The organism is Streptomyces sp. NBC_01190 (assembly GCF_045039895.1).
Taxonomy (GTDB): domain Bacteria; phylum Actinomycetota; class Actinomycetes; order Streptomycetales; family Streptomycetaceae; genus Actinacidiphila.
The window spans coordinates 1-115,343 of record NZ_CP108580.1 but is presented as its reverse complement, the minus strand read 5'-3'; the positions used below and the strand labels follow the sequence as shown (position 1 = coordinate 115,343).

The following is a 115,343-nucleotide window of genomic DNA, read 5'->3' as shown; positions in this document are numbered from 1 at the left end:
GTTTCCGACGCGCTGGCCGCAATACGCGCCGGCGGGCGTGGGCGACGCGGTGCGGCCCGTCCTCCCCGAGCAGGACGGGCCGCGGTGCTTTGGTGTGGACAGGTGTCAGCTCGCGAAGCGCTTGAACGCGGCCAGAGTGCCCGAGCCGGCCACGCCGTCGATGGCGCCGGTGTAGCCCCAGTACTGGGTGAGGCAGCGCTGGAACGCCTTCCAGCTATTGGTGCCCAACTGCCCGTCGATGGTGTCGGTGTAGCCCCAGTAGTCGGCCAGGAACTCCTGGACGTTCTTGCCCTCGGCGGTGGTCAGGCCGAAGTTCTGCGTCGTGAGCGCGGCGGCGGGCCGCACACTGGCCGCCGCGTGCGAAGCGGGAGCGGAGGCCGCGAAACTGGTGCTCGCGGTCGCCAGGCTTCCGGCGGCGAGGCCGGCGACGGCACCGAACCGGCGTCCGCTCCCGCCGCCGCGTCCACCGCGCCGCCGTTCTCGCCGCTCCCGTCGTACATCTGCCGGATCGGGCGGATCGACAGTCTCTGGTACGCCGGGATCAGCCCGACCCGTGAGGCCGAGCTCTCCTGCGGAGCCGCCGGGCCGGACAGGCCGAGGCGCAGTGCCTGCTGCGCCGGGCGGGCATCTCGCCGGGAGGCATCGACGGGATGTGCGGCCCGCTGACACAGCGCGCGGTCAAGGTCATTCAGGAGCGGTCGGGCCTGGTCATCGACGGCATGATCGGACCGCACACCTGGAAGGCGCTGCGCGGATGACCCGACCGCTGCCCTCGGCGGAGGGCGCCCGACCGGCAGCCGAGTTGAGGCAGTTGAGGAAGCTGACCGGTCTGAGCCTGGCCAGGGCTCGCGGCGGCGACCGCGTTCAGCAAGTCGTCCTGGGAGCGCTATCTCAACGGCAGGAGCCTGCCGCCGCACGGGGCCGTGCGGGAGCTGTGCCGGCTGGCCGGCGCACCGGACAGGCACTGCCTGGCGCTCTGGGAGATCGCGGAGTCGGAGTGGGGCGGCCGGGCGAGGGAGGCGCCGCGCCCGTCGGCCGCCACCGTGAAAGCGGTGCCGGTGCCGGTTTCGGCCGAGGTCCTGGTTGCGGCCGCGCTTCCCCGTGCCGAACCGGGCGAGGTCCGGGCTGCGGCTCCCGCTGCTACGCCGGCTCCCGCGGCCGTCCAGACCCGGGCCCCGGCCCCGCCCGTACCCTCGCCCGCACCCCCGCCGCCCCAGAAAAGCGCGCCCGGCGGCCATCGGGTGACCACGGCCGTGGCGGCGCTCGTATCGGTGTGTGCCGTGGTGCTCGGGGCCGTCGCTCTCACTTTGATCCTTCTGCCGCACCGGACCGACCCGGCACACATGTCGGCGCCCCCGTCCGCCGCCGGTCCGTTCTGCCGGGGAGCCGCCTGCCGGGGGAAGGACCCGATGGACATGAAGTGCGCGGCGGCTCCCGACACCCTCACCGAGCGCCCCACCACCACCACCGGAGCCTCGGTCCAGGTGCGGTACAGCAGGGTGTGCGGCACCAGTTGGGCCCGGATGTGGGGTGCCAGGATCGGCGACCGGATCGAGATGAGGGCGGGCGGCCCGGGCACCCCGATCCGCGGCGCCCGGATCGGGGACCAGGCCGACGCGGACGCCTACGTCTACACGCCGATGAGCGTGACCCGCCCCGGGCCTATGGTCCAGGCGTGCTTCCTGCCCGAGGCGGGCGGCGAAAAGGAGTGCTTCGAGGCCAGGGCGGGACCGTCCGGACCGTAGCCGTACGGCGGGCGGCGGGCGGCGGGCGACACCGGCTCCGGATCGCGGTCCGGTCAGGCCGTGGACGAGGGCGTGCACAGCGCGGGCGGCGCCTCGTCGGACCCGCTGCCCCCGGTGAGCCACCGCAACAGGCCGTCGATGTCGATGCCATGGGGGGCCCGGCCCTCGTAGGGAGCGAGGCCCCGCGTGGCTCGGGTCAGCAGCGCGGTGGCCCCCGCGGCGTTGCCGCGTGCCGCGTGGGTCAGCCCGACGGCGAGTTGCGCGAGCGCGCGCCAGAGCGGACGCTCCTCGGCGGGGCCGCTCTTCCACCGGTCCTCCAGGACCTCATGGGCGTGGAAGGGCATACCCGCGTCGAGGAGCCGTTGCGCCTCGGTCAGCGTCTCCCGGGCCGAGCGGCGCACTCCCTCCGGCTGGCGCTCCACGGCCGGCGCGCCGTACGGCAGCGGGCGCCCGAGCCCGTCCCGCGGCCGGGCGTTGCGCGGCTTCCCGTCGGCGTCACGGTCACGCGGCACATCACTCATGCCCTGATTGTGCTCCATCCGCGCGCCTCGTCGCGGATGCGGGGACACACTTCCCGGTGGGTTTCGGCCGGGGGACATGAGCCGGGCGGAGGGAACCGGCTTCCGGCGCGGCCCGTTGGACCGGCATGGGGCTGAAGACGCGAGCAGGACATCAGGGGACCGGACCGGGCGCGATCACTCCGGACGGCTGCGCGGTCGAGCTCTACGCGCGGCTGCCGGTCGGCGCCGAACCGGACATCGTCGCCGCGGCCGTCCCGGCGGGCGCGCACATCCTGGAACTGGGCTGCGGAGTCGGGCGGGTGACCCGGCCGCTCCTGGAGCGGGGATTCACGGTGACCGCGGTGGACGAGTCCCAGGAGATGCTCGACCGCGTCCGCGGCACGCGCACGATATGCGGCCCGATCGAGGAACTCGACCTGGGGGAGACGTTCGACGTGGTGATGCTGGCGTCGTTCCTCGTGCACAGCGCCGATATCGGGACGCGGCAGGGCCTTTTGCGCACCTGTCGACGCCATATCGCCGCGAGCGGCTGTGTGCTGATCCAGCGGGAGGGCGAGGACTGGCACACGAACGTACCCCGCGAGCGTACCGACGCCAGCGGCTTCACCGCGCGGATCGTGTCGGCCGATCCGGTCGGTGACGGGGTGAATTCGGTCTACGCGGAGTACGAGTTCCCCGACGCGGCGTGGACCCAGACGTTTCTCTCCCGGCCGCTGACGAAGGCTCAGTTCGAGCAGGCGCTCGCGGAGGTGGGACTGAAGGTCGACACATATCTTACGGATGACCGGACGTGGGTGCGGGCGATCCCGGCGAGCTGAGAGCCGGGGAGGACACAGGGGCTGAGCGCCGACATTCCCGGGGTGGGGAGAAAGTAGAATACCCACTCCTGGCCACTTCTAATGTATAGCGCAGTGGGGGGCTTGCGGCAAGACCCGGTTCGTGCGGGAGAATCACCGGCTTCGGCGGTGTCCCGCTCATTCGGGCGCCGCTCTCACCTGCCCGATAGTCCCAAGCAGTCCCTATCAGTCACGATCACTCTGAATCACTTTGAATCTGTCTCCATCAGTCCCGGATCAACCGGCGAGCCTTTCCTGAGCCGGTCCCCGATCCCCTCGGTCAATCAAAGAGCCCTGAAGCAATGGAGCCGGTCTTGGTCCCCTCGTCATCCTCCTCTTCCGAACCCCATCGACATGTCGGCGCAGCATCGGGAGAAGCGACCAAGCCGGACACCGAGGGCGCTCCGGCCGCCGACGACTGGCGGACCGCGGAGCTGCGGGCGGAGAACGCCTACGTCGGCGCCCTCTACGACCGCCTGGAAAGCCGTCGCGAGCTGGCGATGACCCAACTGCGCGAGGTCCATCTCCAGGACAAGGGGGGAACGCTCCAGTCCCGTATGGAGCGCGACACGCTGGAGATCCACCACACCCGCCGACTGGCGGAACTCCACGCCGCCGAGAACGGCCTGTGCTTCGGCCGGATCGAGAACGCCGACGGCGAGCGGCGGTACATCGGCCGGATCGCCCTGGCCGACGAGAACCACGAGCCGCTCCTCACCGACTGGCGGGCCTCGGCCGCCGAGCCCTTCTACCGGGCGACCCCCGCGCTGCCCGGCGGGGTGGTGGGGCGACGCCACCTGCGGAGCAAGGGCCGGACCGTCGTCGACTTCGACGACGACGCCTTCGGTGTGGGCGCGCTGGAGGGGCGGGACAGCTCCGAGCTCAGCGGGGAGACCGCCCTGCTCGCCTCCCTGACGGCGGCCAGGACCGGGCGGATGGGCGACATCGTCTCCACCATCCAGGCCGAGCAGGACCGGGTCATCCGCTCCGAACTCGGCGGGGTGCTGGTCGTGCAGGGCGGTCCCGGCACCGGCAAGACCGTGGTCGCCCTGCACCGCGCCGCCTACCTGCTCTACACCCACCGCGACCGGCTGGCCAAGCGCGGTGTGCTGGTCATCGGACCGAACACGATGTTCCTGCGCTACATCGACCAGGTGCTGCCCGCCCTCGGCGAGAGCGAGGTCGTGCTGAGCAGCATCGGCGCGCTCTACCCGGGCGTGACCGGGGCCGACACCGAGACACCCGAGGCGGCCGCCGTCAAGGGCGACGCCCGGATGGCCGGGGTGCTCACCGCCGCGCTGGACGGGCTGCGGCAACTGCCGGAGACCTCGTGGACCATCACCGTGGGCAGAAGATCGCCCTATCAGATGGAGCTCGAGGTCGGCCGGGCCCTGTGCGAGCGTGCCCATGCCGCCGCGCGCAAGACCCGGGAACCCCACAACCAGGCCCGAGCCGACCTCGTCGAGCGGCTCTCCGCCGAGCTGGCCCTGCGGATCGCCAGGGACCGGGGCGGGGCGATGGACCTCGACGACGTGGCGGACCTCGCCGACCGGCTCGTCGGCGAGCCCGAACTCCAGGCCCTGGCCGACAAGATCTGGCCGCCGCTGAGCCCGGAGCAATTGCTCACCACCCTGTTCGGCTCGCCTGACCTGCTGGCGCGCGCGATGCCGGACTTCGCGCCGGCCGAACGCGCGGCACTCTTCCGCACACACCCGGGCCGGGATCCGGAAGCCACCGCCTGGACCACCGCCGACGTGCCGCTGCTGGACGAGGCAGCCGAAATCCTCGGTCCGCTTCCCGGCGGCACCCCGTCCCTGCGAGCCGAAGCCGCCGCCGAGGCAGAGGAGCTCGAATACGCGAAGGTCGTCCTCGAAGACTTCGGCGAGGGGCTGGTCAAGGCGGAGTTGCTGGCGAGCCAGTACCGGGGCGAAGAGTCGCTCCGGCCGCTGGCCGAGCGGGCTATCGAGGACCGGACCTGGGGTTTCGGGCATGTGATCGTGGACGAGGCGCAGGAGCTGTCCCCCATGGCCTGGCGGCTGCTGGCCCGTCGCTGCCCCGGCCGTTCCATGACGATCGTGGGCGACCTGGCCCAGACCGGCGCGCCGGCCGGGCTCAGCACCTGGGGCGAGGCGCTCGACGAGTACACGGCGGGGCGCTGGCGCACGGTGGAACTCACCATCAACTACCGGACCCCGGCCGAGATCATGCGGGTCACCGAGGACGTGCTGCGGGCGGTGGACCCGGCACTCACCGCGCCAACCGCCGTGCGCGGCGGCGGAATCCGTCCGTGGAGCCTGCGGGTCCCCGCGGACGACCGAGGAGCGACGCTGCGCGCGGCCGTCGAGAAGGAGATCGCCGCGCTGGACGGGGGCCGGATGGCGATCATCCACGCGCCGGGATGGTCCGCCGAACTGGTAGACGCGCTGGCCGAGTTGGCGGGCGTGACCGTGGCCGACGATCCATCGGCGCTGGATTCGCCGGCGGCCGTGATGACGACCGCCCAGGCCAAGGGACTCGAGTTCGACGCGGTCCTCGTGCTGGAGCCCGCGGCGATCCTCGCGGCGCACCGCCACGGCGTGAACGACCTCTACGTCGCGCTCACCCGCGCGACGAAGAGCCTCGGGGTCATCCACAGCGGGGAGTTGCCGGTGATGCTGGCGGGCCTTGATCCACGCTGAGCCGGGAGCCGGGAGCCGGGAGCCGGGAGCCGGGAGCCGGGGATGCGGGGCGGCGGGAGCCCGGAGCGGGGGATGCGGGGCGGCGGCGGGTGCGGGTCGTGGGAGCAGACGGCCCGCACCCCGAGCGGTGTCACGGACTCTCAGCCGCGGTTGCCCCGCCGACATGTCGACAACCTGACACGGCCGGGCGGGCGGCCGCGGCGCGCGCCCGGCCAACTCGCCTGTGAGCCAACGTCATTGGGGGACGTTCGATGCGGACCGTGGAGAATCCCCTGGTAGGGTCCGCGCAGGGTACCCACCACGCGATGGAGATGGTTCGTGAAGCTGCTCCCGCTGTTCCTCCGCCGGCCGATCGAGGCGGTGTACGAGCGCCGACTGGCCGCCACTCTGGCAGGGCTGCCGCGCCCGCAGAACGTCGGGATCATGCTCGACGGCAACCGGCGCTGGGCCCGGCAGGCGGGACACGCGGACGTCCGTGAGGGCTACCGGGCGGGCGGCGCCAAGGTGACCGAGTTCCTCGGCTGGTGCACGGCCGCCGGGATCGAGCACGTGACCCTCTTCATGCTCTCCGACGACAACCTCGGGCGGCCCGCCGAGCAGCTCGGCCCGCTGATCGAGATCATCGAGGAGACCGTTCGGGACATCGCGGCCGAAGGCCGTGACTGGGAGATCCAGGTGATCGGCTCCCTCGACACCCTGCCCGGCGCCAGCGCCCAGGTACTCAAGGAGGTCGCCGCCGCGACCGCCGGACGGCACGGCCTCAAGGTCGATGTCGCGGTCGGCTACGGCGGTCGGCGGGAGATCGTCGACGCGGTGAAGAGCGCCTTCGAGAAACACATGGCGGCCGGCGGGGACCCGGCCGAACTGGTCGAGCGGTTCGAGATCGAGGACATCTCGCGGCACCTGTACTCGCCGACCGCCTCCCAGACCGACTTCATCATCCGTACCTCGGGCGAACAGCGGCTCTCCGGCTTCCTGCTCTGGCAGTCCGCGTACGCCGAGATGCACTGGGTGGACTGCTACTGGCCGGCCTTCCGGCACGTGGACTTCCTGCGCGCCCTCCGCTCGTACGCCAACCGTGAGCGGCGATACGGCAAATGACCGCGTCGCCGCCCGCCGCGTCGGCCGCGTCGGCATGTTCACCCGTTCACGAGGCGTCCGGTGGTTCAGCCGGGACAGCAGAGCGCACGATGACGGTCAACCGCCGAATAGCCTTGATCTGCGCGGGAGTCGGTGCCCTCACGATGGCCCTGACCGGGCCGGCCGCCGCCTCGCCGTTCGACGGCGGGACGTGGGTGGAGACGTCGACGGGCCAGGTCGCCGTGCTGAGCCTGGCTCAGCCGAGCCCGCCGGTCACGTGGGCCGGCGGCGCCGACGTCGTCACCGACCAGGGCGGGACCACGACTCCTTCACCAGCGGCGCCCTCCTGACCAGATGAACACGGCTGCTCTACGATCGCCGCATGATCAAAGGGGTGATGTTCGACTCCTCCGGCACGCTGCTGCGGATCGAATCGGTCCAGGAGTGGCTCGGCTCGGTGCTGGCCGCAGCCGATGTCCCGCTGAACGATGCGGAGTTCAGCGGGGCGGTACGGCGACTGACGGAGTACGGAGCCCTGCCGGGCGGTCCCGGGCCCGCGCGCGTTCCCGAGCATCTCGAAGCGGTGTGGCGCGAGCGCGACCTGACCGCCCGACGCGGCGGTGGCGATCGTGGGCACCCCGGGGGGCCCGCTCACACCTGCTGGAGCTGTCCGGCCGCCCGCAGTCGGCTGATCCCCCAGTCGAGGGCCGCTTCGAGGTGGGTCGGCTGCCCGGTGGAGAGCATGATCGCGACTCCGCCCTGGATGCCGGCCAGAAGCGCCGCCGCGGCCTCGTCGATGTCGAGCGACGCGGGCAGCCGGCCCGTACGGCGCAGGGCGCGGATGCCGCTGGCGAGGTATTCCTGCCACTCCCGCATCAGCTCGATGACGATCGCGCGGGCGCCGGGTGTGGACCGCCCGACCTCCGAGAAGAGCGAGCCCATGGGGCAGGTGTCACCCTGCGCCGTGTACCGCTCCACAACGACGTCACGCCACTGCTGCCAGGCCTCCCACGTGTCGAGCGAGCCCAGATAGGGCTGCTGGTCGTCCAAGACGCGGGTCGCCTCGTGCTGGGCGACCGCGAGCAGCAGGTCCTCCCGGCCACCGGGAAAGTAGTGGAAGAGCTGGCCCTTGCTCACCCCGGTCCGCGAGCAGATCTCATCCAGCGTCGCGGTGGCGACACCTTTCTCCCGCAGTACCCGCGCGGCCCCGGTGACGATTCGAGCCCGCGTGGCCTCGCCCTTCGGCGTCAACACACGATTCATGCCGTACCTCGCTCCCGACCCAGCCGGCACCCTCCATTTTACCGGGACACCCCCACCCACCGGTGCCGCCGCCCACCCCGGAAACCCGAGCCTCGTTCCGCGGTGCAGCAGTCCCGGATACTCGGGCAGCGCGGTCGCGAGCTTGGCGAGAGCGTGCTTCACAGCGGGGCCCGCGGTCGGATCCCAGCCGTTCGTACCCCGGCACCGTCCGGCACCGTCCGGCACCGTCCGGCACCGTCCGGCACCGCCCTGCGACGCCCGACCGCGTTGCCCCGCCTCCGCCTACCGGGCAGGGGTTCCCCCACCGGGCAGGGCTTCCTCCCGTACGCGGGAGCCGGGCTACGATCCGGGGATGTTGAACATCGGACTTATCGGCCTGGGGCGCATGGGGACTCCGATCTGTGCGCGTCTCGTCACCGCCGGCCACCGGGTCACCGCCCACGACGCGGTGCCGGAGCGCGAACAAGCCGCCCGTGATCACGGGGCCGACTGGCGCTCGACCGCCGAAGAAGTCTGTACGGGTGTGGACGTCCTCATCACCGTGCTGCCGGGGCCTGCCGAGATCACCGCCCTCATGAGCGACACCGTGCTGGCAGCGCTCGGCCCGGGCGCCACCTGGATCGACATGACCAGCAACTCGGCCGAGGCCGCCGGGCCGATCCGCGACCGGGCGCAGGCACGCGGCATCAGCGTGCTCGAAGCCCCGATCGGCGGCAACCCGGCGGACGCGGCGGCGGGCAAGCTGCGGTTGTTCGTCGGGGGAGACCGCGAACAGCTCGCCCGGCAGCGGCCGTTGCTGGAGACCCTCGCGGATCCGGACCGTATCGTCCACATCGGCGGCCACGGCACCGGCTACACGGTCAAGCTCCTCGTCAACATGCTGTGGTTCGGCCAAGCCGTCGCCACCGCCGAAGCATTGCTGCTCGGGCGCCGGGCAGGTGTCGAGCTCTCCGTGCTCCACGATGTGCTGGCGGCCGGTCCGGCGAGCAGTGCGTTCATCCGGCACGACCTTCCCTCCCTCTTCGCCGGCGACTACCTCACCTCCTTCGGGCTCGACCACATCCACGATCAACTCACCATCGTGGTCGACCAGGCCCGCGCCCTCGCCACCCCCCACGACATAGCCGAGGCCGTTCGCCGCACCTATCAGGAGGCCCTGGAGCACTACGGGCCGGCCGACGGAGAACTCCTCGCCGTGGCGATGCTGGAGGAGCGGGCGGGGCTTCGCCTTCGCGGCTGATCCATACCGGTCGCCGATCACGCCACCGCTCGTCGAGCGGCCGGCCCGCCGGACTGCGACCTCGCCGGGCGCGCGTCACGTTGGATGAACGGAACACACCCATCCGCCTCCTCCGGCGACGTGAAGCGAAGCGTCACCGGCAGGACGGCGTGTTTCCCAGCTCCCCGTCAAGCGCGCCGTCAGGCCCCCGTACGGCCTCGCCCCGCCCATCCTTCTGGACTTGTTGGTCCAAAAATTCTCCTTTACGGTGGCCAACCTGACCGAGCGCCTTTCCCGGCTCGTTCCACAGCCGCGGGGACGGCGACCGTACCGAACTCCATCCATAAAGGACCGTAACGACGGCCCCGAAGGGAACACAGCGCCATGTCCATGGATCACTACTATCTGCTCGGACGCTCCGGCTTGCGCGTCAGCCGGCTCTCCCTGGGCACGATGAATTTCGGTGTCGAGGGTTTTCACGCCGCGTACGGGAAGACCGAGGAGGAGGCCCGCCCGATCTTCGGCCGCTACCTCGAGTCGGGCGGCAACTTCATCGACACCGCGGATTTCTACACCGCGGGCCGGAGCGAGACCATTCTCGGCAACCTCATCGCTGAGGCCAAGGTCCGTGAGCGGGTCGTGCTGACCACCAAATACACCAACAGCGTCGACCCCGGGGACCCGAACGCCGGTGGCAACGGTCGCAAGCACATGATCAGGGCGGTCGAGGCGTCACTGCGCCGGCTGCGTACCGACTACATCGACCTGTTCCTGCTGCACACCTGGGACCGGATCACCCCGGTCGAGGAGGTCATGCGGACCTTTGACGACCTCACCACGGCCGGAAAGATCCGCTACGCGGGCCTGTCGGACGTGCCCGCCTGGTACGCGGCGCGGGCCCAGACACATGCCGAGGCGAATTCCCTCGTACCGGTGATCAGCCTCCAGCTCCCGTACTCCCTCGTCGGACGGACCATCGAGCAGGAACACGTCGCGATGGGCCAGTCGCTCGGGCTCGGCATCACCGCGTGGAGCCCGCTCGCCGGCGGCTTCCTCACCGGCAAGTACCGGCAGTCCGACGAGGGGGTCACCGGAAAGGGAAGGCTCGGCGACGCGGGCGCGTCGGGGTTCACCTGGACCGACCGGGACTGGCGGGTTCTGAAGGCCCTGGAGAAGGTCGCGGACCACCTCGGCGTGACCATGGCCCAGGTGGCCGTCAACTGGGTCGCCACCCAGCCCGGGATCGGCTCGGCGATCATCGGTGCCAGCAGCGCCGACCAGCTCGACTCCAACCTGGCCGCACTCGACTTCGAGATCCCCGCCGAGCTGCGCGCCTCCTTGGACGAGGCGAGTGCCGTTCCGCTGCGGCCCATGTCGGTGTACGGGATGTTCACACCGGCCTATCAGAACTGGCTGATCAGCCCCGGGGCCAAGGTGGGGGACAAGCCCGCCGGGTACGCGCCGAACGTGCTGAACTGGACGGAGTGAGCCGTCGGCCCCGCCGTCGCGAAGCCGGCCGGGTTCTTCGGGACCACCTGGCCGGGACGACCGAACGGACGAACCTCCCTGAGCACCGCGCCACGGCGGCCTGACCGGCGGCCGCGGCCGGCAGATCAGTCGTGCGGCGCGGCGTCGCCCGGCGGCGAAAGGAACGCCCGGACGGGGGATCCGCCGGGGGAAGCAAGGGACGATCTTTCACTCTTGACGGGTTGCTCCCCCGAGGCGGTTTCTCCTAGGCGGCCGGCTTGGCCACCGAATACATGACCGACCGGTCCTGCCGATGCCGCTGGATACGGCTCTTGGCGACGAGCGCCTCCAACGTGTTCCGCACGACCTGCGGTGTCGGCGTCCGGTCCGGGTACAGCCGCAGCAGTTCGTCGCGCAGCTCCTTGGCGAGACGCGGCTCGCCGTGCTCCCGCAGCAGGTCCATGAAGATGTCCCCGAGCAGCGGCTGACGCGATCTGGCCTTCGCGGCGGCCTTCGAGGTGCGCTTGCCGGTGCCGGCTCCCTCGTCGGTGACCTGCGCCCGCGGGCGGGATGTTTCTTCCTTGGCCGCGGAAGCGGCGGGGGAGTCGGGCGCGATGGCGGCTGCCTCGGGCTCGTCCTGGGCCTGCGCCGGCACCGACGGCGGGTCCTGCGGGGCCTCGAAACGCTCCGCGAGTGTCAGGATGTCCACCAGGAGAGTCTCCTCCTGCTTCAACATCTCGACTTTCTCGGTGAGTTCCCGCTGCAAGCGGCGGTTCTCCCGCAGATCCGAGGCGGCTTGTTCCACATACCGCGATCGGAGCGTGGGGGCTGATTGGCTGGGCACAACCGTTCACTCCCTCTCAATTGGACGACGCTGCGCATGCTACCCACGCTGACGACCTCCGCTGAACACTGTGAAGAGCGGGCACCACCCGGAGAGGGTCAGGGCGGTGAGGAAAGCGCCCAGCCGCTCGTCGCCCTTGGCGTACAGGTGTGCCCACCTTTCCAGGTTGAGCCGGAGTACGGCCCCAGCACGGGCGAATCCCACCCCGGAGTCGTACGCCGTGCGGATCGCGTCCCTCGCGTCGGGCACACCTGTCCCCCCGGCAGGGGAAACCGCGCGTCCCCGCCGAGGTCACACGGACGGCCCCACTCAACACATGTCCATGCGGTTCGTGGGTCGAACGGTCAGTCGCCGGAGCCGCGCTGACGGGCCCGATAGGCGGATGCCTTGACCCGGTTCCCGCACGTCCTCATGGCACACCACTCGCGCCGGTGGCCTCGCGAGCGGTCGAGGTAGACCTGGGTGCACTCGGGGCGACCGCATTCCCGCAGGAGCGCCGCGTCATCGCCCCCGACGATCTCGACCGCCTCGCGGGCGATGGCCACCAGGCCCTGCGCGGCGGAACCGGAGCGGCGCGCGCCGTCCGGACCGAGCTGCACCAGTACCGGTGCCTTCATCGCCTGCCGGTTCACCACGGCGACCGCCTCGGCCGGGAGCCGTTCGCCGGCCCGCCGCGCCTCGACCAGTGCGTAGATCGACTCCCGCAGCTCCAGCGCCGCCGCGAGGTCGGACAGGTCGGAGCCCGGCTCCTCGTCGAGCATCCGGGATTCCACGAACCAGGAGTCGAGAAGCGCCGGCGAGTCGAGCTTCTCCAGCGGCACCTCGTTGCGCCGCGCGCGCAGGGTGCCCAGGAAGTCGAGCGCGAGTGTCCCGCAGGGGAAGGCATGATCCACGTCACCACTTTAACCGGTCATCAACGTCATGGCCGTACTGACCGACTTCGGTCCCGCCCGCGCCCAGGAGTGGCCCTCGATCGACACCGAGCACTTCACGGTCCACGCACTCGGCGACAACCGGGCCGAGGTGACCGAAGGAACCAGCTCCGCCTGGGAGCGCGCCCGCTAGGTATGGGACACCGAGCAGCGCAAGGTCACCATCACCACCCTCGACTCGAAGCTCTTCGGACCTGGCGGCGGGTGGGTCTTCCAGCTCACCTCGAGGCGGAAGGCACCCGGGGCGACGTCGAACTGACCCGGGAGCCCAGCACACTCAAGGGCACGATGCTCGCCTCGCTGCTTCCCCTGATCGGGCCCTCCTCGCTCAGCAAGTCCTTCGCGGGCCGCCTGAAGGCGAAGTAGCCGGCCTGGCGGGCGGTCACGTCAGGTCAGGTCGGGGGTGGGCTGGTGGTAGACGAGAAGAGCCACGTCGTCGTCGTGATGGCCCTCGCCCAGCAGGGCGGCGCAGAGATGGTCGACAACGGCGCCCGGTGCGAGCCGGAGGCTCTCGGCCAGGGCGGCGGCCGCACGGTCGATGCCGATGCTGAGGATCTCGCGCCGACGTTCGACCAGCCCGTCCGTGTAGAGCAGCAGATGCGCGCCGGCCGGAATCGTCGTCGTGGTCTCCGGGCGGTCGGCGCCGGTGCGGACCGCCAGCGGCAGGGACTGCGCGTGTTCGAGCCGCTGGACGCCTCCGCCGGGTGTGGCGACGAGCGCCGGCAGGTGTCCCGCGCTGCTGTACCGTACGGTCGCGGTGGCGGGATCGAGCACCGCGCAGAACACCGTCCCGCAGTACGCGCCGGGCAGCAGCTCGCCGAACCGGTCCAGGGCCTCCAGCACCCGGGCCGGCCCGATGTTCTCCAGCAGCAGCGCCCGGGCGGCGCTGCGCAGTTGGCCCATGGTGGTGGCGGCGGGCAGACCGCGGCCGACCACGTCGCCGACGACCACCCCGTAGCGGCCGCCGGGCAGTCGCACCACGTCGTACCAGTCGCCCCCGACTTCGAGCGTGGAGCCCGCCGGTTCGTAGCGGACGGCGAACCCGGCGGGAAGGTCGGCCGGGCCGAGGATCGCCCGTTGCAGCGCCAGGGCCACCTGGCGCTGCTCGTCACTGGCCCGGGCCCGGGCCAGCGCACGCTGAAGATGGCCGGTGAGCTGGACCATCAAGGTGCGGTCCGCGATCGAGAACGGGCGCGGGCGGCCGAACTCAAGCCAGAGCACGGCCTGTTCGACGCCGTCGAACAAGGGGGCGCCCACCGCGCCCCCCGCGCCCCCCGCGGTCACCGCGTCAGCGCCGTCGCTCGGGCCTGCGGCCGGTTCGTCCTTCCCCGCGATGAACAGGCGCCCGGTGCTCGCGTATGCGGCGATCCGGGCCGGCGGCAGAGCGGCACCCGACGGCGGAGCGGGCGCGGTGGTGGCGGTGGTCTCGCAGCCGCCCGACTCGTTCCAGCGCAGCAGGGACACCCGCTCGGCCTGCCAGCAGTCGCGGAACTCCGCTAGGCCGACACTCAACACCTGCGCCGCGTCGTCCACTCCGGTGAGCAGGCCGGCCAACCGGGCCACCGCGGCGTCCCGTTCGGCGACCAGATGCTGGGCGGTGACATCGCGCAACGTACCGACCAGGAGCTGCCCTCCACCGCCCGGCCGCCCCTGACCGCCCTGGTCGCGCAGCGAATCGAGGGACACGTCGACCCACAGCCGGCGGCCGTCCCGGTGCCGCAGCGGCAGCACGAAGCGGCCGCGGCCGTGCGCGCGTACGGTGGCCAGACCGGCTTCGACGAGCGCGAACCCCTCAGGATCCTGCTCGGCCCTGGGCCACCACGGGTGGGGGACCGGCCAGGGCAGCTCCGGGGCCTCATAGCCGAGGAGTTGGGTGAAGGCGTCGTTGATCTCGATGACGCTGAGGTCGGGTCCGGCCACGAAGAAGCCGTCCTGCATGGCGTTGACCAGCGCGGTGCGCCAGGCGGACTCGTGGTTGCGCAGCCGGGCCAGGTCCAGATTGGAGCGGACCCGGGCCAGCAGGTCCGTCGAGGAGAACGGCTTGGCCAGGTAGTCGTCGGCGCCGGCCGCCAGACCCTCGACAGCGGCCTCCTCACCGGCGCGGGCGGAGAGGAACACCACCGGGGTGCGAGCGGTGGCGGGCTCGGCCCGCAGCGCGCGCAGCAGCCCGAAACCGTCGAGACCGGGCATCATCACATCGGTGAGGACGAGGTCGGGGCGGATCCGGCGGGCCGCGCGCAGCGCCTCGTGGCCGTCGGCCGCCACCGTCACCGTGTACCCGGGCTCCAGCAGCCCGACCAGGTAGGTCCGCAGATCGGCGTTGTCCTCCGCGACGAGTACGGTGCCGCCACCGGGCGGAACCGGCGCCGTCGCGCCGCTGTCGCCGAATCGGGCGGGAGAAGTCCACTGGAGCGCCTCGGCCACGTAGTCGGCGGCCCGGCTGCCGTTCGGGGTGCGCCGGGCGGGCACCTCGGCCACCCGGGCCGGGACCCGTACGGTCAGCGTCGTGCCCCGGCCGGGCCGGCTGACCGCCGAGGCATCGCCGCCGTGCAGCGCGGCCAGCTCCCTGACCAGGGCCAGGCCGATGCCGGAGCCTTCGTGGGACCTGCCCCGTACCCCGCGAACCTGGCGGAAGCGCTCGAAGATGTGCGGCAGTTCGTCCGCCGGCACACCAACACCGGTGTCGCTCACCTCCAGCGCCACACTGTCGCCGGTGATCCGCAGACCGATCCGGATCTCTCCCTCCAGGGTGAACTTCACCGCGTTGGAGAGCAGGTTGAGCACGATCCGTTCCCACAGATCGGGATCGATCAGCACCGGTCGCGGGTCGACCGGGCAGTCGATGATCAGCCGGAGCCGCGCCCGGGCCACGGCCGGTGCGAAGGACTCGGCGATACCCCGGGTGAGCGCGCCGAGTTCGACCGCGACCGGCTCCGGACGCAGCCGGCCGTCCTCGATACGGCTGAAGTCCAGCAGGGTGTCGACCAGCCGCCGCAGCCGGCCCGCGTTGCGGTGGATGATCTCCATCCGTTCGCGCTGGGCGGGCACCAGCGGGTGCCGTTCGTCGGCGAGCGCGTCGTGGGCCGGACCGGTGATCAAGGTCAGCGGGGTGCGCAGCTCGTGGCTCACGCCGGTGAAGAACTTCGTTCTGGCGCGGTCGAGTTCGGCCAGCTCCTCGGCGCGGCGCAGCTGCGCCGCCTGGGCTTCGGCGTCGGTGACCGCCGCCGTCAGATGGTTGGCGGCGAGCGTGAGGAATCCCCGGTAGGCGTCGTCGAGCGGCAGGTGCGGGCTGACGCCGAGGACCACCGCGCCGCGCGGCCGGTCGCTCTCGGTGGCGGCGAGCGGCATGGCCACCGCGGTGTCGACCGGGGCGTGCCCGGCCGGATCCGCGCCGGGCAGCACCCGGCCTTGGAGCTGCTGGGCGAGGCCGGTACGGGTCTGTGCGACGCCCTCGGTGACGGCCCGCCAGATCCAGCCGCCGTCGCCGTCACCGCAGCGGTCACCCGCCGCCCGCTGCCCAGGACCCTCCGTCCCGTCCGCCCGCTGCCCGGCCCCCTCCGCCGCCCTCCCCGCCGGTGTCGGCGCGGACACCTCCCGCGGCAGCGGTCCCTGGCCCCCGGAACCCTGCTCAGCGAGCCCGAACGCGGCCACCGCCCGGGCCCGGCCACCGTCCTCGTCCAGCAGGTACACGGCGCCGAAAGGAACGTCCTCGCGGTGCCCGTCCAGTACCCGCGTGGCCGCGGCGCAGGCCAGCCGGGCATCGGAGACCTGGGCGGACCTGACCTCGCCGAGTTCGCGCAGCGCGCGTAGCCGGCGGCTGCCCAGCACATGACCGGTGGTCTCGGTGACCACCGTGAGCACCCCGCCCACGCCGCCGCCGGAGGCCGGGATCGCGCTGTAGGCGAAGGTGAAGTAGACCGCCTCGTCGAGGGCGTGCCGCCGCAGCGCCAGCCGGAGATCCTCGTGATACGTCGACTCGCCGCGCCGCATCACGTTGGTGATCATGCCCCCGACCACCGGCCACGCGTCGGACCACACCTCCGCGCAGGGCAGGCCGAGGGCGGGATGCTTGGGCCCCAGGATCGGCACGAAGGCGTCGTTGTAGACCATCGCCAACTCCGGGCCCCACATGATCATCATCGGGAACGGCGAGTTCAGGCACAGACCCACCGCGGTGCGCAGCTCCGGGCACCACTCGTCGACCGGGCCGAGTACCGTCGCCGGCCACACGGTCTCCGCCATCAGCCGGCTGACCGCGCTGTCCGGGTGCGTCGCCAGCAGCTCCCGCGGGAACCGTGGGCGGACCCGCCGCGCCCGGTCGTCGTACGGGGTCCCAGCCACCTCGACACCTGCCTCCGCTCAACGCCGCATCCGCGGTGTTCGCCCATGCCCCGCCCCACAGCCCGGTGACAGGTGGTGAGGACCATCTTGGTCGAGCCAACAGGGACGGATCTTCTTTGGCAACCCGCCGCCAGGCGCCGCCCGTCCCGGCGGATCCGTACACCCCCCGCTGTACACCCCCGCTGTCCGGTCGGTCGCCGAAGCGCGGGCCGCTCGCGCGCCGGCCCGCCGAGCCCGGATGACCCAGTGTGATCGGATAACGGCGCAGGGTACGACCGACCCCATGGCCGCCCGCGCCCGTCCAGGACCCCGCGCCGCGCCGATCCCGTACGCCGGGGCTCTCCCGCGCGTCGCCGCCGCCATCCGCCGTGGCGCGGGGCTGGATGGTCCTTGTGATCCATTTCGTACTGCTCATCGTGTGCGCGGCGGCGATCTACCTCTCGTGCGAGTGGTTCGTCAACGCCGTGGAATGGCTGGGCCGGCGGCTGAAGGTCGGGAGGATGGCGGTCGGCACGATCCTGGCCGCCTTCGGTACCGCGCTGCCCGAGTCGGTGGTGACGCTGGTGGCCGTCACCACCGGAAGCACCTCCTCGGCGAAGGACATCGGCGTCGGCGCGGCGCTCGGCGGGCCGCTGGCGCTCTCCACCGTCGCCTATGGCGTGACCGGCTTCGTGCTGCTGCGCAGACGCCGCCGCCAGGACGCCGCCGTACGCGAGGAGACCGGCCGCCCGCCCGCCACCTCCGGCGCGCAGGTGCTGGGCGACGAGCGGGACGTGCGGCGGCTGGCGAAGGACCAGAAGTGGTTTCTGCCGATCTTCGTGGTGAAGGTCGTCCTGGGCCTGGTCGCCTTCGCCGACAAGGCCGCCCTCGGCCTGCTCTTCTTCGCCGCCTACGCCGTGTACTTCTGGCATGAGATCCGCAGCGGTGACGAGGGCGGCGGCGAGCCGGAGCGGCTCGAACCGCTCAAGGTCCGGCGCAAGGCCGCCTCGCCCGCCACCCGGGCGGTCGTCGGGCAGACCGTGGCCGCGCTGGCGGTGATCTTCCTCGCCTCCCAGCTCTTCGTGAAGCAGCTCGACGCCATCGGCCCGACACTGGGACTGTCCAGCGAGGTGACCGCGCTGCTGCTCTCCCCGGTCGCCACCGAACTCCCCGAGGTGATGAACGCCATCATCTGGGTCCGCCAGGGCAAGACCAAACTGGCCCTGGCCAACATCTCCGGGTCGATGATGATCCAGGCCACCGTGCCCAGCGGTCTGGGCCTGCTCTTCACCGCCTGGAAGTTCGACGGCGCCCTGATCTGGTCCGGCCTGATCACCATCGCCGCGATCGTCTACCTGCTGCTGACGATGCGCGCGCACCGGCTCACCCCGGGCCGGCTGACCGTCGCGGCCGGCTTCTACGGCGTCTTCGCCGTCGGACTCGTCCCGATCCTGTCCTGAGCCACGGCCGGCGCGCTCCCGGCGGTCCCGGCGCTCCCGGAACCCGGCCGGCCACCCGCGGGGGATATCGCGGATAAACGCCGTAAAACAGGACAGGCGCATCGTGTGGAGGGGACCCACACCGTGCTGCGTGCGTCCACGGGACGGACCGCGCGGGACCCGGCGGACATCCCGAGATGGGGCGGCTGAGCATGAGCGCATCCGAATCGACGAACTCCCGGGACGAGAAGCCCTCCGCTGCCGACTCCTACGGCGGGCAGGTGGTCCGCACCCTGCTGAACGCCGCCATCAGAGAAGTGGTCGACGAGCTCGACGCGGTCATGGCCGCCGTCTACTTCGCGGACGAAGGATCCGAGTATCTGTGCGCGGCGATGATCGGCGGCACCTCGCCCGCCACCCACGCGATGCCGGAACGCATAGCGGTTGACGACCCCTACGCGTCCGGGCTGGCGTACCGCACCGGCCAGCCGGTTGTCATGGACGGCTCCGACATCTGCCGCGAGGAGGACGATCTGGTCGCCTTCCTCAGCTCCTTCTCCGTCGTCGCGGCCCCCATCACATGCGACGGGCACACGTTCGGCGTCCTGACGACGGTCAGCCGGCCGCTCGGGGAGGGCACGCAGGCCTACGAGTCGCGGCTCAGCTCGCTGCGCGACCGCGCCCGGGGCCTGGCGCTGGCCCTGAATCCCCTCGCCGAACGGGGCATCCCCCTCGGTCCGCCGCCCTGGCCCATCGTGATCCCCCTGCATCGGCGACAGCCGAACCCGTACGCCCCGGAGGTACCCGGATGGGGCCTGCCGGAGGCACCCGGTTCAGCGGGTCACACGTTCATGTACCAGATCTTCAAGCTGGACCGATCCCTGAACCGGGCGCTGAGCCGCGACGACATCACCGCGACCGCGCAGCGGCATCTCATGGAGCCTTTCAAGGCCCAGGAGATGATGCTCGCCTGGTTGGACCAAGGACGCCTGTGGGTCGTCGGGCACCGCGGCCGGCTGTCGCCCGACGGGCGGGAGCTGCACGGCGCCGGCGCCGAGAGCCGGACGCCCGCAGCCGAGGTGGTGAGCCAGGGAAAGCCCCTCTTCTACAGCGACCGGGCCGAGAAGAGCGCCGACTTCCCCGAGACACCCGAGGACGGCACGGAGGCCTGCGCGTACCTCCCCCTCAAGGGAAGCCGCTCCCCGGTCGGGGTCTGCTACCTCGCCACCGGTGTCCCGCACACGTTCGCGGCCGAGGAGCGGGCCGTGCTGATGGTGATGGCGGGGATGATCGGCGCCGCCCTGGAACGGGTGTGCCTGGCGCAAAGTGAGCACGAACTCGCCCAGAGCCTCCAGAAGCGGCTGCTTCCCCGTACCCTGTCGGAGCTGCCGGAACTCGTGGTGGCCGCCCGCTATCTGCCGGCCGGCGCCACCACCGCCTCGGGCGGCGACTGGTTCGACGTCGTCAGGCTCGGCGAGGACCGGATCGCCCTGATCGTGGGGGACGTCGAGGGCCACGGCGTCGACAGCGCGACCGTGATGGGCCAGGTACGCACGTCGGTTCTCGCCTACATCCGCGAAGGCCACCCGCCCGCGGTGACGCTGGAACGGGCCGGCCGGCTCCTCGCGGACATGGACACCGAACTCTTCGCCACCTGCTGCGTCGTGTTCCTCGACGGGACCACCGGCGTCGTCACGTACTGTCTGGCCGGGCACCCACGGCCGGTGTCCCGCGGCTCCGAGGGACTCCAAGAGCCCCTGGACGGCCCTCCCGGACCACCGCTCGGCGTCCAACCCGACATCCCGTACCAGGACTTCGAGTGCAGTCTCGACCCCGGAACCCTGATGCTCCTCTACACCAACGGCATCGCACGCGGCGCCGGTTCTGACTGCGTCAGCTACGCCGGGCAGGTGCTGGACGGGCTCGGCTGGCTCCCCGCCCAGAACCTGGAGGAACGGGCCGACAAACTGGTCGGGGCCCTCCCCGCGCCGCAATCGCGGACGGACGACGCCGTGCTGCTGCTGGCACGCTACGAAGGGCCCCGGCTCAAGGAATCGCGGCGGTTCGGCCGGCTCGACATTCAGCGCCGCGATCTCCAGGGTGTGGCCAACGCCCGGGGCTTCGTCCGGTCGCAACTGGAGAGCTGGGACCGCGAACGGCTGGCGGACACCCTGGAGATGATCGCGTCCGAACTGTCGACCAACGCGCTGATCCACGCCGACAGCGACGTCCAACTGCGGCTGCGCGAGTTCGCCCACCACATCGGTCTCGAAGTCATCGACTCCGACGCGGCGCCCCCGGTCCCCGCGTTCACGGTCACCTCCGAGGAGGACAGCCGGGAGTCCGAGCACGGACGCGGCCTCGTCATCGTGGACGCCCTCGCCTCCGCCTTCGGAAGCTCGCCCAACGGCCTCGGCAAGACCGTATGGGCCGAGGTGGCGACCGACTGACCCCGGCCCGCCCGGCGGAGGTCAGTGCTGGGCGAGCATGCCCTCGCGCAGCTTGCCCAGCACGCGGGCGAGCAGCCGGGACACATGCATCTGGGAGTAGCCCAGTTCCTCACCGATCTCCGACTGCGTCATCTCCTGGCCGAAGCGCATCTGGAGAAGCTGCCGCTCGCGAGCGTCGAGTCGGCCGAGCATCGGGGCGAGCGTCTGGAGATCCTCGACCAGTTCCATCGCGGGATCCCAGCCCCCGATGGTGTCGGCGTACGAGCGGCCGGCGTCGCTGTCGTCCTCACCCGCGGTGATGTCGATCGAGCCGGCGGTGTACCCGTTGGAGGCCACCAGCCCCTCGATGACCTCCTCCTCGGTGATCTCCAGGTACGCGGCGAGTTCGGCGACGGTCGGCGGCGCGTCCAGCACGGCGGTGAGGTGGTCACGTGCCTTGGCGAGTTCGACCCGCAGCTCCTGAAGCCGCCGGGGCACGTGCACGGCCCACGAGGTGTCGCGGAAGAACCGCTTCATCTCGCCGACGATGTACGGGACGGCGAAGGTGGTGAACTCCACCTCACGGCTCAGCTCGAACCGGTCGATCGCCTTGATCAGCCCGATCGTGCCGACCTGGAGGATGTCCTCCATCTGCTCGGCGCCCCGGCCGCGGAAGCGCCGCGCGCTGAAGCGGACCAGGGACATGTTCATCTCGATCAGCGTGCCGCGGACGTAGCTGTACTCCCGGGTGCCCTCTTCGAGGCTCTGCAACCGGTCGAAGAACAGCTTCGAGATGACCCGCGCGTCCTTCGGAGCGACCTTGGACGCGTCCTCGATCCAGGGCAGTTCGCCGGCCACGTCGGCGGGGGAGGTCAGGGAGCCCGCTGTGCCGGGCTCGACGGAGGTTCCGGTCGGCTGCGTGGATACCGTCACGTCATCACCTTAAATCGTCTGCCGGGGCAAGGCCCTCGTACCCCCGAAGCCGTACACCACTCCCACACCGGCCGGATCGAATTCCGGATCCGCCCGAACGGGCCGGCGCGGGACGCCGGTGCCCCGAGCCCCGACCGGGTCATGTCGGCGGACCCGACGTGATCGGAACGCGCAGCGCCAGCAGCGCGGTGTCGTCACTGGCCCAGCCGTCGTTGTGGGCGGCGAGGACCGAGGCGAGCCGTCCGATGGTCGCGGCGGCGTCCATCCCGCCGCATCCGGCCAGCGCCGCCGCCAGGTCGGACTCGCCGAACATCGGCCGGCCCGGGTTCGGCACGGTCGCCTTCCGCCCGCGGGACTCGATGGCGCCGTCGGTGTAGAGCAGCAGGAGATCGCCGGGGGCGAGCCGGAAAGCGGTGTCCTGGAGCCGCACCTCCGGCAGCACCCCGAGCAGCGTGCCGAACTCACCGAGCTCCTCGACGCCGCCGTCCGCTCGCCGTACCAGGGCGCGGGGATGACCGCCCAGGCACAACGTGCCCTCCACACCGTCCGGGAGCGCGCGGAACGTCGCGCAGGTGGCGGTCAGGAAACGCGGACTGCGCTGCGCGAGCATCGCGGTGTTCAGCCGCCGCAGTATCTCGGCCGGGGAGAGATGATCGACCGCGTCGGCCCGCAGCGTGTAGCGGGCCAGCGCGGTCACCTTCGCCGCCTCCACGCCCTTGCCGCAGACATCGCCCATCACCATCGCCCACCACGGGCCCTGAGCCCGGAAAAGGTCGTAGAAGTCGCCGACCACGCCGGCCGACCCCGAAGCCGGGAGGTAGGAGGCCGCGGCGTCGAGACCCGGCACCTGCCGGAGCACCGGCGGCAGCAGGCTGTCCTGCAGGCTGCGCGCCAGAGCGTCCGACTCCTGGAGCGCGGTCCTGGACGTCGCCAGCGACTGGCGCAGATGGATCTCGTTGCCCACCGAGCGGGCCAGGGTGTCCAGCGTGGCCAGCTCGGCCCGCGTCCACGCGTGCGCGGCCCGGTCGACGACGCACAGCGTGCCCAGCACCTCGCCGCCCGGGGCCCGCACCGGGTACCCGGCCCACGCGCCGATCCGCGTCGGCCGCACCGAGGGGTGATCGCGGGTCCGTGGATCGTTGACGGCGTCGTCCACCACAAAGCGTTCGCCGAGGCCGACCACGAAGGAGCAGAGGCTCTCCCCGACCGGGCGCTGCCGCTCCTCGATCCCCTCGGCGTCGACGCCCACACACGACTTCCAGAACGACCGGTCGGCGTCCACCAGCGTGATGAACGCCCGGTCCACCCCGGCCACCGTCGCCGCCACCCGCGCCAGATCGTCGAAGGCGTCCTCAGGCCCGGTGTCGAGCAGCCCGGTGGCCGCCACGGCTGCCAGGCGCCGCGGATCCGACAGCGCCGCCGGCAGACCGTCCGCACGCACCCCGCCGGCAAACCGCACCTCCGCCATCCCGCGCTCTCCTCCGTAGACCCCACTACGCCACCCGGCCCCGACCAACCTACCCACCCGCGGCGCCCTTCCCGGAAGAACCGATGGCCGGGGCGGGCGTCCTGCGGATGGTGCGGCCGGATCACGGCGTGGCGCCCTGAGGCGGGGGCGAGGGTCAGCGCAGGTGCTTGATGACCTCGGCGAAGGTGGCCATGTGCGGCTCCAGGACGCTGACGTAGGTGATGCCGAACTCCTCCCGGTAGCGCAGCAGCCGCTCCGCGACCTCCCGCGGGGGGCCGACCAGGACGCCGGGGAGCTGGGTGAGGTGGTCGTCGTCGAGGCCGCTGGCCTGCCGGATGATCGTGAGGTCGACCTTCTCCGTGCTCTCGGCCGCCGCCGCGACGAACAGGTTCAGCTCGACGGCGTCGAAGCGGTCGCCGGCCGCCTCGCGCAGCACCTGGACGCGGCGGGCGAGCGCGTCCTCCGGAGCGAGGCCCGGTGTCACGCCGGCCATGATCGAGAAGCTGAAGATGTCGGCCTCCCGGCCGGCGAGAGCCAGCATGCGGTCGCCGGCGCCGCCCAGCATGATCGGCGGCCGCGGCTTGTCCGGCTCGGCGGCGAGCAGCGCACGCGTCGCCGTCAGCGTCGCCTCCAGCTTGCGCAGGCGCTCTCCCGGGGTGCCGAACGGCAGACCCACGGCCTCGAACTCGGCCGGCACGTAACCCGCTCCCAGCCCCAGCTCCAGGCGGCCCTCGGTGAGGCGGTGCACGTCGGCGACGTCACGGGCCAGGTACGCGGGGCTGAGGATGCCGGCATTGAGCACGAAGGTGCCCAGCCGGATGGTGGTCACGTCGGCCGCGGCCACCAGCGCGGGGAAGGGCGCCGGCAAACCCAGGTGGTCGGCCACCTGGATCACGTCGTACCCGAGGTCCTCGACCTCACGCACGCGGGCGCGCCAGGCCGACCGGGAACCGACGTTGAACAGACTGACGCCGAAGCGGAACGGGTTTTGGGTCATGACAGCCCTTCGTGCTGATGAACGGTTGAGCCGATTCGGCCCCTGGGATACAACGCGTTCCGCGGCTGTCGCGTTCACCGCACGTGGCATATATCACCCTGATGACGGGCTCGTGACCTGGTGGCAGCGGTCGTGGCGCCGTTACGCGGTGTGATCCGGCCGGAGAAGCCGCTCGGTCGGTGGTCCGGCGGCTGTGTTTGTGTCTGGCGTGGCCGATGTGTTGGACGGTGCGGGTGCGGACGTGTTGGTCGATGTGTTTGTGGTGTGGTGCGTGTGTTGGTTGTGGCGGGTGGAGGTGTGATGGGTGCCTTTTGCCCGCTGCCGAGTGGGCCGAAAGGGTGACGCGCCTCCGGGTGGGTTGCGGGTGGGCGGGGTGCGGTGAATAACTGTGCGTATCCAAACCGGTGGGCCGCCCACCCTCTCCGGGGGAGTGGCGGGTTCATTCGACGTGGTGTCCCGGGTGTCGATGCCCGGGATGTGTCGGGCGGGTTCGCCACAATGGGCACCCCTGCGGGAGGGGTTTGGATCCGTCAGTCGGCGCCGTTCTTCGGCGCCGACTGACGTGACCGTCCCGGTGCCCGCGGGGGAGGCACCGTGCGACGTGTATGTCTCCCGCGATCCGGCTCTGTTGCGTGGGCGACGGCGGCCCTCGCCCGTTCCGCCGGTGCCGGCCGGCTCTGGAGGAGGGGTTGAGGGATGTTGATGACGGGGCGTCCTGGGGCGCAGATCACGTTGTCGGCGCGTGAGGTCGAGCAGTGGCCGCATGTTCCGGCGGCGTATGGGCTGGCGGATATGTGGGTGCGGGGGAGGCCGGCTTTCTTTCATCTGCCGGCGGTTGAGCGGTCGGTCGCGGTGGGGCGTCATCTGACGCGGTTGTGGCTGGATCTGGAGGGGATCGGGGATGAGGGGGCGCGGTTCTCGGCGCTGTTGGTGGTCTCGGAGCTGATGACCAATGTGGTGGTGCATACCAACAGTGCGGGGATGACGGGTCGGTTGCGGCGGACGAGTGATCAGATGCTGGTGCACATCCTGGACGAGGGTGGGGTGTTGCCGTTCCGGCATCCGCACCGCGGTGGTGATCCGGATGATTACGGTCGGGGTCTGGCGCTGGTGGCCCGCTCGGTGAAGGGTCTGGGCACGGAGCTGGAGGTGGACGGCGGCCGCACGGTCTGGGCCCGCATAGCCCTGACGGGGTGAATCCGCACCTGCGGCGAACCCTGGATGCCCTGGATGTCCCGGATCCCCTGGACACACTGGGCCTACTGGCCGTAGACGCCGAACTCCCAGAGGGAGTAGCCGAACTGGGTGCCCCGAACGGTGCCGAGGACGCGGACCCAGCGGCCGCTGCCGCTGAGCGGGACCTGGACGTCGCCGCCGCGTCCGGTGGTGGAGGAGGCGATGGTCTGCCACCGCGAGCCGTCGGGCGAGACCTGGATCTGCCAGGAACTGGCATAGGCGGTCTCCCAGTCCAACTCGACCTGCGTCAGCGTACGCGTCTGGCCGAGGTTCACGGCAGGGGACTGCGGGTCGCCGGAACCACTCGCCCAGCGGGTGGCACGGTTGCCGTCGACCGCGTCGGCCCCCGCCATCGTGCTGCCCGACTCCACGCTGGACGCCTGCACCGGCCCGGCCGATCGCGAGGTTCACCCGCGGCGCGGTGGTGGCCGCGCCGAAGACACCCAGCGGCACGCCGTTCGCGATGGCCCGCATCCCCGCGTCGTTCGGGTGCAGATGGTCGCCGGAGTCGTAAGCGGGCAGCTACGCCTGCGGGTTGGACGGGTCGTGAGTGGCCGCGTCCACATCGTTCACCGCGTCGCAGCCGCTCGACGACGTACGCAGGAACGCGTCGTACGCCTCCCGGGTGTCCTCCCGGCTCCGCGTCCACCCGCTGGTGCCCTTGAACGGGGTGAGCGTCGAGCAGACGAACCCCACGCCCTTCGCGTGGGCGGCGGTCACCCAACTGCGAGAAGGAGGACTCGATCTGGGCGAGCGTCAGCGGGTTGGAGTTGAGCGGATCGTCGACGACGTCGTCGCCGAAGATCACCCACTTCACACCGGACCCGCTGGCGGACACCCAAGGTCCGAGCCACCTGTGGGACGCCTGGAACGACGGGGACTACGCGCACTACCGCGACCACGACCCGGCGTTCGTGGCGGAGATGGGGTGGTGCGGCCCCGCCGCCTGGACCACCCTCGAACGCCTCCTCGACGGCGAGACACCCGGCCCCGGCTCACCGCTCACCGTCCACCACCTGCGCGCGATCGACGGCGTCCACAAACTGACCCGCGGGCTGCAACCGCATGTGCCCACCCCGGCCGACGGCTCCGACTGGCACTTCGCCACCCAGGTGGCCAGGCCCGCGCCGTCGCCGCCGGCACGGAATGGCTGCGCTCCCGGGAACGCTGCTCGGGGGTTGTCGTGTGGCAGCTCAACGACTGCTGGCCCGCCGTGATTTGGTCGGCCGTGGACAGCCAGGGGATCGAGAAGCCGCTGTGGTTCGCGCTGCGCCGGGCGTTCGCTCCCCGCCTGGCCACCGTCCAGCCGCTCCAGCCGGGCCCCACCCACGACCCCACCGGCCACCAGGGGCTGACCCTCGCCCTGGTCAACGATTCCGGCACCGACTGGCGGCCCGATGTCCTGGCTCGGCGGATCGGGTTCGACGGCCGTGAGCGTGCGGGCACGCGGCTGCGGCTCGACTGCCCGGCGGGCGGCCTGCACCGGGTGCCCCTGGACCCGGCGATCGGTTCGCCCGCCGATCCTGCGGCCGAGATACTCGTCGTCGACGTCGAGGGGAACCGGACGACGTGGACGTACCGCCCGGACCGCGAGCTGACCCAGGGCCGGCCGAGGCGCAGGGTCGACCTCGCGGTCGCGGACGGCGAACCCCACGTAAGCGTCACCGCTTTGACGGTCCTGCGCGACCTGTGCGTCTTCGCCGAACGCGTCGGGCCCGCCGGGCCCATCGGATACGGCGTTGCTCGACGTGGCGGTCCGATCGATCGCGGAGCGGCCGCCTGCCGTCACCCGGCGATGAGCTTCGCGGCGTCGGGGGCGTAGACGGTCATCCAGTGCGGGCGCAACCGGTAGAAGACCACCTCGTTGTCCCAGTCGAAGGCGTCGTCGCCGTAGAAGCCCTTGAGATAGGCGAGCAGGTCCGGCCAGTCAGCGGCCGGCTCTCCCCCCTCGGGGTTGAGGATCTCCACCGCGCCGTGCGTGAACACTCCCAAGTCCTCGCCGCGCATGTGCGCGACGCTGGCGGCGGGGCGACTGGCGAGGTGGCGGGCCTTGGCGGCACCGCGTGCCGTGCCGAAGTACCACGTACCGTGCAGAAAATGCCCGTCCACACCGCTGATCCGCGGCTCCCCCTTGGCCGTCACCGTGGACAGGGCGAGCGTGCACATGCCGGTCAGGATCCGGGTGAGCTGCTCCGCGGTCACGGTGCGCTCGGCGACGATCGAGCGGAGGTGGTCGGTGGAGCGGGCCAGCGAGGCCCCGAGCAGGGCCTGGAGCTCGTCGAGTTCTTCGGGCGTCTCACGCATCGGACCACCATAGCCAGGGCGCGCCGCTCCCGGGCACGCCGCGTCGGTTCGGGTCAACTCCCTTTCGCCTGGAGGAAGTTGCTCGGCGTGCCGCGGCCGGCGACCCCGGACGGTACTCGCTCCGTTTCACAGGGCAACCCTCCGGGCCCCTCGTCTGTCTCAACGGACACCAGACGTCGAGGGGGAGGGTTCTGATGAGACCCATTTCAGACAGCGGAAGCAGCACAAGCAGCAGAAGAGGAACGGGCCGCGCGGGCGCGCTGGCCGCCGCGCTCGCGGTGATCGTGCCGGCGATGATCGCCGGCACGGCGGGACCGGCCGCGGCCGCCACCGGATCGCTCGCGGTCACCATGCTGGACCGGGATGGGCAACCGGTCACCAATACGGTGAGTGCCGTTCCGCTGGACACCCCGGGAGCCGCCGCCCGGCAGTTGACGAGCGGGACGGTCGCCGCACTCACCCCCGGCCAGTACGCGCTGCTGACCTCCTCCTACGACGGTGACCCCGTCCTCGTCACCCTGGGGGGCCGCATCGTCACAGTCACCGGCGGGGCCACCACCGCGGTCACCATCGACGCCCGCCAGGGCCGCGAGCTGAAGATCGCCACCGACTCCGGCGCAGGCGACTCCGGCCCGACCTACGCGCAGGCGATCGCCGCCCGCGTCTGCGTCGACGGCAGGAACACCGACGACCACGCCATGAGCAACGCCGAGCGGGGACGGGTGTTCGTCATTCCCAACGCCGACCCGCGCACCCAACTGGGCTACGTCTCCAACTGGGCACCCGGCACCGACACCGGCGGGGACGCGTACGCCGCCGCCGGGACCGTCCCGCTGACCGGCGACCCGATCACGGTGCCGATCGCCTCCACCGGATCCGTGGTGGCCAAGGTGCTGCGCGGGCCGTCCGCGCAAGACGAGGAGTACGCGGTGGTCCTGCCGCGACCCCAGGGCTCGGGGTGCGAGCTGAACCTCCACGCTCCGCCGATCGGCGTCTACATCCCCTACCAGCGCACCACCCACGCCACCGCGGGCGTATGGGAGTTCAGCCACGACTCGCCGAACGACTACTGGCGCGCCCCCGTGACCGTCACGGCGGGCAGCACCACCTCGCTGGAGTTCGGCCGCGCCGTGTGGGGCCCGGCCCGCTATCTGCCGTGGGTGCAGGGCGGCCAGATCGGCTTCGACACCTCGGGGATGGTCGCCGACCCGCTGATCCCCGGCGGCGACAACACCATCAACGCGACCGCGACGCTCTACCGCGACGGCAAGGCGGTGGCGACGAAGAGCGGACTGGGCACCTCCCCGTCCGTCAAGGGCCCGAAGGCTTTCACCGCGCCGATCACCGCCTCGGCCGCCTACACCCTCAAGGTGCACGGCTTCCGGCACGCCGACGGTGAGTCGCAGCCGGCCGGCATGATGTCCACGGCCACCGACGCGGCGTTCTCCTTCCACGCCGGACCCACCTCGAACGCGGTGCCGCCCGCCTTCCTCACCCGCTTCCTGCCCTCGGGTCTCGACCTGTACAACCGCACCCAGGCCGGCCACGCCACGCCCATCCCACTGACGCTCGACCGGACCAGCACCCGCACCGGCGTGCCGCTGTGGCCCGCCACCGTCCAGAAGGTCGAGGTATTCGCCTCCACCGACGGCGGGCGCAGCTGGCACCCGCTGACCGTCACCCGCACGGCCGGCGCCTGGGCCACCACCCTGCCCGCCCAGGCGGCCGGCACCGAGATCTCCCTCAGCGCCCGCGTGACCGACACCGGCGGCAACCAGACGGTCAGCACCGTCTACCGCGCCTTCATCACCGATTGACCCATCGCCGCCGCGGGCGGCGTGCTGGTCGGCCGGGTCCTGGTCCTTCCCGCGGGATTACCAGGGTATGTCCCCGTTCTCGTCCTGGAAGGTGCCGGTGGGGCCGTCGGCGTCGAGTGTCGCCAGACGCACGACGATCCCGGCGCTCTCCCGCGGTGGCCTACCGATTCCGAAGGCCGCGGTCAGGTCGGTCGCGGTGGTGCCGGGCTCGACCGCGTTGAACTTGATGCCCGGCTGGGACTTGGCGTACTGGACGGTGAGCATGGTGGCCGCGGCCTTGGACGCGGAGTAGAGCGGCAGCGGCAGGTTGAACTCCGGCCGCTCCGGATTGGTCACCGCCCAGAAACCGCCGGCACTGCTGGAAACGGTGACCACGGTGGGGTTCGAGGATTTGCGCAGCGGCGGAAGCGCCGCCTCGGTGACGCGCGCGATCCCCACCGCCGCCCTGACCACCAGCGACTCGGGGCGGGAGGTCCAACTGGCCGCCCTCCTGATCCGCCCCAGGGCCAGGCACGTCCCGCACACCGGCACACCCATGTCCAACCGCGGCCCCGGCCGCGCGATCCTGCCCCGGGGCCGGAGCAGGGGCGCGCCCACGTCGAACCGGCCGGTTGTCCACTGCACGGCCAGTTGATGGATGTCACCGGCTGGACGGACAGAGCCAGAAGGGGGATGCGGCCGTGCTCATCTGTGGAGGGAGCAGGCCCCACGGGTAGTGCCGGGGAACCGACGAAATGCGACGGCCAAGGGGACGCAATGCTGCTCTCCATGTCAGCCCGCCCCGCCGAGGGCGCGCTCCGGCGGACGCGTCGGCCCGAGCGGAGCGCCGGCGGCCTTCCCGGGGTCCGGCTGGACCGTTCAGGCCTGCCGTGACCTGCTGCGGACACCCCTTCTCGGTGGAGGAGCACGACCGCGGTCGTATAGCGTGCTCCAGTTGACGATCATGGGAGGGGAAGAACTCGTGAGGATAGGTAGACGAAGACTGATAGCCGCGGGTGCGACCGCGGTGTTGGTGGCGGGGTTGGTCTCGGGGTGCCGCAAGGCAGGGGGCGCCGATGGCGCGCCTGACATCTCCAGCAGCCATTTTCCTGGAGTGTCGTTCCGGTACGTCGGCGACTCCCCTGAAGACGAGACGATCAACCAGATATTGAGCATCGCCAATTCCTATCGGGACCCGGTGGTCCTCCGGCTGTCCTTCAGCGCCCTGGACAAGAACCATCACCTCCTTCCCAAGGTGAAGGTCAGCACCGTGTTCGGCAGCGACTACGGCAATCTGGTGGCACCCCATGGGTACAGCTACGACATCCTGCGCTTCGCCGGCTCGGGCGAACACGAGGTCAGGGATGTCCACGTCACCGTGCACCAGGTGCTTCCCGCTGACAGCCCGCCGTCGGGAACGGAGGAAGTGACGACACAGGCGCTGGACGGCGAAGGCCACGACGTCTCGAAGTTCACACGTTTCTCTCAGGTCAGGCTGACGAACACAAACGACATGCCGGCCGCTGTCAGGGTCGTTTACATCGTCTGGGATCAGCCCGCGCACGGCGACACGCAGCAAGCGGTCGAGGCCACGCCAGTCGGGGGTCTGACAATCGTGCCGGCGCAGGGAACCGCCATCGTCAAGGTGACCGGCGCCGCCGCCGCGGTGGCACGCAGTTCCGGCGGCCCGGCGGTGAGCGTCAAGGCGTTCCAGTCGCAATAGGAACACCCTCCTCCGGCACCCCCCGACATCCTCATGGTGAGCCGGGCGGCCGCAGCGACAGGTGACCGAGCTGCTGCACTGGTAGCCGCCGACCGCGTGGTTCAGCGTCAACGCCGCCTTCATCCCTGACGGTCTCGGGGGAGGCCGCCGCCGGATGAGGAAGTGCTACGTGAACTTCGAGCACTCCGCCCGCCGCTGCTCATCGACCGTCGCCTCTTGGTCCCGCCAGACAGAGGATTGAAGGTCCTGGAGTGCCGCAGGCGCGTCGGCGTCCTAGGCGGCCGCCTATGCGAGAAACTGCACGTCGCCCCGGATCACCAAGCCCGGGTCGGACGTCCGTGAGAGCACATCACGCCTCTGTGCGTACGCTGCGGGCGTCCGGCCTGTTTCGAGGAAGAGCAGCGGATGACCGAGAATGCGTCTGTGCCCGGCCCCCGCCGGGACCTGGCGATGCACAACGACTGGTTCGCCTCGGGCTGGGACCACATCCTGCCCCGCCAGGGGTTCCCACTCGCCATGCTGATCGGGACCGCGAGCCAGTCCGGCTTCACCGGCTCGCTGGACGACCTGATGCGAGATGCCTTCGACGGCCACTGGGACATGATCGGCGGAAACCTCGATGGCGCGCTCACGTTCTCGTGGCTCGACGAAGAGTGGGACTACGAGGCCGCGCCGGAGGGCCGTGAGGCGTGCGAGACAAGCCGGTGGGAGCAGTTCGGCAACATGCTGACGGCCGCTGGCTTTCCGCTGCCCAGGACGGTGCGGGACCTGTCCGAGCTCTACCTGACATGGGGTCTGGCAAGTCGCGAGGAGACACCAGAGGGCACCCGGTGGTCGATGCCCGCCGCGCTCCCGCTGCCCGGCGACCTGCTGCCGCTGGACGCCGAACTCGCCAAGCGGCTCGATGGCATGCGCTGGACGATGCGCACCGGTCCGCTCGTCGAGACCCTTGTCCACCACATGGCCGACGAGCTGGGCGAACCGCAGCAGATCCTCACCTCCCTGGACCGCCTGGCGGCCGCCACCGACCAGGACGTAGAGGACGTCCGCCTCGCCCTCGCGGAGCTCGTCGAGTCCGGTGACGCCTACCTGTATCGCGGCCAGGAGCCGGCCGATGCGGAACGCCTCGCGGCGCACCGGCGCTTCCGCCTGGTCGTGGACTGGGAGCACTTCCACGAGCACCGGATGCGGCTGAGCATCGGTGGCTGAAGCCGCATGACGCCGTTACGACCGCGGACAAGCGCCTGATGGCGCTCCAACTAGCGCCTCGGAAAGGTCGTCCGGTGGTGGCCGGAGGTGATGTTGCCCGGTCCACTCCGCTCCATTCCGCTCCCAACCATCCAGCGCACCACTGCGGCGTCCCGCGGTGGCGGGAGGAACGGACATGAAGACCTGGAAGTCAGGGATGGCGTTCGGGGCCACAGCGCTTGCCTGCACAGAGGAAGGTCAGGCTTGCCGCGTTCCGCATCCCCGCCGACACCGGTCGCGGGACATGGGCCGGCCCTTGGCAGAGCTCAACACGGACCCACAGAGCCGGGCGCCGGCTTCATGTGCGCCGGATCGCGGGGGCTCGGCGTGGCGGGGTGGGTCCGCGGCACACGAGGGCCGGGACTCCCCGCTTGGGGGACATCCCGGCCCTGGCTCCCGGTCCGCCACACCTTTCGGCTGGATTATCCGGGGACTACGCAAATCCCCAGGCAATAAGGGATCATGCGCGCATTGCACTGGCCGGACGTCGCTTCTTGCTCAGTGGCGAAGGCCGGTGCCGGTTCGTCCTAGGAATGAACGGAGGCTGTTGGAGTGCTGCCGTACTCGTCCCACGTCACGTTGACCTTGGTGTTTGAGGTGAACGTCACGGGACCGACGTTCGGCGTCGTTACGAACGTATCCGAATAGCACCCGGGCAGGGTAACCGTTCGCCACACGTTGTTCCCCGACCCGACGTTGTAGCGGAATGTGACGTGGATGTCGCAGAGCTCGGTGTTGGTGAGGTCGAGCTTCGAAATCCATGACTTGACCGTCAAGCCCGTCCCGGTCAGGTACTGACACATTGAGCGGGTGGAATTGCACACCGTCGCAGAATTCGGCTTCACGACGACGGGAGACGCCTCGGCCGCCGTGGCGCCTCCCCACAGTACGGCGACCGAAATCGCCACCGCGCTGGATACCAGATTTTTAGCCTTCACTGGTTTTCCCTCCCCTTTCCCGGTCGGTCAACCGGGAATTCTCAGTATGCCAAATCGACCAGGGACCTGAAGCGCTACTATGAATTTTTGGCCCATTCGTCTTGCTATGTGGCGCGATCCGTGCACCGTACTGCGACTGTCGTCCGCGTACGGGCGGCGGCACCTGCGCCACTGCGTCAGAGTCCCTGAGGGCCGTAACGATTCCGGCGCCTTGCAGGGCAGATCAGCGAGGCGTGCACAGCGGGACGCGGACCTCTCGATGAAATCCGGGCCTACGCCATTTACCTGATCTCCGTTACCAGCGCATGCCGAGTTCGGTCAGCTCCTCGCGCCGTTCGGGGGTGAGTTTGTCGGCCCGGGGCCGTGCGTTGTCGATGAACAGGCCGAGCAGTACCTCGGTCACGGATCCGTCCGGCTCGGCAAGCCGCTCGACGTACTTCCTGGGTACGCGGAGGTGGCTCTGGGCGCCGCACAGTCCGCCGGACCTGGCCCGCATTCTTCACGAACTGCTGTATTCCGGTCACGGCGGAACCGTCGCGGTGCCGGTGTGTGCGGGATGCGCCCGCACCGGCCTGGTGCGATCCCACCGGCAGCACGAGGTGATCGGCGCCGCCCGCCGTCCTGGCCATCTGCTGCCCGGCGTCGGCCGCGGCGCACCAGAAATTTTCAACCAGCGGACCTTCGCCGCCGGCTGGGCCGACATGTGGCCCTCCCTGTATGCGGCTATACGCAGTGAACGGCTTTGCTTTGGTAATACCCGTAGCTTCCGTTTGTCGCGGTGGAGCGCCCGTACACAATAATGCACCGGTCCGGCGCCGATACGCGGACGGGGCCAGCGTATTGCGAGTAAAGGGGGGTGTTCCCGCCGCTCGGAGGGTCGTATGCGAATACGTCGATGTTGGTGCAAGTCGACCCAGGCGCCGTTCCGGCCACGCACCGGGCGATGTACGCCTTCTTCGTCGTCAACGTCCCGTAGCCACCGGTCGCTGTTGCGACACTCACAGCACAGTTCTGACCTGTGGATGAATCGTGATAGAGGTAAATATGGCCGTAGATAGTTCCCGAAGCTCCCCCGTTCGGGGTTTCCGGATAGCTGCTGATCTGCGAACCGGCACAGCCGTATGCACCGGCGGTGGCTGCACTAGCCGCAGGCGACATAGTGAACATTCCCGCCAAGATCAGCAGAACTGTGCCGGCCAGGGTGATGATCTTTTTCGTAGTCTCTCCTTCGACTCCAGAGTGTCAGTGCTCGGAACGTTGAGCTCATGGGCGTTGGTGGAGCCGCTGTTCCCGACAGGGCGTGGGTGGGTCCGAAAGGTGGCCTGCGGAGGAAGCATCCGCGACGGCGCATCGTGGATGCGTTGTCTTACGTGGTGCGGACCGGGCGTTCCCGGCGACAGCCGGTGGTCACGGCGGGGCTCCGCGTCCGACTGCCGTGGTCCGCCCGGGGCTCAGCCGCCGGTCGCCAGGTTCTGCCACGCGGGTCAGCCCGCGTACTCAAGGCAGGAGGCGACCACGTACCCGCTGGCTCCGTGCCACGTGGTGCGGTACCAGATCGCCTCGGTCACCCCGCAGGCCGTGTACGTGCCGCCGGCAACCGGCGCGGAGTCGTTGATGGTGATGATCGTGCCCTTCGGTATGACACCCAGAGCGGTGGACGACTTGGTCGCCGTCGCCCTGACGTTGACCGCCTCAAGCACCTGGTATTTCGCGGTGTCGGCCGACGCCGGCGAAACGGTGCCGAATACGATGCCGCCAGCCAGCGCGACAGCGCCGACTATATGGACAGCTGCCTTCATGATGCTCCCCGTTCTTGTCGCTGAAGTGGACCCGAAGGTCTGGTCTGTTGCTGCGGCAGGCCGCCGCCGGACCGCGGACGCGTCAAAGCCCTCGGCTTCCCTCCCCCTGCGGCATCGAGCCCCATCGAACTGTGCGACGTACCGACCGCCCCGCGATGACAGCTCCATGGTCACCGCGTACTGGGCCGGGCTTTCCCGAGCCGGGGCGGAGTATCCGATACCGGGTGCAGGAATGGCCGATACCGGGTCGGCGCCGTCGGCACGACCGGTAGGCCGCCCGCCGACAACCAAGGGCGCCGGTCCGACACAAGGCGTCGGGTCCCCACGCGTTGGTCGAGTGGGTAACCAGGCTCATCGTCGCCCGCGAGGGCAGGTCCGCGTGCCCCGCATCGGACCGGGCCGGCCGTCCGTCCGCCCCGATCGAGTGCGGGCGGACAAGGCGTACGCCCCGCAAGAACCGCGCCTACCTGCGCCGCCGGGGGATCCGATGCACCATCCCGGACAAGGCTGATCAGAGGGAAGACGATCCCGCCGGGTGTCGTACCGGCCTGATCACAGGGAGCCCTTTCGGGGCGGTAGGGGTAGCCGGAGAACCGGGGTTTTCCCCGATGCTGCGGGACGGGGGCGCTGGCACATTGAGAGAGCGCCCAGCAGACGGGCGCGGCCACTACTCCCCGAGGACGGTGACATGTCCGAGCTGTCGCTTCCGAGTCTGGTACGAGCCGTCATCGACCTGCGGCGCGCGGACTCGACCGGTTCGGACACCGCGGCCGCCAGCGCTCCCGGCTCGGACCCGGCCGACCCGGACGCGGGCGAGGGCCCTGCCGGCGCGGGCGGGGCGGACCTTCCGGGCGGGGCGGCGTGGACGCTGCGCGAGGACGAGACCTGGTGCCACGCCGAGCCGGCCGGAAGGCCGCGCCGGCATCAGGGGTGGAAGCTGCACGTGTCCGCCACCCGGCTGTCCGCCCCCGAGGTGCTGCACCGCGTCGCCGAGGTCGTCGTCCGGCACGGATGCGCCTTCAAGTTCGCCCGGACCCTCGGTCTGGTCGAGGACATGACCTCGCACCGGTACGAACGCGCCCAGTGTGGCAAGGTGATCACCGTCTATCCGCGGGATGACGCCGAACTTCGCGCCCTGGCAGTGGAGTTGGACGAGGCGACGATCGGCCTGCCGGGGCCGGCGATCCTCTCCGACCGGCCGGTGCGTCCCGGCAGCCTGGTCCACCTGCGGTACGGGGTGTTCGACGGGACCGGCGTGCTCACCGACGACGGCTCGTTCGAGGTGATGCTGCGGGACCCCGACGGCGCGCTCGTCCGCGACACGCGCAAGCCGTGGTTCAGCCCGCCCGCCTGGGCGGAACTCCCCCTGCCCGCTGTCGTGCCGACGGCCGCCACCGCCCCGCCTTCCGCACCCGGTTCCGTGCTGCCCGCGCGTCCCGGACCGGTGCGTATCGACGGTCGCTACACCGTCCGCGAGGCGATCCGCCACACCGCCAGGGGCGGGGTCTTCCGCGCGGTGGACGAGGAAAGCGGAGCGCAGGTCATCGTGAAGCAGGCGCGGGCCCACGTCGGCACCGGGCTGCCCGCCGAGGACGCCCGCGACTGCCTGCGCCGGGAGTTCGAGGCCCTCACGACCTTGAAGGGGCTGGCCGCCGAGCCCCTCGCCTTCTTCGAACGCTCCGGCCGCGCCTTCCTCGTCGAGGCGATGGTGCCCGGCATCCCCCTCGCCCGCTGGGTGCACGAGCAGTGGTCGGACGGCCGGGACGGTGTCGGGCCGGACCGGCTGCGCGCGCTGGCCGGGCGGCTGGCCGAGTTGCTCGCGCAGGTGCACCGACGCGGCCTGGTGTATCAGGACTTCACCCCGAACAACATCATCCTCGGCCCCGACGGCGGCCTCACCCTGATCGACGCGGAGCACTGCGCCGTCCCCGGCACAACGGCCGTCCGGGCCTTCACCCCCGGATACGGTCCTCCGGAGCAGGCCGAAGGGGCGCGGATCGGCCCGGCGTTCGGCCCGAGCACCGACATCTACGCCCTCGGCGCCGTCCTGTGCTACGCCGCGACCGGCTACTCGCCCGCGTTCCTTCCCGACGTACCGGCCGAACGCCGGGTGCACGACCGCGTCGCCCTGCTGCTCGACGAGGCCGCCGGTGATTCGCCGGCCGTACGGGCCCTCGCCCCGGCGATCCTCGGGCTGACCCGGCACGAGCCCGAACAGCGCTGGTCCCTGGAGCGGTTGCTGACCTTCCTCGCGGAGCCGGGGCCCGAGCCCGGCTCGCAGCCCGCGGCCGCGGCGAAGGGGGCGCCCGGAACCCCCCTGGAGAGCGGAGCCGCCGCCCCCGGGACGGCCCCGGGCGGCCCCGGGACGGTCGCGGGACCACGGGCCGGCCTCGAGCCGCGCCGGCCCGCGGGCACCCGTTCCGCCGGGGGCGCGGTGACCGGCCCCTGGGGCGAGGGCGCGCGGCGCAGGCTCGTGGACGACGGGCTGGCGTTCCTGACCGCGTCCATGAACGCTCCGGGAAACGACGGCGACCGTCTCTGGTCCAGCGGCGCCTTCGGCCGCACGACTGATCCCTGCAACGTGCAGCACGGCGCCGCCGGGGTACTGAGCGTCCTCGTCCTCGCCGACCGCGCCCTGGCCGGCGTCGGGCACGCCGGGAGCGCCGACCGGACCGACGACGACCGGGCCCGGCTGCTCGCCGCCGCCGCGCGTACCGCGGCCTGGATCGACGCCCGGCGCTCGACCGTGCCGCGACTGCTGCCCGGGCTGTACTTCGGGCGGGCCGGCACCGCATGGGCGCTGTTCGACGCCGCCCGCCGTCTGAACGATGTCGAAACGGCCGAGCACGCCGCGCAGTTGGCGCTGTCGCTGCCCGTACGGTGGCCCAACCCCGACATCTGTCACGGAGCCGCCGGGGCCGGGCTGGCCCAACTGCACCTGTGGCGGGCCACCGGCCGCGAGGAGTTCCTCGCCCGCGTCGGCATGTGTGCTGACGGGCTGATCGAGGCCGCGGAACGCGACGGCGGACGCGTGTTCTGGCCGGTGCCGCAGGACGCCGACTCGGTGATGGCGGGCATGCGGCACTTCGGCTTCGCGCACGGCGTGGCCGGCGTGGCCGCGTTCCTGCTCGCCGCGGGGCGGGCGACCGGCCGCCAGGCGTACCTGGACGCGGCGGCCGAGGCCGGTGACACCCTGGTCGCGGAGGCCGAGCGGGGTGTGTGGGGCGCGCGCTGGCGGGATGCCCGGGACAGCGCGCCGGGCCAGGGGATGCTGTACCACTGGTGCAGCGGCTCGTCCGGGGTCGGCACCTTCCTGCTGCGCCTGTGGCGGGTCACCGGCGACCAGGCGCACCGGCGGCTGGCCGAGGAGGCGGGTGCCGCGGTACGCCACAGCCGGCTGTTGTCCCCCACGGCCGCGTGCCACGGACTGGCGGGCAACGGCGAGTTCCTGCTGGACCTGGCGGCGGAGTTCGGCGGTCCGTACGACGCGTGGGCCGACGACCTGGCGGCCGCGCTGTACACGCGGCACACTCTGGCGGACGGCCGCATGGTGCTGCCGGACGAGTCGGGCGCGGACGTGCGGGCCGACTACCAGACGGGGTTGAGCGGCGCCGTCGGGTTCCTGCTCCGGCTGGGCCACGGCGGTCCGCGGCCCTGGATGGCGGAGGAGCCGCTCACGAGCGCGGGGGCCCCGGCCGCCACCCGGGCACCGGCGGTGGCCGTCGCGGGCACGGCGCCCGGGCGGCGCCCGGGGGTGAGCGCGCGATGACCGGCTTCCCCACCGACCGCACCGACCGCACCGACCGCGGAACGGCTCCCGTGCACGGCGCCGCGGCGCACGCCAGCGCGCCGGTCGACGGCGCGGTCCCGGTAGCCGCCGCGGCTCGAGCGAGCACCGCGCCGGGGCCGTCCGCCCGGCCCGTCACGCGCACGGCCCCGAGCGGGTCGGCCGTCGTCCGGACGGCCTTCCGATTCTCCGCCGGCGGCACGTCCGCCGCGTGCCAGGCCGCCGACGAGCGGCACCGCTGGACCACCGAGCTGTGGGAGCTGGGCGCCGCGGGTCCGCGGCGCGTCCTGTGCCACGACCATCCAGGGGACGCCGCCTTCTCGTCCGCGCTCCCGCTCGGCGGCGGACGGCTGCTGCGGTCCCGGCACGGCCGCGACGGGCAGACCCTGGAGCTGCTGGCGCCGGACGGGCGAGTCACCTGCTCGTTCCTCGGCCCCGGGCGACCGCTGCGGCTGCTCGCCACGCCCGACGAGGACAGATGGCTGGGGCTGGCGCTGCGGACCGAACGCGACCTGACGTGCACCGTGCTGGGCGTCGCCGCGAACGGCGCGCCGCCGGTCCCGGTACCGCTGGTGCGGGTGCCCGGCCGCCTGAGCGGGGGCGCGGTCTGCGGGGGCCTGCTCCTGTTCACCCGGGTGCTGGACGGACGTACCGCGCCCGCGCTGGTCGATCCGGCCGCGGGTACGGTCCGCGACCTCCCCCTGCCGGGTGTCGCCGCGGGCACGGACGTACGCGTGCTGGCGGCGGGCGGCCCGTCGGCCCTGCTGGCCGTGGCGGACACGGGCGGCGGCCGGGACGCCGCCACCGGCGCGCACGACGGGACCGCGGGAGCCGGTGCCGGCACGCACCGCGGGCCCGCCGCGCCCGCTCCCCGCGGCGCTGGCGGCGGCCGGGCCACGGAAACGCCCCGCCACCGGCTCGCGCTCGCGGCCCTGGACGGTTCCGCCGAGGTACGGCTGCTCGCCCCCGACTCCCCGCTCGCCGCGACGGGCGGCACCGTGCATCCGGTGGCTCTCGACCCCGCCGGCCGCACCGCCGCGGTGGTGTCGGTGCGTGGCGCGCGCTCCGCGCTCGTCCTGCACGACTGGACCACCGGGCGCGTACGGGAGGTCGACACGCCTGACGGAGTGGCGACGCCCGTGGCGGCCTGGCCCGCCCGCGGGCTGTGGCTGCCGCTGTCCACCGCGCGTCACCCCGCCGAACCGTACTGGCTGCCGGCCGGCGCGGCCGCCGTGCGGCCCGGCGCGTCACCACCGCGTCCGCCTCGCACGCAACCCGCCCGGCTGGAGTCGCTCCCGGGAGCCGCCGGACCGGTCGAGGCCGTGCTGTACGGGCCCGACTGGCGTACGGCCCCCGGTGTGGTGCTCGCACTGCACGGCGGCCCCAACAACCGCTGGGACCTGGACTACGACCCGTTCTTCCAGGCGCTGGCCGGCGCCGGGCTGTCGGTGGTCGCCCCCAACCAGCGCGGCAGCACCGGCTACGGCGCCCGGCACACGCTGGCCATCGTCGGTGACTGGGGCGGCGCCGACCTCGACGACGTCACCGCCGTCGCCGCGCACCTGCGGGCCGGCCGCGGCCCAGCACTGCCGGCGCCGTCGCTGTACGGCATCAGCTACGGCGCCCACCTGGCCCTGCTCGCCGCCGCGGCCGAGGGCGCGCGGTGGTCGGCGTGCGCGGCGGTGGCCCCGTTCCTGTCCGGTGCCCGGCTGTACGAGGACGGCGGGGCGGGTGTGCGCGCGCTCGTCCAACGCCTCGGCGGCCGCCCGGAGCGCCGCGGCGACGCGGCCGCCGACGGGCCGGGGACCGCGGCGCGACCGCCGAGGGACCTGGAGCGCCTCGCGGAGCGGATCCGCCTGCCGCTGCTGCTGGTGCACGGCGTGTACGACGAGACCGTGCCCGTCGGCCACTCAAGGGCTCTGGCGGCGCGGCTGGAAGCGGTGGACCCCGGCCGGACGGACGTGAGGTACCTGGAACTCTCCGACCGCGGGCACCACCCGTTGGGCCTGTCCGCCGCGGACCCGGTGACGGCGGAGGTCGTCCGCTTCCTGCTGGCCTCGGGCCACGGCGATTGCGGTCGCCGTGGCCGCGACCGGACCGCCGCCGGGCCCGCACCGGCCCCGCGCACGACCGCCGCCACGTCCTTCGCGGCTCGCGCGGACGACGGTCCGCCCTGACTTCCGGCTGTCCGTCGCACCGGCTGTATCGGTGTGCGGACGCCGGGCACCTCGCGCCGGGTCTCCGGCGCGGGTACCTACGAGCACAGGGGAGGAGGTGAACCTGATGACCGAGATCGACTTCGACGCGCTGGAGATGCTCCCCGGTGAGGAGGAGCAGACCGGCGGCGCGGTGGCCCTGCCCTGCACCAGCACGTGTTCCTGGACGTGCAGCTGGACCGGCGCGGCCAACTAGTGCCCCTCCCGGCAAGCCTTGCCCCGTCGCGCCGTCCGGCACGCACGCTCGCCGCGTCGGCCGAAAGCCCTGGTAGCTCCGCTACAAGGACTTCCGGCCGCCTTGCGATCTGGGGGTGCCCCCACGCGAAGGCAGGTGGGGGAGCACCGGACGACGCTCCTTCACGGGCAGACATTGCCGGTCGCGGCACTAGTACCGAGCGACGGCCGGCGTCCCTGCTGGGGCGCCGGCCGTCGCGAATCCGTGGTACGACGCGCGGGACCCGCGTCCCGCCCCGACCGCCGGGGAGCGGCCGTCACCGAGCGGGTGCCGGCGGTCCCGAGCGGTCGCCGGCAGTCGAAGGGAGAGCGAGGTGCGGACACCAAGGTCCGGCGGCCCCGTGCTGCGCGCGGTGTCCCGCCGGGTGCGCGGCCGTCTCATCCTGCTCGTGGCCTGTATGGCGGTCCGCGCGCTGACCGGGCTCGCCGTCCCGGCGCTGCTGGCCGCTTCGGTGGATGCGGCGCTGCGGCACTCCGGAACCGGCCGCCCCGCGGCGGAACTGGCCGTGGTGCTGGCCGTGGGCGGCGTCTGCGAAATCGCCGCGGGGCTGCTCGGTGCCTCGGCGGCAGCGCGCGGCGGCGTGTGGCTGCGCATGCGGCTCACCGACCGCGTACTGGCGCTGGGCCCGCGCAGCCGGACTCCGCACGGAGAAACGGTGATCCGCCTCACGCAGGCGGCGTCGCAGGCGGCCGAACTGCCCGTGGCCATGGCCCAGTGGGGCGTATCCGCCCTCGGCTCGGCGGCGGCGTTCGCCCTGCTGTGGTTCACCGACTGGCGGGTGGGCCTGGCTTTCGCCCTGGGCGTGCCGGTGGCCGTGGTGCTGGCCCGGCGCTTCGTCGGCGACGCGGCCGAGGCGCAGGGCCGCTACCTCGCCGCGCAGGCGGGCATCGCGACCCGTCTGATCGCCGCGCTCGACGGCGCCAGGACCATCCGCGCCTCGGGCACCCTGCGTGCGGAGACCGACCGGGTCCTGGAGCCGCTCGCCGACGTCTCGTCGGCGGGACACGATCTGTGGCGGCTGCAGCGCGGGATGGTGTGGCGCTTCGGCCTGCTGCTGCCGGCCGTGGAGGTGCTCGTACTCGGCGTGGCGGGCACCGCGGTCGCCTCCGGCCGCCTCGCCCCTGGGCAACTCCTGGCCGTGGCGGGCTATCTGGCCATCGCCTCGCAGGCGGTGGAGCAGATCGACACCCTCTTCAGACTCGCCCAGGCCCGGGCCGGCGCCGACCGTCTGGCGGCCACCCTCGCCGAGGAGCCCCCCGTGGCGGGAACGGCGCGGGCACCCGAGGGCGGCGGGGCGGTCTCGCTGCGCGGCGTCACCGTGCGGCGCGGCGAGGACACCGTCCTGGACGGACTCGATCTCGAACTGCCGACGGGCGCGTCGGTCGCCCTGGTGGGGAGGAGCGGATCGGGCAAGAGCGTGCTGGCCGGTCTGATCGGGCGCCTGACCGACCCCGACGAGGGGACCGTCCTGATCGACGGGGTTCCGGTACGTGATCTGGCCCTGGACGAGGTACGACGTCTGGTCTCCTACGCCTTCGAACGGCCCGTACTGCTCGGCGCCACGGTGTACGACGCCATCGCTTTCGGCCGCGCCCCTGATGGCGCGAACCCGGCCGGCGTGCGGACCACCGCCGGGCACAGCGCCCGCGACGCCGGATCCGGTGCCGCCGAGGGAGCGGAGTCCGGCTTCTCCCGAGCGGAAGTGGTGCGGGCCGCACGGGCGGCGCGGGCCGACGGCTTCATCCGGCTGCTGCCGGCCGGCTACGACACCGCCCTCGACGCCGCCCCCCTGTCCGGCGGCGAACGGCAGCGGGTCGGCCTCGCCCGCGCCCTGGTCAAGCCCGCCCGGGTCTTCGTCCTGGATGACGCGACGTCCGGCCTCGACACCCTGACGGAGGTCCAGGTCACCCGCGCGGTCACCCGGCTGCTCAGCGGACGGACGCGGCTGGTGGTCGCCCACCGGCCGACCACGGCCGCGCGCTGCGACAGCGTGGCATGGCTGGACGGCGGCCGGATCCGCGCGGTGGGCACACACCGCGACCTCTGGCGGAGGCCCGACTACCGGGCCGTGTTCAGCACCGGAGCGGCGGACGCCGGGCAGGAGGAGCCCGGCGCAACGCCCGCCGCCCCGGCCGGCACCGCGGAGGTGGGCGCGGACCCGCCCGGAAAGGTCCGTCCCGTATCCGCACCCGCGCCATCCGCCTGCATCGCAGGCCCCCCGACCGCCGCCGGCTCCCGTTCCGCCTCCGCCCGCACCTCCGTCTCGGCGACCACACCCACCGGCCTGCCCCACACCGGCACCTCGGCCACCGGCTGCTGCTGCGGGGAGGACCCATGCCCGGCCCGTTCCTGACCCCGGCCCCGCCCCGGCGCTCCGGCCGACGGCTGTTGGCCGGAGCGCTGCGCGGCAGCGGCCCGGCGGCGGCCCGTATCGCGGGCTGGTCCGTCCTGGAGGCCATGCCGGCACTCATGTGCGGGTGGGTCACCGCCGCCGCCCTCGACCGGGGCTTCCTCAAGGGCGACACCGCCCGCGGCCTGGCGTGGCTGGCCCTGCTCGGGGCCCTGTACGTCGTGCGGGCGCTGGCCACGCGGGCGATGTTCGGCGATCTGGCCCGGGTGGTGGAGCCCATGCGGGACGCACTCGTCACGGGCGTGGTCCGGGGGGCGCTGAGCCGCGCGGTGGCGGCGGGTCGGCCGATCGGCACGGCCGACGTCGCGCGGCTGGGCGGTCAGGTGGACGCCGTCCGGGGAGTGGTGGCGGCGCTGCTGCGGCAGGCCCGCCCGCTGGCGGTCACGCTGCTCGCGACTGTGGTCGGCCTGGCGGCGCTGAGCCCGGTCCTGGCGGCGATGGCGCTGGCGCCTCTCTCGGTGGCGCTGGCGGCGTTCGGGCTGTCGATGCGGGCGCTGACCGCACGGCGCCGGGTCCAGGTGCTCGCCGAGGAGGAGGTCGCGGTCCTCGGCGGCGCCGTGGTCGGCGGCCTGCGGGACATCACGGCGCTGGGCGCGCAGGCGCGGATGGCCGCCGGGATGCGCCGGACCGTGGAGGCGTCGGCCGCCGCGACGCTCTCGGTGGCGCGGGCCACGGCATGGCGGGTCCCCCTGGTCCTCGTCGGCGGCTACCTGCCTCTGCTCGGGCTGCTGTGGGCCGGCCCGGACCTGGTGGAGCACGGACGGGTGAGCACCGGCGCGCTGGTGGGGGCGGCCACGTACGTCACCGCGAACCTGGTGCCCGCCCTGGAGATGGTGACCGGCATGTTCAGTGGTTACTGGACGCAACTGCGCATCATGCTCGACCGGCTGGCCGAGTCCGTCGCGCGGGACGAGGGGCGGGGGCCGCGACGGCCGGCGTCCGACACACCGGCGGCGGACGGGGCGGCGGCGGTCCGGACCGGTCGCGGCGCGCCGAAGGACGGTATCCGCGACAGGCGCGCCCAACCCGGCCAGGACCGGGCCCGCCCGGCCGCCGGCGTGGCCGGCGACGTCCGGCTGCCCGCGCTGGTCGCCGCACGCCTGACGTTCGCTTACGGCCCACGGGCCGCACCGGTCCTGGACGGAATGGAGTTGACCGTCCCCTACGGCGACCACCTGGCGGTGGTCGGGCCGAGCGGGGTCGGCAAGTCCACGCTGGCCGGGCTGCTGGCGGGCGTCGAGACGCCCTGCGGCGGCTCGGTGACAGTGGGCGGACGGCCCGTCGCGGCACTCGGCGACCGCGCCCGCTGCGCGCTGATCACCCTCGTACCGCAGGACCCGTACGTCCTCGCGGGTACCCTCGCGGAGAACGTCCGCTACCTGGCCCCGGAGGCCGGGACCGATGTCCTCGCCCGCGCGGCCGACGCGGTCGGGCTGACCCCGGTCGTCCGCCGGCTGGGCGGCTGGGACGCCCGGCTGCCCGACCCGATGGGACAGTTGTCGGACGGGGAGCGCCAACTGATCGTCCTCGCCCGCGCGTACGTCTCCCCAGCGCCCGTCGTCATCCTCGACGAGGCGACCTGCCACCTCGACATGGCCGCCGAGGCCCGGGCCGAGCGGGCGTTCGCCGAGCGGCCGGGCACCGTGATCGTGATCGCCCACCGCCTGTCGTCCGCCGTACGTGCCAGCCGGGTCCTCCTCCTCGACGGGGACCACCCGGTCCTGGGCACCCACGTCGAACTCCTCACCGCGAGCCCCGCCTACGCCGACCTCTTCGGCCACTGGTCCGACCCGGCCCCCGACACCCGCACGACGGCGGCGGGCTGACCCCCGCGGGCCCGTCGTCCCCCACCGCGTACGAGGCACACCCGCGGGCCGGGCGACCGCCTGTGTGCGCGTGTGCCCCAACACCCCCGGCCCGGCCGACCGTTCGGCCGCACGGGCGGGGCCGAGCGCGGCGCGCGGGTGGCGCTCCGACGCGGCGTGCGGGACGGAAACGTGCCCGCGCGGCGGCCGACCCCGCCCGGTGAGCGGCCCGCGTCAGCCGCCCGCCGGAGACCGTGCCGCCATCCTGGCCACGAGCGCCGAACGTGAACGGACCTCCATCTTGCGGAAGATGCGGGTCAGATGGCACTCCACGGTCTTCGCGGAGATGAAGAGCCGGGCGGCGATGTCGCGGTTGCTCAGGCCGCCGCAGACGAGGTGGACGATGTCGGCCTCGCGCAGGGAGAGTTCCTCCTGCGGGCCGCCGCGCGGTCCGCGGGCGGCGAGAGCGCGCTGGAGGTCGACGGCGGTCCGCCTCAGGTGGTCGGCGCCGATCGCCTCGGCCGCCGCCTTGGCCGGGCGGACCAGCGAGGCCGCGTCGTCCGGTCGTCCGCGGACGGCCAGGGCGCGGGCCGCGACGAGCCGCAGCCAGCAGGCGGTCGGCACCGAACCGGCGCGTTCGAACACGTCCGCGGCCCGGACGAGCAGGTCCGTCGCCTCCTCGGCGCCGGCCGCCCGTGCCGCCCGTGCCACGAGGCGGGGGCCGCTGCCGTCGGGCGGTGAGGAGGGCGGCGCCATGCCGACCGCGGCGCAAGCGGCCGCGATGACCGCCTCGACAAGCGTTCCCGGGACGTCGCCGCCCGCGGCGGGCGGATCAGCACGGCGGCCGGAACTCCCGCTGACGGTCAGGGCCACGGCGGCGACGAGGCCGGCGGCGGCCGGCCCGGCCGGCCCCTCCCCGTCCAGGGCGGAGTGGGCGACCGACAGCGCCGCCTCGGGTCCGTCGCGCCACAGCAGGGCCCACGCCCGTACGACGGCGGCACTCGCGGTCAGGGAGGCCGGCGCCTGCCCCGGTCCCGAGGTCAGGGCCTTCCGGTGTCCAGGGATGGTGAGGCCGGGGGCGCCGGCCTCACCCGTACACAACACGGCGCATTCCTCGGCCTGTTCAACGGCCTCGTCCAGGTCTCCGACGACCGCGGCCTCGCACGCGCGGCCCAGGGCCGGACCGGGCAGCTCCCGGTCCTGTCCGGTGCGACGGGCGGCGTCCGCCGCACGGCGGAAGAGACGGCGGGCGGCGGAGTGCCGCCCGCCGAGCAGGTTCGCCCAGCCTGCCCGCTGGACTGCGTCCAGATGGTCCTCGACATCCTGGTCGCCGGCCGCGTCGGCCGCCGCGCACGCCGCGTCGGCGTGCCATGAGGCGGCCACCGGGTCGCCCGTACCGACGGCGGTCAGGGCGAGTGTGGCGTGGGCGCCCGTGCGCAGGGCCGCGGCACGGCCGCCGTCGCCGCGGACCGCGGCCAGGACGCCGTCCGCGAGAGCGGCGGCCCGGCCTCGGTCGCCCTGGCTCAGTGCGACCGCGGCGAGTTGGAGCAGCAGCGGGGCGGTTGCCGAAGGGTCGCCGTGGCGCGGTAACTCGCCCTCCAGCAGGCCCCGTGCCGCGGCCGGGTCCCCCGCCCGGCGTGTGTGCGCGGCAAGCAGCGCGACGGCGTCGGCGCGCCGCCGGGCCAGCGCGCCGCCCGCTCCGGTGGCCGATCGGGGCCCGGCCGCCCGCACCGCGGCCGGTGAAGTTCCCGGTGCGGCTCGTACGGGCCGGGTCTGCGCGACGGGCGCCCGCGGGTGCGGCGACAACGCGCCCCCGCCCGGCGCGGCCCCCGTTCCGGCATCCCGCGTGCCGGCCTCGCCGCCTCTGATTCCCGCGTCGGCGGCGAGTTCGTCGAGGACTTCTCCGCCAAGGACTTCTCCGTCGAAGGCGTCCGCGTATGCGGCGCACGGCTCGACGGGCTCCCACGCGCCGGCCCACTCGTCACGGGGCAACGCGTCACCGGGCCACGCGCCACCGGCGTCCGGGGCGAAGGTCCGTCCCGCACGGGCGCGGGCTCGCAGCAGTGCCGTGCGGACGGACCGGCGGAGTTCGGCGTGCCCGGTGCCGGGCAGCACCCGCCGGGCGCACTCCAGCCAGTCGACGGCGACGGCGGGGGTGGCATCGCAGACGGCTTCGGCTGCCTGGACCAGGACGCGTACGGCCTCGACATCGCCGGGTTCGGCCACCCGGGCCAGGTGCGGCGCGCGCGCACGGGGGTCGGCCGCCGCCAGCGCGGCGGCGGCCCGGCGGTGCAGCGCTGTGAGCCGGCCCGGGGGTGTGACGGAGCGCAGCAGCAACGGCATGGCAGGGTGGCGCAGGCGCAGGTGGTCCGGGCGGGCGCAGCCGCAGCGGAGCAGGTCCCGCGCGACGAGGTTGTCGAGCGCGGCCGGGACGCCGGCGGGGTCGTGGGAGGCGACCAGGCCGGCGGTCTCCGCACGGAACGAGGACGACAGCACCGCGGCGGCCTGGGCGACGGCGAGCTGGACCGGGCTGAGCCCGACGAGTTCGTGGGTCAGCCGCGACCGGACGGCGGCCGGCAGGCGGTCCGGGGCGGGCTCGGCGTGGTCCAGGCAGCGCAGTTCCTCGTCGCTCAGCCATGCCAGGGCCTGCGCGTAGAGGGGGTTGCCCTCGCTGGCCTCGAACAGCAGACGGCGGCGGCCGGCCGGCAGCCGCAGTCCGACGACCTGGTCGAGGGCGCGTTCCGGCAGGGGTCCCAGCGCCAGTTGGGTGGTGTGCCAACTGCCGGCGGCCGCGGCCGGACAAGCGAGTACCTGGGCGTCGGCCTGCCGCGGCCGGACGGTGTACACGAGGAGGAACGGCACGGCCCAGGGGCGATGCAGCACGTGGTACAGCATGCGTACGGACGGGGCGTCGGCCCAGTGCAGGTCGTCGAGGAACAGCGCGAGACCACCCCCGGCTCCGCTCTCCGTCTGTCGTGCCACGGCCGCCAGGGCGCGCGTGACGGCGCCGAGCAGGTCCGCGGGGCAGCCTCCGGGAACCTCGTCGCCGGGGACTTCCCCCGGCCGGTCCGGTGGGAGAACGCCGGGGAGGTGGCGCACGCCCCCCGGTCCGAGGTCGCCGGACCGCTCCACGGGTACGGCGGGCGCGGGGCGGGTGGCGGGTGCGGACCCGGATCCGGCACGGCCCCCGTGTCCGCCGGGGCCGGCCGCCGTCCGGCCGACTGACGTGCGGGCCCCGACCGGTATCCCGTGCGGTGCGGGGCGGGCGGCCCGCACCGTACCGGGTCCGGGCACGCCCGGGACGGGCGGGGCCGCGTCGGACCCGTCAGCCGCGCCCGAGGCCGGCGGGGCACCGGACGGGCCGGCCAGGCCCCAACTGCCGCTCGTCACGGCGGTCAGCAGGGCGCGGTCGGGGCCGTCGAGGGGTGACTGTTCGCCGCCGGTGAGCCGCAGTGCGGTGGCGAGCGGTTCGGCGAACAGCCCGAGCGAGCCGCCTGCGTAGGCGTGCGCCCGGCCGGTGAGCACCGTCATGCCCGAGGAGGCGGCGCGGTCGGCGAGGGCCCGGAGCAGGCTGCTCTTGCCGATGCCCGGGTCGCCGGAGATCTCGACCAACTGCCGCGTTCTTGGGGCCGCGGCGTGCAGCATCGCGTCGAACTCCGCCATTTCCGCTTCCCGCCCGGCCGGGGGCCCCGCAGGGCCGGCTGCCGGGCGCAGGCGGCTTTCCGGCGCCCGGAAGAGCCCGAGCGGGGCGAGGGGCACCCGGCGGACGGGCTCATCGCGGCGCGGCGCCGCCCCCTGGCGTTCCCGCTCGGCTCCGGATCCGTCCTGAGGGTGGGGCCGGGACGGATGGCCGGCTCGGGCCGGGCGTTCCGGTTCCTGCTCCGCCGAGGAGCGCCCGCCGCTGCCCGCGGACGGGTTCACAACGTCCCGGTCGCCGGCGGCCGGTCTGCCGGCCGGCCCTGCCGTCGTGTTTCGAGTCACCGCAATTCCCCCTGTTCGTCGGAAGAACCGCACGGAAAACGCGGAATCGGAAGAGCGCCCTTCGATGCCTGAAAACAGCCACGCGTTCAGAAGTCGCCACGATCTCCGGCTGGTCCCCGTGCCGTCAACCACGCGGAAGAAGGGGGGTTCCCGCACTCACGCACACGTTGCCGGAGGCCAGCGAGGTCGGCGCGGCGGCGCTCGGCGTGCTGCCGGTAGGGGCATCTCTGCGGGAATTGCCGGTAATGACGGCATCTGGCGATTGCCGGTGGGGCTGATATCCGACGGGCGCACCGTGTGCAGGGCGGCGTCGTACCGGGGATCCGTCCGGGTCGATCGCGGGTGTGGCCGAGCAGTGGGACCGGTGGGTTCGCTTCGCGGATCACCGAGGGCGGTGATACGGCCGCTGGTGCGTAGGCGGCCCACTCGGCGATCGCGGCAAGGGACTTCGCGCCGGCCGGTACCGCGCATGCGGCCAGCGCGAGGACGAACGTCCGGCGGCGGCGCGGCCCTTGGGCCGGCGTGGGTCGGGCACCGCCGCAAGCCGGGCGGCCGTGCCTGCCTCCGCTCCGGCCCCCTGACCGCGAACCCCACCGGCTCTTACCGCATCTGAACTGGCATCAACTCGGACGGACCGCCTGAACGACAGATCCCTGGGCCGGGTCGGCACGTCGGGCGGGGGCGTCGTCGCGCGACGGGACGGCGCGGGCTGCTCGGTGCCGGTGGGCTGGACGAGGTCGCGGGCCGCGGCAGTCGCCGCGGTGCTCGCTATCCGCCGGAGTAGTTGCGGTCGTCACCCAGGGCGAAGAGGCCTACCGAATCTTCACCGGCGACTGAACAACCTCGCCCCCGCAGCGCTGGCAAGGGGTGTCCCACCCCACTCGTTGGTCGCGCCGGAGCCGGCGTGATCGATCGGGCGTTACCAGTCGTTATCAGTGAGCTGAGCGCGGGCTTCGTCGTGGAGGCTGGTATCGGGCTGCGCCCGGGCAAGCTCGCCTTGCTTCTCGGTGATGGGTGAAACCGCCGAGCTGGGCGACTTCTGGTCCTCGGTCCGGGTGGCGGAGGTTGTGGATCTCCCGCTCGATGCCGCGGATCGTGCCGCCCGAGGTGCTGATCTTGTCCACGACGCGCAGCAGGCCGGAGTGGGCCAGCGGATTGGTGCTCCCGCCGACGGCGATGATGTTCTTCACCGCCAGGCCGGTCAGTGTCGTGCTGGTGGTGGCCGGGACGGTCGCCACGATCGGCGGCTGGCCGGGTGCGGCCGCGTCCACGGTGTAGGCGGTGATGGTGTGGCCGCCGTCGTCCAGCGGCGGATCCCAGCTCACCTGGAGGGAGTTCGCGGCGGGCTGACTGCCGTCGGCGCCGGGCGCCGTCACCCCGCCCCAGGAGGCTTCGAGCGGGGTTTCAGCGGGCGGTGCGAGGGTGGGTGGCCCGGCGCGAGGGCGGAGGATTGCTGTGGTGGGCGAGTTGCTGCTGGCGATGGCGGACGAGGTGGGCAAAGGGCACCGGCCGGACCGGCTGGCCGCCCACTACGAGGAGCGGTACCGCGAGCACGACCCGCGGATCGGGCCGGGCGGGCGCGCGGGCGCGCGGGCGTTCTGGACGGATCTGCTGCGCGGATTCCCCGACCTGTCGTTGCAGGTGGACCTGATGCTCACCGACCAGGACCGGGTGATGGCGTTCCTGACCTGGCGGGGTACCCGCGCCGGGCCGTACGGGGGTGTGGACGGCGACGGGCGGCGGCTCGAACTGCGGACGAGCGAACTCTTCCGGCTGGGCGCCGACGGCCGGATCGCCGAGCACTGGGCAGTCGTGGACTACTCCGTGCTGTCCGAGTTCGGCGTCCTGCCGCGCGGCGCCGCCGTGCCGGCCGCCCTGGCCGGCCCCACCCTGGCCGGACCGCACGGCCGGACCGAGCGGGCGAACATCGAGGTGGTGCTCGGCGCGTACCGGGAGGTGATGAGCGGCCACCGGCTGGAGCGCGCCGACGCCTACTACGCGCGCGACTACCTCAACCACAACGCGCAGATGCCCGCCGTCCCGAACGGCGTGGCGGCGTTCAAGGAGTACTTCGCCGGGAACTTCGCGGCGTTCCCCGATCTCACGGTCAGCGTGGAGCACCTGGTGGCCGCGGGGGACCTGGTGATGGTCTTCGCGGTCTGGCGCGGCCACTTCACCGGGGTCTCGCGTGGCCGCCGGCCCACCGGGAAGCGGCTGGAGATGCGCACCTCCGACCAGTTCCGGATCGCCGGCGGCAAGGTCGTGGAGCACTGGGAGGTCGTGGACTACTCCGGACTGCAGAACGCCGGCATCCCGGTGCGCCCGCTGCCCACCGCCTGACCGGCGCCGACAGCGGCGGGGCGGAAGACGATGTGGAAAGCGACGCGCGGCCGTCCGGCCGACAGCGGCGGGGCGGTCCACCACGCAGGTGTCCCGCCCCCTCCGCCGGCCGGACGGCCGGGCCTGTCCGTCGGTGTCAGTCGACCTCGGTCAGCGCCTGAGCGAACTGCGAGGCGTACAGCCGCGCGTACGCGCCCTCGGCGGCCAGCAGCTCCTCGTGGGAGCCCTGCTCCACGATCCGTCCGGACTCCATCACCAGGATGGTGTCCGCGTCGCGGACGGTGGACAGCCGGTGCGCGATCACGAAGCTGGTCCGGCCCTCCCGCAGCGACCGCGTGGCCTGCTGGATCTGCACCTCGGTGCGGGTGTCCACCGAGCTGGTCGCCTCGTCCAGCACCAGCACGGCCGGGTCGGACAGGAACGCCCGGGCGATGGTGATCAGTTGCTTCTCGCCCGCGCTGACCGTGGCCACGTCACCGCCCAGCGGCGTCTCGTAGCCGTCGGGCAGGGTCCGCACGAAGTGGTCCACGTAGGTCGCGCGGGCGGCCTCGACGATCCGCTCGCGGGGCGGCGAGACCACCCCGTAGCCGATGTTGTCCGCGATGCTGCCGCCGAACAGCCAGGTGTCCTGGAGCACGACGCCGAACTGCGAGCGCAGGTCCTCCCGGCGCATGTGCGCGATGTCGACGCCGTCCAGGGTGATCCGGCCGCCGGTCACCTCGTAGAACCGCATGAGCAGGTTGACCAGGGTGGTCTTGCCCGCGCCGGTGGGGCCCACGATGGCGACGGTGCGGCCGGGCTCGACCGTCAGCGACAGGTCCTCGATCAGCGGTACGTCGGGCGCGTATCCGAAGGAGACGTGCTCGAAGCGGACCCGGCCGCGCACCTCGGCGGGATGCAGCGGCTCGGCGTCGTCGGGGCGCTGTTCGGGCTCGTCGAGGAAGGCGAAGACGCGTTCCGCCGACGCGACGCCGGACTGGATCACGTTGGCCATGCTCGCCATCTGCGTGAGCGGCGCGCTGACCTGCCGGGAGTACTGCATGAACGCCTGGACGTCCCCGATGGACAGTGCCCCGGACGCCACCCTCAGCCCGCCCACGACGGCCATCAGCACGTAGTTGAGGTTGCCGATGAACAGCATCGCGGGCTGGATCAGGCCGGAGATGAACTGGGCCCGGAAACTGGCCTCGCACACCTCGCGGTTATGCCTGCGGAAGACGGTCGCGGCCTCGCGCTGCCGGCCGAAGAGCTTCACCAGGGTGTGCGCGGTGTACATCTCCTCGACGTGGCCGTTGAGCCGCCCGGTGGCCGCCCACTGCCCGGAGAAGTGCCCCTGCGCCCGCTTCCCGACGAAGGCCGCGACATAGATCGACACCGGTACGGTCGCCAGCGCGATCAGCGCGAGCAGCGGCGACACCAGGAACATCACCCCGAGCACGCCGACCACGGTCAGGATCGAGTTCACGATCTGGCTGAAGGTCTGCTGGAGGGTCTGGCTGACGTTGTCGATGTCGTTGGAGACCCGGCTGAGCACCTCGCCGTGCGGCTGCCGGTCGAAGTACTCCAGCGGCAGCCGGGAGAGCTTGCCCTGGGTCCGCTCGCGCAGCCGGTACGTGGAGCGTTGCACGATCACCGCGGTCAGCCGGCCCTGCAGCCAGATCAGCAGCGCGCCCGCGGCGTAGACCGCGAAGGCCAGCAGCAGCACCCGGCCGACCCGGTCGAAGTCGATGCCCTGGCCGGGCACCACGTGCATGCCCCGCAGCGCGTCGGCCTGCGCTCGGTGGCCCTGTTCGCGCAGCCGCTCGGCGGCCTGGGCCGCGGTCGTGCCGGCCGGGAAGCGGCTGCCGACCGCGCCGGCGAAGATGATGTCGGTGGCGTGGCCGAGGATCTTCGGGCCGATCACCGACAGCGTGACGCCGCCCGCGCAGATCAGCAGCGCCACGATCATCAGGCCGCGCTCCGGGCGGAGTTCGCCCAGCAGCCGGCGTCCGGTGCCGGCGAAGTCGTCAGCCTTCTTGACCTTGCCGCCGCGGCCACCGGGGCGGCCGCCGCCGGGCCCGCCGCGGGCCGGGTCGCCGCCCGTCCCGCCGCGTCCGGCGCCGGCGGTGCGCGGCGCTCCGATCCGGCCCTGCGCGGCTGGCGCCGGCGCCGCTGCCGACGGGCTCGTGGGGCGGTTCATCGGGCTGCCTCGCTCTCGGTGAGCTGGGAGCGGACGATCTCCTGGTAGACGGAGTTGCAGCGCATGAGTTCCGCGTGGGTCCCGGAGCCCACGGTGTGCCCCTCGTCGAGGACCACGACGCGGTCGGTGCCGCGGATGGTGTTGATCCGCTGCGCCACGATGACGATCGCGGCGTCGGCGATCTCCCGGTCCAGTGCCGCGCGCAGCGCCGCGTCGGTGGCGTAGTCGAGGGCGGAGAAGGAGTCGTCGAAGAGGTAGACCCGGGGCCGGTGCACCAGCGTCCTGGCGATGGCCAGCCGCTGCCGCTGGCCGCCGGAGACGTTGGTGCCCCCCTGGGCGACCTCGGTCTCCAGGCCGTCCGGCAGCCGCTCCACGAACGCGCGGCCCTGCGCGATCTCCAGAGCGTGCCACAACTCCTCGTCGGTCGCGTCGGGGTTGCCGTACCGCAGGTTGGAGGCGATGGTGCCGGAGAACAGGTACGGCCGCTGCGGGACCATGCCGATGGCCGCTGACACCGTCTCCGCGGTGAGGGAGCGCACGTCGTGGCCGTCGACCAGGACGGACCCGGTGGTGGCGTCCATCAGCCGCGGGATCAGGTTGAGCAGCGTGGTCTTGCCGCTGCCGGTGCGCCCGACGATCACGGTGGTCTCGCCGGGCCGGGCGACCAGGTCGATGTCGCTGAGCACCGGCTGCTCAGCGCCCGGGTAGCGGAACCCGACGCTGCGCAGGTCGAGTTCGCCGCGCAGTCGCGGGGCGGCGGCCGCGCCGGTCTGCGGCGGCACCACGCTGGTCTCGGTGTCCAGCACCTCGACGACGCGTTCGGCGCAGACCGCGGCGCGCGGCACCGTCATCAGCATGAAGGTGGCGGTCACCACCGACATCAGGATCAGCACCAGGTAGGTGAGGAAGGAGGTCAGCGAGCCGACCTGCATCGAGCCGTCGGCGATCCGGTGGCCGCCGAACCACAGCACGGCGACCGAGGAGCCGTTCATCACCACCAGCACGCTCGGGTACATCAGCGCCATCAGCCGCCCGACCCGCAGGTTGATCGTGGAGACCTCGGTGTTGACGGCCGCGAACCGCGCCTTCTCGTGGTCGTCGCGGGCGAAGGCCCGGACCACCTGGACGCCGGTGATCTGCTCGCGCAGCACTCGGTTGATCCGGTCGATCCGGGTCTGGAGCAGCCGGAACTGCGGGCTGAGCCGGCTGACGATCACGGCGATCACCGCGCCCAGCAGCGGGACCGCGATCACCAGGATCAGCGAGCTGCCGACGTCCTGGTTCAGCGCCAGGAGGATGCCGCCCAGGCAGGTGAAGGGGGCCACGACCATGAGGGTCAGCGCCATCAGCACCAGGGTCTGGATCTGCTGTACGTCATTGGTGCTGCGGGTGATCAGCGAGGAGGCGCCGATGCGGTTCATCTCGCGGGCGGAGAAGGTCTGCACCCGGTCGAAGACGGCCTCCCGGACGTCCTGGCCGAGGCGCATCGCGGTGCGCGCGCCCAGGTACACGGCGAACCCCGAGCAGACCAGCTGCGCGACCGAGACCGCGAGCATCAGGCCGCCCACCCGGGTGATGTAGCCGGTGTCGCCGGTGATGACGCCCCTGTTGATGACGTCGGCGTTGAGCGTCGGGAGGTACAGCGTGCCCAGGCACTGGGCCAGTTGCAGCAGCAGGATGATCCCGATGGTCGTGCGGTAGGGGGACAGGTGGCTCCGCAGCAGCCGGATCAGCATGAGGGCCCTTCCGTCGGTGCCCCGCCCGGCTCGGAACCGGCGGAGAGCCGGTCGACGACGGAGCGGAGGAAACGGCGGACGGCCGGCGCGTCGGCCGGGTCCACGTGGTTGAAGAGCTGGTCGAACTCCTCGGAGAGCTCCGCGTCGGAGACCGCGAGCCGCTCCCGCCCCGCGTCGGTGAGGTGCAGCCGCACCACCCGCCGGTCGGTGTCCGAGCGGCGGCGTTCGATGAGCCCGTCCCTGGCCATGGTGTCGACCACGCCGGTCAGGGTGGGCGCGGCCACGCCGGCCGCGCGGGCGATCTCCTTGGAGGTGCGGCCGTCCCGCGCGCCGAGTTCCCGCAGCACGTTGAGGGCGGTCCAGCCGATGCCAAGGCGATCGTTCACCAGCCGCATCCAGGTGCCGCCGGAGAGCCGGGCGGCGAGGGCGAACAACTGCCCGATGGATGCCTGGTCCGGCAGCGATGCCGTCGTTTCCGCGACAGGGGTGGTCCCCGCGCGGGTCGAATAGTTCATACCCTCATTGTTAGGGCACGAACTATCAGAATCAAGTTCAGCCCCGAACCCGCTGGTCCGGGACAGCTCGCGCAGCACGAACCGCTCCAGGTCGGAGACCGGCTGGTCGGGCAGCAGCCGCTCCGGACCACCCGGCGGCCCGTCGAGCCGGTACGCGCCCCGCCCGGGCCGTGGCGCGTCCGCCCAGGCGGCCCCGCGGGCCTGCGAGCTGCCCGGCCGGGGGACGCGCGGCCTGCCCTGCGCCACCACCGCTTCGGTGATCTCCGGCCGTCCGAGGTGCAGGGCGCCGTAGTTCGCCAGCATGGAGCACAGCCAGCGCAGGCCCGCGCAGAGCACCGCCCGGGCCGCCCACAGCCGTCCGCCGGTCATCGGCCGTCCTCCAGCTCCAAGGTGGTGGACGGCAGGCCGTGTCCCCAGTCCGGGTGCGCGTCCAGGAACTCGGGCCGGGCGGTGGCCACCACCACCAGCGGCACCGCCCCGCTCGCCCGCACCGCCGCGCCGAGCCGCCGCACCACCTCCGTGTCGGCGTCGTGCACGTCCTCCAGCACGGCCACCAGCGGACGTACGCCGGCGGTCTGCTCCAGCACGCTCCACCACGCGGCGAAGGCCTCGTCGCGGGTCGGCTCCGCGCCCGGCCGGCGCAGCGCCGCCGCGAAGTCCGGCAGCGCGCCCGCGCCCGGCCGCCCGACCACGCAGCGGACCGCGCCCTCCTCCTGGCGCACCGCGTTCCGCAGCCCGGCCACCAGCCGGGACTTGCCCGTGCCCGGCCCGCCCACGATCAGCACCAGGTGCGGGCGCCGCCGCCGCCGGGCGTACTCCAGCACCCCGCGCAGCACGGCCAGTTCGGGGTCGTGCGGGGTCGGACGCGGCGGCGCGGCCTGTCCGGGCGGGCGTGGGGGAGCGGGAGCGGCCGGGGGCCGGCGCGTCGCGCTCCGGGACGGCGCGCTCGGCGAGGGCGCCGCCGAGCGGGCCAGCGCCGGGTCGTGGTTGAGGATCGCCCGCTCCAGGTCCCGCAGTTCCCGGCCCGGTTCGAGGCCGAGCCGGTCCAGCAGGGCGCTGCGGTGCCGGCCGTAGAGCCACAGCGCCTCCACCTGGCGGCCGCAGCGATAGAGCGCCCGCATCAGCAGCGCGCACATCCGCTCCCGCATCGGATCACGCTCGACGGCCGCCCGCAGCTCCTCGACCACCGCGTGGTGTCGGCCCCTGGCCAGCTCGGCCGTGAAGCAGTCCTCGTAGGCGGCCGTCCGCTCGCCGTGCAGCCGGGACAGCTCGGGCCAGCGGATGCCGGCCTCCACCAGGTCCTGCAGCGCCGTGAACCTCATCGGCAACGGTGCTGCGCCACCCCGAGGTGCGGCAACGGCTGGCCGCCGACGACACGCTGTGGCCGCCGTCGAGGAGTTCCTGCGCTACGACAGGCCGGTGGCCCAACGCGACCTGGCGGTTCACCACCGAAGCCGTGCGGGTGGGCGACGTGACCATCCCGGAGGGCGAGTTCGTCACGATCGCGCTCGGCGCGGCGGGCCGCGATCCCGGCCGGCACCAAGACCCGGACGCGCTGGACATCGACCGGGACAACGCGGCGGGCCTCGCCTTCGGCCACGGCATCCACCACTGCCTGGGCGCGCCGCTGGCCCGGCTGGAGGGGCGCATCGTGCTGTCCCGACTCTTCTCGCGCCTCCCCGGGCTGCGCCTGGCGGTACCGCCCGAGCAACCGCGCTGGCGCGCCAGTCTCATGATGCGCGGCATGGAGGAGCTTCCGGTCCACCCGTCCTGACGCGCCGGTCCGGACCGGCAGGGGCGACCCGGTCGGGTATGTCGCCTCAGGCAAGATGGGGCAGTTGGATGAATGGTAGGGGCTCTGGCCAGGAACACCCCAAATTCTGAGAGGGTGCCTCAATTTAGATGGTGAGGCGCTTTGAGTTCGAGTCCTTGGCGCAATCGCACTCCGGAGTGAACGAACTGGACCGCACGCCCATAGACCCGGAACGGAACACTCCAAGACCGGGGCCCCCTGACGTTGTTCGCTGATTCGACACCATCGAACTGGTCAGAAGGCCCCGCCCTTATGCACTGACTCCGCCGCCACCACCCGAACGAGACCCCAGTTCGAAGTCCATCGTTCATGACCGGAACGACAACAGCGACTTAGCCCCGGGCTTTCATGAAGCGGGCTGCCCGGCAGGCGGTCAGGAAAGCAGAAAGTGCCTCTGACCAGCAAGGATGAGGATTGTCCAGGTCCTTGTGTCTGTCCGCCGATCGGCCACCTTTCATCGACCTACTCGGCGTGGAAGTTGTCGGGGCTCACCTTCTGGGCGGACTCGGCGTTGAAGTTGTCCGGGTTCACCTTCGGGGTGGACTCCGTGTGGAAGTTGTCCGGGGCCGCCTCGGGGGCGGACTCCGTGTGGAAGTTGTCCGGGTCGACCGGGGCGACGTCATCGAGCCGGCTGCCGGACTTGACGGTTTCGGCGTGCTCCTCCGACGGGGTACCGCTGCTCACGATAGCCTCCTGAACCTCGGGGGCGTGACGATGCCGTACCTCCGGCGGCGACCCCCGTGGACCGCCGAACGGCAATTCATCGCAACTGTCCTGTCGTTCGGTGGACGCCGTCGGAGCGGCGCCCGGTTCCGTCATCCGCTCACCCTCGGGGGCACGCGCCGCGCGGCCGCTCCCGCCGCTGAAGGCGATTCCCGCGCGACACCGCACTCCCGGGTCGGGGGCAAGCCGAAGTGGGCCTGGCCGGAGCACGATGCGCGCGCCTCGCCCGGCGACCGGGGATCCACCGGCTAATCCGCTGATGAGTCGACGTATCGCGCCGGGGTGCGGTCGTGCGGGGGAGCGGTCAGAGGCTGCTGCGATGTCGTGGGCCCATTCGGCGCGCCCGCGACTTGACCGGGACGGCATGAGTCAACATGAGCACCTGCAGCATCTCTCGTCCCGGCGATGAAAGGTTCGTCATGGCCCTGGGAACCGTGGTGATCGTCGGCGTCGGCCCTGGCATGGGTATCGCGCTCGCGCGCACGTTCGCCGAGGCCGGGCACCCGGTCGCGATGCTCGCCCGCGACAAGGCGAAGCTGGACGGCTATGCCGCCGACCTCGCCTCCACCGGTCAGGAAGTGCGGGGCTACGCCGCGGATGCCGCGGATCCTGAGAGTCTGCGCGCCGCCATCCGTGCGGCGATCAGCGAGTTGGGCGCTCCCGACGTCCTCGTGTACAACGCCGGGGTAGTCCGCAGGGACTCACCCATCGGCGGCGACGACCAGGACTGGGCGCATGTCACAGCCATCAACGTCCTGGGCGCGAGGGTCGCGGCCAACGCGGTCCTGCCCGAACTGCGCGACGGTCGCGGCAGTCTGCTGTTCACCGGAGGCGGCAAGGCGATGACCCCCGCGGAGGGCCGCGCGTCCCTGTCGGTGGGTAAAGCCGCACTGCGCATGTACGTGCACGCGCTGTTCGACGAGCTGGCCGGGACGGGGGTGCACGCGGCCGGCGTCAGAATCAGCCAGGCGATCGGCACCGGCGAGGAGCGCTTCGACCCGACCGTGCTCGCGCGGGCATACCTCGAACTCCACCACCAGCCGGAGAGCGAATGGCAGCACGAACTGGTACGCGACTGACCCCTCCGCCACAAAGTCCTTTCTCCGCGTCGGGCTCCATCTGGGCGGGTGCCGATGGACAGGTCGGGCCCCCCACGGTCCATGTCACTGCGGCCGACCGCGGCGGCGCTCGTCGAATCCGACGCTGCCTCAGCACGCCGCCGGTCAAATTCCTCGACTCAAAGTAATGTCGCTCATGTCGTGAATAGAGTCTTATGAGGTGTTCGAAGGGAGCTGGCCGTGGGCGGTACGGAGGTGGGCGCGCGTCGTCCTCCGGAAGGGTTCACCGAGCAGCGGACGAGCGTCGACGGCGTGACGATCAACTACGTGCGCGGTGGCGAGGGCCCCACGGTGGTGCTGCTGCACGGGTACCCCCAGACGTGGTACGCGTGGCGCGAGGTGATGCCCGAGCTCGCGCGGCGTTACACGGTGGTGGCACCGGACATGCGCGGCGCCGGCGACAGCGATGCCCCGGCCGGCGGGTACGACAAGAAGACCCTCGCGGGCGATGTGCACGGGCTGCTCGCACAGCTCGGGCTCGACCGGTCCGTCCGCGTCGTCGGACACGACATCGGCGCGATGGTGGGGTACACGTACGCGGCGCAGCAGCCCGACCGTGTGGAACGGCTCGTGTTCTGCGAGGCGGTGATCCCAGACGAGGGCATCTACCGGATGCCGGTGCTGACCCCCGAGGGCCCCGGCCACTGGAACTTCGGCCTGTTCCAGGTACCCGACTTCCCCGAAACCCTGGTGAAGGGCCGGGAGCTGGGATGGGTGCGCGGCTATATCCTCCCGCAGGCCAGGCGTCCCGACGCGATCGACGAGCGGAGCCTGGAGGAGTACGCCCGCTGTCTGGCGGACGACGAGCACCTCAAGGCGAGCTTCGGCTACTTCCGTGCCCTGGTCCACGACATGGCGGACATGGCCGAGTACGCGAAAAACCGGATCCCGATGCCGGTGCTGGCCATCGGCGCTTCGGACAGCCTGGGCGACTCGGTCGGGGCGCAGCTCACCCGGTACGCGGAGAACGTACACGTCGTCGTGATCGACGACGCGGGTCACTACCTGTTCGACGAGCAGCCCCAGGAGCTGACCCGGCACCTGCTCACGTTCCTGGGCTGACGGCCCGTCAGCACGGCGTGGCATGGCGGGCGAGGTGAGGCGCAGTCGCGCTTCCAGAACCGTACGGGCGAGGTCGCGGCGCGCACGGCAGCCGCCGCGCCCACTCGCCGGCCCGCACGGTACGGGCAGCGGTCACATGGTGCCGAGCCTCGGCCGTTCCGGACCGCGCTGACGATGAGGTCGGTGACCACTCCGGTTCGCGTCGCGGCGGCCTGTCCCGCAGCAGGCCCTGGTCCCGTACGCCGACGGCTCGGCCGGAGCTGTCTGGCGACGCCGGCCGGGCTGCGCTCCCGGGGCCGGACCGTAGGCTGATGGGCCGGGGCAGATCGAGGCGAGGAGAGCGCGATGTGGTTCAAGGCCGCACTGACAGTCGTCCTGGCGCTGTGGCGTCGCCGCAATCGCAAGCGCGCGGGCAGAGGGGCGTGACAGGATCCCCGGGCCCACTGAAGCTTCCCGAGTCTTTACCCGGTGCTGTTCGGCGACCAATCCGGCAACCAACCCGTCAACGGGGGGACGCAACGCAAGATGCAACGCGGATTCTGTGTTCCACCCCTGACCTGCCAGAACGCTCCTTCCGGCGGGAACCGGGCGTGCGCTACACCCTTGCGTTACGCCGTGGGTCGGATGCCTGGTGCTGCTCTCAAGAGTTCCCCCGGGGCGATCACGTCCGATGATCGTCGGCCGCCAGGGGGCAGGTGGGACACTGTTCGAATGGATGCGGTCAGCAGGAACAACGTGCAGGTCGCCGGTCGGCCTGACGGTCCGGTGGTAGTGCTGGCGCACGGCTTCGGCTGTGACCAGAACATGTGGCGGCTGGTGCTGCCGGCGCTGACCGAGCGGTTCCGGGTGGTGCTGTTCGACTACGTCGGCTCCGGACGAGCTGACGCCGCGGCCTGGGATCCGGAGCGGTACGCGTCGCTGAACGGCTACGCCGACGACGTCCTGGACGTCTGCGCGGAGCTTGATCTGACCGACGTGACCTTCGTGGGGCACTCGGTGTCCGCGATGGTCGGGGTGCTGGCCGCGGCCCGGCAGCCGAGCCGGTTCGCCAGGCTGGTGATGGTCGCCCCCTCCCCCTGTTACATCGACGACCCGGCTGCCGGCTACACCGGCGGGTTCAGTGCCGGCGACATCGATGAGCTGCTGGAGTCGCTGGATTCCAACTACCTGGGCTGGTCGGCGGCGATGGCCCCGGCGATCATGGGCAACCCGGACCGCCCCGAGCTGGGGGAGGAGCTGACCAACAGCTTCTGCGCCACCGACCCGGCCATGGCCGCGGTCTTCGCCCGCACCACGTTCCTGTCCGATTCCCGCAGCGAGTTGGCGTCCGTCGCGGTGCCGACGCTGGTCCTGGAGTGCGCGCAGGACGTGATCGCCCCGAGGGAGGTCGGCGCGTACGTGCACGCCGCCATACCCGGCAGCCGGCTGGTCACCCTGGACGCCACCGGGCACTGCCCGCAGCTGAGTGCACCCGAGGCGACCGCGCAGGCCATCGTGGAGTTCGCCGGCGCCGCCGCATGATGTGCGAGACCACCGACGGCGAGCCTGACCAGAGCACGGACACCGGTGGCACCGGAGCGGGCGCGGACACGGGGGGTGAGGACGTGGACGGAGCAGAACTGGCGCAGTTCTCGGCCCTGCTGGAGGACAGCACCGAGGACCTGTACGACAACGCGCCGTGCGGGTACCTGTCGACGCTGATGGACGGCCGGATCGCCAAGGTCAACACCACCCTGCTGGACTGGCTCGGGTTCGCCCGCACCGAGCTGGTGGGCCGCAAGCGCTTCTCGGACCTGCTCACCGTCGGCGGGAGGCTGTATCACGAGACGCACTTCGCGCCGCTGCTGGCGATGCGGGGGCAGGTCTCCGGGATCGCGTTGGAGCTCAAGGGCGCCGATGGTGCGCGGCTGCCGGTGCTGGTCACCTCGCAGGTCAAGACGGGCAGCGACGGGCAGCCGCTGCTGATCCGCACCACGGTCTTCGACGCCCGCGACCGCCGGGCGTATGAGAACGAGCTGCTGCGCGCCCGGAAGGAAGCCGAACGGGCCCACGCTGAGGCCGAAGCCGCTCGCCAGGTCGCCGAAATGGAGCGAGTCCGCCTGCGCCAGGTCGTCGCGGTCCTGCAGAGCAGCCTGCTGCCGCCGTCGCTGCCGCAGGTGCCGGGCGTCCAGGCTGCGGCGTACTACCACCCCGCCTCGGTCGATGATCTCGGCGGTGACTTCTACGACCTGTTCGCACTCGGCGCCGACCGCTGGGCGTTCTTCCTCGGCGACGTCTGCGGAAAGGGCCCTGAGGCCGCGGCGGTGACCTCGCTGATCCGCTTCACCCTGCACGCCGCGCTCCTGCACGCCCCCGACCCGGTCGCGGCACTGACCCTGCTCAACACGATGCTGCACGAGCGCTACACCGGCGACGACCCCCGCTACTGCACCGTCATCGCAGGCACCCTCACCCCCCGCGACGGCGACTTCGACATCACTGTGGCGGCCGGCGGACACCCGCCGGCGATGCTGCTGCGCGCCAACGGGACCGCCGAACAGGTCCGCACCCCCGGCGGCATGCTCGTCGGCATCATGCCCACTCCCCGCTTCACCACCGCCGCCACCACCCTCGCGGCCGGCGACACGCTGCTGCTCTACACCGACGGCCTCACCGAGGCCCGCACCAGGCAAGGTCCCCGCTACAGCGAGGACGACCTGCACATCTTCACGCAGACGCTGGCCCCGGCCGGCGCCGGGCAGACCATCACCGCCCTGACCGCCCTGCTGGAAAGCTTCGGCGACGGCCTGGAAGACGACACCGCCCTGCTCGCCCTGGGCATCCCCGCCGCCGGCGCAGACAGCGACGTCGCATGATGACCGCACTGACTCTCACCACCTACGACACCCCGACGGGGCCAGTCCTGGTGGTGGGAGGAGACCTCGACCACGAAAGCACCGACCAGTTCCGTGCCGCGGTCGATGCGGCAGCCCTTCGACCGAGCCACACCCTGACCGTCGACCTGGCAGCCCTGACCTTCTGTGACTCCAGCGGCATCACCGCACTGATCGCCGCCCGCAACCACACCCGCGGCCTGGGCGCGGACATCACCCTGACCGCCGTCCCGGCCGCCACCGCGCGGATTATCCGGGTGCTCGGCCTGGACCAGATCTTCGTCCTCCCGCCGGCGCCGGACGAGGACAAGGATCGCCCCTGAGCACAGGCACCGCCCCAAGGTCTCAAATGCGGCGAATCGTGTGGTATCTATCCCGCTATGGTCTGGCCGCTTCCGGAACCGATGCCCGCCGCAGCAGTGGACAGCCCGCACCTGCCCGCCGGGTACGCCGCCGAGCCCAAGTGGGACGGCTACCGGGCGCTGCTGGCGAAGTACGCCGACGGTCGGGTGCTGATCCGGTCCCTCCACGGAACGGACATGGCCTCGGCGTCCCCCGAGATCACCGCGGCGGCCGCACGGCTACCCGAGGATGTGGCCCTCGATGGGGAGCTGGGACGGCAGCAGGCTGGCCTTCGAACGCCTGCGGGGCCGGCTCAACCGTAGGACTGCGGCAGCGGCTCGCCTGGCCGAGCAGCGGCCCGCCCACTTCGTGGTCTTCGATCTGCTGCGCCGTGGCGCGGACGAAGATCTGTCCGGTCGGTCCTACGCCGCTCGCCGCACTGCCCTCGAACACCTCTTCGCGGAAGACAGCTTCGGGTCGCAGTTCGCGCTGTGAGGCTGTGGTCGGCGTGGTCAGCGGCTCCCTCGCTTCTCCGACGACGATCCTGCTCGGCCGGATGGACGTGGCCGGCGCCCTGCAGTACACCGGCCGGACCTCCGTCCTGGCCCGTGACGCCCGCCGGGCGCTCGCCGCCCAGCCGACCGCTGCGCCGGCCGGGCACCCGTGGACCGGGTGGACGTTCTCAGCCGGGTGGGGCACCAAGGACGTGCTGCGAGTGGAACTGGCCGAGCCTCTGCTGGTCGCGGAGGTCGCCGCAGACGTATCCCTGGACCCGGCGGGCCGGTGGCGTCATCCGGTGCGGTGGCTGCGCGTGCGCAACGATGTGGCCCCGAGCGATGTGCCATCGTTCGGTTCGGGCAACGATCCCGCCGCAGGCTGAGCAGTCACCGGTCGGCGACGTAGTCCGACCAGCGTCCGCAATTATGTCCAGATCCGGGCCGCCCGGTACGGGCCGGCGGCGGTTTTCGCGATGAGCCCTTCGACGCCCTGCTGGCGGAGTGTCTCGTACCAGGCGCGCGCGTCCTGGGGGTCGTCGGTGGCCGGCACCGGCTGGGAACAGCGTCCTGTTCTCCACACACATCACCGCCGATCTGGACCGCATCGGCGACTACGTGACGCTGATCCACCGAGGCCGCATCGTCCGGTCCGGCCCCAAAGACGAGATCCTGGAGGCATACCGGACGGTGCGGGGCGGCCCGGACGATCTGAGCGGCCTTGTCGGCGTCGAACTGATCGGCGCCAGGCGGACCTCGACCGGGACGGAAGCTCTCGTCCGCGCCGAGGAAGCCGACCTCCTCGGCGGGGGCGTCCTCATCGAGGCGCCCACCCTTGAGGAGATCGCGATCCATATCGGATCCTCGTCAACGAATCAGTCGGGAAAACCGAATGGCCGACGCGGGGTGATCGCATGACTGCCATTGCCCGCATGGCTGTGCTGCACATGCGTACCGTCGCGCCGTACCGGACTCAGGGCCTGCTGGTGTTCGGCCTGCTGATGCTGGTGCTCGCCCGCAACCCTGATCATGTTGTACCGGCGCTCGCGGTGCTGCTGGCTCCGTTGATCGCCGTCCACCCGTTCGTAGTCGCCGACAAGGCGGGCCTGGAGACGCTGTACGCGGTTCTGCCCGTGCCTCGCCGTACGGTCCTTCTCGGGAACTACGCCTGGGCCCTGGCGAGCTTCCTCGCTACCGTCACCGTGGGTACGGCTCTGGCCGCTATCCTCGCGCGGGCCGAGGACATGCCGCTCGAAGGCCGCGAGCTGGTCACGATGCTGGCGCTGTCCTGGTTACTGTTCGCCGTCAACATCGCGATCCAGTTCCCCCTGCTGATCAGATTCGGTTACGCCCGCGTCAGTGTCCTGAGCACCACCATGCCACTGGCGCTGGTCATGGTGGCCGTCGTCCGGCTCCACCTGTCCATTGCCTCCATCCAGACCTGGCTGCCGCTTTTCTGGTTGGCCGGTCCGGTCGCCATAGTGACGTCTGCGGCCCTGGCGGTGCATGTGCCAAAACCTCGGACGTAGGCCGTTCTGCTCGGATCATCTGACCGTAGGTACGGCCGCCGAGGGCTGGCCACAGGGCGGCGTGCTTGAACCGCTCCGGGTCCGGTGGAGACTCTGAACCGTTCCGGGTTCGATGGAGGCTCGATTCAGCGGCTTTTTATGGGCTGCTGGTTGCTGTCTTTGGGGGTGAGAGTTCGGGTGTTGGGTGCTGTCGTGGGTGCGTTATCTGATGGGAGGTGATGCTGTCTCAGGTCCGCGACCACCGCTGTCCGGTGCCACTACGTTGCCCCGTTGCTCGTAAATGAGCGGCTTGAGGATGTTCATCGACCGGCGGCGGGCGGTGTGCCGCCGGGCGGTGCGAAGTTCACCGACGACCGCTGGCAGCGACGCCGTCCCCCGCGGCCCGCTCAGCCGAGGCTGATCGCGTCGAGCTTGGCCCTGAGGTAGGCGGAGGAGTCCACCGGGTTGTGGGTGACCCGGCCGACCGGGGCCGGCAGCGGGGCCACCGTGGTGTGCGGGTCGCACTCGTAGAAGTACACCAGGGACATCAGGTCCTCCGACGGGGCGTCCGCCGGCGGAGGGAGCACCCGGTGCCGCCCGGAGCGCCACCGGTCACCGGTCCAGCGGGCCATCAGGTCACCGATGTTGACGGTCAGCGCGTCCGGGTCGTACGGCGCGTCCTCCCAGCCCGTGCCGCCGTCCGCCGGGTCGACGTACACCTGCAGGCCGCCCCTGCCCTGCTGGCGGTCCAGCAGGGTCACGGTGCCGAAGTCGGTGTGCGGGCCGATGCGGTACTGGCCGGGCAGGGGCTCGCCGACCACCCCGGTGCCCGGGTACCAGTTCACGTTGAGGGTGTAGGTGGGGTGCGCGGTGTGCCGGGTGAAGAAGTCCGCCGGCTGCCCCAGCGCGGCCGCCATCAGCCGTAGCACCTCGTCGGCGACCGAGCGCATGGCCGTCAGGTAGCCTTCGACCACGGTGCGCAGCACCGGGACCTCGTCCTCGGGCCACACGTTCGGCTGGAACCAGAAGGCGTCGGTCTCCGGGACGCCCGTCGGCCGGTCCGCACCGACCGTCCAGGACTCCTTGAGATCCGGGGGCGTGCGGGTGCCCTCCGCGTAGCCGTTGGCCTCCGCGCCCCGCCCGAGCCAGCCCCGGCCGCCGACCCGGACGGCGTACCGCTGCTTGACCGCGTCGGGCAGGGCGAAGAACAGCCGGGCGGCCCGCCGTACCTCCGCGCGGCTCTCCCGGCTCACGCCGTGCCCGGTGATCAGCAGGAAACCGGCATGGGTCAGGGCGGTGTCCACGGCGGCCGCTGTCGCGGCCCGCGCGTCACCGTCCCCGGACAGCCAGGGAGTGAGATCGATGACGGGGATGCGGATCGCGTCCGGCACGGGAGTCCTTTCGTCCTGCGGTGCGCTGCCGGGGTCCTGGCGGTGCGCCCGGACCGGGAGGTGTGATGACGGGCGCCGCTCGCCTGGCGACGGCCGCTGCCCGCCTACTCGCCGATGTCCTCGAACCACACGTCAGGGCGCCGTGCGATGAAGTCCCGCATGAGCGCGACACACCCGGGGTCGTCCAGCAGGGTCACCCGGACCCCGAGGTCGGCCAGCCACGTGTGGCCGCCCTGGAAGGTCCGCGCCTCGCCGATCACCACGTGCCCGATGCCGAACTGCCGGATCAGTCCGGAGCAGTACCAGCACGGCGACAGCGTGGTCACCATGGTGGTCCGGCCGTAGCCCCGGATCCGCCCCGCGGCGCGGAAGGCCGAGGTCTCACCGTGCGCGGACGGATCGCCGTCCTGCACCCGGCGGTTGTTGCCCCGCCCGAGCACCTCGCCGTCCGGTCCGAACAGGGCCGCGCCGATCGGGATCCCGCCCTCGGCGAGCCCTGCGCGCGCCTCTTCCACCGCCACGGCCAGCAGGGTCGCCGGCTCCGCGGTCGCCGCGTCAGTCATGCCTCCACTGTCCGGTCGGCGGCCCCCGGCCGCAATGTACGGAAAGCACGTATCTGGCGTGCGCCGCACGGACACGGTGTCGCCGCTCCCGGCCCGGCGCGACCCCGGTGACCTGGACGCGAAACGCCGCCGCAACCTGGGGACCGTACGCTCCGCAGCGCCGCCGCGGCGCGCCCGCCGGGGCGGCCGCGGCCCACCGGTCCGGGAGGTGCGATGGTCCTCACCCTGAGGGAGATCCTGACGTTCGACGTGCTCGGGAAGGCCCATGCCGAAGTGCTGGCCGGCCGGGACGCGCTGGACCGCCGGGTCCGGTGGGTGCACTCCAGCGAGATCTACGAGATCGGGCCGCTGCTGGCCGGCGGCGAACTGCTGCTGACCACCGGCCTGGGCCTGGCGGGCGCCGACGCCGGGGCCTGCCGGCACTACGTCAGGGAACTGGACGAGCGGGGGGTGGCCGGCGTCGCGGTCGAACTGGGCCGCTCGCTGCCCGACATGCCCTGGGCCATCGTGGACGAGAGCCGTCGCCGGGGTCTGCCGCTGGTGGCACTGCGGCAGGTGGTGCCCTTCATCCAGATCACCGAGGCGGTCAACACCGCGATCGTCACCCAGACCCTCACCGAACAGCCGCACCGCTCGGGCGCCGAGGCCCTGCTCGCCGACCTGGAGGGCGGCACCGCGCTCAGCCAGCACGAGGTGACCGTCCGGCTGCGCGCGCTGGGCTTTCGTCCCGAGCGCACCCACCGGCTGATCGGTGTCGCCGCCCACGCGGCGGGCCCCGCGACCGCGGCGGCCCTGCTGGAGCGGGCCGCCGCCCTGCTGGGTGCCCCGCTGCTCCACTCGGGGTCGGCCGGCGGCGCGCTGCTGGCCGTGCCGGGCGCGCCCGCCGACGATCCGGTGCGCACCGCGCGGGCCGCCGTGGCCGGGGCCGCCGCGGCCGGATCCGACGCCGACGGACTGACCTTCGCGCTCGGGCCCGCTGTACGGGCGGACGCCGGCTGGCGCCGCTGGGGGGAGACGCTGCGCGAGGCCCGCGCCACGCTGCAGCTGGCGCTGACCGTGCCGCTGCCGGAGGGTGGCCGGGCCACCGAGCGGTGCGGGGCGCTGGTGACGACCTACCGGGCCCTGGCCCTGGAACGCCAGCTCGCGGGGGACGGCCTCACCGTCGGCACCCGCGAGCGGCTGGCCGGCCTGGTCGAGCGGGCGCTCGGCCCGCTGCTGGCGTGGGAGGCCGCCCACCCCAGCGATCTCGTGCACACCCTGGAGGTCCATCTGCGCAGCGGATGCAGCCCAACGCGGACCGCGGCCCTGCTGCACGTGGGACGCCAGTCCCTCTACCAACGACTGGACCGTATCGAGTCGCTGCTGGGCATGCCGGTGGCCGACCCGGAGTGCCACGGTGAGCTGCTGCTCGCCGCCTGCGCGCACCGGCTGCTGCGCGCCGCGGACTGACCGCGGACCGGCCGCGGTCGGGCCGCGGCCCGCTCCCGGCCCATCCGCGGAACCGGTCCCGGGCCGCTGGGCCCGGGACCGGAGGGAGCCCCGCTCAGACGGGCTCGGAGACGGTCGGCACTGCCGAACTGACCGGACCCAGGCCCGGCACCCGCTGGAGCGCCAGGTACAGCAGCCCGGCGACGACGAAGCCCGCCGCGAACGCGATGTCACCAAACTGCGGCCAGTGCCTGGGCACCAGGCCGGTGAAGTCCGTCTGGTTCGAGAACAGCAGCACCCCCGCCGCGGTGCCGATGGCCATGGCGATCGGGCCCGCCCAGTTGCGGTAGGTCGGGTCCTCCAGCAGCGCGGCGGTCTCGCTGTCGGGGCGGTTGCGCCGCAGGTACATGTCGAGGATGACGATCGCCAGCCAAGGGCCGATCCAGTACGTGATGACCAGCAGGAAGTTCTCGTACCGCTCGCCGGAGTCGTGCAGGCCCGTCCACGCCACGATGGTGCCGGCGACGCCGAAGACCAGGGCGACCGTCGCGCGTCGCACCGCCGGCGGCAGCTTGATGCCCATGGCCACGAAGGACAGCGCGCCCGAGTAGATGTTGAGGGCGTTGGCGGCGATGCCGCCCACCGCGATGGCCAGCAGGGTCAGCTTGCCCAGCCACTCCGGCAGCGGGTGGACGAAGGCGTCGGTGAGCGTGGCGCCCTTGGGGGCGACCAGGGTCGCCGACGCCGCGCCCACGATCTCCAGCAGCACGCAGGAGGTGAACACCGCGAGCCCCGGCCACAGCGCGACCTTCCACCGGGCGGTCGCCCGCGGCAGGTAGCGGGTGTAGTCCGAGCCGTACGGGGTCCAGCCGGCCGTGTAGCCGAAGGCCGCGCCCGTCGTCAGCAGGAAGGCGCCGGTGAAGGCGTGCGAACCGTCCGCGGCGGACGGGTGCGCCTTGGTCAGCATGACCACCGAGGTGATGAGGAAGATCACCGTCAGCACCGGGAAGGTGTACCGCTCGGCTAAGTGGATGAAGTTGTGCCCGAGGAAGGCCACCGCGATCTGCACGATGGCCACGATGAACAGGCACAGCAGCAGCCGCCAGTGCAGCAGCGTGTTGAGCGCGTAGGCGGCGCTGACGCTGTTGACGGCGAACCAGCCGATGCCCGCGCTCAGCGCGTTGAGGCCGGCCGGCAGGGCGTTGCCGAAGAAGCCGAAGGCGCTGCGGCCGGCCACCATCTGCGGCACGCCGAACCGGGGCCCACGCAGGCCGAGGAAGGCGTGGGCGAGCGCGCCGAGTCCGGTGCCCAGCAGGATCGCCAGCACCGCGGACCAGAAACCGAGGCCGAAGATGCCGACGCCGAGCACGCCGATGAAGACGGTGGCGAACTCCATGTTCGGGCTGGTCCAGGTCCACAGCAGCTGGAGCGGCCGGCCGTGCCGGCCGTCGTCCGGGACCGGCTCGGCGCCGGTGGGCTCCACGGCCAGCACATGGTCGCCGTACGCGACGATCTCGTCGGGCGCGGCCTGCGGAAGGGCGACGGCGGGAGTCGGTGAGCCGTCACCTCCGACGGAGGCGGGGGAGGGGGTGGTGGTCATGGGGACACTATGGGTGGCCCGCACAAGCCGGTAAACGTGCAGGGCGTCGCCACTGGCGGGCCCGGCTACGGACGTTCCGTACGCCCCGACCTGTTTGTGTGGGAGCGCGGTTCGCGAGTTGATGTCCGTTTCCGGGTGAGGCTGCGGGAGGGCGGCTGGTCGTGGTGCTCGGTCGGCTATGGGTTCCGGGTGAAGCTGCCGGTGCTGATCTCGGTGAGGACCTCGAGGTTGACCAGGTGTTTCAGCTTGGCGCGCGTTCCCTCGATGTTCTTCGGCAGCAGTTCGTGGTCGAGGGCTTCGCAGATGTCGCGGGCCGGGAGGGGGCCGGTGGCCTCGTTGAAGACGGCGAGGATACGGGGGTAGTCCGGGTGTTCGGGCAGGTCGGGCGAGGCCGGATGTGCGGGAATCCGGTCCGCGAGGCCGGTGACCGTCTTGCGGGTGATCGCGAGGTGTTTGAGGTGGGTTTCGGCCTCCCGCAGCCGGCTCCGCAGTTCATCGATCCGCCTGCGGATGTCGTCGGTCATGGCCCGGGCGGCGTCCTCCTGGATGCCGAGCGCGTCGAGCAGGAGCTGGACGTTCACGCCGCCGCCTGCGGATCACGCCAGGTGGGAGTGTTCGCGCCGGTGAGCCGGCGGGTCATGACGTGGGTCATCGCCCAGTAGACGCGGGACGCGGACGAGGCCGGGCGGTGCTCGTAGTCGCGGACCAGGCGCCGGTGCAGTTTCAGGATCCCGTAGGTCTGCTCGACCCTCCACCGCTTCGGCTGCGGCACGAACCCCTTGTCCTGCGGGTTGCGTTCGACGATCTCGACATCGATGCCCAGGCCGGCGCCGTGCGCGATGACCTGCTTCTTGAAGCCCTGGTCGGCCAGGGCTTTGCGGACGGTTCCGCCGGTGTGCCCGGCGGCCTGGTCCAGCAGAGCGATGCCCGCTGTGTTGTCGTGGGCGCTCGCGGCGAGGACGATGACGGCGATGACCAGGCCGAGCACGTCCACGGCCAGTCCGCGCTTGCGGCCGGGCACCCGCTTGGCCGGATCGCGACCGGCCGTGACCGCCGGGACCCCGGCGGCGGCGTGGATGCTCTGGGTGTCCAGCACCACCAGGGTCGGGTCCTCTCATCGGCGGTGGTGTTCGCGGACCTGGCAGCGCAGGAGTTCGTGGATGACCTGGTCGGTTCTGTCGTCCCGCCAGGCGGCGAAGTAGTAGTACCGTCGCGCTCTTGGGCGGCAGGTCGTGCGGGAGGTAGCCCACTGGCAGCCGGTCCGGCCCTGGTAAAGGATCGCGTTGACGATCTCCCGCATCAGCTCCCCGTGAGGCCGCCGTCTGTCTGACCGTCAGGGCACCCTCGCGACAGCGGATCTCCCACCGATGACAGCGGGGGCGTCATCAACTTCAGCGCCGTGCAGAGCCGCATGGCGTCCTCTCCCGCCCGGGCCGCCGCCCTCCCCCCTGGACGTCAGCATGGTGTCAGGATCCTCGCCGGAAGATCGTGATCGTTGTGCAGCGCGCCACCTCTGGCTGTCAGTCCAGGTTCTGCCACGCCCAAGAAGAAGCAACGCTCCCGTCAGGTTCCCGTCCGAATAGGAAGCGTTCCTCGCGGTCGACATGCGCGACGGATAGACCGAAGTAGCCCCCCGCGGGGAGGCGTAAAGCCAGGGCGGTGACCCGTTCGTCCGCCCCCGCTTCCTGCAAAGCCTTCACCAGGCGCGCGACGCCGAACGAGTGGGCGAGGAAGCCGCGACCAGCGCGTACCGCCGTGCTCGTATTCTTCGTGATGCGGCCCGTGCTCATGATCGTGGCCGTGCTCATGGGTGTGCCCGCCGGTTTCCATACCCCACCGTGTCAGGCTCACCCGATTGCAGCCATCGCCCTAATACCCGCCCTGAACAGGTGCGATGCCGTCGCAACTAGGCACTGGACGCCGGAACCGCATCCGGTCAACCCTCAGTGGCACCGGACACGCAGATCGCGTTCCGCGAGCCTCTGGCCTGTGCCATCGATCCTTGACCGTTTGCCACAGAAGTTTGACGGGTCAGGCTGCTGTTGATCTAAGGTCGCAGCCCGTGAAACGCCGGTAAGAGGCACGGCAGTGCAAGTAGAAGAGCAGCCGGGGCGGTTGCTCACCCACTTGCGCTGAGAACCATCAGGTAACGGCGGGGAACAGGGCAGTAGCGGCGCGGTGGAATCGCGCGGTGTGCGGACTACCGGCGGGCGTTGAGCCGCTGGTGGGCACGGCGGCCGCGGCGGCCGGGCCGGAGTTCCCGCGGGGCCGCCCGGATCTGGGGTGCGGTCGGCGCCGGGCGGCCGTGCACGTGACAACCGCTGGCGATTCCCGGCGCGAATGTACAAATCTGAGGCGGGCGTGACTGGTGTGACCCGGGCGAGGGGTGCGCTGCGGCCCTTCGCGGCACAACCACCCCTTGGCCGACCCCATGACCACTTGCGCCACCGCCGGCCGGCACCCGCGTTTCTCCTGGACCGGAGCGGTTGCCCGGTCGGCACAGACCGCGGACAGGGGGGCGGCCCGCGCGTGATTCCTCAGAGCACGGGAGGCACGACCGTGCCGAGGCCTCGGGCTCTTCGATCCGGAGGAGACCGGCGAGCATAGCGAGGGAGGGACTCTCCTGCGCGGAGCCGGCCCGCCGGGCGACGCGCCCGCCCATCTCCGACCCGACCCCCTCCGGCCGACCGCGCCACCCCACCGTGCTCTTCCTCCTTTTCACCGGGTCGGGGGTGCGGAGTTCGGAGGGGGTCAGCCTGTACTTAAGCCGGATACGACATCTGACCACGGGAAATACAGAGGTTCCGAATCGTGTGCCGGATGGATGTCCGGGCCCGTGTCCGAAGCGGCGGCCGGACAGGTACGCGGGCGGATGTCCCGCACGTCACCAGAGCCGGTAGCCCGGGGCCATCGAGGGCCAGGAGCGGCAGCTCGCGGCCGCGCCGGCCGACACCCGGCCGGGGCCGACCGGCCGAGCCGCCCGCCCGGCCGCTGCCGAGGGCCACTCGGAGTCGTCCCCTGAAGAGCGTTTCTGGCGGCCCGCCCAACGCACTCACACCGTCGCGGTTTTAGTCGTGCAGTACCTCAGCGGGCCCGTGGAACCGTCACGCAGGCAGACCTCGAGTCGGATAGGAACACCCGACGGGAGAGAGTTCGTATGACCCGTCGTGCACGTGCCCGCCCCGTTCGCGTCCTCGATGGTCGCGTGCAGAGGGAAGCCGCTGCCTCCCCACGACGCCTGTGCCCATACCCGGAGCCCGTCGGCTTGGGCGTCACACGCCTTGAAGGTGTCTTGCGAGAAGTACTGCCCGATCCCTCCCCTCGTTCCGGGGTCCGTGGTCAGGATCTGCCAGCGGAACGTAGGGCCGCTCGCGACGGCGCGGGGCGTCGATGTACTGGCGAAGGCATTGGCAGTGGCGCTGCCAGTACCTGCGACGGTCGCTGTAGCCGCCAGCATGAAGGCGGTTGCGGCCAGTCTGGCCGCAACACGTCGTCGCGTTCGTTTCACGCTCACCTGCATCATGTCCGTCCTTGAGTTGATGGTGGGGTCCCGTGACTGGGGCTCCAGCAGAACCGGGGCCCAAGCCGTCGCCCCGACCGACTCTCGGCTGCCGAGAATTGATCCGCAGGCCCTTTCCACCATCGAATCAATGAGCCCCGGGTTGGACTCCGGCTTCGGCCAGGTCGACGCCGGTCTGCGGACCTGGGTCAATCGGCTGCGCGCCCGGGGCGTGTCCTGGTCAAGGATCGGCGAAGCCCTTGGGGTGACGCGACGGTCTGCCTGGGAGAAGTTCGCCGACCAGGATTGATCCCGGTTTCGCCAATGTCGCCGCCGAACGTGCGGCGGTCCACTACGCCCGCGCAGAGCCTGGGACCGGTTGCCGATCCTCCCTGTAGTTACGACGTCAAGTTGCCTAGCCCTTTGCCAGTAGGGGGTAGGGGCCCCTCGCCTTCTGGTGAGCCTTGAGTCCCCTCCGGGTGAGGGGGCCTTCGTGGGTTCAGGGCCGCCAGGTCATGCAGTGGTCAAACTGCGGACCGGGCAGGACCTGGAAACATGGACCGTGCACCTGTCCGCCCGCCCGTAGGCTCCTGCCTTCGCCGCGCTCACCGCCACGGCCGCGGAGCTCGCCGGGGTGCCGGTAGCGAATCCCCCGGGGCACACCCCCCAGCCTGATGAAAAGGAAAGGGGACAGGATGGGTGGCGCGGTCGGTCGGAGGGGCCGGGCCGGAGACAGGTGTTCGCGTCGCCGACGGGGTCGGCTCCGCGCACGCCGGACAGTTGTGAACCGGATGTTGTCGGTCGATCGTCTTGCGGTTCCTGATCAGATCACTCCGTCACCGGCAGGCACTCGGCGAGCAGGCTGACGATGTCGCGCCAGGCTCGCTTTGCGTGCTGTGGGTGGTAGCCGACGCCGGGCACCACGGGGTGGTCGACCGTCGGGTGGTGGAAGGCGTGCAGGGCGCCGCCGTAGACCGCGAGGCGCCAGTCGACGCCTGCGCTCTGCATCTCGGCGGTGAACGCGTTCCGTTGCGCGGGCGGCATGATCGGGTCTTCCGACCCGACCCCGGCCCATACCGGGCAGCGGATGCGCGCCGTCTCGCCCGGTCGGCCTGTGGTCAGTGCGTTGACTGTGCCGATCGCGCGTAGGTTGACGCGGTCGCGCCCGAGTTCCAGCCCGATGGCGCCTCCGGTGCCGTAGCCGACAGCGGCGATCCGGTCGGGGTCGGTCCGCGCTTCGGCGCGCAATACGTCGAGCGCCGCGTGGCCGATTCCCCGCATCCGGTCGGGGTCGGCGAGCAGCGGCATGCAACGGGCCAGCATCTCCTCGGGGTCGCTCAAGTAGCGCCCGCCGTGGAGGTCGAAGGCCAGCACTACGTATCCCAGTTCGGCGAGAGTATCTGCGCGGCGACGCTCGACGTCGCTGAGCCCTGGGCCTTCTGGTCCGAGCAGCACCGCGGGTCGGCGGTCGACACCGGCCGGGAGCGCGAGGTGCCCGATCATCGTCAGGCCGTCGGCCGGGTATGCGACCGTGCGCGTTGTAATCGTCGTCATGAGGCTGGACCGTAGTGATCGTCGAGTCCGGTCGGGCCGGTGTTCACCGCCGGCAGAACATCGCGGGAGGGCTTCTGAGATGCGGTGATAGCTCACAAGATTCCTCACGAACCCTGTTCCCGCAGCAGCGTGATCGCCTGCCCCGGCCACGGTGCCGGAGGTGGACCTGCCGGCTCTTCCGCCGGGTGACTGGTGCTGCAAGCTTGGGCCGCATCAAACGCGCGCTGGTCGGTCTGGTGTATCTGCGTCGGCACGACCCTCTCGCCCCGCTCGCTGCCGGCTTTGGTATCTCCATCGGCACCGCCCGCGTCTGCGAGTGGTGGCCGTTGTCGACCTGCTCGCTGACAACACCCGCGGCTGGTCTGGGTGCTAGGCCTGCTGCTGTCCCGCCCCGGTGGCCCTCCGAGGGACAGCTGTCGGAACGGGACGGCTCGCCACCAACCCGTCAGTGGTCAACTGTCGGGTGTGGTCGCGGTGGTCAGTAGGCTACGTGTCCGCTGTTGTCCTGGTTGAATGACAGGAAGAAGGATGTGCCGTTCAGTACTCCTGTAGCGGCCAGTCCCCAGGTGCCGCCGGAAATGGTGCGCCAGGCGTTGCAGGCGCCGGTGCTGCGGAAGCAGGTCCGTACGGCAACGGTTTTGTTGGGTTTGACGTTGATGTCGGAGCAGTTGGAGGTTGTGGTGGCGTATCCCGGGCTGGGCCAGTCGTCATAGCCCGTGGTGTAGCTATGAGCACTGCCGAGGCATGACTGGGCGGTTGTTGGAGCCGCACTGGCCTGTTCCCCGGCGGCGACCACGGCCCCCGCCGCCAGCAGACCGGCTGCCAGAAGCGTGGTGGTCCGCGACCGCAATCCGACCGCCAGTGCTGAGTGTGAACGGGACAACATCGTTCTCTCCCTTTCTTGGAGGCGGCTGTTGGCGGCCGCCCTGTTCGTCCGGCTGCCTACATGCCATCGCGCCAAGCCCGTTGCCCGCGATATTTCGGTCGCAAGTGAGCTCAACATGGGACGGCATGCCTGTTGGCCTGCGACGTTGCGCGCCGTCCGGACACCGAGCCGGGAGGGCCGCCCCACCCTGCGGGATACGGGCGGAGTGTGGCGCGTGGTCGCCTACTGATGGCATCGCGCTTTGAATCGTCGTGAGTTGCCCGTGCAATCGACGGGAGCGCCTCAGTGCGTGGCCTGGTGGGTGGCTGCTGCTCGACAGCTGGCGGAGGCGGCGGCAGGATTCGGGGGCGACGACAGTGATTGATATGAGCGAGCGCGAGCACTTCGCCCAGTTCGCCAAACGGACCCGCATGTTCATCGGCCGCACGTCCCTGACGGGCGTGGCGGCTTTCAAAGTGGGTTATGACCAGGCCGCGCGCCGTCACGGCGGGGCCGGCTTGGACGGCTGGCGCGATTGGCTGATGAGAAACTACGAGGTCGGCAGTAACTTCGTCTGGGAAGCCCAGATCCGTCGGGTGGCAATACCTGACCGGGTCGGCGGATGGGATCTCCCGCCGGAGCAGGAAGCACGTGTCCTCAAGGTGCTTTTCGAACTACTGGACAAATTCCTCGCCGAACGCGAGGGTGCCGCCGAGTCCTGATGCCCGCCTCGTTACTGCGGGGCGACGGTGAGGTCGACTCAGATCCATGGCGCTTGGTGCCAGGAGCGTACTTCGCCGACGACCAGTTCGACGGTGCTGTCCACCGGGGGCAGGTCCTGGGCGAGTTGACGTACTCCGGGTTCGCTGCGGCGGCGAATGACGTCCAATGAGGCACCGACCGGTTCGTATCCGTGAATCTTCGCGGTGATGCCCCACAGATGGTGGCCGGTGATCGTGGCTTGGACTCGTTCGCCGGGGTGGAGGTCGCTGAGCGGGCGGACTGATTCGTCGAGCATGGGGTGGGCCTTTCCGGCATCGGGTTCAGGGTGTGTGGAGCTGAGTTCTGTGGGAGGCGTAGGCAGCCCAGGGCTTGGGCCGCGACGGCGGGTGGCATTTTCCTGGACGAGCGCGCGGATCGCGGCGAGTCTGGTGCCCAGCAGGTGGGTACCATTGCTGGCCAGCTGGTTCATCAGGTAGGTCGGGTGGATGTGCTGCACTAGTCGATTGCCGGGAAAGAGCCATGGACTGCTCTGATTGGCCGTGACATTGCGTGGCCCCCGGTTCGTGGCGTGCTCGCGGAGGACGTTCCCGAAAGGCTCAGTGAGCGGAACAGGTCCGTGTGGACCGAGGGCGATGCGCACTTCCTCGCCGGTGATGTCGAGGACGTTCATGGTGAGGGAGGCTATGCGTGTCGGGGGTTGGGCGAACAGGGCCAGGAGCAGGGCCGCCGCGCGGTCGCGGAGGAAGGTCTTAGCGTCGGGGTCGAACAGGGTGCGCAAGAGCTGGAGTCGCTGGCCCTGGGTGACCGTGTCGCGTGGTGTCCGCTGGTGGTAGGGAAGTCGCAGGGGGCAGGGCATGCCGCCGTTTCTGCCGGCCCAGGCGATGAAGGCCCGGCTGCCTTGTCGGCTGGTGTTTCCGGTGGCGATCCAGGTGTCGAGGTGGGCCTGGGTGCAGGTCTGCGGGGTCGTGCCCTGGTCACGACCGGTCGCTATGGCCTCACCGGCCTGTTCCGCAGCGCCCTGGCCAGCCGCATCAACCGCGACATCAACCTGGCTCAGGAGCACTGGCACTACGGTTTCAACGACTTCGACCTCGGGCACGGCGGCGTGCCGCTGCTGCTGGCCATGCTGGATGACTTCACCGAGCATGGTCCCCAAGGCCTGGTCTGGTACCGAGACGGCGGCCACCTGCCGCTGCGCGGTCTGGCAGAGCCTCTGTACGCCCGTGGGGGGTTGGTGGCGCCAGCTAGGGGAGTTGGTCATCGCGGGCCGGCGGGGCGGGCAGGGCGGCACGCAAGGGCCGGGGCCGCTGCTGCCAGCGCATTCCCGGCGCGCCGAATTCCGCGCGCCGCTCCGCGCTTCAGTGGTGCGTCCGGAGCGGCTACGGGGGCGGAATCAGTTCGATCAGGAATTCCTGGTCGGTGGCGCCGGAGCATCGGCCTTGGACGATTTCCGCGCCGGCTTCCGTGCCTTCGTCGCGCAGGCTCAGGCACTGGCCGGTGCTGACGGGGTGAAGGCGGAAGTGCCCAGCAGCGCGAGGGCCGAAGAGGTCGAGGCGGAACTGCTGCGCCTTGTTGTTGTCGGCGCAGTCGTCGCGTGGTTCGAGCAGGTCGCGGCCCGGGCCTGTCGGCAGGAGGGTAAGGCAGCCGATGCCGTACTTCGGGTGGTGCCACTGGATCTGCACGGTGTCCTTGCCCAGCGGTTCGAGGTACACACGGGGCAGGACGGCCTCCGCGCACGGTTGCTGGGCGGCGACCGCGGTTTTGTAGCCGCCGGTGCGATCCCTGCCCTCGGTGAGACAGAACTCCGGCGTTCTGAAGGGGTGGATACGAGCCCAACTGCCCACAGCCAGGATGTGCAACCCGGGTACCGGCAATGCGGATGGGCCGGCCGGTGACTTCGAGGCGCTGAACAGGCTGCTGAGACCGACCGCGCAGACAGCTCCGAGACCGGCGGCGACGACCAGAGCGGTTGCTCGGCGCCGCCGCGAGGGCCGCGCCGGGTGAGGCTCGCCGGAAGCGGGAACCTGGCTGTCGCTGCCGTCAATATCGCTTGCCGGAGGTGGCTGCTCGCCGGCGGCGATGCGCTGGCGGACCGCGAGCCACCGGCGTACGTCCTCCTCACCTAGGCCACAGGCCCGGGTGAAGGTGTCGACGAACCGTTCACGAGGCAGGGTGGCGCGACCGAGGGTGGTCGCGATCGTGCTTGCCGGGAGCGCATCACTGTATGCGGCCGTCTTGCCCTCAAGCTGGCGGTACGTCAGTCCGGACCAACCCCGTAACGCACGCAGAGCCGCGCTGAACTCGGCTGGGCTGTTGGCCTGCTCCGGCCCTGGTGCTTGCGCTGACGGCCCGGCCAAGCCGCCCCCCATCTGGCTCATGACCGCAGCATGGCCCACCAGCAGTGACCGGGCAACCACACAAAAGGTGGCAAACCCCCCATGTACGAACACGTTCGAAACGCGACAGGCACCGTTCCGAACACACTCGAACGACGTTCGCCCTTGCCGACGAAGCACGCCGCGGGCAGCGTCGGCACCGTCCACCACGAGCAACGCTCCCTCCACTGGGGCGCGTGCAGTGATGCAGGGCACCCACGGCGCGTACACACCAGCGCCCCCAGGTAAGAACAGCGCTTCGTCAAAGTGTTGGGCAATGTCAAGATCACGAAAGGGAGACGAATGACAGGGAATCTGATACGCAAGGCGGCTCTAGTTATGTCCGGCACAGCCCTGATGGGCGGCCTCACTGTGGCGCCGTCTTTCGCGGCAACCGCTACTCAGGCCGCACCGGTGACCGCCAAGGCCGCGTCGGCGGAGCAGGGCGCCTCGGCGAGCGCAGCAAACGATGCACCGAACTGGACACCGTCCAACGCCCCCGCCAGCGCCCTCGTCGGCTGCGGTAGCACGCCTACCACGAACGGTTATGGGGGCGCCACCGTAACGACTTCCATCTACCTCAGGACCGGTCCGGGTGTCGGCTGCGACGACATCTACCCCAAGCTCCTCGTGGGCCAACGACTCGGCGGCTGGTGCTGGGCAACAAACACGGCAGGAAACAAGTGGTATTACGTCAGTACCGGAGGCGCGGCGCCGTACGGCTGGATCTACGGGACGAACATCTCGGGGGAGAGCACGATCGAAACGCGGTGCAACGTCTGACGTGGGTTCGGATAGCCCCGTGAGCTGACGCTCAGCCGTTGGAGGGTTGTCCGATTCCTTTAACCGATGGGTCGTCGCGCGTCGCGAGGCACGTATGGCGGTGTACCAGGGCTGGGCCTGCACCCCCGCTGGGGGCCCAGGCCCAGCCCCTGGCCGCGTTCACCAGCGCATGCTGAGCGCGTCGAGGTCGGCTGACATTAAGCGGGTGGGTAGTTGGTGTGGTGGGTGGGGTGTGGTCTGGGGTGTTGATGGTTGGGTGGGAACGGGTGGTGGGGTGGGTTTGGGGGGTTTGGTCTGGGGTTGTTCCAGTTTTTGTGAGGGGTTCGGTGGGTGTTGTAGGGAGCGTCTGGGTCTAATGGTCCGGGCGTTTTTTGCTGCTGGATGGCGTTTTGCCTGGTCGGTGGGTTGAGGGTGGGTGGTGGGGGTGGGTTAGCGGGTAGGGCGTCGTTGCTGTTCGGCGTGGTGGTCGAGGGCGATGGCCTCGAGCAACTCCTCCTGGAGTACTAGCCCCGGCGCCCTCGCGCGAGCGGCGGAGCCCTCGGGTGGCGCCATGAGGCAGGGCCGACCGCCCCCGGGCCCGACGCGCGGGCCAACGAGAAGCGGGGAGCGTCAGGAGGCAGAAAGCGGCAAGAAGCGGGGAGTACGGGGACGGCCGTTCGCGTGGAGCCACGGCGGCCGGGACCCAGCGGCAGCAGGTCGGCACCCGAGGGCGTGGTGTCCGCGTTGCCGGGAGAGCGGCCGGGGCGGAGCGCGCATCGACGGTACGACCTGCGGGAACGCACCGAATCCAACATGATCGAACAACAAGTTCGGACAAAACTCTTGACCCTCGATCAGTGCGTTCCTACGATCAGTCACCGCGGAGGCAACACGGAGCCCAGACGCACCGACCGCCTCCGGGGCGCCTGCCGACGGGCGCGCCGAGGCGCGTACTTCCGACACCTCTCGGCGCACTTCCACAGCGGCCGGCGGCCAACGCACTGATGTGAGCGCTCACATGGGTGCGCGGCCGCCGGCCCGGCACGCCGACAGACACCGACTCACGGCAGGCGCCGGCACCTCTGACGGTGCCGGGCCACACCTCAGAAAAGGGACCGGTGACACATGAACAGACTTCGATGGCGACCGCGCCGAGTGACCTCCGGCAGGCGATGGCTGCGCCTGGGGTTGGCGCTGCTCCTCAGCGGTGCTGCCGGCACCGGCGCCCTGGTGGCCGCCGCCCCCGCGGCGCAGGCGGCCACGGCGATCACCATCAACGGCGGTTCCACCGGGCGGGCCTTCGACGGGGTGGGGGCGATCAGCGGCGGCGGCGGCAACTCCCGGCTGCTGATCGACTATCCGGCCACGCAGCGCTCGCAGATACTGGACTACCTGTTCAAGCCCGGTTACGGCGCCGCGGTGCAACTGCTGAAGCTGGAGATCGGCGGCGACGCCAACTCCACCGACGGCGCCGAGCCGAGCATCGAGCACGCGCGCGGCGACGTGAACTGCAACGCGGGCTACGAGTTCTGGCTCGGTGAGCAGGCGGTGGCACGCAACCCGAACATCAAGATCGTCGCCCTGCCCTGGGCCGCGCCCGGCTGGATAGGCGGCGGCAACTTCTGGTCGACGGACATGATCAACTACGACCTCCAGTGGCTGGACTGCGCCAAGCAGCACAACCTGCCGGTCAGCTACATCGGCGGCTGGAACGAGCGCGGGCACAACAAGACCTGGTACGAGAACCTGCGCACCGCCCTGGACTCCCACGGCTACAGCGGGGTGCAGATCGTCGCCGACGACAGCTTCGGCTGGGGTGCGGCGGACGACGCGCAGAGCGACCCGGCGTTCAAAGCGGCGGTCGGCGTGGTCGGCGCGCACTATCCGTGCGGCTACCTGGGTGCCGCGACTTCGTGCTCGTCGAGTTCCAACGCGGTGGCGTCCGGCAAGCCGCTGTGGGCCAGTGAGTTCGGGTCGCAGGACTACATGACCGGCTCCGCTCCGTACATCCGCAGCATCACCCGCGGATACCTCGACGGGCAGATGACCGGCTTCATCAACTGGCCGCTGATCGCCGCGCTGACTCCGAACCTGCCCTTCGCCACCGACGCGCTGGCGGTGGCCTCCTCGCCGTGGTCGGGCGCGTACACGCTCGGCAAGAGCCTGTGGGCCAACGCCCAGGTCGCCCAGTTCACCCAGCCCGGCTGGCGGTTCCTGACCGGCTCGGCCTCCGGGTACCTCGGCGGCAACCGTGGCAACGGCAGCTACATCTCGCTGAAGTCCACCAACGGCACCGACTACTCGACGATCTACGAGACGACCACCGCCTCCGCGGCGCAGACGGTGAACGTCAACGTGACGGGCGGGCTGAACACCGGCACCGTCCACGTCTGGTCCACCGACCTGGGCTCGTCCAGCTCGGCCAACTGGTTCGTCAAGCAGTCCGACATCACACCGACTGGCGGCAGCTACACGCTGACGCTCCAGCCCAACCGGATCTACTCGGTGACCACCACCACCGGCCAGGGCAAGGGAACAGCGGCCGGCCCGGCCGCCGCGCCGCTCGCGCTGCCCTACAGCGACACCTTCGAGTCCAACGCCTCCCGTACCGAGGCGAAGTACTTCTCCGACATGCAGGGCTCCTTCGAGGTACGCCCCTGCACCGGGGGCCGGACCGGGCAGTGCCTCCAGCAGGTCACACCCAGCAAGCCGATCGAGTGGGGGTCCGACAGCGACGCCTTCGGCCTGCTCGGCGATCTGTCCTGGAGCAACTACACGGTCAGTACCGACGTGAACTTCCAGCAGGCCGGCACCGTCACCCTGCTCGGCCGGGCCAACACCCAGCAGGGCGGGCAGGCGCATCAGGCGGCGTACCAGCTGCGGCTGAGCAACACCGGGTCCTGGTCGATCGCCAAGAACACCACCTCCGGCACGCTGACCACCCTCGCGTCGGGCAGCCGCGGCTCGCTGGGCCTCAACACCTGGCACACCGCCACGCTGAGCTTCACCGGCAGCCAGATCAGCGCCACCCTCGACGGCACCGCCCTCGGCTCCGTCTCGGACAGCTCCTACTCCGCCGGCCAGGTCGGACTGGGAGTCGTCGGCTACCAGACCGACATGTTCGACAACCTCTCGGTCACCCCGACCAGCGGCGGGAACGGCGGCAGCGTCGGCGAGATCCAGGGCGTGGCCTCCGGCCGCTGCCTCGACGTCCCCAACGCCACGCAGACCAACGGCACCGTCACCGAGCTGTGGGACTGCAACGGCGGCGCGAACCAGATCTGGACCGCCACCTCCAGCAAGCAGCTCACGGTCTACGGCACCAAGTGCCTTGACGCTTTCGGACAGGGCACCGCCGACGGCACCGCGGTCGACATCTACGACTGCAACGGCGGCACCAACCAGCAGTGGACGCTGAACTCCGACGGCACGATCGTCGGCACCGGCTCGGGCAAGTGCCTGGCCCCCACCGGCGGTTCCACCGCCAACGGCGCCCTGCTCCAACTCGCGACCTGCAACGGGAGCGCCGGCCAGAAGTGGACCAACGGCTGAGTCGCGCGTGACGCCGGCCGGAGCCACCGGATCGGCGACCCCTTAGCGGCGGGGGCGGGGACGGTTCCGGCCGTCCCCGCCCCTGCCGTCCCGGCCCGGCCCGGCGCCGGCCCCGCCGGGCGAGCACCCGCGGAACAGCCGGGAAGCAGACCGGAAGCGCCGGGCAAGGGATGCGCGCGCCGCCCGGCGGGCGGGCCACCGGACGGCGCGCGTACCCGTGCACCCGCGTATTTGCGGGCCGGCGGGTCAGCCGGCGGCGCAGGGGCGCCCGTTCAGGGTGAACGCGGTGTGAAGCGGGCGGTGGTCTCGTAGGTCGGCACGTCGGTCCTCCGGGAAGCACGAAGCCCCCCGGCGGGGCACCGGGGGGCGGTGGTGGTCGTTGCTGTGGAAGGGCGGGTGGGTGACGTGGTGCCTGGGCGGTGGTGGGTTGGCGGGGTATGGCTGGTTGGTACGCGCTGGTTGCCTGTAGGCGGGAGAGTGCGAATTCGGGGCTGGTGTGGCCTCTGGTGTTGCCCTGGTGGTTGCGGCGCAGCATTCGCACGCTGTCGTCGGCTGGTGGGCGGTCCCGCCTGGCGGGCGCCCGCGGTGGAAATCCGGTGAGGGTTTCCCGCCGGGCGGGAAGAGCCCCGACTCACGCGTTCGTGCAGGTCATGGGCGCTGTTTCATGGCCCGATGCTGAGTGCGAAGAAGATCGGACAGCGTAGGTGGCCGTACTACTTCCGCGGCGTGATGGTCGGCGACGGCCGCCGCCGGGCGGGTAAGCCGCTGCCGCCGCCAGGACGAAGCCGGGGTTCCGCCCGGCATCTGGATAGGACGGGGGCTTGCCGCGGTCGGCCTGGCGGCCGGGGACGTGGTGACCGAGCGGCAGGCTGAGCTGCTGCTGGGGGAGGGCCGGCACCCGGACTCCGACCGGATCGAGGCGGAGCTCCTGGCGCAGGGCGTGAGTCCGGCGGAGGCACGGCGGGCGACCGTGCTGGGCAGGCCCATCGAGCACAACCAGTCGCCGGAGACCGAGGACGCCAAGGAGCGCTCGCCATGGCTGGCGATGGACCTGGTGTTCCGGGCGCTGTCGACCGCGCAGGTCTTGTGGGCGCTCATGGATGACGAGCACCGCGGGGTGCTGGAGTGGTGCCAGGACATCGCCCGGGACAGGGCGCTGGGCTGGCTGGAGGGGTCGGTCGCGGAGATCCGGTGGGGGAGCGGCGGCAAGCACCGTGCCCCCGTTCGGGACGGGTTGATCTTTGCGGTGTTCCGGCACTACGAGTCCAGGGCCGGCAAGCCCCTGCTGCATGACCACGCCCTGGTGTCGATCCACGCCCGGCGGCCGGACGGGGCGTGGGGAACCTGTCGGCGGACTCGATGCTGGACAACATCGTCGCCGCCGGCACCCTCTACACCCTCACCTTCATGGAGGAGGTGTCCGCGCGGCTGGGGTGGGCGTGGGAGCCGCGCGAGGTGACGCCCGGCCGGCGACCGGTCATGGAGATCGCGGGCATCGACCAGGCTCTGATCGGCTGGCAGTCCACCCGGCGCCAGCAGATCGCGGACGCGATGCCTCTCCTGGTGGCCGACTACGAAGCCCGGCACGGGCACGCGCCGGGGGAGCGGGCTACGTACGCGCTGGACCGGCAGGCCGCCGACCGGACGCGCCCGATCAAGCCCAAGGCGGCCAGGTCGCTGTCGCAGCTGCGCGTGGCCTGGCGGGAGTCGGCGGTCGCCGCGTTCGGTGCCGACGTCGTCTCCCGGCTCGCGGAGCGGGCGCGGGCTGCGGCCGCGGCGGTGTGGGCGCGGGTGCGCCCCGTCGTCGACGTCGCCCTGGCCGCCGTCGACGTCGTCGCCGTGGTGTACGTGATGCACGGCGCGTTCGCCTACCGGCACCTGCTCGCCGAAGCCCGCCGGCACCTCACCCACACCCTGCGCGGCCAACCCCACCAGCCCGGCCTGGACGAAGCGATCGTGCAGACCGCGATCGGCGGCTACACCCGGCCCGTCGGCCGCGGCCGGATGATGACCGCGGACCTACGGGCGCTGTACCCCCGCGAGAGCGGGGACCAGGCCGTGCTGCGCCCGCTGACCCGCGCCCGCTCCAGGCCCCGCTACGACCGCGCCCGCCTCGCCTCCGCAGCCCTGACCGCCCGCCTCCAGGCCGAGCGCCGCTCGCGCCGCCTGAACTCCCGCTCCCTGCCGCCCACCGTCACTCCGGCCGGGCCGCCGCCGCGCCCGGGACTCGATCGCAGCCCGGCACCCAGACGCCGGGACCGAACACACCCACCGGAGGAATCACATGACCACACTGCCCGCGGACCCCAGGATCGAGGCCGCCGGCGCCCGCACCCGGCAGGCCGCCCAGGAGCGCGCCGCCGCATACGGGCCGCCGAAGGCGCAGCCGACGCCGAAGACCGACAAGGAGAAGAAGGAGGAACTGCGCAAGCAGCGGGAGCGCTTCCAGGCGGCGGGACAGCGGCGCTTCGCCGCCGGTCCCGACCTCGCCGGTCCCGACCTCGCCGGGGCCGCATCGGCAGCGCCGCCTCACGGCGCAACGCCCGCGCCCTGTCCCGGATGCGGCACAGCACCGCCTGGACGCGATGACGGCCCACCGCACCCGAGCGAACCGCACCCGATGAACTTCACTCGGTGCGGTGAACCGGGCGCACCGCATCCGGTGAACGTCATCGTGGTGCGCCGGCCGACGACGCGTGGCACGGCCGTGCCCACCCCGATGAACCTCACTCGATTCACCGCACCGCACCGGATGCGCACCCGGCCGGCCCCTTGACCAGGTCCGGCCGGGCGACCGCCTACCCCTTGTCCATGTTGCCGTCGGGCATGAGGGCCTTGTGACGTTCGGTGGAGATGTCGCAATCCACACCGAACCCGGAAGGCCATCACCCGTTCAAGATCCCCCGACCGTGATCATCACCAGTGTCCACAACCTCCCAGGACAGAACAACTAGTTCATCGTGGACCCGATGGTGTCGCTGCCCGTGGTGAGGAAGGTGGTCGCGGGCAGCGAGCCGTCGGACCTGCGGGCGTCGTAGGTGGTGGTCGCGTCGGTGGAGACGAAGGGCGGGGTGGCGGTGCCGGGGTCCCAGTTGTTGCCCTGTGAGACGACCGACGAGCTCTTCGTCGCCTTGCCGCTGGAGTTGTTGACGGCCAGGTTCTTGCCGAGGCGGGCGGTGCCGGTCGCGAAGTAGTAGCCCCACTCGCCGTTCGCGTACGCCGTGGTGCGGTTGACGGCGATGGCGCCCTTGTTGCCGTTCTCGGTGAAGCCGTTGCCCTTGTCGTTCCACGCGGCCGAGTTGTTGACCACATGCGCGACCGCCGGAATGGCGCCGGAGCTGCCGCCGCCGAGCTTGAAGCCGTTGCCGTTGCCCTGGAACGCGGTGTCCCCCCAGCGGTTATAGCCGTTGCCGAAGGCCCAGGTGTGTTCGATGGTGACCGGACTGGCGAACGACCACAGGTCGATGCCGTCGTCGGAGTTGTTGTACAGCCGGGCGCCGGTGATCAGGTTGCCGGAGCCCGAGCCGAACTTGACGGCGACGCCGTCCGCGTTCTGGCCGTGGCCGGCCGGGTCGTAGTTGTTGTACGAGTCGAGGTTCTTGACCAGGTTGTTGACGGTGTTGTCGCCGCGCAGCGTGAACCCGGAGTCGCCGTTGTCGTTGATCGTCAGGTTCTGGAAGACGCCCCCGGTGCACGACGTGCACACGACCCCCTGCGCGGGGCTCTTCTGGAACTGCATGTTCGACACGGTCCAGTAGTTGGCGTAGATCGCCAGCAGCCACGACCCCGGCGCCAGGTGGGAGCCGTCGACCTTGACCTTCTCCGAACCATAGGTGGTGAGCGTGATACGGCTGCTCGACGTGCCACTGACCTGGCTCTTGAGGGTGGTCGCCGGGTAGTACGTGCCTCCGCGTACATAGATCGTGGTGCCCGGGGCGGCGACCGAGAACGCCTTTTCCAGGCTGTGGTACGGCGCCGCGGACGTGCCGGCGTTGCTGTCGCTGCCGCTGGTGGAGACGTAGACGGCGGTGGCGGCCTGCGCCTGCGGGACGGCCAGTGCCGCGGCCGTCGCGGACGTGGCCGTGAGAGTGAGCGCGGTCAGGGCGGTGCGTAAACGGCTCATGTGGGGATGTCCCGTCTTCTGTGGGGGAGTTGCCGCTGCGGACGAGGGTAGTGGGACGCCGGGGCCGGGAGGAGGGACCGGACACGGCGAGCCCCGGGATGCGGGCCTTCCCGGGGCTCGGTTCCATATCCGGGCTCCTACGCCGCGGGGGCGTGGCCTGGGCTTGTGTTCCCGGCCGTTATCGGCCGGCACCGGGCAGGGGGCGGGGTTTCACAGGCCGCGAACCCAGGACGCGCCCCCTGCTCAGAAGCCGGCACGGAGAGCGGCCCTGGCGGAAGAAGCCGGCCTGCTCCAGCTCGAAGCGCCGGCCTAAGCTTGACTCTGTCGGTGATCTTGCTGTTTCCCGGTGCGCCAGCGTGACCATGGGGCATGGTCGGGTTGTTTCGTGGACACGGCGGTTGTTGGGGTCGATGTCGTTGGCGAACTGCCGGAGGACCTGGCGGCGTTCGGCGACGGTGTGGTCGCCGCACAGCCAGGCGGACCACACCCGGTCCGGGGGTACGTGGCGGCCGGCTTCCAGGTCGTAGGGCTCCGCGCCGATCGACGACGCGGGCAGTTCCTTCACCTTCTTGTCGGCCTCCGTCAGTTCTTCGTCCGTCATCTCGGTGGCGTAGAGCTCCGCGGCCGTCTCCGGCAGTTTCTCCGCGAACGCCTCGGCTTCCTCCACCCGCTGGTGGAACGTCATGACGGTGCGCAGGTTGTGCGCGGCCGCGTGCTCCAGCAGCGCGGTCTGCAGCAGCGCCAGGCGCCGGCCGCGCAGCGACTCCTCCGACAGCCCGAGGATCGGCGAGGGATCGCGGATCTCCAGCACGTCGATCTGGAAGCCTCGATGGTGTCGAGGTCGATGTCGACGGCCAGGGTGTCGAGGTAGTGGCGCTGGTCCAGGGTCAGGTCCAGGGCGGGGTCGTCGGCGACGCGGGCGAGGGTGGCGGCGGCGAAGCCGGGTGCGACGGCCTGGACGGCGTGCCGCATCGCCTTCAGCGTGGCCTCGGGCCCGCTCTCGTCGGCCTCACCGGCGTCGTGCAGCGCGATCCCGTACGCCTCCCAGGCCCGGCCGGCCAGCGCCTCCAGCGCGCTGGCCACGCCCGGGTCCTGATCGCCTGCAAGGAGAACCGGAGCGGAACTCGCGGCCGGGGCGGCCTCGGTGCCGGCCGACTGCTGGGCGTCAGCGGCTTACGTCAGGACCAGACCGTGGTGGTCCGGATAAGCCAGCGGGAACAGGGCCAGGGGCCGGCCGGGGTCGCTGGCGTGCTCGGTCCCGGGCGGCTGGCTGGTCCAGCCGAAGAGAGCCTGGTGGTGCCGGGGGTGCACGCCGCCGCCGTGCGGGCTGGGGAAGACGACGGCGCGGGTGAAGAAGTCGTCCAGCAGGCTGACCAGGTCCGCATCCGGGTTCGCCGGCTCACGGCCGCCGTGCGGGGTTGTCAGGCGAAGGCCCTGCGCAGCAGCTCGCCGGTCCGGATGGCGATCTCGTCGGCTTCCTCCTCCAACGCGAAATGACCGGTGTCCAGCAGGACCACCTCGGCGTCGGCCACGTCCCGCGCGTACGCCTCGGCGCCGGCAGGGATGAAGAACAGGTCGTTCCTGCCCCAGATGGCGAGCAGCGCGGGCTGGCGGTCGCGCAGCCACGCCTGCCACGAGGGGTACAGCGGGGGGTTGTTCTGGTAGTCCCAGAGCAGGTCCTTCATGTAGTCCGTGCGGCCTGGCAGGTCGATGACCGCCTGATCGGCGAGGGCCTGCTCGGGGTCGATGTGCTCCACGTCTCGGGCGCCGGCCTGCCACTGCATGCGGGTGCCGTCCAGGCTGAGAAGCCGTCGACCGTAGGCTGTCCGGCCTGCTTGTCCTGCCACCAGTCGGCCAGGGCGGCGATGCCGGGGCCGAACCCGTCGGTGTAGGCGTTGCCGTTCTGCGTGATGATCGCCTTGACCCGCTCGTCGTGTTCGAGGGCGATGCGGAAGCCGACCGGGGCGCCGGAGTCGAGGAGGGCGTGGACGTTGTGCCAGCGCTCGCGGGTGGTCTGCTCACGAACGCCCCCGGGCCGCGGCGGGTTGATGGTGGCCCAGCAGGGGGCGTGGGCGCGGACCTCGGCCAGGACCTTGTCGCACAGGTTTTTCCACAGGTGCCAGCGGTCGCTGACCTGCACCGCGTCGGGCAGGGCCCGTCGGATGGCCTCGGCGTAGGTGGCCGAGCCGTCCCGGCACACGACCTCGACCTCGTTAGCCGGGTCATCCTGCGCATCAGCGAAACGGCGCCTCCCTAGCCTGTCCCTCTGTCGCCACCTGTAGCGATGATTTTCCGAGCCCCATGGGTGTAGACAAGCATGCGAAGCTGCGAGTGACCGGGGACCTGGGTTCTGGCCGTGACCTCCGTGTCCCGACAGCGAAGACTCCGCCGCCGGCTCCTTCGTCCTGAAGCACGTTGGGGACGTCCTGCTGTCCGCACTGCGGGACTGGCAGCGCGGCTCCCCCACCACCGTGTGCACGGCCTGGCCCGCAGCCTCCCGCGCTTCATCACGCGTCTCCTGGCCGACCAGGACGACCGCGGCGACGTCACCGCCACCCTGGAACGGCTGCGAGACGAGCACTCCGCGCCGGCCGGCGCCGCGGGCTGAGGCCCGGCCGCCGCGGGCGGCTTCCCGAGTGGCCCGCAAGCCCGGACCGGTCGGTCGGGGCTCGCAGACGCATGTGCAGTGGCGGGCGGGGAGGTTCACGGTCGCAGAGGGCGCAGTCTCAATTCTTGCTGGACCACCTGACTTTGCCGGTGCAGGTCGTCCGGCCGGTGTTGGCGGTGTAGATGGCCATTTTTCCGTCGGGCTGGAAGCAGATGTAGGCGCTGCTGAGGCCGTCGGTGCCGGTGGCGAACAGGACTGTGGTGCCGTCGTAGACGACGAAGTTGCCGTCGTTCTGCATAATGACCCTGGTCGGCCTGCCGATGGCGGTCCGGGTGGACCACAGTGCCTTGTCCGTGGCGTCGTAGACCACGACGTTGCCGTCGGCCTGGATGACGTAGTCGTAGCCGTTCACGCACACCGACTGGCCTGTGTAGAAAGTCCAGTTGATGAACGATGCGGCGGTCGTCGACTGCTGGGTGCAGGGGTAGCCGGGGTGCACCATTGGGCGTGCGCTGGCGGCGGGCGCGACAGGTGGTGCGGCGTCGGCCGAGGCGGGCACCGCCAGGCCGACGGCGCAGACCAGGGCACCGGCGATCAGCGCCAGGCGTCGTACGGGCTTGCGTAAGCCGGATCGCTTCACCGCTCACTCCTCCACTCGGATCCGGAGATACCGGGTGATCTCCGAACACAGGTCCGCAACCGTAGCCTGTGAGGCATCGGCCGAACAGGGCGCTATCGCGCCACCACCCTCTCTCATCGCAGCGTTGGGCACGCCCGCGGCTGTGGTGAGCGCGGATTCACCCGTATCCCGGCCGGCTGTCGCGGCCCGTACCCTCCGCGAAGCCGTCGGCCCCGCTGCACCGGCGTGGACTTCGGAGTCTGTCCACAGGCAGATCGTGGGGTCATGGTCGGCATGAGCGATCACAAGCAGCAGCCGGCCCCAGGCCGCGGCAGGATCCTGGCGGCCCTTACGGCCGCGGAACGGAAGGTCTTCACCGGCGCGCGCCGAAATCCGCAACGACTCAGGTGTCATTCCTCCTCACGCGCACGAAGGAAGAGCCGGGTCGGTGGCTGCTCGGGGTGGCGTTGCCGCGGCGGGCTGCCGCCTGCAGGACTGCGAGGCCGGTGTGCTGTCGGCCGGGTTGTGGGACCTGAATTCCAGCGGTGCTTCATGGCGGTCCACGGTGTTCCTGCTGTGCGCGCGGAGGCGGGTTCCGTTCCGGCCGGCGCGGTTCTTGGACTGGGGCTGTGACGCCGGGCTGATGAGATGTTCCGGTCCGGCCCACCGGTTCCGGCGCCGCGAGCTGCAACTCCGGCCGGCCGCCCACCCCCACCCGGTCAACTGACCCCGCCGATCGCCGGCCGATCCCTCCGCGGTCCTTGGAGTAGACCTCCCGCGGGATCGCGCCGCGCCGGATGCATCTGCGCGCGGCCGGCCGGGGTCTGCGCGGGCGGCCGCGGGACGGGTGTCGGGGGAGGGTGGTGTGGCGGCGGGGGTGGTGCTGCCGGCGGGGGCGCGGCTGGTGCGGACGTCGCCGGTGCGGGCGGTGGCCGAGGCGGTCGGGCAGGCGATGGCGGCCGAGGGCGCGGTGTGCGTGTTCGGCGACCCGGGCCGGGGCAAGACCGCGGCGGTGCGGATGGCGCTCGCGCAGCCGCCTGCGGGCTGGAAGGTGACGTGGGTGCCGGTGCCGGTGCGCCCGTCGGTGGCGGGCATGAGAAGTTCGGTGTCCTCGCCGATGCGCTGAAGGGCTTCAAGCAGGCGTCGGAGGCCGGCTTCGACGGGCGCGGCTTCGACCTCAACGAAGAGCTGTTCACCGACGACGTGCGCCGTGAGCTCGCGACGGTCCTGACGATGGCGGCCACCGGCCGCACGGACCACCAGGTCGTGGAGGTCGTGGAGGGGGACCCCAGCATGGGCTGCATGGTGGTGACGGCGGAGGTCGCTGGCGACCCGGTGAAGCTGGCGGAACTCCGCGCACAGATGCTCCGCATGGTCGAAGAGGGCGACTTCCCGGAGTGACGGCGTCGGGCGGGCCTACGCCGCACTCCGCAGCGGCCGGTCGGGCCGGCACAGCGGGCATGGTGCGGCGTCGTCCCGCTCGAGGACGTCTCGGGCCTGCTCGGTGCTCGCCGGGCGGGCGAGGTCGCGGGCGGCGCGGCAGTCGCCGCGGTGCACGATGCGGGCCGGACCGCGCTCGGGGCCGAAGTACACCTTCTCTTCGACCTTCCAGGCCGGGGTGACCCCGGGCCGTTCGGTGGGGACCTGGTCGTAGGGCTGACCGTCGATCGGCTCGCACAGGGCGGCCGGGGCGCGGAAGTCGATGGCGGCGGGCAGGGCCAGGAGCCGGCCGCGGTCGCTGCTCTGGCTGGGCAGGTGGATCTGCAGGTCGTACCACCAGCCGTCCGGCTCCCTGACCCGGGCTTTCACGACGGCGTACAGGTGCTGCCCGTCCGGCAGGGTCACGTCGACCAGCGGCCCGTCGGCCTTCGGCAGCGCAGCCGGCTGCCTCGCACCGTGCTCCTGGTCGTCGCTCACCCCTCCAACCTAATTCGATTCCCCGTTCGATTCCATGGTGGAACAACCCGCGCCTCTGCATCCGGGTCGCGTTCCACGGACATCACTACCGCAGGTCACAGCCGTGGAACGGTGGAAAGCGGTGACCCGGGCACGCAGGTGGGCAACCGCCCCAGGTGCTCACCTGCGTGCACTCGAACCGCCCGAATCGGTGGGGAACGGTGGGGAACGGTGGGTATGGGCGGGGAATTGTGTAATCGCGGCGCGAAGGAACAGCGCGGCGTATCGGTTACCGGCGGGCACCCGGCCGTCGGCGGGCGCGGCGGCCGCCGTGCTGGATCTCCCGCAGTGCCGCGCGGATCTGGGGTGCGGTCGGCGCGGGGCGGCCGTGCGCGGCCAGGCCGTCGAGCAGGTTGTCCACCAGGCGGGCCAGGTGGTCGATGCGGTGGCTGGTCCGGGGGCTGCGCCCCATGGCTGTCTCCTTCGGTCGGGTAGCGGGGGCCGGTTGCGTCCCCGCCCATAGGCCGCCCGTGAGAATTGCTGGCGCTTCCCGGCGTGGATGAACAAAAGTGGGGCCAGTGTGACTGGTGTGACTTCCGGGCGGGGTCGCGCTGCGGGGCCTTCACGGCAGGCTTTCGCCGCCCAGTGATCATGTGTGTTTGATGGGCTTCTGAGCTGGGTTGATCAGGTTCCTGGTTGGTGCTGGTGGGTCCGTCATCGGTGGCCGGTTGTGGTTGTGGGTGGGGGGCTGAGGCTCTGACGTGGTGGTTTTGTCGCGCGTGCTGGCCGATCAGGTTCGTTGGTTGCTGGTCACTTTGATTGGGTCGCTGGTAGGTGCTTTCGTGGGGTTGAGGCTGATGGTGGTCAGGAGTGTGCGTTGGTCGGGGTGGAGCGTGGGCCAGTTCGTGTGCTGGGTGGTGAGCCAGCGGCGTTGGCTTTCTGACGGGCGCTGGTGTTCGGCGAGGGTGGAGCGGAGCTTGGTGTAGGTGTGCTGCCAGCTGATTCTCCAGGGTGGGTTCCACCAGGGGTCGAGGGCTGCGAGTGCGTGTTCGTGGGGCCAGGGCTGGCCGGTGCGGTGGGTGTGGGCGTTGGCGCGTTTGCGTTGCTCGTACAGCCACCAGCCCAGGGGGAATCCGTCGTGTTCGGTGTCGTAGTGGGCGCTGCCGAGACCGTCACGGGCGTGTGCGTAGGCGCGGGCGTAGGACAGGCCGCCGTCGATGGATGACGAGACGGTGGTGGGGCGTGGGCGGCTGGCGCCGGTACGGGGGCGGGCGCGCGTTTCTCTTTGTGGTCGTGCGGCGCGGGCGTCCTGGGGGGTGATGCCGAGGTCGGTGAGGAGTTGTTGTTGGCCTTGGTGGAGGTCGTCGTAGTTGATGCACTGGGTGAGCAGCCATCGGATGGTGTCTGGGGGGAGTCCGGGGAAGCCTGCTTCCGCGTTCAGAGCGTGCCCGCGGGTCTTGGCTCTGACGGCGTGGTAGGTGGTCTGCCATGGCAGACCCCAGGGAGGGTTCCAGCAGGGGTCAACGGCGTTGAGCGCTTCGGCGCGGCTGCGGGGGAGTGTGCCGCCGGCGGCTCGTTGGCGTTTGTCGGCGAGCCATGTCCCCAGCCGGTAGCCGTGGTGGCTCTCGGTCTTGGGTACGGCGAGGTGTCCGTGCTGGGCGGCGTAGGAGCGGGCATGCGCAAGGCCGGCATCGAATGAGGCTTGCTGAGTGACGCGACGGGGCCGTGCGGTGCTGGAGTTCGCGGCTGTGATGCCGAGTTGCGTGAGTCTGTGCTGCTGTCCCAGGTGGAGGTTCTGGTAGGCGACGCACTGGGTGTAGAGCCATTGCCCAGTCGAGTCGGGGGTGCCGGGGAAGCCTTGTGCAGGGAGGATTTTGATCCCGTTCTCGACGAGTTTGCGGGCGGCGCGGTGGTTGATCTGCCAGTCGCCGTTCCACGGCGGATTCCACCACGGGTCGACGGCGGCCAGGAGCGGGTCGGCCGGGTAGGGCGCGGCGAACTTGGCGGTGTAGAGGTCGGCCTGGTGCCGCTGGCGGGCCAGCCAGCCTCCGATGGGGAAGCCTTCGTGCCGGTCGGAGGGAGATGCGTTCAGGTCGCCGTGCAGAGCCGCGTAGGAGCGGGCGTAGTGGAGCCCGGTCTCCGGGGACGGTCTGGGAGCGGCGGGGTGGGGGCGGGCGGTTGCGGCGGTCTGCTCGGTCAGTCCGACGGCCGCGAGTTGTCGGCGCTGTTCCAGTGCCAGTCGGGAGTGGGACACACATTGGGTGTACAGCCATTGGCCGAGCTCGTCGTCGAAGGAAGTGAAGGCGTTTTCGGGATCGAGGGGGTGGCCGGAGCGGACAAGATCGCGCACCGTGTAGCAGGCTCGCTGCCAGTCGGAGGGCCAGGGTGGTGCCCACCATGGATCCATCGCGTCCAGCTGTTGTGCGATAGCGGGATCGAGAGTGCCGCGTCGGGCGCGTACGCGGAGGTTGGTCAGCCGTTTGCCGATCGGGAAGCCGGCGTGCTTATCGGCAGCGCTGGCGCACAGGTGCCCGTGCTGCTTCCAGTAGGCGCGTGCGCTGCTCAGGCCCTTGTCACGGGCCTCGGCGAGGTTGCGGCGCCGCGGCAGTGCGTGGCGGGCGGTTTCGGTGCTGATGCCGATCTGAGCCAGCAGTCTGCGCTGCTGGGGGTGGAGGCTGTCGTAGATCTGGCACTGCTGGTACAGCCAGGTGCCGAGATTCTCGCTGGTGCCGGGGAAGCCCTGCTCGGGGCTGATGTCGGTTCCCGAGTCCAGCAGCCGTTGTGCGCGCAGGTAGATGCGCTGCCACAGCGTGCTCCACGGAGGATTCCACCACGGGTCGAGATCGGACAGGGCCTGGCTACGCTCGGGGGAGAGCTGGGGGCCTGCGGCGCGCTGATTGGACAACCACAGGCCAAGGAGGAACCCGTCCTTTTCGTGCCGGTAGGGAATGCACAGGTGGCCGTGCTCGGCAGCGTAGGTACGGGCGTGGCGCAGGCCGCGTGCGAAGCCCTCGGCGGCGGCCTGGGTATCCGGCGCCGATAGCGACAGCGGCTGTGGGTTCAGGGGCGGCTCGTTCCCGTGCCGGCTGTCGGCCAGGAGCCGGGAGATCGGTGTGGGTCGGTGGGGCGGGGCGATGTGCCACATGCTGCGTGTTTTCGGCTTGTGCCCGGCCTTGGTGCGTACGCAGGCGCGCACCCAGGCGTTCAGCGGTCCTGTCGTGAGGGCACTGAGGCGATTGGCGATCCACGGCCGCTCAAGGCGCCGGGCCAGCTCGTCGAGGAAGCCGGGGACATCGGCCAGGGTGTGCGGCTGGTGCCGTCCGGCGTCGGCGAGCAGCTGCTCCTGCATGCCAGGGTCGGCCAGGAACGCGGTCAGGGTGACGGCTTCGGGATAGGTCACCGCGTCCCGCGCCGCATCACGCCACGCGGCAGCGTTGCCGCGGGCCATCTGCCGCAGCCGCCCGGACCAGGTGGTCTCGTCCGGCCACGGCTGGTTCCACCATGAGGCCAGGACCGCTTGCGCCGTGGCGAACGCGTCGGCAGCGTGCGGGTAGCGCCTAACCAGCCGTCGATGACGGCGCTGGGACGACACGACCTGCGGCACATTCCGCAGGTCCAGCTGTCCGGGCACCGCTGTCGCCCCGTCAACGACGGGAGTCTCCAGCATCCAGCACTGGTGTGTGGTGCAGACCCGCCTGTGCGCCAGGAGGTAGCGGCGTGCTTTTTCCCAGCCTTGCGTGGCGGTCGCGGTGCAGGCCCGGCATCCGGGGCCGGTCGGCGCGATCGTGCCAGCGGTGCGGACCCAGGCCGCCGGCCCGCTCCCGAGCCTGCCGGAAGAGACGTCTCCGTCCCAGGCGGGCAGGGCGCGGCGCAGGTGGTCTTCGGGCATGCGGCAGAACGCGGCGACCACCGCCCGGGCCTCGGCGTTGAAGACCACTTCGCCGTCCGGCCGCACCGTAAACAGATTCGGGCGGCGCCCCACGTCCACCAGCGCGCCGATGAGCTCTTTGGCCGTGAGCCGGTAGCGGGACGCGACCCGGGTCATGAACGACAGCGTCGTCTCGCCGTTCAACGGCGCTACCCGCACCGCACCCAACGGCAGGCCGCGAGGCGAGGAGACAGGCTGTCCCTGACCGGGCGGCCGCGCATCCTCATCCCTGGCCGTACGGTTCCCCGGCGTCGCCATGGTCCTGTTCACTGTCGCTTCCACCGCCTTCAGGACACGAGGCCGCGGGGGCGCGCGGCGCGCTTCTGCGGTGGGCGGGATTGCTGTTCTGCGCGGATGTCGAGCTGGATGCCGGCCAGGAGTCGTTTGGTGATCTTCTCGCTGTCGTCGAGGAGAGCGGTGAGGGCGGCTTCACGGATGAGGTGGGACAGGCTTCCCATGACTCCGCCGGTGCGCTGGTGGAGGTAGTCGGCGTGCCGGGCCAGGGTGCCGTGGGTGTGGTGGCGCAGGCGCAGGGCGTTTTCCATGGCGGTGACCAGGTCCAGCCAGGTCGCGCGCTGTTCGGTGGTGCCGCGGGACAGGGCGGTGTTGCGGACCAGGGTGAAGCGGCCGGCGAGCTGGGCGCCGCGCGGCCCGTTGAGTAGGGGGGAGGCTTCGACGTCGACGCCGGCGTAGACAAAAGTTGCGGGAATCCTCTCGCCGAGGTGCTTCATCTGGTCGGAGGTCTCCGCGCCGGCGCGGGTGCGGGTGTCGAGCAGGTGGACGTCGTCGACGAGGACCAGCGCGGTGCCCAGCTGGCACAGCAGGTGGCAGACGGCGTCGGTGATCTGCGCCTGGTTCATCCGGACCGCGATGGGGATGCCGAGGAACCGGGCGAACTCCGATACCAGCATCTTGGGGGTGGAGGCGGGAGGCACGGCCAGGAACACCACGGGCAGCCGGTCGGTGCGGCCGGGGTGGCGGCGCTGTTCGGCGAGCTCGAAGGTGCGGCCCATTTCCAGCAGGGTGGTGGTCTTGCCGGTGGTGGGCGGCCCGGACACGATCAGCCCGCGGCGGGCGGTGCCCTGCTGGCGGCGGTTGAGGAGCATCAGCCGCCGCACCGACAGCGAGATGCGCTGCATCGCCGGGGTGGTCAGGACGACGAACCGGGAGTGGTAGTCCAGACGTTCCTCAAGCGACCAGTCTTCGTCCCCGGTGTGCGGGGGCTGCAGCGGGGGAGTGCCGACGAACTGCTGCCAGCCCTCCCGCGTGGTCGGCGGCGCATACGCCGCCATCTGCTGCTCCTGGTCCGGGACGGGACCGGCTTCGGCGACTGCTGTTACCACTGGGCTGCCTCCTGGCGGGCGTCGTAGATCCGGGACGGGCGGGGGATCGCGGCCGGCCCGGGTGGTGGTTCGTGCCCGGCGGGAGCGCCGCCGGCATCATCCGGTGAGCCGAAAGGGTCGTCGTCCTCGTCCCAACCGTCCTCGAACTCCTCGCCCGCAGGCACCTCCTCGCCGTCGGGCTCGTCGAGGCCAGGTGGGGTGAAGGTGCCGACCAGGCTGTAGGACAGGGTCGGGGCCGTGAGTAGGCCGGGTGGATCGGGCTGGTGCGGAGTGGGCCCGGCCAGCGATGCTGCGGCGCCGGCGCGTGCTGCGACGGTCCGATCGCGGCGGGTGCCTTCCCCGTTGCCGGCCCGCCGTAGGAGGCGGTCCAGGGCCTGGGCGAGCTGCTGCTCGTGCTCGTCGCGGTCGCTGCGGCGCTCGACGGTTGCGCGGATGTGCCGCCAGGTGAAGTCGGTGAAGGGCAGGCTGACCCGCTCCTTGTGGATCCACGGGATCTCCTGCCAGCCGTCGGGCAGCCGTACCCAGATCTGATGGGGGTCGTAGGGGTTGTGGTGGATCTCCCACATCCCGTCCCAGGCTGTCGACTTGAACCCGCGGTGCGGGTTGAGGACCTTGTGGTCGTAGGTGCGGTAGTCGAAGCGGATGCCGTAGTCGTTGATGCCCAGCCGCTTGACCGGCATGAGCTCGATGTAGTTCTCCGCGCTCAGCAGCACCGGGACATAGCCGGTCACGCCGACCAGCGCGGCCCACATCTCGTTCGGTGACACCGGGAGCTTGGGCGCCAGCGGATGGCGCAGTGACGCGTGTTGGCGGTGCTGCCAGTCGGTGACCAGCCACTCGTCCAGCAGGTCCTGCAACTGGGGAAGGGTCCAGCACGCCTCGTCCTCGACGGCCTTGCCGCGCTCGGTGACGTTCGAGCCGGTGTAGCCGGCCACGTACTGCGAGAACCGGGCGCCGATGGTGCGGAACATCCTCTCGACATTCCCTTTGGCCGGGCCGTTGGCCGGCGGCGCCGGCTGCACCGACACCCCAGGCTGTCGCACGCCGCAGTGAACGAGGCGGAGATGAACACCGAACCCTGGTCGACGACCACCGTCTCCGGCATGATCACCGGACGGGCTGCCGCCCCCTCCAGCCGCGCGTCCAATGACACCAGGCGTTGGTAGGGGATGACCGAGCGCGACATCGCCAGCGCGGCTTCCCATCCAGGGCGCATCCGCATGGGTGTCGCCATCTGCGCCAGCAGGATCGCCGCGTCCACCGACCCGGTGCCCATTGGCCGCAGCACCGTCGCGCAGATACTGCGCGTCGCCACGTCCAGGCCAATCGTCAGCTCGGCCTTACCCGTGACCCCGTCGGCCAGGACCACCATCACGTCCAACGGGGTGCTGTCCAGCATCACCAGCTCACCGGGCCGCAGCGCCACTGTCGGGGTGAACGGCGGAGCCGGCCGTGAGGAATGCATTCGCCGCTGCGCCGCTGTGCCCAGCAGCCCCTGACGGTCCGCGAGGGCGTGCACCAGCCGGTTGAACGTCGAGGCCGGAGGCACCTGCACCGCCCCCACCCCGTGGGCGTCCTCCAGGATCCAGCCGACGGTGCGCCGCAGCCGGCTCAGCGTCCCGGTCGACCGCTCCTTCTGCGCCTGGAGCGCCTGCTCGATCGCGGCGACCACCCGCTCGTCGGCCCGCCCCACCGGTGAGCGCGGGCGGGCGGCCCGGCCGTCCACCAGCCCCCACAGTCCGTCCTCCCGGTAGCGGGCCCGCATCCGCCGCACCGTCACCGCACTGGCCGGCTGCCCGGCCGCCGTCAGTTCGGCGGCCTTGGCCTCCTCCCGCTCCGCCATGCTGCGCCGCGCGGGATCGAACTCGGGGCGCGGCACCTGGTCCTGTCCCGGGACGGGGCACCCGGTCTCGACCTCACGCACATGCCGCTCCCAGGCATACGCCCGCGCCCGCACCTGTTCCGGGAGTTCCTCCAGGAGCCCGAACGGCGGCACACTGCGCTGCGGGGCGCCCACCACTTCGAAGTCGGGGTCGGCGAAGAGGAAGTTCGCCAGGACCGTGGCCACGGAGTTGTCCGCGTCGATCAGCTTTACGCACGGCCCTTCCAGCATGACGACCGTCCACGTCCGCTTCGCGAACCGCACGTGTGTTCCGGGCTCCAGCACCACGGCGCTCATCCCTGCTCCCGGCCGGGGCTGCCTGCCGTCACGGTCACCCGCTCGTGCAGGGGCTCTTCCAGGGGAGCCGACAACTCCCCGTGCCACAGCGCGTGGAAGACCACCGGGAAGACCTGGACCGGATCGCCGAGTTCACGCACCCCCTCGATCAGCGGTAGCGGCCGCCGGAAGGCCTCGGCCGCGCGCCTGGCCAATTCTCCGCCCCTGTAGTGGGGGTGCCGGTACCCGGCCAGCCAGCGCAGATTGGCCGCCAGAACCGGATCCGGGGGCCGCAGGACCTGGTACTGCCAGCCCACTGCCGCGGCCGCGGCCTCCATCACCGCCGCCCGGGCGGCCAGGCGCGGCGAGATGTCCCCGTGCCCGGCGCAGTCCGCCAGTAGACCCCTGCCGTCCGTGAGACGGGCCATCAGATGCGGTGCGTGCCGCACCCGGCCCCCGTCAGGCTCACGCCAGGTGAGTTCCACCGGGCGGCACGCAATGGCCACCATGCGAGGATCATGGTCCAGCAGCATTACCTGGGTCCGCATCACTCCGGACGCGTAGTGCACCAGCCGGCCGTCGGTCGCCGACCACCACCACCCCGGCGCCATCCGCTTGCCGTGCCGCACCGGAAACCGGCGCACCGGGCCGCAGTCCTCCAGGCAGACACCGCGCGCGGCGTCCGGCCACAACGTCCGCTGCTCGTTTCCCGCATGGTCGATGAACCGGGCCTCCAGCCGGTCGTCGATCCCGACCGATAACTCCGCGGCCGCCTCTTCATCTTCCGGTATCTCGTCTGACATCCCAGCGGGGTGACCGGGTGTGCGAGCCGGCTCGCGGCCTGCTGCCGGTGGCGGCTGGTCGCATCCTCCGTCTGCCGGACCCGTGGCCCGAAGACTGGCCTCCACTGCGGCCTGCACACCGCCCTGAGCTCCCACTTTTTGCTGTAGCAGTGCGGGTAAGGCGGAGCTGCCAGAGGCCGGCGGGTGGTGCGTGTCGATCATGTGCTCCAGTCAAGCGTGCCCGTGCGCGCGGACCGCCGAATCCGGCCAACTTCCGCCGCACACCGACCGGTTCGCCAAGGCTGCCGATGATCGCGTAGGGCGGCTGCCGGTGTCAGTGCAGACCCCTGCCCTGGCGTACACCGCTCACCCCGAGGCGCCCGGGCGCGTCCGCACTCACCCCGGCGGTGGGGGCGCGGCGGTGTATGCGGCGGCGGCGCGGCCGTGCCGGTCGCGGAACAGCCGCCGGATCATGGGCGCGGTAGCCGCGGCCGTCCCGGCACCGCCAGTGCCGCCGTGGCCGCGTTCGGCTGCCGCCTGTTCGGCCAGGGCGCGCAGTTGGACCCGGGTTGAGGCGGGGCGGTGGTCGGCGCGCAGCCACCACGGGTCCAGGCCGTACCCGCGGGGATCCTGCTGCCCGCGGCGGATGCGGGTGAATGCACCCATGCAGTCCAGCAGCGGCCCGGCGTGCAGCGGCCCGCCCAGCACCAGCCCCCGCTGCGGGGCCTGGCCAGTGTCGGCAACCCAGGGCCGCCCCAGCCGGCTTGCGAGTTCGCGGAAGAACGCCCCGTCCGGCCGGAACGGGCGCACCGGCCCGCCCGCCCCGTGGTCCTCCCAGATCCGCTCCTGCATGCCGGGATCGAGCAGCACGTGCGCGAGCGCCACTGTCTCGGGGAAGACGACCGTGTCGCGGGCGATGATCCGCCACCACCAAAACCGCGGCCCTGCGTCCCCGCCGGCGACCGCATGAAGGCGGGCCGGCCAGATCCGCTCCCGCTCCCACTGCAGGGCCTGCTCCCACCACGCACACAGCACCGCGTGGGCCATGGCGAACACCCGGCCCGGATCGGCCCCGGCCGCGGCTGCGGTCCGGGCGACCTTCGGCCAGGCCCGCTGCGCCGCGGCAATCTCCGGGGCAGCCCGCAGGTCGAGGTGGTGGTGGCGGTGGCCGTCCCCGGCGGTGAGCATCCACCGCTGGTGGCGGGCACAGGCCCGCTGCCACGGTGCGACGTACCGCACCACCACGGCTTCCCTGCCGGTGCGGGCCGCCGTGCACAGCCGACATCCGTACGCCACCGGCCCGTGCTCGCCGGCCGAGGCGACCTTCCACCGGCCTGCCGGTCTGCCGGAACCGGCGGTCTGGTCCGGAGTGCCTGATTGCGGCTCGTCGTTGAACGCGGTCAGTGCCCGGGCCAGATCGTGCTCGCCGACTCCGCCCAGCTGGGCGAGTAGCTGCCGGCCCGCCGGGCTCAGCAGCACTTCGGCGTCGTCGCGCGGACCGGCCTCGTCCCGCGGCCGGGACCCGGTCCAAACCCACCAGGGCAGCAGCGCGGAGGGTTCCATGCCGTAGCGCCCGGCGAGCCGGCCCAGGTACGACCAGGTCGTCTCGCAGGTCACCGGAGCGATCCGCAGCACACCTGGTGGCGGCATTTGTCCGCTCTCCTTGCCGGCTTTCGTCGCGTGTCTCCTGCGTGTGGGCGTGGTCTGCCCGGCGCAGCTCTGCCGGGGCTCATACGTGCTGCCCGTTGCCTGACCGATGAGGCGGGGCGCAACGGGCGTTGCGGCGGCTGGTCAGTTCTGCGCCGGTGCGGCGTCGGGCGGCGGTATTCGGGGTGGCTGCCGGCTGCTTGCTCCGGCAGCGGGTCCGGCTGGCTGCCGGGCGGTGAGACGGTTGGTGAGGTGGATGGTGGCGAGGTACCAGTAGAAGATCCATTCGAGGTAGAGGCCGGCGTCGTAGTCGCGGCGCTGGTCGGCTTTCTGGTGGCGGATGGCGAAGCCGTTGGCGATGGTGAACAGGGCGCCTTCGTCTTTGCTGAGCAGTTCGGTCTTGAGCAGGCTGCGGCGGCGCTCCAGGATTCCGGCCAGGGCTATTACCGCGTGGCGCCGTTCCAGGACGGTGGCGTGTCGGCCGCGGAACTGCTGCAGCGCGTGGTGCAGTTCGTCGGTGTCGGCCGCGTGGACAGCGGGTACGGTTTGGACGGCGCGGGCCAGCGCCTCGACGCCGGCGGGGGCCGACTGCTCCAGCCGCCCGGTTTCGCCCAGGGTGACGTGCAGGTCGCTGGCGTGCAGGACCTCGTTGATGCGCCAGCGGTAGACCTGCAGGCCTCGCACGGCGTCGAAGTCGAGGTAGTGCATGCCGCAGTCGAAGTTGGTGTGGTCCCGGGTATGTCGGCTCACTCAGAATGGGGCAGATGAATGATCAATCTAGTCTCTGACCTGGCATGCCCCAGATCCTGAGAATCCTGGGAGTGATTTCGAGTAGGCACGGTGAACAGCGATGCGTGGGTCGGCTCGTCGGAGATCTGGTGGGTCACTGTCCTCTGACCTGTGGTGCCCCAGATGCTGAGAATCCGCCTCAATCTTGATGAGGGGACCTCTAAGTCGGCGCTTCTTGGGGGAGTTGGTGAGTCTATAGGGCTGGGTCGGGGGGCTTGGTGCGCCGCGAATGGGGGTCTTCTTGCGTTTTGGGCGTTTAGGTCTACCTGTTCTGATCTTGGTAGCGACCAGCTTGGGCGGGGGTGAGGATCGTCCCGGCTCCGAGGGCGGACAACGCCTGGCGCGTGCGGTCTTTGAAGAACGCCTTGTCTGAGGTCACGAATACGTCGGCTCGGGCGTGGATATGCGTCTGTAGGCCGAGGCCGTCCAGGCGGCGGTTGCGCCACTTGTGTTCGGCTCTGGAGCGGTCTTCGCCTTGAAGGTCGGAAGGCACTGCTTCCCCGTAATCGTAAGGGGATACGAACAGCGCTTGGTGGATACGGCGGCCCTCTTCTTCGTCGTCATCCCCGGCAAACACGCACCAGTCGGAGTAGGTGAGGTCGAAGGCTGCTGGCGGTTTCAGGATGGGCAGGTGGTCCAGGCCGACTGCTGCCAGGCGGCTGAGGAAGGCCCCGAAATTCGGCAGGTAGGTGCCGTCGAGTTGCCGTTCGGCGGCAGTGGTCGCGACGATCCGGACGACGAGCTCGCCCGCGTGGTGGCGGGCCAGTAGCGCCCGCACCCCGGGTGCGGTGTCCAGGCGGTCTTCTTCCAGTGCTATCAGGCAGTTGGTATCCAGCGTGAAGGCCAGCACAAGCCGATGCTCTCACCGGTGTCGGCGAGGGGGTGCATCACGGGGTCAGCCCCCGCGCGGCGTTGGGGCGGCGCCACCAGTCGCCGGTGGCGTAGCGGCGCTCCAGGACCTCCAGGACCACTTCGTCGGCGGGCCGGTCGAATCCGTTGTCTACGAAAGCAACCCGGTGGCACAGTGCGGAGCTCTCATCGGCGCTGTAGTTTTGCCACTTCCCGTCGAGGTGCCGCCGATCGGGGCGGATGACATCGAGCAGCTCGAAAGCGTCCAGTTGCTGGTGGGTCTCGTAGGTCTCCCTGCCCAGCCCGTAGATACCTTGCCGCTCTTTGCTGGCCACGTGAGTGATGTTGAGGTTGTTGACCGACTGACCGGCCACTTTGGTCCGGTCGAACCACATCAGCAGCGCGGCTATCTCGCTGTTGGTGAGTACGTGCACCCACCCTTGTGTGAAGAACTCGACCGGGATCTCGAAGACCGCCTCGTTCGCGGCCGGCACGGTGTACGCCACGTCGACGGCCTCGTCGCTCTGGCCGAGTTCGGACAGGATCACGAAGCCCTGACGCGAGCGCCCTTTCCCCTTCAGCGGCCGGACCAGGTTGAGCCCTTCCAACTTGTTCAGTGCCTCGGTGATCTGACGTCGCTTGTTGGTCTTGGCCGACGCTCCCTGGATCCCTGCCCCGTTGTACCGCGCCACGGTGCCGACCAGCCCCATCCATGACTGTTCGGGCCGTCCGGACGAAGCGGGTTCCACGGGGAAGGGGCTGTTCCACGGTTTGCCGGCCTTGGCTGCGCACTGCGCTGCGAAGAGCAGGACCAGGTGGAGCTTCAGGGCGACGCCCTTGGGCGTGAGCATTCTTGCTGCGGGTGGCCGGTCCTGCAGCGGCAGGGGAGTGCGCTCGTCCTCCACGTCCATCCGGGTCGCCCGGGCGACGTACGGCCGTCTGATCCTCACAGGTGCCGGCTGCAGTCCCTGCGACCAGACCGCCTGGGCGGAACGCGTCACGGCGCGGAACTCGCCCTCCCGCATGACCTGCAGGTTCGTCAGACGGGTGGCCACCGAGGCATCCCGCTTGGGCACGAGCTTCACATCAGCCCCCCGAAAGAACGCTACGGATTGATCCTCATGGCGGCTGATTCATCTATCTCGCTTCATTGATCTATGACTCAGCTCATACGGATCAATCCGTATCTGAGGGTACCGCACGGGGACTTGGGGCGAACGCACCATGGATCCAAGGCCCGGAACTCCTCCGGGCCAGGGCGGGCCTGTGGCCCGCTCCCACGTGCAGGCGCCGGGGCGACCCGCCGGTCAAGCAGCGCCCCGGGCCCGCAGCAGATCCCTGGAGGATGAAGCTGAACGACGAAGAAGAGCCGAACAGCTCTGCCAAGACTACGGACGACAGCGCCCTGGGCAAACCGCGTGACGCGTGGTGGCTGCCCGATCCCGGCACCCGCCTGGGGGCGATCTTCTACGCGGTGTACGGCGGCGTAGTGGTGTGGCTGGTCTGCGAGGTCCTGCCCCACCACCTCGTCATAGGCTGGCGCTGACTACCCCGCCCGGGGCGATCAGCGTCCGTACGGATCCCCGCGGCGGCACCATCGTCGCGGGGACCGCGATCCATCGGACACGGCCGGACGGGGCAGTGTGATCACCGTAGGACGGTGACGGCCAGGGGAGATCCACACCACACGCGGGGTCGGCAAGGGGCGTCTGGCGTGTGCCCTTTTCGCGGAAAGGCCACCGGCGGCGCTCTCCTGGCCGCCCTGTGGGCCTACGGCCCCGCGGACTTCGCCGACTTTGACGCCCGCACCACCGACCTGCTGCGCTCCGGCCTGCAACGGGCCATCGCGCGCCAGGCGTTCACGCCCTCCGCGGTGCTGCGCAACCTCACCGCAGCCACTCGCGCGGCCGCCCGCGGGCTGTTCTCCGACAGAGGCGCCATCAGCGTCGCCCGCCCCGTCAACCGCACCGACGCTCTGGCTACCGTCCTGGCCCACCAAGTCTTCGGCGCCCGGACCATGGACGACGTCACCCACCCCGGCCTCGACGTCGTCCTCACCGCCACCGACCTGGCCACCACCAACGCGGTCCGCTTCGGCAGCGTCCGCAGCGGCTGCTCGCGCTACGGCACCATCGCCGAACCCATCCACATCGCAACTGCCGTCGCCGCCTCGGCCGCCCACCCCGGCCCTCCTGCCGGCGCTCGAGCGCACCTTCACCTTCCAGCACCGCAACGGGCACCACCAGCGGCACACCGTGCTGCTCACCGACGGCGGCGTGTACGACAATCTCGGCCTGTCGGTCCTCGAGCCCGGCCGGTCACCGCAGCACACCCAGCATGTCTACGACGTGCCCTTCATCATCTCGTGCGACGCGGGCATGGGCGAACTGACGGTGAAGGCACCGCACTTCATGCTCGGCCGCCTGCGCCGCTCCTTCGATACCGTGCACCGCAAGGCGCAGGACTCCGCCCGGGCCCGCCTGCACGAATGGGCCGCCAGTGGGCGCATCGACGGCTTCGCCCTGGCCTACCTCGGGATGAAGGACGACCGCCTGCCCGCGCCACCCCGTGACCTCGTCCCGCACGGCGCCGTCGCCACCTACCCGACCAACTTCGCCGCCATGACTCGCACTGACCTCGATGCGTTCCGTCCTGCCGATGTACATGCGTCCCGCAGCCCGCTGAAACGGACGCGGGCACCGGCACTGTGGCAGACCTTCCTGTACCCCCGGGCGGGCGCGAGACCCCCCGGGGGCAGACGGGTCAGGTGATGTCGTCGACCTCCCAGCCGGGCGGGAGATGGCTGAGCCCCAGACGCGTGTGGATGCCGAGGTGGTCGCGCAGCAGCGTTCTCAGGGCCCGGCCGTCCACGAGGCTGATCCGTCCGGAGCGCTGGGCGAAGGCATGGCTGTCTGCTCCGAACCAACTGGTGGTGACCAGGATGCCGCGGTCAGCCTGGACATCGAGCATGTGCCCTGCGAGGGCTTGGACGGCCTCAAGGGCCATACGGTGCCGGTAGCAGCGGGCCTGGAGGGCCCAGCGCTCTGTCGCATGGGGTCTGTCACGGAAGACCACGGTTCCTCGTCCGGGCCCGATCAGCACCTTTGGTGCGTCGGTGCCATGACCGTGATGGTCCATGTAGAGACGGTGGACGAGATCCTCCAACTCCTCGGGTGTCAGGCGCGCGAGATCGATGCGGTCGTCGGCGGGGACGCCGGCAGGGCTCAGCGTGTCGTGCATGCGGGCGGCGGCGTACCACTTGTCGTCGCTTTGGTAAGCCGGGTCTCCCTGGTGGAAGCGGTCCGCCCAGGCTGCGGCAGCCTCGTGCAGGGCCTTGAAGCCGTCTCCGGGAATCAGGCTCCGCAGGCCGGGGTCGTTCCTGCGGAAGCCGGCATAGAGCATGGCCAGGGGGCTGGTGTTGGGCGCGTACCCCAACCGCTTGGCCCGCATGGCAGACAGCGGTCCCTGGCCGCGAATGACGTCGACGACCGCACGCCACTCAGGCCCGTCGTAGTGGAAGGCCGTGCCGCTGGCGGTGACGGGAACGTGGTCGCAGTGGATCTCACCGACCAGCCGGCCTTTCAGCGGCGGATCCACCGGGTACTCGGCTATCTCCTGGCCGGAGTCGTCCCGCCAGGAGAACAGGCGCTTGTCCCTGCTGAGGATCTTCCGGCCGTGGGAGTAGAAGTCGATACCGAAGTCGGTCCGGTGCAGGTAGCGCTGAACGCCGAGCCACCCCCGCACCCGGTGGACGATCCGGTCGAGCCGCGTTCCTTGGCACTGCAGGCAGCAAGGCGAGCCGAAGGGGCCGGTGGCATGGCAGTCCCGGCACTGGTACAGCGTGGCCAGCACCGTGTCGACCTTCTGTATCGCACTGATCTCGCTGCCCTGCCGCTCCACGGAGCGGTTCTCGCCCCACACGCAGGGCTTGCGGGGAACCACCTGTTTGCGGGACACCGTCAGGCTTACCTGGCCCTCGCGCAGCAGCTGGCTGTAGAAGTCCCCAAGACGGTGCCACAGTTCGCGCTGCTTGTCCGGGGCCCATGGACGCGGCCGCAGGGCTCCGACGGTGATGCGGGTGCCGTATTCGCCGGCCGCTGCCTTGGACTCCGTGGTGAGCGGAACTGACCAGGAGGAGCCAGTGGCGAGGGCGGTGAGGTCGCAGGTGACGACGGTCCACGCCGCATCGGATGCCGCAGCGGTGCGCAGTGTGAAACGGGAGCCCAGTCGCGCGCAGGACACGAGCAGGTTTCGGCCGGGCACGCCCTTGCGCTCGTCCGTCCAGAGCGTCAGGAGATCGCGGAGCGTTGTGTGTCCCCCGCCCAGCGCGGGGCCGGAGATGGTGACGGTGTCCTGTCCGCGGACCGGATCGTGCTGGAAGTCGACGGTGACGCGGGCGGCCTCGCCCGTTGCGTTGCCGCCGTGGCTCAAGGTGACGTCCACGAGTTCGGCCACGGCGCGCCATGGGGGCAGCGAAGCGCCAGCCAGTGCCAACAGCAGGGCGGGAGCCGGTGTCACTGAAAATGACTGCGCCGGGGCCGTGATCTCGCGTGCGCTGCGGGAGAGAGCGTCGGCCCGGTCCCAGGCCGCACCCCATGCAGCGGCCTGATCGGCTCCCACGCCCACGACCTCGGCGAACGTCACCACCAGTGCCCGGCGTGGGGGCGAATCCCCGCGAAGGGCACTGGACAAGGTGGTACGTGCCAGCTTCCCCGCTGCCCGGGCTTCCAACTCCCGCAGGGTCGGCCCGCCCGCCACGGCCCGCAGGCGTGTCATAGCGCTGCGCAAGTCCTCGAAGGTGTCGACCTGGTGGACGGTGACCACCTCGGGGTCCTGGTCGGCCCCCTCCAGAGCCGCCTTGGCTTGCAGCCACAGGTGCCTGGCCTCGCCCACGTCCGCTCCGCAGGCGCGGGCGAACGCCTCCACCACCGGCCAGGACGAGCGCGAGCCGCTGGCCGCCCGCTGGAGCGAGCCCCTGCTGCGGCCTGTGGCCTGGGCAAGCTGCCGGTAGGTGAGCCTGGACAGGCGGCGCGATCGCCGTAGCCACCGCGCCACCTCCACCATCTCCGGGACCCGGACCACAAGTTGCTGTTCACGTCGCCCCGTCATGGCCCGGGCCGACTCTCAGGTGCGGTCGTGTGCCGGCGGCATCACTGCGGCCACCGCCAAAGCAGCCGCCGTCTCGGCCAGGACCGAGTCAACCGCTCCCTGCCAAGCCGAAGCCGAGCCCATCATGCCCAGCACCACAATCAGCACGGCGACGACCGCCACAGCACCAGACCGCGGACGCGGTGCCGGTGTACCGTTCCCGACGCACAACACAGGTTTACTCATGCGTGAACTCCCTTGGACGACCTCGGACATGCGTGCCCATCACGGGCGGGAGGTTTGGGGCCAGCCCGCCGCTGCACACCTCCGGATACTGCCGGAACGAAGCCCGTCTGCTCCAACCGGAAGGCGAAGTTCCGGGAATTGTCCCACCCTTGTCCGAGCCTTGGCCCGTAGACGTATTCCCTGCTCAGATGTCTGTCAGAGCAAGGGCAGCAGCAGTCAAGCGCCGTTGTCCTGCTCTTGTCCGGGCTGGGAGTTGCTTCCCTCACCCGGCGTGCGCCATCGTGGGACAGGACCCGGCACCTCGGACAACGCTGTGCACGGAACCCGGGCCGACGCGCATTTGGGGTGCGCCCGGCCAGGTGGGAGGCCGCACGCTGAGCGTGCGGCCTCCCACCATGAAGTCACCGGTGCTCTCCACGACTGCGGCGGTCACGGCTGTCGAGCTGGGTTTGAGCGGTTTGGGCGGAGTGTCAGACTGTTCTGGGATGATAAGGCGGTGTCCAGTTCTACTGAGCGACTCTTCCAGGACGCGGTGGCGTCCGGACTCCGCAACCGCGACACCATCGAGTTGGCGCGTCACCACTGCCTGAACATGACCTTCACTCAGTGCGGGGGGCGGGGCCTGGTCGAGGCGCAGACCGGCTTGCCGGTCAACATGCGGCAGGTGGGCTGTCTGGTCGCCCACGGGAATGCATCGTCGGGCCTCGAGTCGATCGCGACAGATTTCTACCGGGACCATTGCATCGGATGCGAGTACCGTCGGCCCACGGGGGAGGTCCCGAATCTGGCTACGCTCGTTGAGGAGCGTGACGCGGAGGCTGCGCGTGCTGCCGAGGAGCGGCAGGCGCAGACTCGAGCGCAGCGTGAGGCCTGGGCGCAGCGCACAGAGCATCGCCGCGGGCTCGTCGCGTCGTCCGACCCGGCGATGGTCGGTGCGCTCGATGACATCGCCGTGTTGGACGGCGAGCCGGGGCGGGATCGCGACGAAACAATGTACGGCGCGGCGCTGGAGCGTCTGAACGCGTTGGCGCAGCGGTCGCCGGAGATGTTCAGCGGTGAAGTTGTCGATGTGGCCCTGAGTCTTGCCGGGACGTGTGACGTCACTGCTGTGCTGACCCCACTGCGGCATCTGGCCCGGCGCCGGGCCGAGTTCGCCCCGGCCGGTGCTCGATGCGGCGCTGACCGTACTGAGACAGCGCCCCGTGGTGGATGCGGGGCGCTGCCTGGCCGACATGCCCGATCTGGCGCGTGCTGAGGACTTCGATGCAGGCGTCGTCCGTCATCTGATCTACCTTGCCGAGCCTCATACAGACCGGATCGTGGCACGCCACCGCGGCGGTGCCGGTGATGCCAGCGGTCTGCGGGTGGCGGCGGTCGTCCTGGCCTCAGTCGACGGGCAGATGATCACAGGCCCGCAGGTTCTGCGGACCGCGACCGTCTACGAACTGGGCCTGCAGGTCCAGGCAGGACCGTGGCCGCAGTGGGCGGACCGACTGGATGCCGAACTCCTCAGCCAGTTCACCGCTGGCGAGGTCGAAGCCCCCGTCTACTCCTGGCCGCGACCGCCGGACCCCCAACAGGACACCACACTGTCCGGCACCGGCACGCTGATCCTGCGGTTCTCCCTGCCCGCAGGCATGCCTGCGCCGCCCTTCCGCCTCGCCCTGCGCTGGCGCGGAACCCGAGACGGCAAACCGGCCAGCCAGATCCTGGACGTCGCGGGACACCGGGAGATCCGACTGCGCCCCTTCGATGCTTCCCGCGACTACCTGACCAGCTTCCCCGTCTTCGACGAACGGTTGCTGGCCCTGTACGAGAAGCTGCACGCGGCCCGCTACGACGAACAACACCTTCAGGCCTTCTGCCGCCTGTTCACCGCGATCTGCCGCACTGGGCTGACCATGACCTGGAACAAGCAGTACAAACGCGGCGCCAGGATCACCGAGCGCAAGTTCCACGACGACCTCTACGCCGCTCTGCAGGCCGAACCTGAGCTCGGTGGCCGCTTGGAACGCGGATCCCCCTGGCCCTGGGCTTCCTCGACGTCCGTCACGACGCCATCACCGCCGAACTGAAAGTGGAACGCACCACCGAGGTCACGCAGGAGCGGGCGCCCAAGTACATGGGCCAACCCACGCAGTACGCAGCAGGCGACGGCGCCCGGCTGTCCATTTTGTGCATCCTGGACATTAGCCCCAAAAAATCCCCCATTGGCACACCCGAGAACTACCTGTTCACCCTCACCCCAGCGCTCCATGGCCTGGACAACCCCGAAGCCCCCTCCCTGGTGGCGGTGATTGTCGTCAACGGCAACCTGCCTGCGCCGAGTTGGTGGTCCCGCCGGAAGCCGCCCCTTCAGCCCCCGGCGCCGTGACCTGTGAAGTCCCCGCTCCCGATCAGGTTCGCCTGCCCGAACGGGTGCTGGCCATGATCCGCAACGATGTCACGGAGCCGCCCGACGATCGCGCGGCCGGCGCTGTGCTGATCGACCTCACGGACTGAAGTCGTCCTGCGGGCTGCCCCAGTACGGCCGTTGGACACCGTGTTCCTGCCTCGGAGTCTTCTTCCCGACGGCGTGGGAACAAGCGGTGCCGCTCAGCAGGTTCCGGGGCGCGCCGTCCGGGAGGGGTGGTGGCTACCGGTCGCCGAAGTCCCGATCGAATGCCTGGGCGACGCCAGGCTCGCTGATGGTGCACCGGAAGGTCGTCGCAGCGGTGTCCAGCAGTTCAGCGTGTTCCGCTGCGTCCACAAGGCTGGCGAGGTACGCATGCACGGACAGCCCGCGTGCCTGGGCCGGTGATTTGAGGCGGCCTCGGGTCGCCGCGTCGATCTTGAGAGTGGTGTGCTTCATGCATCTCCGTAGTTGTCGGGGAGACCGCGCCGGATGAGGCGGCCAGTCCGGCTATTGGGGCGGCGCGTTGTCGCGGCCGATGTTGATGTCGTCGAGGAGGTCGCGGGTGATGGTTTCGGTGGCGTTGTCGATGGCTTCCTGGGCTGCTTGGCAGATGAGGTGGTTGAGGCTGTCGATGTAGCCGCCGGTGCGCTGGTGGAGGTACTCGCTGAGGGTGACCAGGCTGCCTTTGGTGTGCTTGAACAGGCGCAGGTCGTCGTCGAAGGCGCTGACGACGCTTTCCCATTCGGCGGGGTCCTTTGGGCTGTAGGGGATGCGGTTGACCCACAGGACGGGCAGTTCGCTGTCGTAGCCCGGTCGCCTGCCTGCGGCGTTGAGGGGCAGGGCGGCGCGCCGGGAGTCGTTGCGGGCGTCCTGGACGATGTCGCAGGCGCCGGTGCCGCAGTAGATGAACGTGGCCTGTGTCTGGTCCTGCAGTGCCTGGAAGTAGTCGAAGGCGGTGCGCAGTTCGGTCTCCCGGATGCGTTCGACACCGTCGATGAGGACCAGCCGCGTGCTGCTGTGCCGCATCACATGAGTGATGGCGATGGTCATGTCGGTGCTGCGGTAGTCCTCCCGGCCCCGGCCCGTGGGGCGGGTGTGGTCCAGGCCGAGGAATTCGGCGAAGGGCAGGGACCAGTGCAGGGTGTTGTCACGGTTGGCGGGGACGTTGATGTAGATCACGGGGATCCGGTCGGGGTCGGGACCGGACATCTTCTCGATCATGCCCTGGTGACCGCGGCCGATCAGTGCCAGCAAGGTGGATTTGCCCGCGCCGCGGTCGCCGTCGATCACGGCGGTGAGGGGCCGGCCGATGGTGCGGGACCGGCCTGCGCGTAGCATCCGCCGGGCGTCGAGCAGGCCCCGGCGCAGTCCCGGGGTCATGACCGGCAGCATCTCCGCGTGGTAGGACATCCGCGGGTCGCCTGGTGCGGGAACGGTGCCCATGGGGGCGCAGTCCTGCAGGTCGGGAGCGACGACGATGCGGTGGACGAACGCGTCGAAGCCCTCCCTGGTGGACAGCAGCAGGGTGTTCGGGTCCTGTGCTGTCCGGGCCTCTGCCAGAGCGCCGGGCAGCGGGCGGATCAGGTCGTTTCGGCTCATGCGCTCTCTCCGGGTTCGTCGCTGCCGCTCTCGGGAGAGGGCTGGGCGGTGTGGGGCGGGGCGGGGCGCTTCGGGCCCGGTGAGGCGAACAGGTCGGCGGCGCTGCCGCGCAGGCTGTCTGACGAGGGCAGGGACGCGCCGGCCGTGGGCGGTGCGGTGGGGGAGTCGGCGAGTTCGGCGGGGGAGTCCGGTACGAGGACCGCGACTGCGTCGGGGTCGGTGGCTGGGCTGGTGGGCGGCTGGTCGGTGCGCTGGCCTGGCAGCAGGTCGTGGGCGGCGACGTTCAGGGACGGCGCGCGGACCACGGTGGCGGGGTCGGGAGCGGGGATGCCTTCGTACGGGTTGGGCGGGGCCGTGCGCAGTTCCAGGTGGGGGCCGGTGAACACTGTGGCGGGTTTGGGCGGGGCCGTGGGGTCGGGGCCGCGGCGGGCGCGGGCCCGCAGCCGGGAGACCTCGTGGGCGATCTCCCGCTGCTGGGTGGCGTAGCCGCCGGCGGCCATGACCACGGAGGTGGCCTGCTCCCACAGATACTGCGACCAGTTGTCCCCGATCAGGCGCTGGTGGATGAACTCCGCCTCGACCCAGGTGTCGGTGCGGTGGTCCCACAGC

At 71.4% G+C, this 115,343-nt stretch carries 98 protein-coding genes and 7 pseudogenes; 49 read left to right on the top strand and 56 right to left on the bottom strand.

Going from position 1 to position 115,343, the window contains the following annotated elements; genetic code table 11:
• Window positions 1-105: 105 nt before the first annotated feature.
• Window positions 106-345, bottom strand: a complete 240-nt coding sequence (locus OG519_RS00525; RefSeq protein ID WP_405577287.1) for a hypothetical protein — start codon at window positions 343-345, stop codon at window positions 106-108.
• Between the two features lie 305 nt (window positions 346-650).
• On the opposite strand from OG519_RS00525, the gene OG519_RS00520 reads away from it, so the two are divergent.
• Both OG519_RS00520 and OG519_RS00515 read left to right on the top strand, forming a co-directional pair.
• Entirely contained in the window at window positions 651-758 is a 108-nt protein-coding gene (locus OG519_RS00520; protein ID WP_405577285.1) for a peptidoglycan-binding protein, read from the top strand.
• 651 nt (window positions 759-1,409) lie between these two features.
• A complete protein-coding gene (locus tag OG519_RS00515; RefSeq protein ID WP_405577283.1) occupies window positions 1,410-1,745 on the top strand; it encodes a DUF2690 domain-containing protein in 336 nt (111 codons plus the stop codon).
• A 53-nt stretch (window positions 1,746-1,798) separates the two neighbouring features.
• Here the strand turns inward: OG519_RS00515 and OG519_RS00510 are convergent, their stop codons facing one another.
• Window positions 1,799-2,266 (bottom strand): DUF309 domain-containing protein, encoded by a 468-nt coding sequence (locus OG519_RS00510; RefSeq protein WP_405577281.1) that lies wholly within the window; start codon window positions 2,264-2,266, stop codon window positions 1,799-1,801.
• Window positions 2,267-2,391: 125 nt separating this feature from the next.
• Between OG519_RS00510 and OG519_RS00505 the strand changes: the two genes are divergently transcribed.
• From OG519_RS00505 to OG519_RS00490, 4 genes are all read left to right on the top strand, one after another.
• Window positions 2,392-3,084, top strand: coding sequence for a class I SAM-dependent methyltransferase (locus OG519_RS00505; RefSeq protein WP_405577279.1), 693 nt, complete (start codon window positions 2,392-2,394; stop codon window positions 3,082-3,084).
• 332 nt (window positions 3,085-3,416) lie between these two features.
• Window positions 3,417-5,780 (top strand): HelD family protein, encoded by a 2,364-nt coding sequence (locus OG519_RS00500; RefSeq protein ID WP_405577277.1) that lies wholly within the window; start codon window positions 3,417-3,419, stop codon window positions 5,778-5,780.
• 318 nt (window positions 5,781-6,098) lie between these two features.
• On the top strand, window positions 6,099-6,881 hold the full coding sequence (locus tag OG519_RS00495; protein WP_405577275.1) for an isoprenyl transferase: 783 nt from the start codon (window positions 6,099-6,101) through the stop codon (window positions 6,879-6,881).
• Between the two features lie 143 nt (window positions 6,882-7,024).
• Window positions 7,025-7,210, top strand: a complete 186-nt coding sequence (locus OG519_RS00490) for a hypothetical protein (protein WP_405577273.1) — start codon at window positions 7,025-7,027, stop codon at window positions 7,208-7,210.
• 301 nt (window positions 7,211-7,511) lie between these two features.
• Here OG519_RS00490 and OG519_RS00485 read toward each other — a convergent pair whose 3' ends face one another.
• Window positions 7,512-8,123: a TetR/AcrR family transcriptional regulator gene (locus tag OG519_RS00485; protein WP_405577271.1), complete on the bottom strand. Its 612-nt coding sequence runs from the start codon at window positions 8,121-8,123 to the stop codon at window positions 7,512-7,514.
• Between OG519_RS00485 and OG519_RS00480 the strand changes: the two genes are divergently transcribed.
• Both OG519_RS00480 and OG519_RS00475 read left to right on the top strand, forming a co-directional pair.
• A complete protein-coding gene (locus OG519_RS00480; protein ID WP_405577269.1) occupies window positions 8,122-9,363 on the top strand; it encodes an NAD(P)-binding domain-containing protein in 1,242 nt (413 codons plus the stop codon). The genes OG519_RS00485 and OG519_RS00480 overlap by 2 nt on opposite strands.
• 363 nt (window positions 9,364-9,726) lie before the next feature.
• Window positions 9,727-10,830 (top strand): aldo/keto reductase, encoded by a 1,104-nt coding sequence (locus tag OG519_RS00475; protein WP_405577267.1) that lies wholly within the window; start codon window positions 9,727-9,729, stop codon window positions 10,828-10,830.
• Window positions 10,831-11,074: 244 nt separating this feature from the next.
• Here the strand turns inward: OG519_RS00475 and OG519_RS00470 are convergent, their stop codons facing one another.
• The 3 genes from OG519_RS00470 to OG519_RS00460 form a co-directional block, all read right to left on the bottom strand.
• Complete coding sequence (locus tag OG519_RS00470; protein ID WP_405577265.1) at window positions 11,075-11,614, bottom strand: hypothetical protein; 540 nt, start codon at window positions 11,612-11,614, stop codon at window positions 11,075-11,077.
• A gap of 78 nt (window positions 11,615-11,692) precedes the next feature.
• Window positions 11,693-11,902, bottom strand: coding sequence for a hypothetical protein (locus tag OG519_RS00465; RefSeq protein ID WP_405577263.1), 210 nt, complete (start codon window positions 11,900-11,902; stop codon window positions 11,693-11,695).
• 95 nt (window positions 11,903-11,997) lie between these two features.
• The gene (locus OG519_RS00460) at window positions 11,998-12,546 is read right to left on the bottom strand and encodes a CGNR zinc finger domain-containing protein (protein ID WP_405577261.1); all 549 of its coding nucleotides are present in this window, start codon (window positions 12,544-12,546) and stop codon (window positions 11,998-12,000) included.
• Window positions 12,547-12,574: 28 nt separating this feature from the next.
• On the opposite strand from OG519_RS00460, the pseudogene OG519_RS00455 reads away from it, so the two are divergent.
• A pseudogene (locus OG519_RS00455) lies at window positions 12,575-12,951 on the top strand (hypothetical protein).
• A gap of 21 nt (window positions 12,952-12,972) precedes the next feature.
• On the opposite strand, the gene OG519_RS00450 reads toward OG519_RS00455, so the two are convergent.
• On the bottom strand, window positions 12,973-16,926 hold the full coding sequence (locus tag OG519_RS00450) for a SpoIIE family protein phosphatase (RefSeq protein ID WP_405577259.1): 3,954 nt from the start codon (window positions 16,924-16,926) through the stop codon (window positions 12,973-12,975).
• 392 nt (window positions 16,927-17,318) lie between these two features.
• Between OG519_RS00450 and OG519_RS00445 the strand changes: the two genes are divergently transcribed.
• Window positions 17,319-18,365 carry a sodium:calcium antiporter gene (locus OG519_RS00445; RefSeq protein ID WP_405577257.1) on the top strand — a complete coding sequence of 349 codons (1,047 nt, stop codon included), beginning with the start codon at window positions 17,319-17,321 and terminating at the stop codon, window positions 18,363-18,365.
• A 191-nt stretch (window positions 18,366-18,556) separates the two neighbouring features.
• The gene (locus OG519_RS00440; protein WP_405577255.1) at window positions 18,557-20,794 is read left to right on the top strand and encodes a SpoIIE family protein phosphatase; all 2,238 of its coding nucleotides are present in this window, start codon (window positions 18,557-18,559) and stop codon (window positions 20,792-20,794) included.
• Window positions 20,795-20,815: 21 nt separating this feature from the next.
• Here the strand turns inward: OG519_RS00440 and OG519_RS00435 are convergent, their stop codons facing one another.
• From OG519_RS00435 to OG519_RS00425, 3 genes are all read right to left on the bottom strand, one after another.
• Window positions 20,816-21,706 (bottom strand): RNA polymerase sigma factor SigF, encoded by an 891-nt coding sequence (locus OG519_RS00435; protein ID WP_405577253.1) that lies wholly within the window; start codon window positions 21,704-21,706, stop codon window positions 20,816-20,818.
• Window positions 21,707-21,845: 139 nt separating this feature from the next.
• The gene (locus tag OG519_RS00430) at window positions 21,846-23,174 is read right to left on the bottom strand and encodes a PP2C family protein-serine/threonine phosphatase (protein ID WP_405577251.1); all 1,329 of its coding nucleotides are present in this window, start codon (window positions 23,172-23,174) and stop codon (window positions 21,846-21,848) included.
• Window positions 23,175-23,328: 154 nt separating this feature from the next.
• Complete coding sequence (locus tag OG519_RS00425) at window positions 23,329-24,171, bottom strand: TIGR03621 family F420-dependent LLM class oxidoreductase (protein ID WP_405577249.1); 843 nt, start codon at window positions 24,169-24,171, stop codon at window positions 23,329-23,331.
• 696 nt (window positions 24,172-24,867) lie between these two features.
• Between OG519_RS00425 and OG519_RS00420 the strand changes: the two genes are divergently transcribed.
• The gene (locus tag OG519_RS00420; RefSeq protein WP_405577247.1) at window positions 24,868-25,368 is read left to right on the top strand and encodes an ATP-binding protein; all 501 of its coding nucleotides are present in this window, start codon (window positions 24,868-24,870) and stop codon (window positions 25,366-25,368) included.
• Window positions 25,369-25,430: 62 nt separating this feature from the next.
• Here the strand turns inward: OG519_RS00420 and OG519_RS00415 are convergent, their stop codons facing one another.
• Entirely contained in the window at window positions 25,431-25,793 is a 363-nt protein-coding gene (locus OG519_RS00415) for a discoidin domain-containing protein (RefSeq protein WP_405577245.1), read from the bottom strand.
• A 136-nt stretch (window positions 25,794-25,929) separates the two neighbouring features.
• On the bottom strand, window positions 25,930-26,127 hold the full coding sequence (locus OG519_RS00410) for a hypothetical protein (protein WP_405577243.1): 198 nt from the start codon (window positions 26,125-26,127) through the stop codon (window positions 25,930-25,932).
• Between the two features lie 44 nt (window positions 26,128-26,171).
• Here OG519_RS00410 and OG519_RS00405 point away from each other — a divergent pair, with 44 nt between their 5' ends.
• Together OG519_RS00405 and OG519_RS00400 are read left to right on the top strand one after the other, a co-directional pair.
• Complete coding sequence (locus OG519_RS00405) at window positions 26,172-26,624, top strand: hypothetical protein (RefSeq protein ID WP_405577241.1); 453 nt, start codon at window positions 26,172-26,174, stop codon at window positions 26,622-26,624.
• A gap of 11 nt (window positions 26,625-26,635) precedes the next feature.
• Window positions 26,636-27,229: a hypothetical protein gene (locus OG519_RS00400; RefSeq protein ID WP_405577239.1), complete on the top strand. Its 594-nt coding sequence runs from the start codon at window positions 26,636-26,638 to the stop codon at window positions 27,227-27,229.
• Here OG519_RS00400 and OG519_RS00395 read toward each other — a convergent pair.
• On the bottom strand, window positions 27,193-27,711 hold the full coding sequence (locus tag OG519_RS00395) for a pyridoxamine 5'-phosphate oxidase family protein (RefSeq protein WP_405577237.1): 519 nt from the start codon (window positions 27,709-27,711) through the stop codon (window positions 27,193-27,195). The two genes, OG519_RS00400 and OG519_RS00395, sit on opposite strands and share 37 nt — an antisense overlap.
• A gap of 194 nt (window positions 27,712-27,905) precedes the next feature.
• On the opposite strand from OG519_RS00395, the gene OG519_RS00390 reads away from it, so the two are divergent.
• Window positions 27,906-29,528 carry a hypothetical protein gene (locus OG519_RS00390; protein ID WP_405577235.1) on the top strand — a complete coding sequence of 541 codons (1,623 nt, stop codon included), beginning with the start codon at window positions 27,906-27,908 and terminating at the stop codon, window positions 29,526-29,528.
• A gap of 57 nt (window positions 29,529-29,585) precedes the next feature.
• Here OG519_RS00390 and OG519_RS00385 read toward each other — a convergent pair whose 3' ends face one another.
• Entirely contained in the window at window positions 29,586-30,152 is a 567-nt protein-coding gene (locus OG519_RS00385) for an SDR family NAD(P)-dependent oxidoreductase (RefSeq protein WP_405577233.1), read from the bottom strand.
• Between the two features lie 310 nt (window positions 30,153-30,462).
• Between OG519_RS00385 and OG519_RS00380 the strand changes: the two genes are divergently transcribed.
• Both OG519_RS00380 and OG519_RS00375 read left to right on the top strand, forming a co-directional pair.
• On the top strand, window positions 30,463-31,230 hold the full coding sequence (locus OG519_RS00380; protein ID WP_405577231.1) for a hypothetical protein: 768 nt from the start codon (window positions 30,463-30,465) through the stop codon (window positions 31,228-31,230).
• A gap of 405 nt (window positions 31,231-31,635) precedes the next feature.
• Window positions 31,636-32,439 (top strand): DUF6042 family protein, encoded by an 804-nt coding sequence (locus OG519_RS00375; RefSeq protein WP_405577229.1) that lies wholly within the window; start codon window positions 31,636-31,638, stop codon window positions 32,437-32,439.
• A 566-nt stretch (window positions 32,440-33,005) separates the two neighbouring features.
• On the opposite strand, the gene OG519_RS00370 is transcribed toward OG519_RS00375, so the two are convergent.
• The 3 genes from OG519_RS00370 to OG519_RS00360 all read right to left on the bottom strand — a co-directional run bounded on the left by OG519_RS00370 (window position 33,006) and on the right by OG519_RS00360 (window position 35,215).
• Window positions 33,006-33,416, bottom strand: coding sequence for a hypothetical protein (locus OG519_RS00370; RefSeq protein ID WP_405577227.1), 411 nt, complete (start codon window positions 33,414-33,416; stop codon window positions 33,006-33,008).
• Window positions 33,417-33,711: 295 nt separating this feature from the next.
• Complete coding sequence (locus tag OG519_RS00365) at window positions 33,712-33,912, bottom strand: hypothetical protein (protein WP_405577225.1); 201 nt, start codon at window positions 33,910-33,912, stop codon at window positions 33,712-33,714.
• A gap of 988 nt (window positions 33,913-34,900) precedes the next feature.
• Window positions 34,901-35,215 carry an SH3 domain-containing protein gene (locus OG519_RS00360; protein ID WP_405577223.1) on the bottom strand — a complete coding sequence of 105 codons (315 nt, stop codon included), beginning with the start codon at window positions 35,213-35,215 and terminating at the stop codon, window positions 34,901-34,903.
• Window positions 35,216-35,903: 688 nt separating this feature from the next.
• On the opposite strand from OG519_RS00360, the gene lanL reads away from it, so the two are divergent.
• The 5 genes from lanL to OG519_RS00335 all read left to right on the top strand — a co-directional run bounded on the left by lanL (window position 35,904) and on the right by OG519_RS00335 (window position 45,689).
• Complete coding sequence (gene lanL, locus OG519_RS00355) at window positions 35,904-38,984, top strand: class IV lanthionine synthetase LanL (RefSeq protein WP_405577221.1); 3,081 nt, start codon at window positions 35,904-35,906, stop codon at window positions 38,982-38,984.
• Window positions 38,981-41,179 carry a prolyl oligopeptidase family serine peptidase gene (locus OG519_RS00350; protein ID WP_405577219.1) on the top strand — a complete coding sequence of 733 codons (2,199 nt, stop codon included), beginning with the start codon at window positions 38,981-38,983 and terminating at the stop codon, window positions 41,177-41,179. Before lanL ends, OG519_RS00350 begins: the two co-directional genes overlap by 4 nt.
• 106 nt (window positions 41,180-41,285) lie before the next feature.
• Entirely contained in the window at window positions 41,286-41,414 is a 129-nt protein-coding gene (locus tag OG519_RS00345; RefSeq protein WP_405577217.1) for an ALQxL family class IV lanthipeptide, read from the top strand.
• Window positions 41,415-41,766: 352 nt separating this feature from the next.
• Window positions 41,767-43,806, top strand: a complete 2,040-nt coding sequence (locus tag OG519_RS00340; RefSeq protein WP_405577215.1) for an ABC transporter ATP-binding protein — start codon at window positions 41,767-41,769, stop codon at window positions 43,804-43,806.
• Window positions 43,788-45,689, top strand: coding sequence for an ATP-binding cassette domain-containing protein (locus tag OG519_RS00335; RefSeq protein WP_405577213.1), 1,902 nt, complete (start codon window positions 43,788-43,790; stop codon window positions 45,687-45,689). The genes OG519_RS00340 and OG519_RS00335 overlap by 19 nt, the downstream gene beginning before the upstream one ends.
• Before the next feature lie 213 nt (window positions 45,690-45,902).
• Here the strand turns inward: OG519_RS00335 and OG519_RS00330 are convergent, their stop codons facing one another.
• Both OG519_RS00330 and OG519_RS00325 read right to left on the bottom strand, forming a co-directional pair.
• Window positions 45,903-49,427, bottom strand: coding sequence for an AAA family ATPase (locus OG519_RS00330; protein ID WP_405577211.1), 3,525 nt, complete (start codon window positions 49,425-49,427; stop codon window positions 45,903-45,905).
• 1,154 nt (window positions 49,428-50,581) lie between these two features.
• Complete coding sequence (locus OG519_RS00325; protein ID WP_405577209.1) at window positions 50,582-51,025, bottom strand: fibronectin type III domain-containing protein; 444 nt, start codon at window positions 51,023-51,025, stop codon at window positions 50,582-50,584.
• 82 nt (window positions 51,026-51,107) lie between these two features.
• On the opposite strand from OG519_RS00325, the gene OG519_RS00320 reads away from it, so the two are divergent.
• The gene (locus OG519_RS00320) at window positions 51,108-51,989 is read left to right on the top strand and encodes an ester cyclase (RefSeq protein ID WP_405577207.1); all 882 of its coding nucleotides are present in this window, start codon (window positions 51,108-51,110) and stop codon (window positions 51,987-51,989) included.
• Between the two features lie 136 nt (window positions 51,990-52,125).
• On the opposite strand, the gene OG519_RS00315 is transcribed toward OG519_RS00320, so the two are convergent.
• Genes OG519_RS00315 through OG519_RS00300 form a run of 4 tightly spaced genes read right to left on the bottom strand, consistent with a single transcriptional unit; the run spans window position 52,126 to window position 57,741 of the window.
• Window positions 52,126-54,168, bottom strand: a complete 2,043-nt coding sequence (locus OG519_RS00315) for an ABC transporter ATP-binding protein (RefSeq protein WP_405577205.1) — start codon at window positions 54,166-54,168, stop codon at window positions 52,126-52,128.
• The gene (locus OG519_RS00310; protein ID WP_405577203.1) at window positions 54,165-55,904 is read right to left on the bottom strand and encodes an ABC transporter ATP-binding protein; all 1,740 of its coding nucleotides are present in this window, start codon (window positions 55,902-55,904) and stop codon (window positions 54,165-54,167) included. The genes OG519_RS00315 and OG519_RS00310 overlap by 4 nt, the downstream gene beginning before the upstream one ends.
• Entirely contained in the window at window positions 55,898-56,788 is an 891-nt protein-coding gene (locus OG519_RS00305; RefSeq protein ID WP_405577201.1) for a MarR family transcriptional regulator, read from the bottom strand. The genes OG519_RS00310 and OG519_RS00305 overlap by 7 nt, the downstream gene beginning before the upstream one ends.
• Complete coding sequence (locus tag OG519_RS00300) at window positions 56,785-57,741, bottom strand: BTAD domain-containing putative transcriptional regulator (RefSeq protein ID WP_405577199.1); 957 nt, start codon at window positions 57,739-57,741, stop codon at window positions 56,785-56,787. Before OG519_RS00300 ends, OG519_RS00305 begins: the two co-directional genes overlap by 4 nt.
• A gap of 8 nt (window positions 57,742-57,749) precedes the next feature.
• Between OG519_RS00300 and OG519_RS00295 the strand changes: the two genes are divergently transcribed.
• Window positions 57,750-58,193, top strand: coding sequence for a cytochrome P450 (locus OG519_RS00295; RefSeq protein ID WP_405577197.1), 444 nt, complete (start codon window positions 57,750-57,752; stop codon window positions 58,191-58,193).
• 501 nt (window positions 58,194-58,694) lie between these two features.
• Here the strand turns inward: OG519_RS00295 and OG519_RS00290 are convergent.
• Window positions 58,695-58,916, bottom strand: coding sequence for a hypothetical protein (locus OG519_RS00290; protein WP_405577195.1), 222 nt, complete (start codon window positions 58,914-58,916; stop codon window positions 58,695-58,697).
• 458 nt (window positions 58,917-59,374) lie between these two features.
• Here OG519_RS00290 and OG519_RS00285 point away from each other — a divergent pair, with 458 nt between their 5' ends.
• The 7 genes from OG519_RS00285 (at window position 59,375) to OG519_RS00255 (ending at window position 65,230) form a co-directional block, all read left to right on the top strand.
• Complete coding sequence (locus tag OG519_RS00285; RefSeq protein ID WP_405577193.1) at window positions 59,375-60,034, top strand: SDR family oxidoreductase; 660 nt, start codon at window positions 59,375-59,377, stop codon at window positions 60,032-60,034.
• A 219-nt stretch (window positions 60,035-60,253) separates the two neighbouring features.
• On the top strand, window positions 60,254-61,135 hold the full coding sequence (locus tag OG519_RS00280) for an alpha/beta fold hydrolase (protein ID WP_405577191.1): 882 nt from the start codon (window positions 60,254-60,256) through the stop codon (window positions 61,133-61,135).
• A 711-nt stretch (window positions 61,136-61,846) separates the two neighbouring features.
• Window positions 61,847-62,656, top strand: coding sequence for an alpha/beta fold hydrolase (locus OG519_RS00275; RefSeq protein ID WP_405577189.1), 810 nt, complete (start codon window positions 61,847-61,849; stop codon window positions 62,654-62,656).
• Entirely contained in the window at window positions 62,653-63,990 is a 1,338-nt protein-coding gene (locus OG519_RS00270) for a PP2C family protein-serine/threonine phosphatase (protein WP_405577187.1), read from the top strand. Before OG519_RS00275 ends, OG519_RS00270 begins: the two co-directional genes overlap by 4 nt.
• Window positions 63,987-64,331, top strand: coding sequence for an STAS domain-containing protein (locus tag OG519_RS00265; protein WP_405577185.1), 345 nt, complete (start codon window positions 63,987-63,989; stop codon window positions 64,329-64,331). Before OG519_RS00270 ends, OG519_RS00265 begins: the two co-directional genes overlap by 4 nt.
• 280 nt (window positions 64,332-64,611) lie before the next feature.
• Window positions 64,612-64,845, top strand: a complete 234-nt coding sequence (locus OG519_RS00260; RefSeq protein ID WP_405577183.1) for a hypothetical protein — start codon at window positions 64,612-64,614, stop codon at window positions 64,843-64,845.
• Window positions 64,846-64,858: 13 nt separating this feature from the next.
• Window positions 64,859-65,230: a hypothetical protein gene (locus OG519_RS00255; RefSeq protein ID WP_405577182.1), complete on the top strand. Its 372-nt coding sequence runs from the start codon at window positions 64,859-64,861 to the stop codon at window positions 65,228-65,230.
• Between the two features lie 41 nt (window positions 65,231-65,271).
• Here OG519_RS00255 and OG519_RS00250 read toward each other — a convergent pair whose 3' ends face one another.
• Window positions 65,272-65,397, bottom strand: coding sequence for a hypothetical protein (locus OG519_RS00250; RefSeq protein WP_405577180.1), 126 nt, complete (start codon window positions 65,395-65,397; stop codon window positions 65,272-65,274).
• Between the two features lie 65 nt (window positions 65,398-65,462).
• Here OG519_RS00250 and OG519_RS00245 point away from each other — a divergent pair, with 65 nt between their 5' ends.
• On the top strand, window positions 65,463-65,762 hold the full coding sequence (locus tag OG519_RS00245; RefSeq protein ID WP_405577178.1) for a hypothetical protein: 300 nt from the start codon (window positions 65,463-65,465) through the stop codon (window positions 65,760-65,762).
• Window positions 65,759-66,373, top strand: a complete 615-nt coding sequence (locus OG519_RS00240) for an ABC-2 transporter permease (protein ID WP_405577176.1) — start codon at window positions 65,759-65,761, stop codon at window positions 66,371-66,373. Before OG519_RS00245 ends, OG519_RS00240 begins: the two co-directional genes overlap by 4 nt.
• Before the next feature lie 386 nt (window positions 66,374-66,759).
• Here OG519_RS00240 and OG519_RS00235 read toward each other — a convergent pair whose 3' ends face one another.
• Window positions 66,760-67,743: an isopenicillin N synthase family dioxygenase gene (locus OG519_RS00235; protein WP_405577174.1), complete on the bottom strand. Its 984-nt coding sequence runs from the start codon at window positions 67,741-67,743 to the stop codon at window positions 66,760-66,762.
• 104 nt (window positions 67,744-67,847) lie between these two features.
• Entirely contained in the window at window positions 67,848-68,306 is a 459-nt protein-coding gene (locus tag OG519_RS00230) for a nucleoside deaminase (protein ID WP_405577172.1), read from the bottom strand.
• Between the two features lie 213 nt (window positions 68,307-68,519).
• Between OG519_RS00230 and OG519_RS00225 the strand changes: the two genes are divergently transcribed.
• Window positions 68,520-69,755 (top strand): PucR family transcriptional regulator, encoded by a 1,236-nt coding sequence (locus OG519_RS00225; protein ID WP_405577170.1) that lies wholly within the window; start codon window positions 68,520-68,522, stop codon window positions 69,753-69,755.
• A 94-nt stretch (window positions 69,756-69,849) separates the two neighbouring features.
• On the opposite strand, the gene OG519_RS00220 is transcribed toward OG519_RS00225, so the two are convergent.
• From OG519_RS00220 to OG519_RS00200, 5 genes and pseudogenes are all read right to left on the bottom strand, one after another.
• On the bottom strand, window positions 69,850-71,334 hold the full coding sequence (locus OG519_RS00220; protein ID WP_405577168.1) for a purine-cytosine permease family protein: 1,485 nt from the start codon (window positions 71,332-71,334) through the stop codon (window positions 69,850-69,852).
• A gap of 176 nt (window positions 71,335-71,510) precedes the next feature.
• Window positions 71,511-71,915 carry a hypothetical protein gene (locus tag OG519_RS00215; RefSeq protein WP_405577166.1) on the bottom strand — a complete coding sequence of 135 codons (405 nt, stop codon included), beginning with the start codon at window positions 71,913-71,915 and terminating at the stop codon, window positions 71,511-71,513.
• Window positions 71,912-72,433: a transposase gene (locus OG519_RS00210; RefSeq protein WP_405577164.1), complete on the bottom strand. Its 522-nt coding sequence runs from the start codon at window positions 72,431-72,433 to the stop codon at window positions 71,912-71,914. Before OG519_RS00210 ends, OG519_RS00215 begins: the two co-directional genes overlap by 4 nt.
• Before the next feature lie 15 nt (window positions 72,434-72,448).
• A pseudogene (locus OG519_RS00205) lies at window positions 72,449-72,643 on the bottom strand (transposase); the annotation flags it as partial.
• Window positions 72,644-72,854: 211 nt separating this feature from the next.
• Window positions 72,855-73,142: a hypothetical protein gene (locus OG519_RS00200; RefSeq protein WP_405577162.1), complete on the bottom strand. Its 288-nt coding sequence runs from the start codon at window positions 73,140-73,142 to the stop codon at window positions 72,855-72,857.
• Between the two features lie 1,605 nt (window positions 73,143-74,747).
• Here OG519_RS00200 and OG519_RS00195 point away from each other — a divergent pair.
• Window positions 74,748-75,143 carry a hypothetical protein gene (locus OG519_RS00195; protein ID WP_405577160.1) on the top strand — a complete coding sequence of 132 codons (396 nt, stop codon included), beginning with the start codon at window positions 74,748-74,750 and terminating at the stop codon, window positions 75,141-75,143.
• Between the two features lie 518 nt (window positions 75,144-75,661).
• Here OG519_RS00195 and OG519_RS00190 read toward each other — a convergent pair.
• Window positions 75,662-76,387 (bottom strand): dienelactone hydrolase family protein, encoded by a 726-nt coding sequence (locus OG519_RS00190; protein WP_405577158.1) that lies wholly within the window; start codon window positions 76,385-76,387, stop codon window positions 75,662-75,664.
• A gap of 184 nt (window positions 76,388-76,571) precedes the next feature.
• Here OG519_RS00190 and OG519_RS00185 point away from each other — a divergent pair.
• A pseudogene (locus OG519_RS00185) lies at window positions 76,572-76,745 on the top strand (transposase family protein); the annotation flags it as partial.
• A gap of 120 nt (window positions 76,746-76,865) precedes the next feature.
• Here the strand turns inward: OG519_RS00185 and OG519_RS00180 are convergent.
• Entirely contained in the window at window positions 76,866-77,273 is a 408-nt protein-coding gene (locus OG519_RS00180; RefSeq protein WP_405577156.1) for a hypothetical protein, read from the bottom strand.
• 365 nt (window positions 77,274-77,638) lie between these two features.
• Between OG519_RS00180 and OG519_RS00175 the strand changes: the two genes are divergently transcribed.
• Window positions 77,639-77,974 (top strand): hypothetical protein, encoded by a 336-nt coding sequence (locus OG519_RS00175; RefSeq protein ID WP_405577154.1) that lies wholly within the window; start codon window positions 77,639-77,641, stop codon window positions 77,972-77,974.
• A 38-nt stretch (window positions 77,975-78,012) separates the two neighbouring features.
• Here OG519_RS00175 and OG519_RS00170 read toward each other — a convergent pair whose 3' ends face one another.
• Both OG519_RS00170 and OG519_RS00165 read right to left on the bottom strand, forming a co-directional pair.
• On the bottom strand, window positions 78,013-79,122 hold the full coding sequence (locus OG519_RS00170; protein ID WP_405577152.1) for a hypothetical protein: 1,110 nt from the start codon (window positions 79,120-79,122) through the stop codon (window positions 78,013-78,015).
• A gap of 232 nt (window positions 79,123-79,354) precedes the next feature.
• Window positions 79,355-80,353 (bottom strand): helix-turn-helix domain-containing protein, encoded by a 999-nt coding sequence (locus tag OG519_RS00165; protein WP_405577151.1) that lies wholly within the window; start codon window positions 80,351-80,353, stop codon window positions 79,355-79,357.
• A gap of 336 nt (window positions 80,354-80,689) precedes the next feature.
• On the opposite strand from OG519_RS00165, the gene OG519_RS00160 reads away from it, so the two are divergent.
• From OG519_RS00160 to mobF, 3 genes and pseudogenes are all read left to right on the top strand, one after another.
• Window positions 80,690-81,133, top strand: coding sequence for a hypothetical protein (locus OG519_RS00160; RefSeq protein ID WP_405577149.1), 444 nt, complete (start codon window positions 80,690-80,692; stop codon window positions 81,131-81,133).
• Window positions 81,134-82,237: 1,104 nt separating this feature from the next.
• Window positions 82,238-84,664 carry a ricin-type beta-trefoil lectin domain protein gene (locus OG519_RS00155; RefSeq protein WP_405577147.1) on the top strand — a complete coding sequence of 809 codons (2,427 nt, stop codon included), beginning with the start codon at window positions 82,238-82,240 and terminating at the stop codon, window positions 84,662-84,664.
• 802 nt (window positions 84,665-85,466) lie between these two features.
• Window positions 85,467-87,253: pseudogene (mobF, locus tag OG519_RS00150) on the top strand (MobF family relaxase).
• Window positions 87,254-87,614: 361 nt separating this feature from the next.
• On the opposite strand, the gene OG519_RS00145 reads toward mobF, so the two are convergent.
• The 4 genes and pseudogenes from OG519_RS00145 to OG519_RS00130 all read right to left on the bottom strand — a co-directional run.
• Window positions 87,615-88,787: a right-handed parallel beta-helix repeat-containing protein gene (locus OG519_RS00145; RefSeq protein ID WP_405577145.1), complete on the bottom strand. Its 1,173-nt coding sequence runs from the start codon at window positions 88,785-88,787 to the stop codon at window positions 87,615-87,617.
• A 385-nt stretch (window positions 88,788-89,172) separates the two neighbouring features.
• Window positions 89,173-89,613 (bottom strand): annotated as a pseudogene (locus OG519_RS00140) (helicase); the annotation flags it as partial.
• Between the two features lie 595 nt (window positions 89,614-90,208).
• Window positions 90,209-90,472, bottom strand: a complete 264-nt coding sequence (locus tag OG519_RS00135; RefSeq protein ID WP_405577143.1) for an alpha/beta fold hydrolase — start codon at window positions 90,470-90,472, stop codon at window positions 90,209-90,211.
• 281 nt (window positions 90,473-90,753) lie between these two features.
• Window positions 90,754-91,254, bottom strand: a pseudogene (locus tag OG519_RS00130) (transposase); the annotation flags it as partial.
• 6 nt (window positions 91,255-91,260) lie between these two features.
• Here OG519_RS00130 and OG519_RS00125 point away from each other — a divergent pair.
• Window positions 91,261-91,395 (top strand): hypothetical protein, encoded by a 135-nt coding sequence (locus tag OG519_RS00125; protein WP_405593191.1) that lies wholly within the window; start codon window positions 91,261-91,263, stop codon window positions 91,393-91,395.
• A gap of 118 nt (window positions 91,396-91,513) precedes the next feature.
• On the opposite strand, the gene OG519_RS00120 is transcribed toward OG519_RS00125, so the two are convergent.
• Complete coding sequence (locus OG519_RS00120; protein ID WP_405577141.1) at window positions 91,514-92,035, bottom strand: hypothetical protein; 522 nt, start codon at window positions 92,033-92,035, stop codon at window positions 91,514-91,516.
• Between the two features lie 844 nt (window positions 92,036-92,879).
• On the opposite strand from OG519_RS00120, the gene OG519_RS00115 reads away from it, so the two are divergent.
• Window positions 92,880-93,140 (top strand): hypothetical protein, encoded by a 261-nt coding sequence (locus OG519_RS00115; RefSeq protein ID WP_405577139.1) that lies wholly within the window; start codon window positions 92,880-92,882, stop codon window positions 93,138-93,140.
• On the top strand, window positions 93,071-93,415 hold the full coding sequence (locus OG519_RS00110) for a hypothetical protein (RefSeq protein ID WP_405577137.1): 345 nt from the start codon (window positions 93,071-93,073) through the stop codon (window positions 93,413-93,415). The genes OG519_RS00115 and OG519_RS00110 overlap by 70 nt, the downstream gene beginning before the upstream one ends.
• A gap of 15 nt (window positions 93,416-93,430) precedes the next feature.
• Here the strand turns inward: OG519_RS00110 and OG519_RS00105 are convergent, their stop codons facing one another.
• From OG519_RS00105 to OG519_RS00060, 10 genes are all read right to left on the bottom strand, one after another.
• Window positions 93,431-93,931 carry a DUF6233 domain-containing protein gene (locus OG519_RS00105; protein WP_405577135.1) on the bottom strand — a complete coding sequence of 167 codons (501 nt, stop codon included), beginning with the start codon at window positions 93,929-93,931 and terminating at the stop codon, window positions 93,431-93,433.
• Between the two features lie 268 nt (window positions 93,932-94,199).
• Window positions 94,200-94,382, bottom strand: a complete 183-nt coding sequence (locus OG519_RS00100; RefSeq protein WP_405577133.1) for a hypothetical protein — start codon at window positions 94,380-94,382, stop codon at window positions 94,200-94,202.
• 318 nt (window positions 94,383-94,700) lie between these two features.
• Window positions 94,701-97,955 carry a helicase associated domain-containing protein gene (locus OG519_RS00095; protein WP_405577131.1) on the bottom strand — a complete coding sequence of 1,085 codons (3,255 nt, stop codon included), beginning with the start codon at window positions 97,953-97,955 and terminating at the stop codon, window positions 94,701-94,703.
• Window positions 97,956-98,125: 170 nt separating this feature from the next.
• Window positions 98,126-99,130, bottom strand: a complete 1,005-nt coding sequence (locus OG519_RS00090; protein ID WP_405577129.1) for a TniB family NTP-binding protein — start codon at window positions 99,128-99,130, stop codon at window positions 98,126-98,128.
• A 778-nt stretch (window positions 99,131-99,908) separates the two neighbouring features.
• Window positions 99,909-101,360, bottom strand: coding sequence for a hypothetical protein (locus tag OG519_RS00085; RefSeq protein ID WP_405577127.1), 1,452 nt, complete (start codon window positions 101,358-101,360; stop codon window positions 99,909-99,911).
• On the bottom strand, window positions 101,357-102,142 hold the full coding sequence (locus tag OG519_RS00080; RefSeq protein ID WP_405577125.1) for a TnsA-like heteromeric transposase endonuclease subunit: 786 nt from the start codon (window positions 102,140-102,142) through the stop codon (window positions 101,357-101,359). Before OG519_RS00080 ends, OG519_RS00085 begins: the two co-directional genes overlap by 4 nt.
• Before the next feature lie 375 nt (window positions 102,143-102,517).
• Window positions 102,518-103,771: a TniQ family protein gene (locus OG519_RS00075; RefSeq protein ID WP_405577123.1), complete on the bottom strand. Its 1,254-nt coding sequence runs from the start codon at window positions 103,769-103,771 to the stop codon at window positions 102,518-102,520.
• 141 nt (window positions 103,772-103,912) lie between these two features.
• Window positions 103,913-104,518, bottom strand: coding sequence for a hypothetical protein (locus tag OG519_RS00070; protein WP_405577121.1), 606 nt, complete (start codon window positions 104,516-104,518; stop codon window positions 103,913-103,915).
• Window positions 104,519-104,819: 301 nt separating this feature from the next.
• The gene (locus tag OG519_RS00065; RefSeq protein ID WP_405577119.1) at window positions 104,820-105,407 is read right to left on the bottom strand and encodes a hypothetical protein; all 588 of its coding nucleotides are present in this window, start codon (window positions 105,405-105,407) and stop codon (window positions 104,820-104,822) included.
• A 37-nt stretch (window positions 105,408-105,444) separates the two neighbouring features.
• Window positions 105,445-106,482, bottom strand: coding sequence for a hypothetical protein (locus OG519_RS00060; RefSeq protein WP_405577117.1), 1,038 nt, complete (start codon window positions 106,480-106,482; stop codon window positions 105,445-105,447).
• 269 nt (window positions 106,483-106,751) lie between these two features.
• On the opposite strand from OG519_RS00060, the gene OG519_RS00055 reads away from it, so the two are divergent.
• A complete protein-coding gene (locus tag OG519_RS00055; RefSeq protein ID WP_405577116.1) occupies window positions 106,752-106,952 on the top strand; it encodes a hypothetical protein in 201 nt (66 codons plus the stop codon).
• A 709-nt stretch (window positions 106,953-107,661) separates the two neighbouring features.
• Window positions 107,662-108,177 carry a hypothetical protein gene (locus OG519_RS00050; protein WP_405577114.1) on the top strand — a complete coding sequence of 172 codons (516 nt, stop codon included), beginning with the start codon at window positions 107,662-107,664 and terminating at the stop codon, window positions 108,175-108,177.
• On the opposite strand, the gene OG519_RS00045 is transcribed toward OG519_RS00050, so the two are convergent.
• On the bottom strand, window positions 108,170-110,515 hold the full coding sequence (locus OG519_RS00045) for a restriction endonuclease (protein WP_405577112.1): 2,346 nt from the start codon (window positions 110,513-110,515) through the stop codon (window positions 108,170-108,172). The genes OG519_RS00050 and OG519_RS00045 overlap by 8 nt on opposite strands.
• Before the next feature lie 15 nt (window positions 110,516-110,530).
• Window positions 110,531-110,677: a hypothetical protein gene (locus OG519_RS00040; RefSeq protein ID WP_405577110.1), complete on the bottom strand. Its 147-nt coding sequence runs from the start codon at window positions 110,675-110,677 to the stop codon at window positions 110,531-110,533.
• Between the two features lie 559 nt (window positions 110,678-111,236).
• Here OG519_RS00040 and OG519_RS00035 point away from each other — a divergent pair.
• Genes OG519_RS00035 through OG519_RS00020 form a run of 4 tightly spaced genes read left to right on the top strand, consistent with a single transcriptional unit; the run spans window position 111,237 to window position 113,242 of the window.
• Window positions 111,237-111,995: a hypothetical protein gene (locus tag OG519_RS00035; RefSeq protein ID WP_405577108.1), complete on the top strand. Its 759-nt coding sequence runs from the start codon at window positions 111,237-111,239 to the stop codon at window positions 111,993-111,995.
• Window positions 111,904-112,815 (top strand): hypothetical protein, encoded by a 912-nt coding sequence (locus OG519_RS00030; protein WP_405577106.1) that lies wholly within the window; start codon window positions 111,904-111,906, stop codon window positions 112,813-112,815. Before OG519_RS00035 ends, OG519_RS00030 begins: the two co-directional genes overlap by 92 nt.
• A 2-nt stretch (window positions 112,816-112,817) precedes the next feature.
• Complete coding sequence (locus OG519_RS00025; RefSeq protein WP_405577104.1) at window positions 112,818-113,114, top strand: hypothetical protein; 297 nt, start codon at window positions 112,818-112,820, stop codon at window positions 113,112-113,114.
• Window positions 113,111-113,242 carry a hypothetical protein gene (locus OG519_RS00020; protein ID WP_405577102.1) on the top strand — a complete coding sequence of 44 codons (132 nt, stop codon included), beginning with the start codon at window positions 113,111-113,113 and terminating at the stop codon, window positions 113,240-113,242. Before OG519_RS00025 ends, OG519_RS00020 begins: the two co-directional genes overlap by 4 nt.
• 133 nt (window positions 113,243-113,375) lie before the next feature.
• Here the strand turns inward: OG519_RS00020 and OG519_RS00015 are convergent, their stop codons facing one another.
• From OG519_RS00015 to OG519_RS00005, 3 genes and pseudogenes are all read right to left on the bottom strand, one after another.
• Entirely contained in the window at window positions 113,376-113,591 is a 216-nt protein-coding gene (locus OG519_RS00015) for an antitoxin MazE7 (protein ID WP_405577100.1), read from the bottom strand.
• Window positions 113,592-113,642: 51 nt separating this feature from the next.
• Complete coding sequence (locus OG519_RS00010) at window positions 113,643-114,734, bottom strand: AAA family ATPase (RefSeq protein WP_405577098.1); 1,092 nt, start codon at window positions 114,732-114,734, stop codon at window positions 113,643-113,645.
• Window positions 114,731-115,343, bottom strand: a pseudogene (locus OG519_RS00005) (hypothetical protein); the annotation flags it as partial. The pseudogene OG519_RS00005 and the gene OG519_RS00010, both read right to left, overlap by 4 nt.

Coding starts and splice junctions, on each gene's coding strand:
- OG519_RS00350 (WP_405577219.1), top strand. CDS start 38,981: ATGACCGGCTTCCCCACCGACCGCACCGACCGCACCGACCGCGGAACG.
- OG519_RS00395 (WP_405577237.1), bottom strand. CDS start 27,711: ATGCGTGAGACGCCCGAAGAACTCGACGAGCTCCAGGCCCTGCTCGGG.
- OG519_RS00430 (WP_405577251.1), bottom strand. CDS start 23,174: ATGGCGGAGGTGCGGTTTGCCGGCGGGGTGCGTGCGGACGGTCTGCCG.
- OG519_RS00310 (WP_405577203.1), bottom strand. CDS start 55,904: ATGCTGATCCGGCTGCTGCGGAGCCACCTGTCCCCCTACCGCACGACC.
- OG519_RS00475 (WP_405577267.1), top strand. CDS start 9,727: ATGTCCATGGATCACTACTATCTGCTCGGACGCTCCGGCTTGCGCGTC.
- OG519_RS00160 (WP_405577149.1), top strand. CDS start 80,690: ATGTCCGGCACAGCCCTGATGGGCGGCCTCACTGTGGCGCCGTCTTTC.
- OG519_RS00440 (WP_405577255.1), top strand. CDS start 18,557: ATGAGCGCATCCGAATCGACGAACTCCCGGGACGAGAAGCCCTCCGCT.
- OG519_RS00490 (WP_405577273.1), top strand. CDS start 7,025: ATGGCCCTGACCGGGCCGGCCGCCGCCTCGCCGTTCGACGGCGGGACG.
- OG519_RS00240 (WP_405577176.1), top strand. CDS start 65,759: ATGACTGCCATTGCCCGCATGGCTGTGCTGCACATGCGTACCGTCGCG.
- OG519_RS00200 (WP_405577162.1), bottom strand. CDS start 73,142: ATGAGCACGGCCACGATCATGAGCACGGGCCGCATCACGAAGAATACG.
- OG519_RS00220 (WP_405577168.1), bottom strand. CDS start 71,334: ATGACCACCACCCCCTCCCCCGCCTCCGTCGGAGGTGACGGCTCACCG.
- lanL (WP_405577221.1), top strand. CDS start 35,904: ATGTCCGAGCTGTCGCTTCCGAGTCTGGTACGAGCCGTCATCGACCTG.
- OG519_RS00390 (WP_405577235.1), top strand. CDS start 27,906: ATGAGACCCATTTCAGACAGCGGAAGCAGCACAAGCAGCAGAAGAGGA.
- OG519_RS00300 (WP_405577199.1), bottom strand. CDS start 57,741: ATGAGGTTCACGGCGCTGCAGGACCTGGTGGAGGCCGGCATCCGCTGG.
- OG519_RS00180 (WP_405577156.1), bottom strand. CDS start 77,273: ATGTTGTCCCGTTCACACTCAGCACTGGCGGTCGGATTGCGGTCGCGG.
- OG519_RS00075 (WP_405577123.1), bottom strand. CDS start 103,771: ATGCCGCCACCAGGTGTGCTGCGGATCGCTCCGGTGACCTGCGAGACG.
- OG519_RS00175 (WP_405577154.1), top strand. CDS start 77,639: ATGAGCGAGCGCGAGCACTTCGCCCAGTTCGCCAAACGGACCCGCATG.
- OG519_RS00285 (WP_405577193.1), top strand. CDS start 59,375: ATGGCCCTGGGAACCGTGGTGATCGTCGGCGTCGGCCCTGGCATGGGT.
- OG519_RS00165 (WP_405577151.1), bottom strand. CDS start 80,353: ATGAGCCAGATGGGGGGCGGCTTGGCCGGGCCGTCAGCGCAAGCACCA.
- OG519_RS00270 (WP_405577187.1), top strand. CDS start 62,653: ATGATGTGCGAGACCACCGACGGCGAGCCTGACCAGAGCACGGACACC.
- OG519_RS00260 (WP_405577183.1), top strand. CDS start 64,612: ATGGGGAGCTGGGACGGCAGCAGGCTGGCCTTCGAACGCCTGCGGGGC.
- OG519_RS00015 (WP_405577100.1), bottom strand. CDS start 113,591: ATGAAGCACACCACTCTCAAGATCGACGCGGCGACCCGAGGCCGCCTC.
- OG519_RS00360 (WP_405577223.1), bottom strand. CDS start 35,215: ATGAAGGCAGCTGTCCATATAGTCGGCGCTGTCGCGCTGGCTGGCGGC.
- OG519_RS00080 (WP_405577125.1), bottom strand. CDS start 102,142: ATGTCAGACGAGATACCGGAAGATGAAGAGGCGGCCGCGGAGTTATCG.
- OG519_RS00085 (WP_405577127.1), bottom strand. CDS start 101,360: ATGAGCGCCGTGGTGCTGGAGCCCGGAACACACGTGCGGTTCGCGAAG.
- OG519_RS00275 (WP_405577189.1), top strand. CDS start 61,847: ATGGATGCGGTCAGCAGGAACAACGTGCAGGTCGCCGGTCGGCCTGAC.
- OG519_RS00480 (WP_405577269.1), top strand. CDS start 8,122: ATGCCGTACCTCGCTCCCGACCCAGCCGGCACCCTCCATTTTACCGGG.
- OG519_RS00045 (WP_405577112.1), bottom strand. CDS start 110,515: ATGACGGGGCGACGTGAACAGCAACTTGTGGTCCGGGTCCCGGAGATG.
- OG519_RS00135 (WP_405577143.1), bottom strand. CDS start 90,472: ATGAAGGACCTGCTCTGGGACTACCAGAACAACCCCCCGCTGTACCCC.
- OG519_RS00420 (WP_405577247.1), top strand. CDS start 24,868: ATGTTGATGACGGGGCGTCCTGGGGCGCAGATCACGTTGTCGGCGCGT.
- OG519_RS00230 (WP_405577172.1), bottom strand. CDS start 68,306: ATGACTGACGCGGCGACCGCGGAGCCGGCGACCCTGCTGGCCGTGGCG.
- OG519_RS00170 (WP_405577152.1), bottom strand. CDS start 79,122: ATGCTCGGTGAAGTCATCCAGCATGGCCAGCAGCAGCGGCACGCCGCC.
- OG519_RS00265 (WP_405577185.1), top strand. CDS start 63,987: ATGATGACCGCACTGACTCTCACCACCTACGACACCCCGACGGGGCCA.
- OG519_RS00315 (WP_405577205.1), bottom strand. CDS start 54,168: ATGAACCGCCCCACGAGCCCGTCGGCAGCGGCGCCGGCGCCAGCCGCG.
- OG519_RS00505 (WP_405577279.1), top strand. CDS start 2,392: ATGGGGCTGAAGACGCGAGCAGGACATCAGGGGACCGGACCGGGCGCG.
- OG519_RS00520 (WP_405577285.1), top strand. CDS start 651: ATGTGCGGCCCGCTGACACAGCGCGCGGTCAAGGTCATTCAGGAGCGG.
- OG519_RS00055 (WP_405577116.1), top strand. CDS start 106,752: ATGAAGCTGAACGACGAAGAAGAGCCGAACAGCTCTGCCAAGACTACG.
- OG519_RS00510 (WP_405577281.1), bottom strand. CDS start 2,266: ATGAGTGATGTGCCGCGTGACCGTGACGCCGACGGGAAGCCGCGCAAC.
- OG519_RS00425 (WP_405577249.1), bottom strand. CDS start 24,171: ATGACCCAAAACCCGTTCCGCTTCGGCGTCAGTCTGTTCAACGTCGGT.
- OG519_RS00305 (WP_405577201.1), bottom strand. CDS start 56,788: ATGACCGGCGGACGGCTGTGGGCGGCCCGGGCGGTGCTCTGCGCGGGC.
- OG519_RS00090 (WP_405577129.1), bottom strand. CDS start 99,130: ATGGCGGCGTATGCGCCGCCGACCACGCGGGAGGGCTGGCAGCAGTTC.
- OG519_RS00515 (WP_405577283.1), top strand. CDS start 1,410: ATGGACATGAAGTGCGCGGCGGCTCCCGACACCCTCACCGAGCGCCCC.
- OG519_RS00375 (WP_405577229.1), top strand. CDS start 31,636: ATGACCGAGAATGCGTCTGTGCCCGGCCCCCGCCGGGACCTGGCGATG.
- OG519_RS00095 (WP_405577131.1), bottom strand. CDS start 97,955: ATGACCCGGGTCGCGTCCCGCTACCGGCTCACGGCCAAAGAGCTCATC.
- OG519_RS00345 (WP_405577217.1), top strand. CDS start 41,286: ATGACCGAGATCGACTTCGACGCGCTGGAGATGCTCCCCGGTGAGGAG.
- OG519_RS00100 (WP_405577133.1), bottom strand. CDS start 94,382: ATGGGGCGCAGCCCCCGGACCAGCCACCGCATCGACCACCTGGCCCGC.
- OG519_RS00335 (WP_405577213.1), top strand. CDS start 43,788: ATGCCCGGCCCGTTCCTGACCCCGGCCCCGCCCCGGCGCTCCGGCCGA.
- OG519_RS00010 (WP_405577098.1), bottom strand. CDS start 114,734: ATGAGCCGAAACGACCTGATCCGCCCGCTGCCCGGCGCTCTGGCAGAG.
- OG519_RS00145 (WP_405577145.1), bottom strand. CDS start 88,787: ATGAGCCGTTTACGCACCGCCCTGACCGCGCTCACTCTCACGGCCACG.
- OG519_RS00155 (WP_405577147.1), top strand. CDS start 82,238: ATGAACAGACTTCGATGGCGACCGCGCCGAGTGACCTCCGGCAGGCGA.
- OG519_RS00190 (WP_405577158.1), bottom strand. CDS start 76,387: ATGACGACGATTACAACGCGCACGGTCGCATACCCGGCCGACGGCCTG.
- OG519_RS00485 (WP_405577271.1), bottom strand. CDS start 8,123: ATGAATCGTGTGTTGACGCCGAAGGGCGAGGCCACGCGGGCTCGAATC.
- OG519_RS00225 (WP_405577170.1), top strand. CDS start 68,520: ATGGTCCTCACCCTGAGGGAGATCCTGACGTTCGACGTGCTCGGGAAG.
- OG519_RS00365 (WP_405577225.1), bottom strand. CDS start 33,912: ATGCGGGCCAGGTCCGGCGGACTGTGCGGCGCCCAGAGCCACCTCCGC.